General features: G+C 63.4%; 108 protein-coding genes and 4 pseudogenes (1 of these 112 only partly in view). 44 read left to right on the top strand and 68 right to left on the bottom strand.

The genetic code is table 11. The features are described 5' to 3' along the window. From DQG17_RS13045 to DQG17_RS12990, 11 genes are all read right to left on the bottom strand, one after another. Window positions 1-656, bottom strand: partial view of a hypothetical protein gene (locus tag DQG17_RS13045; RefSeq protein ID WP_116133292.1) — the 5' portion only. Its footprint begins 1288 nt before the window's first position; the window shows 656 of its 1944 coding nt (coding positions 1-656); its start codon is at window positions 654-656; the stop codon falls past the left edge of the window. After that, a complete protein-coding gene (locus tag DQG17_RS13040) occupies window positions 653-1396 on the bottom strand; it encodes a hypothetical protein (RefSeq protein WP_116133291.1) in 744 nt (247 codons plus the stop codon). The genes DQG17_RS13045 and DQG17_RS13040 overlap by 4 nt, the downstream gene beginning before the upstream one ends. Before the next feature lie 412 nt (window positions 1397-1808). Next, complete coding sequence (locus DQG17_RS13035; protein ID WP_116133290.1) at window positions 1809-3233, bottom strand: UvrD-helicase domain-containing protein; 1425 nt, start codon at window positions 3231-3233, stop codon at window positions 1809-1811. Next, window positions 3223-4941, bottom strand: coding sequence for an ATP-binding protein (locus DQG17_RS13030; RefSeq protein ID WP_116133289.1), 1719 nt, complete (start codon window positions 4939-4941; stop codon window positions 3223-3225). Before DQG17_RS13030 ends, DQG17_RS13035 begins: the two co-directional genes overlap by 11 nt. Before the next feature lie 162 nt (window positions 4942-5103). Beyond that, the gene (locus tag DQG17_RS13025) at window positions 5104-6066 is read right to left on the bottom strand and encodes a hypothetical protein (protein WP_198666115.1); all 963 of its coding nucleotides are present in this window, start codon (window positions 6064-6066) and stop codon (window positions 5104-5106) included. A gap of 65 nt (window positions 6067-6131) precedes the next feature. After that, on the bottom strand, window positions 6132-7256 hold the full coding sequence (locus DQG17_RS13020) for a hypothetical protein (protein WP_116133287.1): 1125 nt from the start codon (window positions 7254-7256) through the stop codon (window positions 6132-6134). Continuing rightward, window positions 7246-7680 carry a hypothetical protein gene (locus DQG17_RS22155; protein ID WP_369908042.1) on the bottom strand — a complete coding sequence of 145 codons (435 nt, stop codon included), beginning with the start codon at window positions 7678-7680 and terminating at the stop codon, window positions 7246-7248. Before DQG17_RS22155 ends, DQG17_RS13020 begins: the two co-directional genes overlap by 11 nt. A gap of 1160 nt (window positions 7681-8840) precedes the next feature. Continuing rightward, a complete protein-coding gene (locus tag DQG17_RS13005) occupies window positions 8841-9251 on the bottom strand; it encodes a hypothetical protein (RefSeq protein ID WP_116133284.1) in 411 nt (136 codons plus the stop codon). A gap of 25 nt (window positions 9252-9276) precedes the next feature. Then, window positions 9277-9675 carry a hypothetical protein gene (locus DQG17_RS13000; protein WP_116133283.1) on the bottom strand — a complete coding sequence of 133 codons (399 nt, stop codon included), beginning with the start codon at window positions 9673-9675 and terminating at the stop codon, window positions 9277-9279. A gap of 14 nt (window positions 9676-9689) precedes the next feature. Continuing rightward, complete coding sequence (locus DQG17_RS12995) at window positions 9690-11012, bottom strand: AAA family ATPase (RefSeq protein ID WP_116133282.1); 1323 nt, start codon at window positions 11010-11012, stop codon at window positions 9690-9692. Between the two features lie 131 nt (window positions 11013-11143). Next, on the bottom strand, window positions 11144-11431 hold the full coding sequence (locus DQG17_RS12990) for a hypothetical protein (RefSeq protein ID WP_116133281.1): 288 nt from the start codon (window positions 11429-11431) through the stop codon (window positions 11144-11146). Window positions 11432-11655: 224 nt separating this feature from the next. Here DQG17_RS12990 and DQG17_RS12985 point away from each other — a divergent pair, with 224 nt between their 5' ends. After that, window positions 11656-12102, top strand: coding sequence for a helix-turn-helix transcriptional regulator (locus DQG17_RS12985; RefSeq protein WP_116133280.1), 447 nt, complete (start codon window positions 11656-11658; stop codon window positions 12100-12102). Window positions 12103-12226: 124 nt separating this feature from the next. After that, complete coding sequence (locus DQG17_RS12980; protein ID WP_116133279.1) at window positions 12227-13177, top strand: site-specific integrase; 951 nt, start codon at window positions 12227-12229, stop codon at window positions 13175-13177. A 404-nt stretch (window positions 13178-13581) separates the two neighbouring features. Here DQG17_RS12980 and DQG17_RS12970 read toward each other — a convergent pair. Continuing rightward, a pseudogene (locus DQG17_RS12970) lies at window positions 13582-13755 on the bottom strand (IS5/IS1182 family transposase); the annotation flags it as partial. Window positions 13756-13883: 128 nt separating this feature from the next. Beyond that, complete coding sequence (ftrA, locus tag DQG17_RS12965) at window positions 13884-14861, bottom strand: transcriptional regulator FtrA (protein ID WP_198666114.1); 978 nt, start codon at window positions 14859-14861, stop codon at window positions 13884-13886. 81 nt (window positions 14862-14942) lie between these two features. On the opposite strand from ftrA, the gene DQG17_RS12960 reads away from it, so the two are divergent. From DQG17_RS12960 to DQG17_RS12950, 3 genes are all read left to right on the top strand, one after another. Then, window positions 14943-15344, top strand: a complete 402-nt coding sequence (locus DQG17_RS12960; protein ID WP_116133277.1) for a rhodanese-like domain-containing protein — start codon at window positions 14943-14945, stop codon at window positions 15342-15344. Beyond that, window positions 15341-15790 carry a GNAT family N-acetyltransferase gene (locus DQG17_RS12955; RefSeq protein WP_198666113.1) on the top strand — a complete coding sequence of 150 codons (450 nt, stop codon included), beginning with the start codon at window positions 15341-15343 and terminating at the stop codon, window positions 15788-15790. Before DQG17_RS12960 ends, DQG17_RS12955 begins: the two co-directional genes overlap by 4 nt. A 575-nt stretch (window positions 15791-16365) precedes the next feature. Continuing rightward, window positions 16366-16812, top strand: coding sequence for a GNAT family N-acetyltransferase (locus tag DQG17_RS12950; RefSeq protein WP_157973607.1), 447 nt, complete (start codon window positions 16366-16368; stop codon window positions 16810-16812). Between the two features lie 45 nt (window positions 16813-16857). On the opposite strand, the gene DQG17_RS22150 is transcribed toward DQG17_RS12950, so the two are convergent. Then, the gene (locus DQG17_RS22150; protein WP_198666112.1) at window positions 16858-17367 is read right to left on the bottom strand and encodes a phage minor head protein; all 510 of its coding nucleotides are present in this window, start codon (window positions 17365-17367) and stop codon (window positions 16858-16860) included. Window positions 17368-18221: 854 nt separating this feature from the next. Between DQG17_RS22150 and DQG17_RS12935 the strand changes: the two genes are divergently transcribed. Then, on the top strand, window positions 18222-20876 hold the full coding sequence (locus DQG17_RS12935; RefSeq protein ID WP_232829436.1) for an erythromycin esterase family protein: 2655 nt from the start codon (window positions 18222-18224) through the stop codon (window positions 20874-20876). Window positions 20877-20941: 65 nt separating this feature from the next. Here DQG17_RS12935 and DQG17_RS12930 read toward each other — a convergent pair whose 3' ends face one another. The 4 genes from DQG17_RS12930 to DQG17_RS12915 form a co-directional block, all read right to left on the bottom strand. Next, the gene (locus DQG17_RS12930; RefSeq protein ID WP_116133274.1) at window positions 20942-22150 is read right to left on the bottom strand and encodes an efflux RND transporter periplasmic adaptor subunit; all 1209 of its coding nucleotides are present in this window, start codon (window positions 22148-22150) and stop codon (window positions 20942-20944) included. 6 nt (window positions 22151-22156) lie between these two features. Further along, window positions 22157-24517, bottom strand: a complete 2361-nt coding sequence (locus tag DQG17_RS12925) for an ABC transporter permease (protein WP_116133273.1) — start codon at window positions 24515-24517, stop codon at window positions 22157-22159. A 6-nt stretch (window positions 24518-24523) separates the two neighbouring features. Then, the gene (locus tag DQG17_RS12920) at window positions 24524-25255 is read right to left on the bottom strand and encodes an ABC transporter ATP-binding protein (RefSeq protein WP_116133272.1); all 732 of its coding nucleotides are present in this window, start codon (window positions 25253-25255) and stop codon (window positions 24524-24526) included. 718 nt (window positions 25256-25973) lie between these two features. Then, window positions 25974-27014, bottom strand: coding sequence for an AraC family transcriptional regulator (locus DQG17_RS12915; RefSeq protein WP_198666111.1), 1041 nt, complete (start codon window positions 27012-27014; stop codon window positions 25974-25976). A gap of 338 nt (window positions 27015-27352) precedes the next feature. Between DQG17_RS12915 and DQG17_RS12910 the strand changes: the two genes are divergently transcribed. Together DQG17_RS12910 and DQG17_RS12905 are read left to right on the top strand one after the other, a co-directional pair. Continuing rightward, a complete protein-coding gene (locus DQG17_RS12910) occupies window positions 27353-29098 on the top strand; it encodes an arylsulfatase (protein WP_198666110.1) in 1746 nt (581 codons plus the stop codon). Between the two features lie 624 nt (window positions 29099-29722). Continuing rightward, window positions 29723-31204: a M17 family metallopeptidase gene (locus DQG17_RS12905; RefSeq protein ID WP_116133270.1), complete on the top strand. Its 1482-nt coding sequence runs from the start codon at window positions 29723-29725 to the stop codon at window positions 31202-31204. A gap of 79 nt (window positions 31205-31283) precedes the next feature. On the opposite strand, the gene DQG17_RS12900 is transcribed toward DQG17_RS12905, so the two are convergent. From DQG17_RS12900 to DQG17_RS12880, 5 genes are all read right to left on the bottom strand, one after another. Further along, window positions 31284-33134, bottom strand: coding sequence for an ABC transporter ATP-binding protein (locus tag DQG17_RS12900; RefSeq protein ID WP_116133269.1), 1851 nt, complete (start codon window positions 33132-33134; stop codon window positions 31284-31286). Beyond that, window positions 33131-34102, bottom strand: a complete 972-nt coding sequence (locus DQG17_RS12895; protein ID WP_116133268.1) for an ABC transporter permease — start codon at window positions 34100-34102, stop codon at window positions 33131-33133. Before DQG17_RS12895 ends, DQG17_RS12900 begins: the two co-directional genes overlap by 4 nt. Continuing rightward, window positions 34102-35040: an ABC transporter permease gene (locus tag DQG17_RS12890; protein ID WP_232829435.1), complete on the bottom strand. Its 939-nt coding sequence runs from the start codon at window positions 35038-35040 to the stop codon at window positions 34102-34104. Before DQG17_RS12890 ends, DQG17_RS12895 begins: the two co-directional genes overlap by 1 nt. Window positions 35041-35146: 106 nt before the next feature. Next, window positions 35147-36838, bottom strand: coding sequence for an ABC transporter substrate-binding protein (locus tag DQG17_RS12885; RefSeq protein WP_116133266.1), 1692 nt, complete (start codon window positions 36836-36838; stop codon window positions 35147-35149). A 97-nt stretch (window positions 36839-36935) separates the two neighbouring features. Continuing rightward, a complete protein-coding gene (locus tag DQG17_RS12880) occupies window positions 36936-37931 on the bottom strand; it encodes a proline iminopeptidase-family hydrolase (RefSeq protein WP_232829434.1) in 996 nt (331 codons plus the stop codon). A gap of 281 nt (window positions 37932-38212) precedes the next feature. Here DQG17_RS12880 and DQG17_RS12875 point away from each other — a divergent pair, with 281 nt between their 5' ends. Continuing rightward, window positions 38213-39772 carry a D-aminopeptidase gene (locus DQG17_RS12875; protein WP_369908041.1) on the top strand — a complete coding sequence of 520 codons (1560 nt, stop codon included), beginning with the start codon at window positions 38213-38215 and terminating at the stop codon, window positions 39770-39772. 86 nt (window positions 39773-39858) lie between these two features. Further along, window positions 39859-40265 (top strand): annotated as a pseudogene (locus DQG17_RS12870) (IS5 family transposase); the annotation flags it as partial. A 25-nt stretch (window positions 40266-40290) separates the two neighbouring features. Here DQG17_RS12870 and gyrB read toward each other — a convergent pair. The 7 genes from gyrB to mutM form a co-directional block, all read right to left on the bottom strand. After that, on the bottom strand, window positions 40291-42708 hold the full coding sequence (gene gyrB, locus DQG17_RS12865) for a DNA topoisomerase (ATP-hydrolyzing) subunit B (RefSeq protein WP_116133263.1): 2418 nt from the start codon (window positions 42706-42708) through the stop codon (window positions 40291-40293). A gap of 99 nt (window positions 42709-42807) precedes the next feature. Then, entirely contained in the window at window positions 42808-43923 is a 1116-nt protein-coding gene (recF, locus tag DQG17_RS12860) for a DNA replication/repair protein RecF (RefSeq protein ID WP_116133262.1), read from the bottom strand. A 49-nt stretch (window positions 43924-43972) separates the two neighbouring features. Further along, window positions 43973-45091, bottom strand: coding sequence for a DNA polymerase III subunit beta (gene dnaN, locus DQG17_RS12855; RefSeq protein ID WP_116133261.1), 1119 nt, complete (start codon window positions 45089-45091; stop codon window positions 43973-43975). 113 nt (window positions 45092-45204) lie between these two features. Continuing rightward, window positions 45205-46614: a chromosomal replication initiator protein DnaA gene (gene dnaA, locus DQG17_RS12850; protein WP_232829433.1), complete on the bottom strand. Its 1410-nt coding sequence runs from the start codon at window positions 46612-46614 to the stop codon at window positions 45205-45207. A gap of 564 nt (window positions 46615-47178) precedes the next feature. Then, on the bottom strand, window positions 47179-47445 hold the full coding sequence (gene rpsT / locus DQG17_RS12845) for a 30S ribosomal protein S20 (RefSeq protein ID WP_116133259.1): 267 nt from the start codon (window positions 47443-47445) through the stop codon (window positions 47179-47181). Window positions 47446-47531: 86 nt separating this feature from the next. Further along, window positions 47532-48308, bottom strand: coding sequence for an enoyl-CoA hydratase (locus DQG17_RS12840; protein WP_116133258.1), 777 nt, complete (start codon window positions 48306-48308; stop codon window positions 47532-47534). Window positions 48309-48372: 64 nt separating this feature from the next. Beyond that, the gene (gene mutM / locus DQG17_RS12835; RefSeq protein WP_116133257.1) at window positions 48373-49224 is read right to left on the bottom strand and encodes a bifunctional DNA-formamidopyrimidine glycosylase/DNA-(apurinic or apyrimidinic site) lyase; all 852 of its coding nucleotides are present in this window, start codon (window positions 49222-49224) and stop codon (window positions 48373-48375) included. A gap of 94 nt (window positions 49225-49318) precedes the next feature. Here mutM and ubiE point away from each other — a divergent pair, with 94 nt between their 5' ends. Then, window positions 49319-50071, top strand: a complete 753-nt coding sequence (ubiE, locus tag DQG17_RS12830) for a bifunctional demethylmenaquinone methyltransferase/2-methoxy-6-polyprenyl-1,4-benzoquinol methylase UbiE (protein WP_116133256.1) — start codon at window positions 49319-49321, stop codon at window positions 50069-50071. Between the two features lie 4 nt (window positions 50072-50075). Continuing rightward, the gene (gene ubiB, locus DQG17_RS12825; protein ID WP_116133255.1) at window positions 50076-51620 is read left to right on the top strand and encodes a 2-polyprenylphenol 6-hydroxylase; all 1545 of its coding nucleotides are present in this window, start codon (window positions 50076-50078) and stop codon (window positions 51618-51620) included. 85 nt (window positions 51621-51705) lie between these two features. Here the strand turns inward: ubiB and DQG17_RS12820 are convergent, their stop codons facing one another. Next, the gene (locus DQG17_RS12820; RefSeq protein WP_116133254.1) at window positions 51706-52389 is read right to left on the bottom strand and encodes a flagellar hook capping FlgD N-terminal domain-containing protein; all 684 of its coding nucleotides are present in this window, start codon (window positions 52387-52389) and stop codon (window positions 51706-51708) included. 7 nt (window positions 52390-52396) lie between these two features. Then, window positions 52397-53266: a flagellar hook-length control protein FliK gene (locus DQG17_RS12815; protein ID WP_198666109.1), complete on the bottom strand. Its 870-nt coding sequence runs from the start codon at window positions 53264-53266 to the stop codon at window positions 52397-52399. A gap of 865 nt (window positions 53267-54131) precedes the next feature. On the opposite strand from DQG17_RS12815, the gene DQG17_RS12810 reads away from it, so the two are divergent. From DQG17_RS12810 to DQG17_RS12785, 6 genes are all read left to right on the top strand, one after another. Then, the gene (locus tag DQG17_RS12810) at window positions 54132-54431 is read left to right on the top strand and encodes a rod-binding protein (RefSeq protein WP_116133252.1); all 300 of its coding nucleotides are present in this window, start codon (window positions 54132-54134) and stop codon (window positions 54429-54431) included. Continuing rightward, window positions 54421-54759 (top strand): flagellar biosynthesis protein FlgN, encoded by a 339-nt coding sequence (locus DQG17_RS12805; RefSeq protein WP_116133251.1) that lies wholly within the window; start codon window positions 54421-54423, stop codon window positions 54757-54759. The genes DQG17_RS12810 and DQG17_RS12805 overlap by 11 nt, the downstream gene beginning before the upstream one ends. A gap of 215 nt (window positions 54760-54974) precedes the next feature. After that, complete coding sequence (locus DQG17_RS12800; RefSeq protein ID WP_116133250.1) at window positions 54975-55820, top strand: flagellin; 846 nt, start codon at window positions 54975-54977, stop codon at window positions 55818-55820. A gap of 95 nt (window positions 55821-55915) precedes the next feature. Next, window positions 55916-56293, top strand: coding sequence for a flagellar biosynthesis regulator FlaF (gene flaF, locus DQG17_RS12795; RefSeq protein ID WP_116133249.1), 378 nt, complete (start codon window positions 55916-55918; stop codon window positions 56291-56293). After that, on the top strand, window positions 56290-56694 hold the full coding sequence (gene flbT, locus DQG17_RS12790; protein WP_116133248.1) for a flagellar biosynthesis repressor FlbT: 405 nt from the start codon (window positions 56290-56292) through the stop codon (window positions 56692-56694). Before flaF ends, flbT begins: the two co-directional genes overlap by 4 nt. Continuing rightward, the gene (locus DQG17_RS12785; protein ID WP_116133247.1) at window positions 56691-57485 is read left to right on the top strand and encodes a DUF1217 domain-containing protein; all 795 of its coding nucleotides are present in this window, start codon (window positions 56691-56693) and stop codon (window positions 57483-57485) included. The genes flbT and DQG17_RS12785 overlap by 4 nt, the downstream gene beginning before the upstream one ends. On the opposite strand, the gene DQG17_RS12780 is transcribed toward DQG17_RS12785, so the two are convergent. Continuing rightward, window positions 57474-58838, bottom strand: a complete 1365-nt coding sequence (locus DQG17_RS12780; RefSeq protein ID WP_116133246.1) for a FliI/YscN family ATPase — start codon at window positions 58836-58838, stop codon at window positions 57474-57476. The genes DQG17_RS12785 and DQG17_RS12780 overlap by 12 nt on opposite strands. An 80-nt stretch (window positions 58839-58918) precedes the next feature. Between DQG17_RS12780 and DQG17_RS12775 the strand changes: the two genes are divergently transcribed. The 9 genes from DQG17_RS12775 to DQG17_RS12735 are packed head-to-tail and all read left to right on the top strand — an operon-like array spanning window position 58919 to window position 63524. Then, window positions 58919-59308: a FlgB family protein gene (locus DQG17_RS12775; RefSeq protein WP_116133245.1), complete on the top strand. Its 390-nt coding sequence runs from the start codon at window positions 58919-58921 to the stop codon at window positions 59306-59308. An 8-nt stretch (window positions 59309-59316) separates the two neighbouring features. Continuing rightward, entirely contained in the window at window positions 59317-59706 is a 390-nt protein-coding gene (gene flgC, locus DQG17_RS12770) for a flagellar basal body rod protein FlgC (protein ID WP_116133244.1), read from the top strand. A gap of 11 nt (window positions 59707-59717) precedes the next feature. Continuing rightward, window positions 59718-60008 carry a flagellar hook-basal body complex protein FliE gene (gene fliE, locus DQG17_RS12765; protein WP_116133243.1) on the top strand — a complete coding sequence of 97 codons (291 nt, stop codon included), beginning with the start codon at window positions 59718-59720 and terminating at the stop codon, window positions 60006-60008. A gap of 3 nt (window positions 60009-60011) precedes the next feature. Further along, window positions 60012-60278, top strand: a complete 267-nt coding sequence (locus tag DQG17_RS12760) for a flagellar biosynthetic protein FliQ (RefSeq protein ID WP_116133242.1) — start codon at window positions 60012-60014, stop codon at window positions 60276-60278. 1 nt (window position 60279) lies between these two features. Then, on the top strand, window positions 60280-60993 hold the full coding sequence (locus tag DQG17_RS12755; RefSeq protein ID WP_116133241.1) for a flagellar hook-basal body complex protein: 714 nt from the start codon (window positions 60280-60282) through the stop codon (window positions 60991-60993). A gap of 14 nt (window positions 60994-61007) precedes the next feature. Continuing rightward, the gene (gene flgG, locus DQG17_RS12750; RefSeq protein WP_116133240.1) at window positions 61008-61793 is read left to right on the top strand and encodes a flagellar basal-body rod protein FlgG; all 786 of its coding nucleotides are present in this window, start codon (window positions 61008-61010) and stop codon (window positions 61791-61793) included. After that, window positions 61790-62251: a flagellar basal body P-ring formation chaperone FlgA gene (gene flgA / locus DQG17_RS12745; protein WP_116133239.1), complete on the top strand. Its 462-nt coding sequence runs from the start codon at window positions 61790-61792 to the stop codon at window positions 62249-62251. Before flgG ends, flgA begins: the two co-directional genes overlap by 4 nt. A gap of 3 nt (window positions 62252-62254) precedes the next feature. After that, window positions 62255-62983: a flagellar basal body L-ring protein FlgH gene (gene flgH, locus DQG17_RS12740; RefSeq protein ID WP_116133238.1), complete on the top strand. Its 729-nt coding sequence runs from the start codon at window positions 62255-62257 to the stop codon at window positions 62981-62983. A gap of 7 nt (window positions 62984-62990) precedes the next feature. Further along, the gene (locus DQG17_RS12735; protein ID WP_116133237.1) at window positions 62991-63524 is read left to right on the top strand and encodes a flagellar basal body-associated FliL family protein; all 534 of its coding nucleotides are present in this window, start codon (window positions 62991-62993) and stop codon (window positions 63522-63524) included. A 239-nt stretch (window positions 63525-63763) separates the two neighbouring features. Here the strand turns inward: DQG17_RS12735 and DQG17_RS12730 are convergent, their stop codons facing one another. Then, window positions 63764-65332, bottom strand: coding sequence for an NAD(P)/FAD-dependent oxidoreductase (locus DQG17_RS12730; protein WP_116133236.1), 1569 nt, complete (start codon window positions 65330-65332; stop codon window positions 63764-63766). Window positions 65333-65463: 131 nt separating this feature from the next. Here DQG17_RS12730 and DQG17_RS12725 point away from each other — a divergent pair, with 131 nt between their 5' ends. Together DQG17_RS12725 and DQG17_RS12720 are read left to right on the top strand one after the other, a co-directional pair. Continuing rightward, on the top strand, window positions 65464-65928 hold the full coding sequence (locus tag DQG17_RS12725) for a pyridoxamine 5'-phosphate oxidase family protein (RefSeq protein ID WP_116133235.1): 465 nt from the start codon (window positions 65464-65466) through the stop codon (window positions 65926-65928). Then, window positions 65925-67256, top strand: a complete 1332-nt coding sequence (locus DQG17_RS12720; RefSeq protein WP_198666108.1) for a GAF domain-containing protein — start codon at window positions 65925-65927, stop codon at window positions 67254-67256. The genes DQG17_RS12725 and DQG17_RS12720 overlap by 4 nt, the downstream gene beginning before the upstream one ends. Before the next feature lie 69 nt (window positions 67257-67325). On the opposite strand, the gene DQG17_RS12715 is transcribed toward DQG17_RS12720, so the two are convergent. After that, complete coding sequence (locus DQG17_RS12715; protein WP_116133233.1) at window positions 67326-68393, bottom strand: Mrp/NBP35 family ATP-binding protein; 1068 nt, start codon at window positions 68391-68393, stop codon at window positions 67326-67328. Between the two features lie 178 nt (window positions 68394-68571). Here DQG17_RS12715 and DQG17_RS12710 point away from each other — a divergent pair, with 178 nt between their 5' ends. After that, a complete protein-coding gene (locus tag DQG17_RS12710) occupies window positions 68572-69588 on the top strand; it encodes a hypothetical protein (RefSeq protein WP_116133232.1) in 1017 nt (338 codons plus the stop codon). A 375-nt stretch (window positions 69589-69963) separates the two neighbouring features. Here DQG17_RS12710 and upp read toward each other — a convergent pair whose 3' ends face one another. Genes upp through DQG17_RS12685 form a run of 5 tightly spaced genes read right to left on the bottom strand, consistent with a single transcriptional unit; the run spans window position 69964 to window position 74528 of the window. Beyond that, on the bottom strand, window positions 69964-70596 hold the full coding sequence (upp, locus tag DQG17_RS12705; protein ID WP_116133597.1) for a uracil phosphoribosyltransferase: 633 nt from the start codon (window positions 70594-70596) through the stop codon (window positions 69964-69966). After that, window positions 70589-71572 (bottom strand): adenosine deaminase, encoded by a 984-nt coding sequence (locus DQG17_RS12700; protein ID WP_116133231.1) that lies wholly within the window; start codon window positions 71570-71572, stop codon window positions 70589-70591. The genes upp and DQG17_RS12700 overlap by 8 nt, the downstream gene beginning before the upstream one ends. After that, window positions 71569-72783: a phosphopentomutase gene (locus DQG17_RS12695; protein WP_116133230.1), complete on the bottom strand. Its 1215-nt coding sequence runs from the start codon at window positions 72781-72783 to the stop codon at window positions 71569-71571. The genes DQG17_RS12700 and DQG17_RS12695 overlap by 4 nt, the downstream gene beginning before the upstream one ends. Beyond that, window positions 72780-74090, bottom strand: coding sequence for a thymidine phosphorylase (locus DQG17_RS12690; RefSeq protein ID WP_116133229.1), 1311 nt, complete (start codon window positions 74088-74090; stop codon window positions 72780-72782). Before DQG17_RS12690 ends, DQG17_RS12695 begins: the two co-directional genes overlap by 4 nt. Before the next feature lie 9 nt (window positions 74091-74099). Next, window positions 74100-74528 carry a cytidine deaminase gene (locus tag DQG17_RS12685; protein ID WP_255415658.1) on the bottom strand — a complete coding sequence of 143 codons (429 nt, stop codon included), beginning with the start codon at window positions 74526-74528 and terminating at the stop codon, window positions 74100-74102. A gap of 133 nt (window positions 74529-74661) precedes the next feature. On the opposite strand from DQG17_RS12685, the gene DQG17_RS12680 reads away from it, so the two are divergent. Both DQG17_RS12680 and DQG17_RS12675 read left to right on the top strand, forming a co-directional pair. Next, on the top strand, window positions 74662-76941 hold the full coding sequence (locus tag DQG17_RS12680) for an NADP-dependent malic enzyme (protein ID WP_116133227.1): 2280 nt from the start codon (window positions 74662-74664) through the stop codon (window positions 76939-76941). A gap of 156 nt (window positions 76942-77097) precedes the next feature. Next, window positions 77098-78993 carry a propionyl-CoA synthetase gene (locus DQG17_RS12675; RefSeq protein ID WP_116133226.1) on the top strand — a complete coding sequence of 632 codons (1896 nt, stop codon included), beginning with the start codon at window positions 77098-77100 and terminating at the stop codon, window positions 78991-78993. 157 nt (window positions 78994-79150) lie between these two features. Here DQG17_RS12675 and DQG17_RS12670 read toward each other — a convergent pair whose 3' ends face one another. After that, a complete protein-coding gene (locus tag DQG17_RS12670; RefSeq protein WP_116133225.1) occupies window positions 79151-79912 on the bottom strand; it encodes an NAD kinase in 762 nt (253 codons plus the stop codon). Between the two features lie 174 nt (window positions 79913-80086). Here DQG17_RS12670 and glyA point away from each other — a divergent pair, with 174 nt between their 5' ends. Continuing rightward, a complete protein-coding gene (gene glyA / locus DQG17_RS12665; protein ID WP_116133224.1) occupies window positions 80087-81382 on the top strand; it encodes a serine hydroxymethyltransferase in 1296 nt (431 codons plus the stop codon). A 153-nt stretch (window positions 81383-81535) separates the two neighbouring features. Further along, window positions 81536-83080, top strand: a complete 1545-nt coding sequence (locus DQG17_RS12660; protein ID WP_157973605.1) for a glycosyltransferase family 39 protein — start codon at window positions 81536-81538, stop codon at window positions 83078-83080. A gap of 114 nt (window positions 83081-83194) precedes the next feature. Here the strand turns inward: DQG17_RS12660 and rpoC are convergent, their stop codons facing one another. From rpoC to DQG17_RS12635, 5 genes are all read right to left on the bottom strand, one after another. Next, on the bottom strand, window positions 83195-87460 hold the full coding sequence (rpoC, locus tag DQG17_RS12655; RefSeq protein WP_116133222.1) for a DNA-directed RNA polymerase subunit beta': 4266 nt from the start codon (window positions 87458-87460) through the stop codon (window positions 83195-83197). A 95-nt stretch (window positions 87461-87555) separates the two neighbouring features. Further along, the gene (gene rpoB / locus DQG17_RS12650) at window positions 87556-91692 is read right to left on the bottom strand and encodes a DNA-directed RNA polymerase subunit beta (RefSeq protein ID WP_116133221.1); all 4137 of its coding nucleotides are present in this window, start codon (window positions 91690-91692) and stop codon (window positions 87556-87558) included. Window positions 91693-91925: 233 nt separating this feature from the next. Continuing rightward, window positions 91926-92306 carry a 50S ribosomal protein L7/L12 gene (gene rplL / locus DQG17_RS12645; RefSeq protein WP_116133220.1) on the bottom strand — a complete coding sequence of 127 codons (381 nt, stop codon included), beginning with the start codon at window positions 92304-92306 and terminating at the stop codon, window positions 91926-91928. 67 nt (window positions 92307-92373) lie between these two features. Continuing rightward, a complete protein-coding gene (rplJ, locus tag DQG17_RS12640) occupies window positions 92374-92892 on the bottom strand; it encodes a 50S ribosomal protein L10 (RefSeq protein ID WP_116133219.1) in 519 nt (172 codons plus the stop codon). 344 nt (window positions 92893-93236) lie between these two features. Next, window positions 93237-93872: a TetR family transcriptional regulator C-terminal domain-containing protein gene (locus DQG17_RS12635; RefSeq protein WP_116133218.1), complete on the bottom strand. Its 636-nt coding sequence runs from the start codon at window positions 93870-93872 to the stop codon at window positions 93237-93239. A gap of 215 nt (window positions 93873-94087) precedes the next feature. On the opposite strand from DQG17_RS12635, the gene DQG17_RS12630 reads away from it, so the two are divergent. The 10 genes and pseudogenes from DQG17_RS12630 (at window position 94088) to DQG17_RS12585 (ending at window position 103411) form a co-directional block, all read left to right on the top strand. Next, complete coding sequence (locus DQG17_RS12630) at window positions 94088-95413, top strand: aspartate aminotransferase family protein (RefSeq protein WP_116133217.1); 1326 nt, start codon at window positions 94088-94090, stop codon at window positions 95411-95413. Between the two features lie 28 nt (window positions 95414-95441). After that, the gene (locus DQG17_RS12625; RefSeq protein ID WP_116133216.1) at window positions 95442-95849 is read left to right on the top strand and encodes an ACT domain-containing protein; all 408 of its coding nucleotides are present in this window, start codon (window positions 95442-95444) and stop codon (window positions 95847-95849) included. Window positions 95850-95852: 3 nt separating this feature from the next. Further along, window positions 95853-97103 (top strand): Zn-dependent hydrolase, encoded by a 1251-nt coding sequence (locus DQG17_RS12620; RefSeq protein ID WP_116133215.1) that lies wholly within the window; start codon window positions 95853-95855, stop codon window positions 97101-97103. Between the two features lie 112 nt (window positions 97104-97215). Then, complete coding sequence (hydA, locus tag DQG17_RS12615; protein ID WP_116133214.1) at window positions 97216-98667, top strand: dihydropyrimidinase; 1452 nt, start codon at window positions 97216-97218, stop codon at window positions 98665-98667. Between the two features lie 5 nt (window positions 98668-98672). Continuing rightward, window positions 98673-99083: pseudogene (locus DQG17_RS12610) on the top strand (VOC family protein); the annotation flags it as partial. A gap of 76 nt (window positions 99084-99159) precedes the next feature. Continuing rightward, window positions 99160-99984 carry an ABC transporter ATP-binding protein gene (locus DQG17_RS12605; protein ID WP_232829431.1) on the top strand — a complete coding sequence of 275 codons (825 nt, stop codon included), beginning with the start codon at window positions 99160-99162 and terminating at the stop codon, window positions 99982-99984. A 52-nt stretch (window positions 99985-100036) separates the two neighbouring features. Further along, on the top strand, window positions 100037-100978 hold the full coding sequence (locus DQG17_RS12600) for an ABC transporter permease (RefSeq protein WP_369908040.1): 942 nt from the start codon (window positions 100037-100039) through the stop codon (window positions 100976-100978). 59 nt (window positions 100979-101037) lie between these two features. Further along, the gene (locus DQG17_RS12595) at window positions 101038-101829 is read left to right on the top strand and encodes an ABC transporter permease (RefSeq protein WP_116133595.1); all 792 of its coding nucleotides are present in this window, start codon (window positions 101038-101040) and stop codon (window positions 101827-101829) included. A 48-nt stretch (window positions 101830-101877) separates the two neighbouring features. Continuing rightward, on the top strand, window positions 101878-102873 hold the full coding sequence (locus DQG17_RS12590) for an ABC transporter substrate-binding protein (protein ID WP_116133211.1): 996 nt from the start codon (window positions 101878-101880) through the stop codon (window positions 102871-102873). Window positions 102874-102967: 94 nt separating this feature from the next. Beyond that, window positions 102968-103411 carry a DMT family transporter gene (locus tag DQG17_RS12585; protein ID WP_157973604.1) on the top strand — a complete coding sequence of 148 codons (444 nt, stop codon included), beginning with the start codon at window positions 102968-102970 and terminating at the stop codon, window positions 103409-103411. A gap of 29 nt (window positions 103412-103440) precedes the next feature. Here DQG17_RS12585 and DQG17_RS12580 read toward each other — a convergent pair whose 3' ends face one another. From DQG17_RS12580 to tuf, 22 genes and pseudogenes are all read right to left on the bottom strand, one after another. Then, on the bottom strand, window positions 103441-103887 hold the full coding sequence (locus DQG17_RS12580) for an SgcJ/EcaC family oxidoreductase (protein ID WP_116133209.1): 447 nt from the start codon (window positions 103885-103887) through the stop codon (window positions 103441-103443). A 236-nt stretch (window positions 103888-104123) separates the two neighbouring features. Continuing rightward, window positions 104124-104312 carry a 50S ribosomal protein L30 gene (rpmD, locus tag DQG17_RS12575; protein ID WP_116133208.1) on the bottom strand — a complete coding sequence of 63 codons (189 nt, stop codon included), beginning with the start codon at window positions 104310-104312 and terminating at the stop codon, window positions 104124-104126. A gap of 12 nt (window positions 104313-104324) precedes the next feature. Next, window positions 104325-104906 carry a 30S ribosomal protein S5 gene (gene rpsE, locus DQG17_RS12570; protein WP_116133207.1) on the bottom strand — a complete coding sequence of 194 codons (582 nt, stop codon included), beginning with the start codon at window positions 104904-104906 and terminating at the stop codon, window positions 104325-104327. 113 nt (window positions 104907-105019) lie between these two features. Continuing rightward, complete coding sequence (rplR, locus tag DQG17_RS12565) at window positions 105020-105379, bottom strand: 50S ribosomal protein L18 (protein ID WP_116133206.1); 360 nt, start codon at window positions 105377-105379, stop codon at window positions 105020-105022. An 11-nt stretch (window positions 105380-105390) separates the two neighbouring features. Continuing rightward, window positions 105391-105924 carry a 50S ribosomal protein L6 gene (rplF, locus tag DQG17_RS12560; protein WP_116133205.1) on the bottom strand — a complete coding sequence of 178 codons (534 nt, stop codon included), beginning with the start codon at window positions 105922-105924 and terminating at the stop codon, window positions 105391-105393. Between the two features lie 12 nt (window positions 105925-105936). Further along, a complete protein-coding gene (rpsH, locus tag DQG17_RS12555; RefSeq protein ID WP_116133204.1) occupies window positions 105937-106326 on the bottom strand; it encodes a 30S ribosomal protein S8 in 390 nt (129 codons plus the stop codon). A 12-nt stretch (window positions 106327-106338) separates the two neighbouring features. Next, on the bottom strand, window positions 106339-106644 hold the full coding sequence (rpsN, locus tag DQG17_RS12550; RefSeq protein WP_116133203.1) for a 30S ribosomal protein S14: 306 nt from the start codon (window positions 106642-106644) through the stop codon (window positions 106339-106341). 13 nt (window positions 106645-106657) lie between these two features. Continuing rightward, window positions 106658-107221 (bottom strand): 50S ribosomal protein L5, encoded by a 564-nt coding sequence (gene rplE, locus DQG17_RS12545; protein ID WP_116133202.1) that lies wholly within the window; start codon window positions 107219-107221, stop codon window positions 106658-106660. Further along, entirely contained in the window at window positions 107214-107525 is a 312-nt protein-coding gene (gene rplX, locus DQG17_RS12540) for a 50S ribosomal protein L24 (protein ID WP_116133201.1), read from the bottom strand. Before rplX ends, rplE begins: the two co-directional genes overlap by 8 nt. Further along, entirely contained in the window at window positions 107525-107893 is a 369-nt protein-coding gene (rplN, locus tag DQG17_RS12535) for a 50S ribosomal protein L14 (RefSeq protein ID WP_116133200.1), read from the bottom strand. Before rplN ends, rplX begins: the two co-directional genes overlap by 1 nt. 76 nt (window positions 107894-107969) lie before the next feature. Then, window positions 107970-108203, bottom strand: coding sequence for a 30S ribosomal protein S17 (gene rpsQ / locus DQG17_RS12530; RefSeq protein WP_116133199.1), 234 nt, complete (start codon window positions 108201-108203; stop codon window positions 107970-107972). A gap of 4 nt (window positions 108204-108207) precedes the next feature. Then, window positions 108208-108420, bottom strand: a complete 213-nt coding sequence (rpmC, locus tag DQG17_RS12525; protein WP_116133198.1) for a 50S ribosomal protein L29 — start codon at window positions 108418-108420, stop codon at window positions 108208-108210. Window positions 108421-108889: 469 nt separating this feature from the next. Next, window positions 108890-109303, bottom strand: coding sequence for a 50S ribosomal protein L16 (rplP, locus tag DQG17_RS12520; protein ID WP_116133197.1), 414 nt, complete (start codon window positions 109301-109303; stop codon window positions 108890-108892). Between the two features lie 13 nt (window positions 109304-109316). Continuing rightward, the gene (gene rpsC / locus DQG17_RS12515) at window positions 109317-110054 is read right to left on the bottom strand and encodes a 30S ribosomal protein S3 (RefSeq protein ID WP_116133196.1); all 738 of its coding nucleotides are present in this window, start codon (window positions 110052-110054) and stop codon (window positions 109317-109319) included. Next, window positions 110054-110434, bottom strand: a complete 381-nt coding sequence (gene rplV, locus DQG17_RS12510; protein ID WP_116133195.1) for a 50S ribosomal protein L22 — start codon at window positions 110432-110434, stop codon at window positions 110054-110056. Before rplV ends, rpsC begins: the two co-directional genes overlap by 1 nt. Before the next feature lie 6 nt (window positions 110435-110440). Beyond that, on the bottom strand, window positions 110441-110719 hold the full coding sequence (rpsS, locus tag DQG17_RS12505) for a 30S ribosomal protein S19 (RefSeq protein WP_116133194.1): 279 nt from the start codon (window positions 110717-110719) through the stop codon (window positions 110441-110443). Window positions 110720-110722: 3 nt separating this feature from the next. Next, window positions 110723-111565 carry a 50S ribosomal protein L2 gene (rplB, locus tag DQG17_RS12500; RefSeq protein WP_116133193.1) on the bottom strand — a complete coding sequence of 281 codons (843 nt, stop codon included), beginning with the start codon at window positions 111563-111565 and terminating at the stop codon, window positions 110723-110725. Between the two features lie 462 nt (window positions 111566-112027). Then, window positions 112028-112324, bottom strand: a complete 297-nt coding sequence (locus tag DQG17_RS12495; protein WP_116133192.1) for a 50S ribosomal protein L23 — start codon at window positions 112322-112324, stop codon at window positions 112028-112030. Next, the gene (gene rplD, locus DQG17_RS12490; protein WP_116133191.1) at window positions 112321-112941 is read right to left on the bottom strand and encodes a 50S ribosomal protein L4; all 621 of its coding nucleotides are present in this window, start codon (window positions 112939-112941) and stop codon (window positions 112321-112323) included. The genes DQG17_RS12495 and rplD overlap by 4 nt, the downstream gene beginning before the upstream one ends. Continuing rightward, on the bottom strand, window positions 112938-113684 hold the full coding sequence (gene rplC / locus DQG17_RS12485; protein WP_116133190.1) for a 50S ribosomal protein L3: 747 nt from the start codon (window positions 113682-113684) through the stop codon (window positions 112938-112940). The genes rplD and rplC overlap by 4 nt, the downstream gene beginning before the upstream one ends. Before the next feature lie 14 nt (window positions 113685-113698). Then, window positions 113699-114010, bottom strand: a complete 312-nt coding sequence (rpsJ, locus tag DQG17_RS12480; RefSeq protein ID WP_116133189.1) for a 30S ribosomal protein S10 — start codon at window positions 114008-114010, stop codon at window positions 113699-113701. 147 nt (window positions 114011-114157) lie between these two features. Further along, window positions 114158-114375, bottom strand: a pseudogene (gene tuf / locus DQG17_RS12475) (elongation factor Tu); the annotation flags it as partial.

Raw genomic sequence — 114375 nt, 5'->3', positions numbered from 1 at the left:
TGTCGCGATATCTCGAAGTCCAGAAGAGGCTCAGTCAGAATGCTTACGCGATTATTTCTCAGCAAGGCTGCGGCCTCACCCATGCAAAAGAAACGCTCTGTGGCTTTCATCTGGTTGATACAGCGCAAAACAATCTCTGAAGGGTTGCGCTCATTCCAAATGAGCCTTTTCCGACATACATTCGGCTCGTCCGCGCTTGAGAAAAGTCTGTAAGTCATTCCGCCATGTGCCAGCGAATGGAGCGTGGGCGTCGCGCTCTTCAAAAACAGCTTACCCACCACACTTGAGCTGTTATAGTCAGGCTCAAGCGGATCCAGTGTCTGGCAGCCATTAAATTTCTCGCGATCATCAAGAATGTGACGAACCGTAAAAACCGATGTTTCTTTTTTCCCTTTCTCGATGACCTGAATTTCGAAGTCACCCGCGAGTTCCAGCTTTCGAGCGGCGCGATCAAGTGTCTCGCGGAGCGCCGTGGGCGCTGCGGAGGTACGCGACTGCATTGACTGCTGGCGCATCTGCATCCACCCCTCGCGAACGGCGGCAGCTTCACGCTTTTTATCCTGCAGGGCACGGTTCATTGCCTCGCCAGCGCGCTGCAAAATCTGCTCGTCAGTCGCGATCAGATCGGCTGTGATGAAACTTTCGATCCGCGTCATTGCAAATACTCCGGCGATCCACGACGCTGCTCGAGCCCCGGGCCCGTGACGGCGCCGGCGGCGAAGTCCAGCCGAGACGGCTGGTAGACCGCATTGTCGATTAGAGAATTTTTCAGGAGAGCCCCTGACTTCGAGACCTTCACAAAACCATGCCCTGAAGCCCAAAGGCGCTGCCAGATTGCTTCCGAAATGTCGGGGATGTCCGACCCGCGGTCGACGGGCATGTAAATGCGTTGCCCGCGCAAGCCCGTGAGATTTTTGCCATCTGTAGTATAGATGTAGCTGGACGACGATGGCATCCAAATCTTCGGGATCTCCCGCAGCTTCGGACAGGCGGCAATAAGCACATCTAGCGCCTGTCGCTGGCTAACACTTTCCGCCTCCGAAGGCGGATCGATGTCGATCATCAGAATTGAAGGGCCATCGGACCAATGGAAGTGCTCATTGGTACGCGTCAGCGTTTCCGCCTTGGCATCCTGAGAGAGTTTGTCGAATGCGTCTTTTGTCACGACGGCAGCCGATGTCGTCCCTTTGGGCAGACCATATGCCAAGGCATCACTTTCCCGCAACTGAGTCAGCTCACCGATGAAATCATAGAACGTGGTGATTTCACGAACCACCGCGAAGCCCCGTACCATGTGTGCGCTGACGCTTTTCGCCAGCTTCCCGTTCTTGAGCTCATATTGCTTGCTCAGGATAGTCGGCTTATGAGAAGTGATGCGCGTAAACCGCAAGCTCATGCCATTCCTCCGTTTCTGAATGTCTCGAGCTATTTTTGCGGCCCGACCCCAGGCAGACAACTGGCCGAACTGTCGGAAATGTGGATAACCTCTTATATTTACATCGACTTTTGAATTATAGAATGGGATTTTCGGCATGCGGCGCCAGAGGCCCTGACGCAGCTGTTAAAGGTAGGCATGCATAAGCTTTCCGGAATGCGATATTGCCTATAACTCATTCTAGGAAATATTATTTCTCAGATTTGCTGTGGCCGTGGTCTGCGCTCAGAGATGTAGGAGCCGAAACAGGATTCGCCTGACTCCAATAATAAGGTGGCACTTGTGCTCGGAGGTCTCACTACCTGGCCTAGTGGATCACAACTATCTTGTCGGCAAGGTCAAGGCCCGTCAGGTGGAATTCTGCCTGACCATATTACCCCAGGAGGTGCGTCGACGAGCAAACAACAAGTTTCCTGGAGCCTCGAGTCATCGCGACGTAGAGGTTCTTCCTGTTTTTCAGGGCATTGCGGTCGAAGTCGCTGGCATCCAAGATGACCGCTACATCGCCCTCGAGCCCCTTGAGCAGGAGCGGACTGCCCACTGCTTTCTTCGGGAGGAGCCGCCCGAGGATGCGTTGCTGTTCACGGATGCGCTTGGCGGCGTCCAGAAAGCCCACATTGGGACCGGACGATCGGAGAGCCTTGATGCAAGTGCGCAGGATCTCCGGCCGGAAAGTTCGAGTACCCTGCGTGGCCTCTAGTGCATCGAATAGGGCGATAAGGGATTCTGCATCCCCAACTTCCCGGTATTTGATGGCCGCAAGTTCGTGCGCCTCGGGTGGCGTCCGGTTTCGATCAGCGGCAATCGTTGTGGCTCGGAGAGCAATGCTCTGCCGGTCGATCCCCGTCATGACCGCGAAAGCGAAGTCGAGTGCGGCTTCGAGGTTCCCTGGGGCGACGAGATCCATCTCGCTCGCGAAGTCCGTAACGTCTGCGAGATCAACAGCCTCGACGGTTACAGCGCCAGGTGTTTGCTTTGCTAGCCTCCGCTGCAGACCTTTTTGTGTTCCTCCCGTCATAATTAAGACCTCCCCTCCGGCTTGCGGAGACCGAGTGAGGCAGGCAAGGCGTTGCTTTTCTTGATCGTTCGTACCGTCCAGATGGACCCAGTCGACATCGTCGGGCGCAGTTAGCAGGTCGATCCGATCACCAGCCTTCAACGTGCGACGCGCCTCGAGCAGCCAGGTCCCGAGCTCATGTGCGCCGGCATTTTCCCATCGCCATGGCCGCGTCAGTTCCGCGACCAATGGAAAAGTGCCGAGAACGTCGGCTTCCCAATTTGGGTGGTGGCCCCGCCAGTTGAAAATTTCCTGCATCGGATCGCCGAGGATGACGGTAGGCAGAATGGTTGCGAGATGACAGACCACGGAATGCTGATCGGGGTCACAGTCCTGATACTCGTCGACGATGACCCGGCTGTAGCTTGCGGAAAGCACTTCGTCGATATGCCGACCGGAGAGAAAATGCGCGATTGCCGTCTTAATCGCCGGGTAATCTCGTCTGGCATCCTCGAGGTCGAGGTGAGCGGGAGCGATCCCGGATCGCGCAGGAAAGGTCTTCAGAATGCGAAGGGCCCAGCCATCGATCGTCGACAGCCGGTATCGATCTTGCTGCACCCGATGTCTCGACAACCGATGCCGGAGCGCAGCGACCCCCGCGTTCGTGTGTGTTAGGACAAGTACGGGTTTTTTTTCGGAATGTCGGCGCAGGGCCGAGACGATCAGCTCGGTCTTTCCGCAACCTGCCGGTGCCTCTACCGCACCCTTAGCGACCTGAAGAAGGTCGAAGTCATCTGGCATTCAAGCACCATCTTCGAATGGAGTTGATCGACTTTCGAAACTCCGGGTCCAAGTTCGCGGCCCTCGGAGCGATGACATCTCGGGCGACGCGCTCCATGGTCGAGATGTTCTTAAACCAACCCTTACCAGAGGCTTCCCCGAGCGCGTGACGAGAAGCATGACTGAGTTCGTTTGCTTTAACTTCGGCCCGGACGGTGGCCAAGGTAACCTTGTTTCCGGAGACGGTCTTGAGCTGATCGTTGATCGACTGTTCCCCTCGCTCTTCCAATGCGATGTCCAAGAGCGGGCTCACGGCGTCTGGTGGAATGGAGTCGAAAATTTCCACCTCAATCTTCTTGCCATCCCGCCAAGTAATGACGCACCCGCCGTCCAGTTGGAAGTCGCACTCCTTCACTTCAGATGGGCGCTTGTCATCGTCCCGGAAAAGAGCGGATCGGTAGCCGAGGGTGCAGAAGGCCTGCGCTCGGCTGAGCATCTGATCGCCACCGCCTCCCCCATCGACAAGGCATGCCCCAGCCGAGTGCAGCGTGGGCTTTCCTTGGTCATCGCACCACTGGTCGATCCCACGAACAAACCCGACCTCTGTAGCACCTTCGCAGACCAAGATAGATTTGGCGAGAAATGCCTCTGGGAAGAGGCGTGCCGTTCCCTGCAGCTCAAGATGATCCCTAGCTCTTTTCAGTTCTGGGCCATGATTGCCCTGCCGCGCGATTGTCAGAGGTATCAGGCCGAGTTCCCGAACAACCACCGGCGAATGACTGGTCATAAATACCTGGAGGGAAGGCTCGGGGTCCTTCGCGCCGAGCGCATTCAGAAACTGGATGATCCGGTGTGGCTCGAGCCCGTGTTCTACCTCATCGACCAACACGATCGCCGATCCCGCAGCGGCCTCCTTCTGCAAACCGGCTATCAGGAGGCGAGTCGATCCGATACCCATTCCCTTCAAGGGGATGCCGTCCGCATTGTGTAGAGAGATCGTTCCGGCCGACACGGATACCGAATGCGCGTCCAGTTCAGCATGGAGGTCGTTCCCGTCTCCAATCCCCAACCCGTCAGCGACTTTCTTGACCTTTGCCAGCCCTTCCAACAGCTGCTCGTCCGCAGTGTCACCGAATTGTGCCCGGGCGTCCCGCGCCGCTGCGAGAAGGACTGCAGATGCGTCGGCTTTCTCACGGGATAGCTTGTTCAAGACGGACCCACGCCGCCATGAAAGGTTCACGTCCGAATACGAGCCAATCCGTGTCGGGGCGATGTCCTGCCGATCGGACCAAGCGAGGTAACGCTCGCTCCCGAGTACTGCCGCTCGCTCGGAAACCAGTGTCCAGACCGGCTCAAGATCCGCGTCCACCGTCAACCTGAGGCACAAAACCGTTTCGAGACCTGCCTGCGGCTCGTCCTCTACTTCTCCGCTTGCGTCGTCGAAGCCGCGTAGAAAGAGGCCGTAGGTATCGAGCGCCTTCAACTGGTCGGACAATGCGCCAAGCGTAATGGTTATCTCGATCGGAGCATCGACGGCGAGATCGGTGAAGTCCGCGTCGGTGAACTGGATCGTGCGCCTCGCCCCCATGCAGAGATCAATGGCGTCGAGGATGGTCGACTTGCCGCTGTCGCCGGGGCCCACCAAACAGTTGATCCCGGCAGTAGGAAGCCAGGAAAGGGATCTGATACTCCTGAAATTGAGGATATCGAGTTTTCGAATTTGGGCCATGCTATCCGCGCAAGTTATGTCATCATTTTTTTGCCCTCCGGATAACGGAAAGCGCTATGCTCTTTAAACTGCATTGATGCTATTGCATCCATCTCTTAATAGCGGCGAGCGCGCCGACACTTTTTTAGGCTTGCCGGATTTCCGTTTCGAAATCTATCGAAGTCATCCGCTTTTTGATTCTATCCGCTGCCTCAGCTCGTCACCTAATTCCTCGACCAAGTCTGCAAATTTTTGCGCCGATCGCTCTCGAACAATTAGGCGTTGCCCTACGGCGTAGGTCTTGTCGCCGCTTCGATCAATGTAGTCCTGATCTACGATTCCCTGCTGATGCGCGAGAAGATGGCGCTGCTGGAAGTAAATCTTGAGTTGGTCAAGTTTGGCCTGGTCGATCAAATCGACATAGGCATGTCCGATCTCCGCCTTCCACAAGTCTGAACCCGCATCGAGCTTCTGGAAGGCATTGCGGCGGGCCGTCTTGCCGCTCTGACGTTCATACAGCTGCTCGTTCAGCCTCTGGAACGACATTACCGTGTCCTGGATCGCCTTTTCCAGAAGCGTGCGGATCATCACCTCGGCCTCATCTGGGCCGAGCGTGTTCCGTAGGGTTTCGCCAAGTCCCGCAGCGGTGCGGATCGTGTTCAGGGTTTGCGTAAAGGTATGGCTTGCAGAGTTCTCCCCACAGCTCGGACAGAAGTACGCAGCGCCAACGTAGGAGTAGCGGCAACCACAGCTCTCGCAGGAGGTACGTAGCCGCATGGGCTCCGCTGCCGCTACTGGCACAAGCACAGTGTCCCTGCCGCCCTTCACGTCAAGGGTAATACTCAGGAAGGAATGGCGGTTTTGGCGACGCTTAGACGCCGCAGCATCCGCTCTCATAGCCGTGTTCATGGAATTGGCGATGGTGCCGAGGGCGTAGTCTCGCGCGGCCTCGAGCTGGGCTCTGGGGTGCCACGACTTTGCAGGGGCGACATGCCCGCAGGATGGACAAAATACCTCCTCATCTCGAACCATGTTCGACCAGTCGTCACCGTGGACCTTGAAGAGGAAAAGGCACGGTTCAGATGGACATTCCTTGTCGAGATACCCTTCGGAATCGGCCTCGATCGGGACGGATATTTCCTTCATCCGCCCAAGCCTTTCGAGCTCCCGTTGAAGATTCTTGAATATTGGGTACGCCTTTAATGGTGTTTTCAGAACCGAATACCACCGCCGACAAACTCCGGTGCCAAGGGGATTGAGTTATCGTTCAATCGCTTACGGAGCGTATCACGATCTGGAAGCGTAAAGTCATAGGGGCTTGCAAGCTCCCTTTCGACAGCCTGAGCCAGACTGGTCAATTCACCGGACAGCTTCACAAGACCCTCCCATTTCCCTGCGTCATCCAAAATTCGCCGCGTTCCATCCGGCGTCATGAGTGACGTCGCCCGAACATAATCACGAGACAACTCATCAAGCCAACGCTCGACGCCTGACAGGATCATCAGGTCTCTTGCGACCAAATGCGTGATGTAGTGGTCGGGGCAATGGTAGATCAGGCTGCCGATGTCGTAGCTGCTGAGTGCAATTTCGGCCTCTGCATCGTTCTTAACGTTTTTGGCCAAACGGATACCCATACGGCCCCCCTCATTGGTTCGGCTGGCTTTCGCGGTGATCTCGGCAATATAGATGAACGGATAGTTGGTGATGTGCTCGCGCGTGTACTTGTTCACGATCTCGATGCCGCGCTGTGCTTCTTCGAGCGTCCGCTGATAGTGTTCCGTGTCCCACCAGTTCGCTGGAACCACATCGACTTTTCGCCGAAAGGCACCATCCGAAAGCTGAATGGATTTTGCTGGCGTCTTGTCGACAGTCGCTCCCCAGAAGCGGCGCTCCAAGACTTCTTCTGATTTTGCTCTGAGAAGCAGGACGTCCTCAGCCACCGAACCGACGCCCGAATACGGGAGATAAGACTTTAAGCTGCCTTCACAGTATTGCCGACGAAGGCAGACACCTTCGATGACGAGCAGGTCCACATCACTGACCCCACGGATATGGACATTCAGGGGGACCGAACCCTGAAGCCGAAAGGCGGGATACAGCCCTTCTGAGGAAAGGCCGTCTTTCATGTTCCGCTCAACCTTCTCCGCTTCTTCGTGCGAAATCTGGGTAGATCGCGGGTCAACCTCCTGCATCGCACCGAGGGCATATTTCGTCGCCTTGCTTGTCGCGCGTTTCTCGTAAGCCTCGCCAAAACCTTGGGAGTTAAGAACGATGTTCTGATCGTCCATCCGTCGCGAACGCATACGCGCCAGTCGTTCATCAAAATTACGCGGCATCGGGCACGCTCCTCTTTAAAGTCATGGTTCCATGCGTGAAGCGGCCGCCACCGTTGAAATAACAGCCCTCCGCTGTCTGAAGGTCAGGTTCGAATAGGAGTTCGCAGTGGCCTATATGGGCCTGAAGCTCCGGCTCTCCCGGTTTCGGCTGGTTTCTGTAACTGTAGATGAGCCTGTACCGGCGACCTTCCGGGACCAGAGCCGCCGAGATACTGTGCGATCCGCTCTGTGCCGTACGGAGGCACACGAAAATCTTCTCATATTTCTGGGTAATCTCGACCTGACCGGACCATTGCCATTTCGGCTGATGGTCTTGGTCGTAGGAAACGCCATCAAGCGACCACGTTCCGGAAACATCCGGGATACCAACAGCGGAGCGAACTCCCCTCCAGCGCCATCCAAACCTGTCGAATACGAAGAACATCATTCCGAAGACTGCGGCCCCTGTCACCGGCCAGAAGATGATCTCTGGCAAACTCAGGTATCCGGCATCACGCGCTACGGTCATGAGAAGGCCCGCGCCAACAGCTATGGCACCGGCAATCGTTCCCGCGAAGAAGGCTATGTACATACCGATCTTGGATCGGCTGTGACCAACGACTGAGTATTCGTGCTCGGACAAGACGCGCCTTTCGGATTTGGCTCATCTTGAGATTCGAGCCTCTTAGGTCACCATATACAGCAGTATTCAGCTCAATTTTCAACGAATAGCATGAATATATTCACTTTTTGTTCTTTTGCAGGAGGTCCGCCGCCGCCGCCCGCGCCTGACGGCGCTCCAGCGGAGGATGTTTTTGGTAAGATGAAGTCAGATCCGATGATCTGGCTCCGTCGCATCCGCGACCTGCTCCAGGATCATGGACGGCACAACATCGATCCCACGAGCAAGAATTGTTAGTTGCACGACGTCGATCCGGGTTCGGCGGAAACCTCCCCGCCGATCGGTCGGTTTTCGTCATGCACTACCCAATCCCCCCGTCTTCGCTCTGCCGATCAACGACGTGACTACCGTCGACATTCCGGATGCGGGGGTGAGCCTCACCATCTCCGGACGCTTCCCGACGTCCGGCTCGGTCACCGGTGCCTTCCTCACTGCCCCGGCTATGTCGGCGGCGTGGTCGAGGATCAAGCCGGGCATCGGTTCGGTCAGCGTTTCCCGCGCTTCCTCAGGCAACGTCTGTCAGTGCGGCGCCGGGACCAGATCGGCGTCGCTGGGGCGAGTGAACAACTCGAGCTGTTGTGGTGCTGGTCGGCGTGGCATTGGAATTGCCTGTTGGGAGCTTGATGTTGCGCTCGAAACTGGAATTTGCGATGCGCCATTTCGTACGCTGGCCGCATCGTGCAGCAATCCCGACGACCGTGGCCTGGATAACTTTATCCGGTAAGGGGCAACTCTCGCCGTGAGCTGATTTGCGCAACAGGGCCACATTCCGGGGTCCCGCCCGTAATCCGGGAGAGGTGATTTCTGGATGGTAAATGTGTCGCGATGCCTCGACCATCGTTCAGGAATGAAAAGGCCCATCGCTTGAGGGGCCCTTTGTCTCACAGAGCACACATTATCCGGGATAATGTAAGCTGTGTGCATCATCCGTCGCTCGCGATTTCGAAAATCACTTCGCCAAACGGCGTCATGAAGATGCTCAAGATCGCCGCCGTGATGATCGAGAGTGCCGCCTCGACGGAGAAGCCTCCGGCGAGCATGTAGAGCACGGCCATGATCGCCACCGGGATAGCGTAAATCGCCGCTGACATGTGGAGCAGGAAGCTCACGCCGATAAGAACCTCGGTAATGCCCCAAGTCCGATCGGTCGTCGAAGCATGCGTGAAGGCGTGCGCGGCGGTTGCCAGAACGGCCGACATCAAGGCGATCAGACCCCAGGCAACAGGGCCCAGCCCGGTGTGCAGGAAGTCGCCCCAGTCGGTGACAGACGAGATGATGCCGACTCCGGACATCAAGATGAGTCCGACATGCGCGAGCATAAAGATGTAGGTCATGGTGCTGTCCTCTCTGTCCACGGCGTCATTCGAAGAGCCCGAATCCGCCCGTCCATCCCGCGAGCAGAACGAGGATGGCGAGCGGGCCGCAGAACAACTCGAAGCTCAGCATCTCAAGCGTTGCGCCGCCGACCATCGTGCCGAGAGCGAACATGATGAGTACGGGCACGAAGTATACGCCGACGCCTCCGATCAGACATGCGAGCGGGAAGATACCCGGAATCAATGCGATGCTGTCAGCAATGCAATGAAAGCGGTAGAGCATGGCAACGCTCGTGATGCATGCGAGCAGCATCAGGATCGCCCACCCGGAATGGCCGATCGGTCCGCTATGCATTACAGACCAGGTAGTATACGCCCCGATCGCGCAGAAAAGTCCGGCCCAGCCGACTGCGATGTATGCGATTTTAATAAGAAAATTCATGTCTTTGCCTTTCGCTAGTGCAGTACGGGGCGGCGCGAGATCGCCTCGAATTCGTCTTTCAGTCGACCGAGCGCCCTCAAGCTCATTTTCCCGGACTCAATACGGAGACACACTTCCTCGATGGCCTGAGCATCGGCGCCGACGGGGCCGAGCTGAGCGGTCACGACTTGCCTGAGCCCCTGGCCGCGCGGGGCCTCAAGCCGGAAGATCTTCATTCTGTCACGAATGGGATCCGGGACCCGACCAAGGTCATTGGCCGTCCCGATCCAAGAAATCCATGAGAGATCGATGCTTCCCTGGAGGAAGGGGCACACGAAATCCCGCGCCATATCGCGTTGCAGGAGCGGGAGTAGCGCTTCCACGGGGTCGCCGCCGCTCGTCGCCCCGGCTTTGTCGATTTCATCTAGCACGATCAACGGATTAGCGTGATCGCTGGTACCGAGAGTCCGGACAGGGATTCCCGGAGCCGAGGATCGCCAAACGAACTCAGTACCACTGATATCGAACGCGGAACTCCGGGCAGACATGTCGATCCTTGCGGTTTTAAGCCCAACAATATCGCCGAGCATCCGTGCGATGTGCGTCTTTCCGCAGCCCGGCGGGCCCACCAGCAAAAGCGGCGGGAAGCCGACTCGCCTCCGCTCATCGTCAATATTTAGTAGTTGATACTCCCGCAGCCACTGGATATGCTCTGCAAGCCAGGGCGCGGCGGCGTAGAGATCGGCGAAAACCTCATCGATCTCGTGCCTGTCTTTCCAGCCTTTGATTAAATACTTGCTCGACAAACGCTTCCGGATTTCGCTGCGACCGCGCTCATCTTTGTCCTGGACAGAGTTGCTGGACGGGGCGGTGTAGATCGTGATTTTATCAGGATCCAGCGCTTTGACCGGATTGAGATCCGGATTGCCAAGCCAGTCCAGCGCCCCTCCGTCGATTTCGCGGTGCTGCTGTTCCGCAAACGCATCAAGTCGTCGATCCCGAAGGTCGCCGACGATCCAGTCAAGAGACTGCTTAAACGCCCATTCCCGGAGCTTCACGAATTTATACAAGCTGCGGCCACCGTTCGGGAGCTTGCTGTGCAGCCACGCCCAGCTGTCGACCACATTGAGAAACGCGCGATTTTCTGTATCCCGGAGTTCTGCCGCGACGGCGCGCGACAGCCGAGGCGACTGCCACAACTGGTACTTTTCCCGGACCTGCTCTTCGCGGGTCTTGGTGCGCGACGGGACGATGTCTTTGAGCTCGTCGTCTGGAATGGCGTGCCGCGCCCGATAGAGAGCGAGGGCGACAACCCGGACATGCCGCCAGAAAGGCGAGATCGGACATTGCTTGGACATGTTGGGCTCCCCCCTTTTCCGGAGATTTTCTTGGTAGGAGTCTCGGGAGTTGAACCCGACCGTTCACGCTCATCTGGCGCCTTCGGGGGTATAAATCCCGACCGCACACCGGTGCTGACTCCCGTAACTTACTAGATGACGATGATGGATTTCTGTCTGATCTCATACATCTGCCTATCCACCTCCGCGATGTCAGGAAAAACGCTGATCGTAAGGCTTCCGCCGACCGCGCTGACATCGATGATCACAACGCCGGATTCCGGGTTTTCCCGGACATATGCATCAAGCCAGATGCACGCTTCCTTCAGCGACGGCACATGAGCATCTGCGATCAAAATGCCCGACTCAAAGTACCGAAGCGGCTGGAAAACATGCTCATACTGACGCGCGAGAGCGAGCGCGAGGGGCGACCAAGACATGGGATTTGACCTTCTGTTATCCGCACAAATCAAGCTGGGGCGTGCGGTGTCTCAATATGCATGACGATGACCCGGAGTCCGGGTCAGGGGGTCACATGCATATGATGAGCTTGTAGGTCATAGGCCAAGGCTACCCGGACACCCGCGGGAAGGTCAACCCGGAAAATGCGCGTTGACTCCACAAATCAAACAATCATACAAATCTCGTACAGCAGGAGGCACACATGACTGATGCAAATGAAGAGAGCTTTAACCCGGAGGATTACGACGGGCCCGAGATGAACGACCAAGCGCTATCCGACTTGCTTGTTCCTGATCTTTTCCGGAAAGCCCTTGATCGAGCCGGAATTAATCAGTCCGAACTTGCGCGGCGATCCGGCCTGACCCGGGAAGCGATTAGCAGGTATGCGACCGGTCGGACCCCGATCCCTGATGCTAAGCTCATCATGATCGCGCAGGCGCTCGAGACGCAGCCTTCCCGCATCGTGCCCAAGAGGAAGAACCTGGACGGCATCCCGCCGCGCGGTCCCGATGACCCGGAGTTCATAATACGCCCAGGCTCAAGGCCCGGACTCGTTCGGCTGGAGATTGCCGCAGAAATTGAGCTTGAGACAGCGACAAAAATCGTCGCGATGATGACTAAGAAGAAACCACATGACGAAGACGACTGAAGATAGAGCACCATATCTTGTATGGCCAAAGGGTAAGGCTAGCTGACAAATCCGGGACAAACGGCGGTACATCTCGACCGGAGCAACCCGGAAGGCGGACGCCGATGCGGCGCTGTTCGAATACGTGAAGCGGCGCGACGAGGACGCGCAGAAAGCGGCCGCCGGCTCGATGGCGTCTACCACTCTCCGGAATATTCTAGACACCTGGGCCGACAAGCGGCAGCGTGAGAATCCTGGGACGTGGGAGAAAAAGAGGAAATACGTCTACAAGACGATCTACGGAAAATCCGGGAAGCTCCTCCTTCATGCGGTCGATCAAAAGTGGGCGGACTGGTACGAGCAGGAACGCTACGAAGACGGCGTTGAAGAGCCGACTGTCAGGCAAGAGCTGTCGACCGTGCTCTCCGCTTGGCGTCTTGCCAGGAACGCAACCCCACCGCTGACTAACCTCCCGGTCCCGGAGATCGATCTGCCGCCGGCTTCTGATCCGCGAGAGCATTTCATCTCGAGAGCGGAGGCGGACCAACTGATCGCGGCTGCCAAGAAGGACTACCTCCGCCTCTTTATCCGGCTGTGTCTTGCGACCGGTGGCCGGCACACCGCGATCCTGCAGCTAACCTGGAGTCGCGTTGATCTGGAAAAGGGCACGATCGACCTGCGCAATAAGCCGGATCGAGATGCAACTTTCGAACGCGACGAGCGCGGTCGTCGGAAACGTGCCGCGCGCCAGAAGCCACGGGCGCATGTGAGGGTGGAGGGCCTTATCCTTGACGAACTCCGGGCGGCGCGAGAGCGGGCGGCGTCCCAATTCGTCATCGAGCATTCCGGGAACGGACTCGGGTCCGTTCATCGCGGCTTCAAAGCGGCAGTCATCCGCGCCAGTCTTGATCCGGACAAAGTGACCCCCCACGTGCTCCGACACAGTGCGATCACTTGGCTGGTCCAAGATGGCGTCGAGCTTTACAAAGTCGCCGGATTTGCTGGGCACTCATCTATTCGTATGATCGAACAGGTATACGGTCACCATGACCCAGCATTTCAAGGTCCGATCTCAAAGAGCCTGGCGCAGAGCTGATCCTGCAGCCCTCCCGTTCGGGAGGGTTTTCTTTTGAGAGCATACTGCAAGGGAGTTGCCCGAATACCGCGCGGTAACATTCGGCGGAAAATCATCTCCACAGAAGCGAAACATGAGCTCCGGAAGGCTACGTTCGCGTAGATCGCCCAGGCGCACAAATCCGCGCCAAAACGGAACTTACTCAGGAAAAACAATTACCTAAAGGGGGTGCTGGGTGCTTTTCTCTCTCAGCGAGCTTGACCGAGTGGTCGAAGGCGCTCCCCTGCTAAGGGAGTAGGCCCGGAAGGGTCTCGTGGGTTCGAATCCCATCGTCTCCGCCATCAACTCAATCTATAACCATGATATTGCAGGGCGTTGTTGCAGAACTCACGTCTGAGACGTGAGATCCCTTTGGTCCCTCGGGTTCAGGCCACGCGAACGATCTCGGCTGTTCCGAGGGCCGCAAAGCGGTTCATCAGCGCGATGCGGATCTGGATTTCGGCGGTCTGGCGATCCGGGTCTCTTGCGGCGATGCGTTCGCCAATGGCCTTGAGGCAACGCATCTTCGCTTCGATCCGGCTTCGGACGTGGTATCCGGTTCAGCGCTTCCAGAAGTCGCTAGGGCATTTATTCAATGGCTAGTCAGGCATTTGAGCGGAGATCCGCCAAACGACGAAAGCTAGAAATTCTACGACAACGCCACGCGTTCGAATTGTCAGGCGGATACTCAACGGCCGTTCGGTTGCTCGGTGATGAAGCGCATCCGATATTCGCTCGGGCTGATGCCGAGCCGTTTCCGAAAATGGTGCCGCAGTGTATGGGAGCTGCCAAATCCCGACGCCAGCGCCACGGCTTCCATATTCGCCTGCCCCTGACATAGCAGCCGTTGCGCTTCACCGACGCGTTCGGCCACGAGCCAATCCCCCGGCGTCTGTCCCGTAGCCTCGGAGAACCGACGCAGGAACGTTCGGACACTCATACGACATTCCCCGGCCATACGTTCGACGCTCCAGCTCACCGCCAGATTCGCGCGGACATTCTCCAGAAGCGGGGTGATCTCCAGACCTTCCCGGAGCGCAACCGGGCGCTCAAGGAATTGGGCTTGGCCTCCCATGCGATGCGCGGGCATCACCAAGCGCCTAGCCACGGAATTTGCAGCCGTCGCGCCGAAGTCCTGCCGGATAATCTCTATCATAAGGTCGATGCCGGCAGCACTTCCGGCTGACGTGTAGATTCGATTGTGTTCGCGATAGAGCGAGGAGTCATCAACCTCGATCTCGGGATAGTGCGCACGGAGTTTGTCCGCATATCGCCAATGTGTCGTCGCAACTCCACCGGAAAGCAGCCCCGTCGCCGCCAGGACAAAAGCCCCGGAACAGATGGATGCGAGCCGCGCGCCCCCTTCATGGGCGGCTCGAAGCTGCCGACAAAGCGCATCGGGAACCGGAATGTCAGCCGCCTTCCAGCCGGGAACGACTACGATGTCGGCCTTTTGCAACATCTCCGGGCCATGGTCAGCCATTATGACGAAGCCGCCGTGTGCGCGCATCGGCCCTTCATCCACCGCACAGCTTGCGAAGCGATACCACCCGGGGCCCATCTCCGGGCGAGGGAGGCCGAAGATTTCGGCCGCGATCCCGAACTCGAAGGTGCAAAGACCATCGTAAAGCAGGGCGACGACGAGGGGGCCGGTGCGGTTTGGCATAATATTTACGTATAATGTCATTCTCGCCAATTGCAAGCCTGGGGCCGCTTCGGACAGATAGACAACGAAAGGAGATCAAACATGACAACATCCGTCACCGCTATCCCGCCGGCCCCAAGCGCGGAGGCCCGCGAGCACTTCGCGGCTGAACTCTCATTTGAAACTGACTGCTGGGACATGCACGAAGCCCTCGAAAAAGGAGCCGATTTCGTCCTGCTGGACGTGCGCAGCCCGGCCCTGTTCGCTAAGGGCCACATTCCCGGAGCGATCAACCTCCCCCATGGAAAGATTGTGCGGTCCAAGATGGCGAACTGGCCGGAAGAAACGATCTTCGTGACCTACTGCGCCGGCCCACATTGCAATGGTGCGGCGCGTGGTGCGCTGCGACTTGCCGAGTTGGGGCGGCCGGTCAAAATCATGGCAGGGGGTGTAACCGGCTGGCTGGGCGAAGGCTTCGATCTCGTTTCGGATGAAGCCGAGTGACGAACCTGATCAGGAAGGCTCTGCCGTCGGACGGTGTGCCGTTGCTGGATTTGATCCGGCAACACGCAGCTTTCGAGCAGGCGACCGCGCATGTAGGCGAAGGCGATCTCGCTCTTGTTTTGGATACGCGGGAGCCTCCTACGCACCTGATAGTGGCTGAGGAACACGGCGAACTTACGGGCTATGCCGCTCTCACATTCGACTATGCGCTCTGGAGCGCCAGCCGCTTTGCCTACCTCGATTGTCTGTTCGTTTGTGCCAATGCGCGCGGTCGAGGCATAGGAAAGCTGCTCTTTGACCATGCCTGCAACATGGCGGATGAGGCAGGCGCACAAAGTATAGAATGGCAAACTCCTGCGTCTAACGCCGATGCGATCCGCTTTTATGAACGCGAAGGTGGGACCGGCAAAATCAAGATGCGGTTCAGCAAGAACTTGTCGACGTAGGTGTCGCACCAATGCCTACATCTGCTCGATTTTAATATCCGACTGTCGCAGCGTTTGAAATTCAAGATTTCTATGATGCCGCCAGTTTGAAGGCAGAGGGCTGAATTTCCAATTGTTCCACCATGACGTCTAAAAAGGCACGTACCTTCGGCGATAGCCGACGCCTGTTCGGCCAGACCAGGGAGAGTATGCCGAACCAATGTAAGTGGTGAGCACAGGGACGAGTGTACCCGCAAGGATATGGCGTTTAGCGACATAGACGGGCAGATGGGCTAATCCCAGGCTCATCGAGAGCGGCACGCGTAGCTGCATCCATGTTGTTGAAGGTGACACTCTTGGTAGGACTAGTCCGTCGTCCGGGGGGGGGGCGAAAGCCCAGCGTGCCACACGGCCGCGCGACGGGTACTTGGACACCGCGTTGAGCCGGCTCTCAGTGGTTCGACGGTCAAGATGACGACATCATCTAATCGTCGCTGTAGGTTATAGTTCGGCCGGCTCGCAGTCGCTTTGTGAGCTCTGGGCCATGAAGCATTCAGTGAGCAGTTGGCAGCGATGCTGAAAGTAGTGAGGCGACAGTGCAGATCAGAAAAGCAGAACCTGACGATAGGCAGCATTGGGAAACGCTTTGGCGTGAGAACTGCGCACATTTCGGTGCGACGAACATGAACACGTCTGTGGTCGACGCGCTTTGGTGCCGTATCTTGGATGCCGAGCACACCATGGATGCCTGGCTTGCCATGGATGGTCAAGAATGCGTGGGATTGGCCCACACGATACTTCACCCCCATACCTTCACGTTACGGCCAGTCTGCTATCTGGAAGACCTGTGGGTGAGTCCGGCTGCACGAAGTCAGGGTGTCGCAACCAACCTGATCTCCCATCTTTCACAAATTGGAGAAAAAGAAGGTTGGCGTCGCTTGTACTGGGAAACGGCGAGTGACAACGCTGTAGCAAAACGGCTTTACGATCGCCTCGCCTCGCCACGACCCGTCGCAATTTACGAGATCGCGCTTAACGTCTAGAAAATTTGGGCAGCAAGTGTCTGTTCAGAACGAGGTCTAACCATGTCACCTCGATCTAAAATCCTGTTCAGCGACGATTTCGATGATCCGGTACTCAATGTTCAACATTGGCTCCCGTTCTATCTCCCGCATTGGAGCGAAAAGTCGCGGAGTGCCGCGCGGTATAAGATCCAGGATGGCTAAACGTGCCGTGACCGCCGCCATGCACGAAGCCGGGACCGGGTTGAAGGCCGCGTGGCGGTTGCAGGTCACAGGCGCCGGGCTCGGCACACGCCTTTGCGATACCATTACCAGCACCGCGCCGAGATCGAGGCGGTCGTTCAGGGTTCCACCGGGGCCGACCGGCTCCGCATAGCACCTACAGTTGTGCGCCTGACCCGGATGCCCGCCTGCGGGCGGCTCGTCCCGGCGGAACACCTGATCGTCGTACTCTGCATGGCTGTCGCGGACCTTGGCATCATCCTGTGATCGCCAGATGTAACGGTCGATGCCAAGGTCGCGCTGCCGAAGCTGGTAGATCAGGCCCGCGAAAGCCCGAAGGATGCGTTCTTCCATCGCTGCCCGCAACGGTCGCAGGCGCTGGGGGTGGCCGTGTCCATCGCCACCAGATCGACAAGGATCCATGCCGCTTCAGCAAGGCCCTCGCCATTGGGCTCGAACCAATGGCGCCTCAATGGCTCGATAGTCGGACCAGTTCGTGGTGCGGTAGCGGGTGACGGAAGGCTTCGGCATGTGACAGACCTAACCCTCAGGATTCTCAAACTGAATCCCGATCCCCGAGAAGTGCAACAAGGCCTTTTCTCCTCTTTCCGCGCCGCAGGGACTTCGGAAGCGTACCCTTCAGGACGCCGTTCCTGAACCCGGCCTCGATCCCGTCGGCGTCGACGTCGTCGGCAGCCGGAAAGGACGGTGGAACGCGCCGCAGCTGCGCTCGGAGACCTGGCGCTCTGCGAGAAGATCCTTCGTTGCGTCATCCATCTCGATACCCTCCTGTGATCCGGTCACCCGACCCCATGCCGACCGCAGTCGGCGGGGGGTCCCCCCGTGCGCCCCGGCGAAAGCCGACATCGCCGCCCGCGCCGATCGGCCCGGGCGGCAGGAGCATCAGGGCGCCATTCCTCGCGCCCGCATTGACAGGCATCGACTCGCATGTGGATGCGCGAAGAAGTCCTTTATCGGCCTCATGAGCGTCTGTTTCAGAGGGGCAGAGGCCTTCACCCGGCCGTGTTGGCGAAGAGCCGGAAACGTGCCGAAGGACTGGCGCAGTACGCTTTCAGGCGACTCGAGGAAGAGGATTCGAGCCGGACGGCTCCGCCCCCCTGGAAGTCCAACAGCTGTGTCGATTCGAACCGGATGTTCCGCACGGTATGACGTGAATCAATGCGGCATTTGAAACGTCGGATTCAAATATGATGATGTGGGAATCGGGTGACAATTTCAGGGATCGCGTCGATGCCGGCCGCCAGTTGGCAGCACGGCTGGTGCCGATGGCGCTCGACCGCCCGGTGGTCTACGCCCTGCCGCGCGGCGGCGTGCCCGTCGCCGCAGAGGTCGCGCGCGCCCTCGGAGCCCCGCTGGACCTCATCCTCGTTCGCAAGATCGGCGCGCCCGGCGCGCCCGAGGTGGCTCTTGGCGCGATCGTCGACGGCGCGAATCCGCAGACCGTGATCAACGAGGATATCCGCCGCCGGTCCGGGGCCGATGACGCATGGCTGGAGCGCGCCCGCGCCCGCGAGCTGGCGGAGCTCGAGCGCCGCCGCGCGACATATCTCGGAGACCGTCCTCAGGTGGACCCGAGCGGGCGCACCGCGGTCATCGTCGATGACGGCCTTGCGACCGGCGCCACGATGAAGGCGGCCCTGATCGCGATCCGAAGGCTGGGCGCGGCAAAGGTGGTCATCGCCATCCCCGTCGCGCCGGCGGAGGCGCTCGCGGAGATCGAAGGCGAGGCCGACCTGGTCGTCTGCCTCCGCTCCGAAAGCCGCTTCCGGGGCGTAGGAGGTTTCTATGACGATTTCCACCAGCTGACCGACGAGGAGACCGTCGGGCTGCTCCGCGAGATCTGGGCGGAGACCGCGGACGGCGCGGCGGAGGCCTTCTCAAGGCGCCCGGCCGAAATCCCCCCGCTCGGACTCGCCGGGGATCTCTGCGTGCCGTCCGACCCGCGCGGCATCATCGTTTTCGCCCATGGCAGCGGCTCGAGCCGCCTCAGCCCGCGCAACATCGCCGTCGCGGACGCCCTGAACGCCAAGGGATTCGCAACGCTCCTACTCGATCTGCTGACCCCGGCGGAAGCCCGCGACCGCCGCAACGTCTTCGACATCCCCCTTCTCGCGGAACGCGTCATGCAGGCGGCGCTCTGGATCAGCGGCGAGCCGGACGTCGCGGACCTGCCGCTTGGCCTCTTCGGCGCGAGCACCGGCGCCGGCGCGGCGCTTCTCGCCGCCGCCGAGCTGCGCGGCCGGGTCTCCGCGGTGGTCTCGCGCGGCGGTCGTCCCGATCTCGCCGGGCCAAGGCTCGCGGAGGTCCGTGCGCCCACGCTGCTTATCGTCGGCGGCGAGGACCGCCCTGTCATCGAACTGAACAGGAAGGCGCTCGCCGCCCTGACCTGCGAGAAGCTACTCCGGATCGTACCGGGCGCCACGCATCTCTTCGAGGAGCCGGGCGCGCTGGAGACGGTGACCGAGATGGCCGGCGCCTGGTTCCAGCACTATCTCGCGCCGGCGGCGCCGCACCTCGCCCCGCCCCCCGAGCCCGTCGCGGCGCCGCCCTTGGCCGCGCGTCTTCGAGAGGCGGTCCAGCCGCTGCCCGACATCGAGGATCCGGGCTTCGCCGCGGCCTTCGACCGTTTCGCCTCGGCCCGGGTCGTCCTGCTGGGGGAAGCGTCCCATGGCACGTCCGAGTTCTACCGCGCCCGCGCCGCGATCACCCGGCGCCTGATCGAGCGCCACGGCTTCTCCATCGTCGCCGTCGAGGCCGACTGGCCCGACGCCGCAGCGATAGACCGCTACGTCCGGCTCGGCCCGCATCAGCCGCCGCGCGCCGCGCCGTTCACCCGCTTCCCCACCTGGATGTGGCGCAACCGCGAGGTCGACGATTTCGTGAGTTTCCTGCGCGGCCACAACGCAGAGAGGCCGCGTGAGGATCGCGCAGGCTTCTACGGGCTCGATCTTTACAGCATGAACGCCTCGATGGCGGCCGTCCTCGGATATCTCGACCGGGTCGATCCCGAGGCGGCGCAGGTGGCGCGCGCGCGATACGGCTGCCTCGCGCCCTGGTCGCGCGAGCTGGCGGCCTATGGACGGGCGTCGCTCTCAAAGGGGTACGCGCTCTGCGAGGCGCCGGTGACCCGGACGCTCGTCGATCTTCTCCAGAAAGAGCTGAGCTACGCGGACCGGGACGGCGATCTGTTCTTCGACGCGGCCCAGAACGCCCGCCTCGTCGCCCACGCCGAGCGCTACTACAGGATCATGTATTACGGCTCCCGCGAATCCTGGAACCTGCGCGACCGGCACATGTTCGAGACCCTGCAGCGCATCCTCGCCTGGGCCGGCCCGGACAGGAAAGCCGTCGTCTGGGCCCACAACTCGCATATCGGCGACGCGCGGTTCACCGAGATGGGTTCGGAGCGCGGCGAACTGAACTTGGGCCAGCTCTGCCGGCAGGCCTGGGGAGGCGACACGGCCCTGATCGGCTTCGGGACCCATTCCGGCACGGTCGCGGCCGCCTCCGAGTGGGACGCGCCTATGGAGATCAAGACGGTGCGTCCCTCGCGCTCCGACAGCTACGAGGCCCTCTTCCACGAGGCGGGCCACGCTCGCGCGCTGCTGGACATGCGGGAGGGCCTTGAGCCGGACCTGCGGCGGGCCCTGTCCGACCCGAGGCTCGAGCGCTACATCGGCGTCATCTACCGTCCCGAGACCGAGCGTTGGAGCCATTACAGCCGCGCCTCGCTCCCGGACCAGTATGACGCCTTCGTCTGGTTCGACGAGACCCGCGCGGTGACCCCTTTGCCGACACGGACGATGCCCGGAGAGGACGAGACATATCCGTTCGGGCTGTGACTCCGCGCAAAGACCCATGTTCGGGAGAACGTTCGACGTCAGGCCCGCTCCGTCCGCGCCGGCCATCACAGTCGCGGGGCAAGGCGAAGCCCGGTCTCGATCCTGTCATCGGGAAAGCGGACGACGATGTCGCCCGGGGCGAGGCCCGAGAGGATCTGTGCCTCGGTGTCCGTCCGTTCACCCACCGTCACGTCGACCGCACGGGCGCGCCCTTCGGCTACGGCGAAGACGGCCCAGCCGTCTCCCTCGCGAAAGAGCGCGGTGACCGGCACCTTCAGCACATCCAGCGATTCCCACAGAACCACCCGCGCCTCGACTTCGAACCCGTGGCCGAGGCGGGTCCATGTCTCTGCCGGCGTCGTGATGTCGATGACGACGCCCACGCGCTGTTCCTCGATGCCAAGAGCGGAGACCTTGGTGAAGCCAAAGGGCTCCACTCGTCGCACCTTGCCCGACAGGGCCTCCGGTCCGCCCCAGCCCTCGACGATGACGCGCTGGCCGGGGTCGATCCGGACCGCATCGGACGAGACGAAATCTACGACGATCTCGAGGTCGCGGGGGTCGCCGATCTCCAGCAGGGGCGTGCCCGCGGCCACGACACCCGCGCTCTCCTGAAGCACCCGCAACACCATGCCGTCCACGGGAGCGCGGATCGGGATGCAGGTGCAAGCGGGCAAGGTCGCCTTGGCCTCGCTCGGACCGAGCAGGCGCGCCTCGGCGGCCCGCACCTGCTCCTGCCGCATCTCCACCGCCGCCCGGGCGGTGGCCACCGCAGCCTCGGCAGTGCGATAGGCGCGCTCGGCCAGTTCCACAGCGCGCACCGAGACGGTACCACGGTTCGCCAGTTCGCGGATGCGGGTCACATCGGAGGTGGCAAAATCAAGCTCGGCCTGTGCCTGCCGCTCCTCCGATTGCGCCAGCGTCAGCGCCGCGCGGGCCGCGTCGGCGGCGGCGCGGGCCTCCGCCTCGGTACGAATGTCGAGCAAAGTGGGGTCGATGGGCTCGATCTCGGCCACAACCGTGACACCAGCGACCACAGTATCCCCTTCTTCGACCTCGATCCGGTTCGTTCGGCCCAGCACCGGCGAGGAGACGACGAAGACGTCGTGGATCCGGGTGCGCCCGGTCTCCGAAACCGTCGTCACCAGCGGGCCGCGCTCCACCGGGGCCAGGTCCACCTCGACCGGGCGGGGCCAGAAGGCGAAGGCGAGGCCTGCCGCGAGGAGGAGGATCGGAATTGCCCAGAACAGGCGAGTGCCGGTATGCGGAGACATCGCGTATCACTCCCGTGTCTTGAGTACGCCTATCAGGTCGAGCCGGTCGAGCCGCCGGCGCACCACCGCCGCCGACAACACGCTGGCCAGCAGTATGACCGCCACCGCCTTGCCGTACACCGCTGGCAGGATGACGAAGGGCAGCCGGTAAAGCTCGGTCTCGAAGCCCTGCACGAGGAGGGCCACCAGACCGTATCCTGCGAGGCAGCCGACCGGCAGCGCGATCAATACCAGCAGCGCGGTCTCGCCCAGCAGGATATAGGACACCTCCGCCCGCATGAAGCCCAGCACCCGCAGCGTCGCCAACTCCCGCCCCCGTTCCGAGAGCGCCACCCGCGCCGCGTTGTAGACCACGCCATAGGCAAGGGCGCCGGCGAACGCGATGAAGAAGCCGGAAAAGATCAGGATGGTGTCGCCCAGCGTCTCGAACATCTTTTCGATCGCATGGCGCTTAACGGTGAACGAGGCCACGCCGGGCAGGTCGCTGACCGCGTCGAACAGCGCCTGATCGAAGGCCGGATCGACGCGCAGCATGGCGTATTCGAACTCGGGCGCCTCCCCCATCCCCCGGTTGAGCGTGGACAGCGAGACATAGGCGGGCATGGCGATCCATGTCTCGTGCACCGCGGCGACCGGGAGCGTGAAGCGGGGATGATCCCGCTCCAGCACCTCGACCTCGATCCTGTCGCCGGGGACGACGCCCAGCTTGTCGGCCAGCAAGGTGCCCAGCACCACGCCCCCGGGCGGAACCGGAATGTCCCAGCCGCCCACGTCGTGCACGACCTGAAGCCGGGCGCCCTCGGGCAGGCCGGTCAGTGCGCCGCGATGGGTGAACCGACCATGGGACAGGTCGCCGGAGACCATGCGCAGCGGTTCGACCGCCATCACGCCGGGCAACCGGTGGAGCGCATGGAGCGCGGCCGGCCCCTTCGGCTCCAGAAAGCCGATCACGGCGTCCTGGTGCTGGCTCTGCTGGAAATGGCCCCGCACCAGCAGGGTGATCGCATCGTTCCATTGCATCGCCGTGACGAGCAGCGCCACGGCCAGCGCGACCCCGATCACCGAGGCGCCCGAGCGCAGCGGGGTGCGCAGCATGTGGCGCAGGATGATCCGCGTGGGCGAGTCGAGCGCGGAGGTGATCCGTTCCGGAAGGGCCACATCGCGGAACCGCTCGGGGACGGGCGGGCGCATCGCCTCGGCGGGCGTGAGCCGGAGCGTGCCGCGGACCGCCCAGAGGGCGCCGACGAGGCCCGCGCCCATGGCCACGGCGGCGGAGATCGCGAACTCCGCGCCGCCGGGGCGGTAGAACAGGAACGGAAAGCGGAAGAAGGCCGAATAGAGCTCGGTGTTCCAGCGCCCGAGCACGGCGCCGATGCCCCAGCCGAGTATCACCCCCACCGCCGTCATGGCCAGCGCGAGCTTGGCATAGTGCCAGCCCACGGCCAGGTCGGAATAGCCGAAGGCCTTCATCAGGCTGATCTCGCGCCGCTCGATGGCGATCAGGCGGGCGAGCACGGCATTGGTCAGCAAGGCGGAGACGACGAGGAAGATGGTCGGCAGGATCGTCGCCATGACGCGGATCTGCGCCAGTTCGTTCTGCACGAACCAGTTGGAGATCTGGTCGGCGCGGGCCACGGCTCCCGTCCCGCCGTGGCGTTCGAGGATGGCGTCCAGCGCGGCGATCACCGGCCCCGGATCGCGGCCGCGCAAGAGCGTCAGGCTCACGGTGTTGAACGCGCCCTGCATGTCGTAGGCCGCGGCGAGCGCGTCGCGGCCCATCCAGATCACGCCGAAGCGCGCATCGTCCGGCATCAGCCCGCCCGGGGCGATGGCATAGACATATTCCGGAGAGAGCGCGATGCCCACGATACGGACCGGCCGCCGCGCTCCGTTGAGCAGCACGCCAATCGTGTCGCCGGGCCGCAGGCCATGGGCCTCGGCAAAGGGTTCGAGCAGCACCGCCTCGTCGTCGCGCCCCGGGTGGACCGTTCGCCCGGCACGCAGTGCAAGGCGGTTGAGCAAGGGTTCACGTCCTTCGGGCAGCGACAGAAGCTGCGCCATGACGGGCTCGCGCACCCCCGCGATCTCGACCGTGGTGAGCGCGGCGATCCGTGTCTCGACGGTCTGGACGCCTGGGATCACGGCGATCTTGTCGGCAACCCGCTCCGGCGCGCGACGGACGCCGGCGAAGACCTCGGCGAAGGTGTAGCGCTGGTAATAGGCCTCCGTCGTGACGCGGAGCGAGGTCAGGGTCGAGAGCGACATGACAAGCAGGGCGACCCCGGAGGCAACCACCAGCGCCACGGCGAAGACCTGCCCGCGCAGAGCCCAAAGATCGCGCACCAGCTTGCGGTCGAGCGCGCGCACGGCCGTTCACCAGGTGATCTCGCGGGGGGGCACGCGGGTCGCATTGGCGCGATCCTCCGCGATGCACCCATCGCGCATGGAGATGACCCGGTCGGCCATCGCGGCGATCCCGGCATTGTGGGTGATGACGACGGTGGCGGCGCCGAGCTCGCGGTTCACCCGCTCCAGCGCCTCCAGCACGGTGACGCCGGTCTCGCTGTCGAGCGCGCCGGTGGGTTCGTCGCACAGAAGCAACTCCGGCGACTTGGCGATGGCGCGGGCGATCGCGACCCGTTGCTGTTCCCCGCCTGATAGCTCCGCCGGGAAATGGTGCGCCCGCGACGCAAGGCCGACCAGCGCAAGAGCCTCGGCAGGAGGCATCGGGGCCCGCGCGATCTCGGTAACCAGCGCGACGTTCTCCTCCGCCGTCAGCGAGGCGATGAGGTTGTAGAACTGGAAGACGAAGCCCACGCGGTCGCGCCGATAGCGTGTGAGGGCGGACGCATCGGCGGCGGTGATGTCCAGCCCGTCGAACAGCACCTGCCCCGAGGTGGCGGTGTCGAGTCCACCGAGAATGTTCAGCAACGTGGACTTGCCGCTCCCCGAAGGGCCGAGGAACACGACGAATTCCTTTGGCTTCAGGTCAAGATCTACGCCACGTAGGGCATGGACGGCGGACACGCCCTCGCCATAGATCTTCGTCAGTTCCCGGGCGCGCAGAACATAGCCCGCCACTTTGGCTGGGGCCTGGGCGTTCATGGGTTCTGGTCCTCTTCCACCAAGTGCGGCGGACCGCTGTCACCCGGATATCATCCCACGCCGATTGCATTCCGGCCATGACCCACGTCAAATATGAAGTTCGAGGCGGCTGTGGACGTGATGCCTCCCTACCCTGCAGGACCCGGCTCGTCCCCGGCCTGGCCCCCGCCGAGCTGGAGGGAACGAAACGACGGCAGAGAAAGGCATCGGCGTCGCGACGCGTGGAGGCGCCGATTGGTCAGGGCCTATCCCGACAGCCTTGCGAAGATGCCGCGGCGCCCAGGCGGCAGGGGAATTTCCGAGCGCGCGGCCCGGCGGCGGCGGGGGAATGCCCGGACCACTGGCCCAACGTCGCCAAGAGGCCCTGTCAGAGCGATGGCCTTGAGCGCCTCTAGCTCGACGGGATGACCAAGCCGAACCCCTTTCCCAGATTTCCAACGAGTCCGGAGATCAGCCGCTCCGCGGTGATGCCCTACGTCCGGTTTTCGCCACCGCTGAGACATGTCGAGGACCTGCTGCACGAGCGTGGCATCGATATGAGGCACGGGAAGATCCGTCCCTTGATTACAGAGGCTTGGTCCGATCTTCGCAACCGAGATCCGGCGTTGCCGTGTCGAGAGCATGCGTGCGGTCAGTACCTGGCGATTGCATCTCGACGAGACGTTCGTGAAGATCAACGGCGAGTGGCATGCTCCAAGTCGGAGATACGGAACGCCAGCTAGGTCGCGGGCGGGTGCCTTTGGCTTTCCCTGTACATGCTCGGCGAGCAGTCGAACCAGCGCTGGAACGCGCGGCTGAAGTTGGCGTGCTCCTCATAGCCGAGCGAGAAGGCGATTGCGGACACCGAGAGGTTTGTCTCCCGCAGCAAGGTCACGGCGCGCATCCGGCGCGCCGCCTCGACGATATCGCGATAGGTATAACCGGAGGTGCGCAATCGGCGTTGCAGGCCCTGGATGCTGACCCCGGCAAGAGCCGCCGCGCCCTCGATATCGCTTTCGCCTTGGAGGAGACGCAGGGAAACCACGGCCGATAGTGAGCGAGCCGGCTCCGGCGCATCGCTGAGCACGACGTCGTTCACAACCTCCTTCAGCTCGAACCTCTCTGCGGTGGCGCGAGCGGCGGAGGGATGCGACCGGGCCACGTCCTCGGCCGAAAACGGAAACGCAATGCCCTCGCCGCCGCAACGCAGCGGCGCCTGGAGAGCGGCTTCGATCAGTTGCGCAGCCTTGTCGCGGGCATAGCTCACTTCGATCCAATCCGGTCGCCACCCGGTTCCGAGATAGATCTGCGCAAAGGCCATCATCGGAAAGATGATGTGATCAACATATTGAACGCTGCTTTTGCGAAAGAGCGGCGGCGAACAGCGCCAAATCCAGAGGCCGGCTTCCCGACGAAACGTCATGTCGACCCCGGTCAACTGGGACTTGACGGTCGCGCAGGCCCGCCGGAGTGCACTGCCGAGATCGGGCGCCCGCTCGCTGTAGTCGGCCCAGTGACCATAGACTTGGTAGGACATGCGCTTGCCGACAGTCAGGCCCAAGGCGCGATCGCCGACCGTCACGGCTCCGGCTTCAAAAAGCGACATCATCAGCGAGAGCGGGATCGGCAGGTTCCTGTTCTGCAGAACCTCGAGCGGCAATCCGGCGACCTGGAAGGACCGGATCAGACCGCGTTCGCCGGCTGCCGCCTCGATCTCCTCCGGAAGCGATCCGATTCCTCTTAGACGTGCAAGTGGCACACCGCCGTTCTTTTTCAGCACTGCAATCTCCGCAAGTGACGTCAAATGAAAAGCAGTCCGTTTTCAGTGACGGTATCGACGTAAAGGCAAGGGGCGAGTGCGATCCAATCAGCGTTAGGCAAGACAAACACAAAGTCCGTCGAAACCCGTTGAAGGCGACTTCAACGGACATTTTTCATAGCAAGACGGAGCGTCAACCTCAACGTGTGGAAAGACAGAAGCGCCTACTTCGTCGGAAAGGGCGGTTGCCCGGTCCGATTGCTACACTGACCGGCTCGTTCATCAACCCGCCGCCAGGAACATTCACGTCACGACTGCAACCATTGAGGCGCGGTCGGGGTACAACTGAGGGAGTATCAATGACTGCAGGTATCAAACGCAGGCGCCTTGCCAAGGCGGGGGCCCTGATGGCCGCCGCTCTGGGCGTATCTGCACTGACGGGGATCGATGCGATGGCGCAGGACAGCGCCAGCACATCCCCATCCCCGCGACAGCCGAACATCATGTTCATCATGGCAGATGACGTCGGCTATATGCAGCCCGGTATCTATCATCGCGGCCTGATGGTCGGTGAGACGCCCAACATAGACCGTATCGGTCAAGAAGGCGCGATGTTCACCGACTATTACGCCGAACAGAGCTGCACCGCGGGCCGCACGGCATTCATCACCGGCATGAATCCGGTGCGCGCCGGCATGCTGTTGCCGGAAATTCCCGGATCCGAATCCTATATGCGCAAGGGGACGCCGTCGCTGGCCCGCTTCCTGATGGATCTCGGCTATTCCACCGGCGAGTTCGGCAAGAACCATCTCGGCGACACGGCTGAATCGCTGCCGACCGCTCACGGTTTCGAGGAGTATTGGGGCTACCTCTACCATCTGGATGCCATGCAGGCCGCCAGCTTCCCGGATATCAATTCGAGCCCGACGGAACAGGCGCTCGTTCCGCCGTGCACCAACACCCCGGTTCCGGGGCTGTCCGACCCGGCCGGCGCGATCGATCCGTCCGAAGGCCTGTGCATGACGCCGCCGCGTCCGATCATTTCCTGCAAATCCTCGGACGGTACCGAAGCCAACCAGAGCTGCACGGATGAAGGTCCGATGACGCTGGAACGCTCGGCATCGGTCGACGAAGAAATTTCCGCGAAGGTCGTCGACTTCCTGGATCGCAAAGACCCGGAGAAGACCGGCAAGCCCTTCTTCGTCTGGTACAACCCCGCCCGTATGCATGTCACGACGGTCCTGTCGGACAAGTACAAGAACATGCTGGGCACAAGGGGCGGAAAGGACTGGGGCGTCAACGAAGCCGCGATGAAGCAGCTCGATGACAACATCGGTGTCGTGCTGCAAAAGCTCGAAGACATGGGCGAACTGGACAACACGATCGTGGTGTTCACCACCGACAACGGCGCCGAGACCATTACCTTCCCGGATGGCGGGGTCACCCCGTTCGCCGCTGGCAAGCTTTCGACCTGGGAAGGCGGCATGCGCGTTCCGCTGGTCGTGCGCTGGCCCGACCACATCGAACCGGGAACTGTCAACAACGACATATTTGCGGCGCTTGACTGGCTGCCAACGCTTGTCGAAGTCGCAGGCGGTCCGAAGGGCGACGAGCTGAACAAGCAGATCCAGGCCGGCGAATATCCCGGAATCGTCAAGACCAAGCTCGACGGCGTGAACCAGTTCGGTGCCATGACCGGCAAGAACCCACCGGTTCGCGATACCTTCTTCTACTATTCCGGCAAAACGCCTTCGGCGGTGCGCTACAAGAACTGGAAGATGTACTTCGCCATGGTCGACCAGGATCCGACGAAGACCTTCAATGGCGTCGAGCAGTTCAGCTGGACCCAGGTGGTCAACATCAAGCGCGATCCTTTCGAGCAGTCGATCGGTACGTTCTCCAAAACGCTCACCGGTGTCGGTGGCGCGCTCGGCGGTCCGCTGACAGCCTATATCTACGATTGGAACATGCTGCCGATCGGTCAGGCCTTGTGGTTGAAGGAACTGGAATCCTACAAGGAATTCCCGCCGCTCCAGGACCCGGCGAGCTACAACCTCGACCAGGTCATGCAACAGGTCAAAGCCGCCAACCCGGCGCACGACTAAGCCAGACCAGGTGAGCCGGGCCGGCCCTTTCTGGGCCGGTCCGGTTGTCGCATGAACGGCCCGGCATCCGAAGGTCTGCCGGGTTTTCCGCTTCCGGCGCTGTGCAAACCTTGGACCGGAACCCCAGTATTGGAAGAATGACAGAAGCGTCATTGGCCCGATACGCGCGGCGCGTATCTCGCCGGTCTCCGGGTCCATGGCGATGTGGAGCTTCCTCCGTTGCCTCCGGCGGGCGGGAGCGGGCTTCGGCATGCCGCCGATCTAACGCACTGAATCCGTGCCGTGAATCCTCCTCTCCACGTTGTGCGACATGCCCCAGCCTGTGGAACGACCGTACCGCTGAAATCCAGGTATGACAGCGTTGCGGCACCTTGCTCGCGGCACGCCAAAACTATCCGACAACGCCCCATCAGCCCCGCGAACATGGCTCATCTCGTCGAGACGAAAGATCATCTTCCACGGGAATATCCGGGTGGCAATCCGGACTCCTCGGCAGCATATTGACCGGACCTGCGTTGCTCCTCAAATCGTCGGCTGTGCGCTACTGACCTCCACTCTTGCGGTTTGGCGATGAAGGATCATGCAGGACAAGAGAATGTCCCCAGATCTATCTGAAATGAGACAATGACCGTTAAAATCTCGCAATCTCCACCTAGTGACGCTGTTTCACACGCTTCGTCTCATGTTCACATCGTTCTGCTTGCGCAGGATGGAGGTCTTGGCCCGCGCGCCCGGGAGCTGGACCGGCAAACCCATGGTGCGATAGGGCGTGCCATTAAAGCCGCGGCATTCGCGGGCAAGCAGGGCGCCTGTCTGGATGTTCTGGGCGCCGAGACTGTCAGGATCATCGTGGTCGGGCTGGGCGAGGCGGCCGACCTCGGGGCGCTGGTGTCCTGCAAGGTGGGGGCCGCACTTGCGGCTTTCGTCGAAGAGCGCGGCGTCACGGCAGCCAGGCTGCTGTTCGATCTGCCAGCGGGCACCGCGATCCCTGGCGAGCAGATGCTGATGCGGATGTTGCTGGGCCTGCGTCTGCGCAACTATCGCTTCGAATTGATGCCCAAGTGCGAGACCGCCTTCGATCTGGATCTGCAGGTGGACAGCGATTTCGATCTGGATCTGTGCGCGCGGGCGGATGCTATCTCTTCCGGCGTCAGCCTGGCACGCTCGATGGTCAATTTTCCCGCCAGCCATCTCCACCCGGACAACTTCGCCAGCTATCTGACACCGCTGCGGGAGGCCGGCATCGAGATCACGGTTCTTGAGACAGAGGAACTGGAAAGCCTTGGCATGAATGCGCTGCTGGCGGTTGGGAATGGGTCAGCCCGCAAGCCGAAGGTGATCGTGCTGCGTTACAATGGCGGCGCGCCGGACGCGGCGCCGATCGGGCTGGTGGGCAAGGGTATCTGCTTTGACTCAGGAGGATTGATCATCAAGCCCTCTGAGGGCATGTTCGACATGCGCGGAGATATGGGCGGCGCGGCGGCGGTGATCGGGGCGATGCTGGCGCTGGCGCTGCAGAAGCGGCCGGAGAATATCGTCGGCGTGCTCGGGGTTGCAGAAAACATGCTGTCCGGCGATTCCTACAAGCCGGGGGATATCGTGACGACGATGTCCGGCAAGACGGTCGAGGTCTATGACACCGACTGCGAAGGCCGCATGGTTCTGTCGGATATCCTCTATTACACGGCCTCGCAGTTCAAACCACGGGTCATGGTGGATCTGGCGACGCTGACCCATTCGGTGATGCAGGGGCTGGGGCAGGTATTTGCAGGCATCTTCGCCACGTCGACCGATCTGGGCAATCAGATGGTGGCTGCAGGCGAGATCACAGGTGAACGCTTCTGGCCGCTGCCGCTGGATCGCGCCTACGACGAGGGTCTGAAATCCCCCGTGGCCGACCTGCGCCAGCATGGCCGCGATCTGAACGACGGCGATGCCCCCTATGCCGCCGCCTTCCTGCGCCAGTTCACGATGGATCTGCCATGGATGCACCTCGACATTGCGGGCAAGGAGATCCGTGAAGCGGATACGCCGCTGGCACGACGTGGCGCGCTTGGCTTTGGTGTTCTTGCGCTGGAAGAGTGGATCACCACAGGCGGCGCCTGAGCCCCCTCTATCAGGCCCGGCCTCGGGCCGGGCCGGGAGGCGGGGGGCAGCACGCACTGCCTCCGGCCCTTCGGTTCCCTCAAGCGGCTGTCATCGCGTCGTCGCGCACCAGATGGCCGGGTGTGATCTCGATATATCGGCGTTTCGGCGGCACATAGGACATCGGGTGCAACGGCGTCTTCAGTTCCACCGGTTCTTGACTGCGGCGGCTGTGGCGGCGCGAGGGATCAGGAACGGCGACAGCCTCGATCAGCCGGCGGGTATAGGGATGCGCCGGGCTCTCCATGATCGCAGCACGCGGTCCGATCTCGACAATTTCGCCAAGATACATCACCGCAATGCGATGGCTGATCCGTTCGACCACCGCGATGTCATGCGAGATGAACAGGAAGGCGAGCCCCAGGTTCTGCTGGATATCCATCAGCAGATTGACGACCTGCGCCTTGACCGAAACATCCAGCGCGGACACGGACTCGTCCGCGATGATCATTTCCGGATCCAGCATCAGGGCGCGCGCGACGCACACGCGCTGCCGCTGACCGCCCGAAAACTCGTGCGGAAAACGCGCCAGCATATCAGGCTGCAGGCCGACCTGATTCATCAGCATTTCGGCCTTCTGACGGGCCTCGGCGCGACTGCCCATGCGATGTTCCAGAAATGGCTCGGTGAGCGCCTCTGAGATCGTCATGCGGGGGCTCAGGCTGGCCAGTGGATCCTGCGGGATCATCTGGATGCGCCGACGCAGGCGGCGCAGCTTTTCGCCGCTGGCGTCGAACAGCTCGGTTCCTTTCAGGTCGACGCTGCCGGAACTGCGCCCCCCGGACAACTGGATCAGAGACCTGCCCGTCGTCGATTTGCCGCAGCCGGATTCGCCGACCAGCGACAGGGTTTCGCCCGGATAGATATCGAAGGACACGTCCTCGACCGCATGCACCTGGGCGACCCGCCGTTGCAGCAATCCGCCACGCTTGTCGAACCGGGTCACCAGGTCGCGGATTTTCAGCAAGGGTGCCGCGGTGTCGGGGGTGCGATCCAGCTTGGTGCCGGGTGTGACAGAGCCACTGGCCATGTCGACCACCGGAAAGCGCAGCGGCACCGGCTCACCCCGCATGGTACCCAGTCTTGGAACGCTGGCCAGCAGGCCCTTGGTATAGGGCTGCACCGGCGCGTCAAAGATCTGCGCCGTCGTGCCACTTTCCACCATTTCGCCGCGCAGCATCACCACCGTGCGATCCGCGACCTCGGCCACCACTCCCATGTCATGGGTGATAAACAGCATGGCCATGCCGAATTCTTCCTGCAGATCCCTGAGCAGATCCAGAATCTCGCCCTCGACGGTGACGTCCAGCGCGGTCGTCGGCTCATCCGCGATCAGCAGTTTGGGACGCGAGGCAAGGGCTATCGCGATCATCACGCGCTGGCGCATACCGCCGGAGAAGGCGTGCGGAAAATCCGACATGCGCGCTTCGGCATGTGGGACGCGCACGCGATGCAGCAGTTCGATCGCCTGTTTGCGGGCTTCGGCCTTGGATATCTGGCTGTGCACCGTCAGCGCTTCGGTGATCTGGTCACCGATGGTGTAGATCGGGTGCAGGCTGGTCATCGGCTCCTGAAAGATCATCGCAACCTTCTGGCCGCGGATCCGGGACACCATGTCCTCTTCGCTCAGTGCCAGAATGTCCTGACCATCCAGAATGATACTGCCGCCCAACCTGCTCGTCGCCGGGTCCAGCAGGCGCGTGATTGCCATGGAAGTGACGCTTTTGCCGGACCCGGATTCCCCGACCAGCGCCACGGTCTCACCGGCGCCGATCTCCAGGTCGAGGCCGCGCACGACCTCGCTCCAGACGCCGCGCGCGCCACGGAATGACACGCTCAGGCCACGTACGGACAGGACCGGAGCTGGGTTTTCTTCGCTAGACTTGGTCATTTCCGCCTCATTCGTGGATCGATCATGACGCAGAGCACGTCGACGATCGCATTCGCCACTACAACAAAGAACGATGCATAGAGCACCGTTGCCATGATCATCGGCAGGTCGAGCGCCTTGAGAGCCTGATAGGTCAGACGGCCCACGCCATTGATGCCGAACACCACCTCAGTCAGAACGGCCGCGCCGCCGACAAGCACGCCAAAATCCATGCCAAACATGATGACAATGGGAATGATCGCGGTGCGTGTGGCATGTTTCAGCAGGACGCGGCGCGCGCTCAGCCCCTTGGACCGGGCGGTGCGAATATAGTCTTCCTGATAGGTTTCGATGATGCCGGTCCGCAGCATCCGCCCATAGAGGCCGATATACAACAGCGCCAAGCAGATCCATGGAAAGACCAGCGCCAGGAACCAGCCTGCAGGGTCCGAGGTGAAGGGGACGTAGCCAAGTGGCGGCACCCAGGAAAACGCCCATGTGTCATGCAGGCGGCTTTGGGTAACCAGGTTGATCATCTCGCCCACCCAGAAGACCGGCATGGCGACGGCCATCATCGACGCGCCCATCAGGATCTTGTCCGGCAGGCGGTTCCTGAAGGCCGCTGCGATGATCCCGGTCATTGCGCCAAGGGCCATCCACAAGATCGCGGCACCTGCCACCAGCGACAGGGTTGCCGGGGCGGCGGACACGATGGTCGGAACGATTTTCTGCCCGCGGTTGGCAAATGACGTAAGGTCGCGCGTGATGAACAGGCGATCCATCATCAGGGCGTATTGCACATACAGCGGTCGGTCGAGGCCGAAGTCATGGCGCACGGCTGCGATGGTTTCAGGCGCCGCGTTGCGCCCGGCGATCCGCGCGGCGGGGTCCGAACCGGGGGTGGCGAAGAAGATCAGGAAGGTGATCACACTAATGCCGAACATCACGATCACCATCCGCAGAAGGCGCGACAGAAAATTCGTCAGCATCAGCGGCCCCTTGCAGATTTGGGGTCCAGGACGTCACGCAGGACATCGCCAAACAGATTGAGCAGCAGGACTGTGACCATGATCGCGATCCCGGGTGCAAGGGCCACCGTGGGGCGGGAATAAAGCAATGCCTGGCCGTCTTGCAGGATGGTCCCCCAGCTGGCGTTCGGCGCTTGCACCCCGACGGACAGAAAGGACAGGGCGCTTTCCGTGACGATGTTCAGCGCCGTGAGCATGGGCGCAAAAACGATCAGCGTCGACAGAACGTTGGGCAGGATATGGCGCAACAGGATGCGGTGCCGCCTGACCCCAAGACCGCGTGCGGCCAGCACGAAGTCGCTGTTCTTGATCGCCATGACGCGGCCGCGCACGGGCCGGGCTACATATGGCACATAGACGAGGCCAATGATCGTGATGGGAATGATCAGGCTGGACGACGAAAGCTCTATCGGACCCAGCACGATTGTCTTGCCGATCATCACGATGGAGAGAGAGATCGCCAGAAGATAGACGGGAAACGCCCACATCATGTCGATCAGGTTCGACAGAACGCCATCGACCAACCCGCCCGTGTACCCCGCCGCAACGCCGATGATCGCAGCAAGGACCAGCGTCAGCATGGTCGCCGAGGCCGCGATCAGCAAGGAGCTGCGCCCGCCGTAGAGCATTCGTGCCATGACATCGCGCCCTTGGGTATCCGCTCCCAGCATGTACTCGCCCGACCAGGTGGGGCCGATCGGCGTCACGCCAAGTCCCAGCCCTTCGGTGGAGCGTTGCATGACCGGGACCTTCTTGCCGTCAATCTCGATCTTGGCGCTCAGACCGGATCGGAAGGGGTCGGTATGGGCCACGTGATTGGCGTAGAGCGGGGCCAGAAGGACCGCGATCACGATCAGGATCAGCCCGATCCCGGACAGTACGGCGGTCGGACTGCTCAACAACCCGGCCGAGAGACGCTTCCAGGGACCATCAGGGGCTGAAACGCCCTCCCCGGTCGGGGAGGGCGGCAACTTATCGGTGGAGACCGAAGTCATTTGAGACCTTTCACTGAACCCAAGACTTGGCAATCAGCCAATTGAACAGGCTGGAGTACTCAAAGTTGCCGACGCGCTCGGAGACCAGGTCGAGGCGGCGCGGCGTGAACAAGGGGACAGCCGGGGCCTTTTCCATGACAGCGTAGTCGATCTTGGCCCATTCCGCATTGGCGGCCTCGGGGTCCGTGGCACCCAGAGTCATGGCAGACTTCATACGCGCATCGATCTCCTCGTCACAGAAACCCGCGATGTTGATCGAGGAGTCCGAGCCTGGGTGGAACGAGCCGCAGCCGAACAGAACGTTCAGGAAGTTGGAGGCGGCCGGGTAGTCCATGTACCATTGGGTGACCGAGATCTGCACGTTGTTGTTGGTGTTCTGGATATAGGTGAACTGGATGTCGCCGGAGACGGTCTGCACCGTCGCGTCATAGCCAAGATCGGTCAGAACCGACTGCAGGTAGGTGCCGACACCGCGCGATGCAGCGTTGTCCTCGGTGACGACATTCACCTTTTCACCCTTGGTGCCGCTTTCCGCGACCAGCGCGCGGGCCTTGTCCATATCCGGCGCGCTCCAGGTGTCGCCCGGATCCTGGGTGTAGATGCAGCTGTCCTCATGGCCGGGGAAATCCGGCGGCAGGATCTGGCACACCGGCTGGGCAAGAGCCGGTCCGCCGAAGACCGATACCAGCGCATTGCGGTCGACCGCATAGTTCAGCGCCTGACGCACGCGCACATCGTTGAAGGGCGGGATGTTCACGTTCATCGGCGCATACCACCATGCCGACTGCGCATGTACATGCAGCTGATCGGTGGCGTTGGTGCTCAGTTCGGCCAGTCGGTCGGCGGGCAGAGGATCGAAGCTCCAGTCAGCCTGACCGTTCATGACGGCGTTGACCGCGGATTCCTCGGTGCCGCCGAACTTGTACTCGATCTTGTCGGCATAGCCCTCGGGCTGGGCGTCCGCGCTCCATTCCACAAAGTGGGGATTGCGCTCCATCGTCAGGGAGTTGTTGGCATCATAGGAGGTGAACATGTAGGCCCCGGTTCCGGGGATCGGGGTATTGCCCATGTCCTTCGCCGCCGTGCCCTTTGGCAGGATCGAGGCATGCGGCACGCTGAGCTTGAACAGGAACTCGGGATCCGGCTCGACCAGATTGATCGTTACCGTATTGGCGTCGGCGTCCGCGATGACGCCTCCCTCAAGGGTGCAATCTGCGGGGCTGGACAGGCAGTCGTCCGCGCCCACGATGCCATTGTAGAAGCTGCCGGAGGTGGGGCTGCTGACCTTGAAGATCCGCTGCAAGGACGCGACGACATCCTCAGGCGTCACGTCATCGCCGTTGGAGAACTTCACGCCCTTGCGCAGAGTGAAGGTGTAGGTCTTGCCATCAGCGCTGACGGTCGGCATGTCGGCGGCCAGGTCGGGCACGACGGTGTTGCTTTCGGGCCCATCGGCCTTCTTGAACGCCACCAGCCCGTCGTAGGTGGCGCTGTAGAGCTGCCAGAACTGTGCTGTGTAGTTGATCTGCGGGTCAAGCGTGCCGCCCGATGCCACGGCCATCAGCTGCATCGTGCCACCGCGATGGGCCTCTTGTGCCTGTGCCAAGGCGGGCGCGACGGCGGGAATCATTGCTGCCGTGATCGCAAGGCGGGCGAGCGCGCGACCGCGTCGACCTCTCCTAGAAGTAACCCTGAGGTCCATACATTTGTCCTTTCAGAATAGGGGATGATCGCGTTTTTAACCGCAGGACACCTGAGTGCGCGCACCCAGGTGTCCTGCGGCGCCGTTCAGGATGCCATCAGGCGCGGGCCACCTCTGGGTGCGGGGACGAGGCCTCACATTGCGCCAGAAAGTCGCCGACAACCCGCATGCAGTCCTCGAATTCCTCAAGGTGCGGCATGTGGCTGGAATTTGGAAAGACATGCCAACGCACGTCGGGAACAAGGTCTTGAAACGGTTGCATCGTGGCGGGGGTTGCTTCGTCATAGGCCCCCGAAATCAGCAGGGTGGGCACGTCGATGGCCGTCAGACGGTCGATGACCGACCAGGTCTTCAGCGTCCCCCGGATGTGGAATTCGCTGGGGCCGATCATCGTGTGATAGACTGTCGGATCGCTGTCGACCGCATCATTGGTGCGTTGCACATCGTCCGGAAGTGGTTGCAGGCGGCAGATGTGGCGGGCGCTGAAAACCTTCGCCGCCTCCTTATAGGCTTCGCTGTCGGTGGTTCCGGCCTCTTCATGCGCGCGCAATATCTGCTGCACATCCTGTGGCAGGTCGGCCAGCAGGCGGTTTGCCTCATCGGCCCAGATCTCCATCGAAGCCGGTGAATCCGCTATGACGAGAGCGCGCAGACCGACCGGCTGACGTATCGCGAATTCCGCGCCCAGCATCCCCCCCCAGGATTGCCCGAGAAGGTCGTACCCCGCGTCAAGTTTCAGGTGCGCGATCAGGTTGTCTAGCTCTTCAAGAAACAGATCCACGGTCCAGAAGTCGGCGCCCTTTTCAGGCAGATGGGTCGATTTTCCATTGCCGAGCTGATCGTAGTGGATGACCGCGCGCCCGTCCTGCGCGAGTGCCTTGAAGCTGTCGACATAGTCATGTGTGCAGCCAGGTCCGCCATGGGCCACGATCAGCGGTGTCTTGCCAGAGTTAAGCTCCCCGGTGACACGGTACCATGTCTTCCAGGACCGAAAGGGGGCGAAACCTTCGTGCGTCGTCATGGGGCGGTCCTTGTCTTTCTTGTTCGAACTGTTTTCTCTTGCCCGACGCCAGCCGGGGTCAGGCCACGCCATACCTGTCTCCAAACCTCTGGTCTGACAGCGGGCGCGAAAGCCGTGCGTGCCAAGCTGCGATTTTCACATACAAGTTCCCACCGTTGCCATGGTAACAATGGCGACAAGAGTCCAGTTGATCGCCCTATTTGCCCAAAAGATAGGCGAGTACGCTTGCAGCTTAGCGAGTGATGCCTGAAGGTGCATCACCTAGTTGCACTTTCTGACCTACCGTGGCCGAATCACTGGCGATCAGTTAGGGGCTGCTGAGTTTTCGATCAGATACTGGACTCACACCGATGATTGACCTCAGCCGCGCCACTTTGGAAGACGCAATCAATGCCGTGCCAAAGCGGTTTCAGGGACCGGGCGGGCTAATCGGCGTCCTGAAAGATGGCGAGATCGTCGCAAGCCGCGCCTGGGGCTACAGCGATCTGGCGCGCGGCAAAGCGATGAGTGTCGACACGCGGATGCCGATCTGTTCGATCTCCAAGCAATTCACCTGTGCGACCCTTCTGGCGGCGGTTGGCGAGCCTGAGGTGCTGGAAGACAAACTGCCGCCGTTTCTGCCGAATCTGGCCACCGAACTCCCCTCCGTGCGCCAGCTGTGCCACAATCAGTCCGGGCTGCGTGACTATTGGGCGCTGACGGTGCTGCACGGCGGGCTTGCCGAACAGACCTTCAGGCGAGAGGACGCTCTGCCGCTGATCGCCCGGATGCGCAGCGGGCATTTCCCCCCGGGCACCAGTTATTCCTATTGCAACTGCAACTACCGCATCCTGAGCGAGATGATCGAGGCCGAGACTGGCTCGGATCTGGAGACGCTATATCAGACCCATATCTGGGGACCTGCGGGCATGAAAACCGCCGTTCTGACCGCCGATACACGCCACCCAGAGGATGGCGTGGTGGGCTATGAAGGCAACGGGGATCATGGCTTCATACCCGCCGACAACGGCATCTACTGGCGCGGCGATGCGGGTATTTCAGCCTCGCTCAGTGACATGATGGCCTATGAACACTGGATCGACGCCCAGCGTGAGGACGAAAGTGGACTGTATACCCGCATTTCGAAGCAGCCCACTTTCAGCGAAGGCACGCCGGCCTGGTACGGCTTTGGGCTTGTCCATGAACGGATCGGAACACTTGCCGCAACCGGCCATGGCGGTGCCTTGCGCGGCTTTCGCATTCACCGGCTGTATTGCCCCGAGGCCCGCCTGTCAGTGGTGGTGATGTTCAATCACGAAGCCGATGCCCACGCCTGTGCTCGGCAGATTGCCTTCGCCGCCCTGGGCAAGACCGAGCCTGAGTCGCAGCCTCTGCCAGAGGGCTGGGCGGGGACCTGGATCGATCGGGACCGCGGAATGCTGACGCGTATCACGCCCGGGCGCCGCACGGCCGACTTGCAGTATTTCACAGATGCGACGCAGCTGAGCCTTGCCGACGATGACCGCCTTGTTGCGCCGGATGTCAGTCTGCAGCGTGCCGGCGATGCCTTGATACTGGGCATCGTCTCTGAAAACACGCAGCGCCAGCTTGATCCGATCACCGAAGTGCCCGGGATTTGCGACATGGATGCAGCTGGAACCTACGAAACCGATGAGCTGCAGACCGAAATGCGCATCGAAATCCGCGACGGCGCGGCCAGCATGCAGTTCATCGGCCTTCTGGGAACCGGGCAGATGGAGCCTCTTTACCCGGTCGCGCAGGATATCTGGGAGCTTGTCACACGGCGTTCGATGGATGCGCCGGCTCCTGGCAGCTGGACGTTCACTGTGATGCGCAATGCCGATGGTCATGTCACGGGCGGGACATTGTCGTGCTGGCTGGCACGCAATATCGCGTATCGAAAGGTGGCTTAGGGCGTGTGGACAAAAGGGGGTCACACCGCGCGGCAAGCGTGACTCAGGCTGGTATCTGCGATTGAGCCAGCTTGGCACGAGACTCGATGCCGGATGAGGAATCGACGTTCCTTGAACGGTTCATCTTGGCAATCCGCCCGCCGAACGCGCGCAAACCTGCCAACCACCGCCTTGTTCTGGACGGGATTTTCTGGATAGCCCGCACCAGTGCCCCGTGGCGAGACCTGCCGGCAGAGTTCGAGGAGTGGTCAAGCGTCTACCGACAATTCCGGCGCCGGACCCTGCCGGGCTCTGGGAGCGGATCATGGACGCCCTGAACGAAAGCGGGGCTGCGCCGCATGCACGCAAGATGATCGACAGCACCGTGGTCCGCGCCCATCATGCAGCGGGCGCTGAAGGGGGGACTCCGCGGCAAGGTTCTGGCCGCTCAAGAGGAGGCTTCACGACCAAGATCCACCTCCTCGTCTGCGCTGCCGGCCTGCCCATAAAGACCGTATGGAGTGCGCCCCCGCAGCAGATCAGGCGTCGAGGTTCGCGACGTTGAGCGCGTTGGTCTGGATGAACTCGCGCCGCGGCTCCACGACATCGCCCATGAGCTTGGTAAAGATGTCGTCGGCTTCGGACAGGTCTTCGACCCGGACCTGCAGCAGCCGCCGCGCATCGGGGTCAAGCGTGGTCTCCCAAAGCTGGCTCGGGTTCATTTCGCCCAAACCCTTGTAGCGCTGCAGGGTCAGTCCCCGTTCGCCTTCTTCGAGGATCGACTGCAGCAGACCGAGGGGGCCGTGGATCTCGACGTTCTTTTCCTTGCGCAAAAGGTGCGCGGTCGAGCCGTAGACCTCTTGCAGGATGCTGGTGTGCTGACCAAGCCGCCGCGCCTCGCCCGAGCGCAGAACCTGGCCATCGAGGCGGCGCAGTTCCTCGACCCCACGCACGGCGCGTGCAAGCTGGATGCCGCGGTCCTGGGTCGGCCGACCCTGCCAGCCGCGTTCGTATTCGGCCGAGATCAGGTCGAGCCGTTCGGCCACCCGATCCGCGGTACCCTGCAGGTCTGCATCGACCTGCCCGGCCAGGAACGCACCGGCGATGGCGGCCTGTTCGAGGATATGTTGCGGATAGTGGGTCGGAAAGGCGCGCAGGATCCGTCGCAGATCGCGGGCCTCGTCGATCACCCGCTTGAGGTCCTGCCCGACGATTTCCTCGCCCGAGCCGAGCCGCAGCCGGGCACCGTCGATCCCCATCTCGATCAGATAGTCGTTCAGTTCGGCCTGATCCTTCAGATAGCGTTCCGACTTGCCGCGACTGACCTTGTAGAGCGGCGGCTGGGCAATGAAGAGGTGGCCCTGCTCGATCAACTCCGGCATCTGGCGGAAGAAGAAGGTCAGCAGCAGCGTGCGGATGTGGGCGCCGTCGACGTCCGCGTCGGTCATGATGATGATCTTGTGATAGCGCAGCTTCGCGATATCGAACTCGTCGCGCCCAATCCCGGTGCCGAGTGCCGTGATCAGCGTGCCGATCTCCTGACTCGACAGCATGCGGTCGAACCGCGCCCGTTCGACGTTGAGGATCTTGCCGCGCAGCGGCAGCACCGCCTGATTCAACCGGTGCCGGCCCTGTTTGGCCGAACCGCCGGCCGAGTCACCCTCGACAAGGAAGATCTCGGACTTGGCGGGGTCCTTTTCCTGACAATCGGCAAGCTTGCCGGGCAGGCTTGCGACGTCCATCGCAGTCTTGCGGCGGGTCAGCTCGCGCGCCTTGCGCGCAGCCTCGCGCGCGAGAGCCGCCTCGACGATCTTGCCGATGATGATCTTGGCCTGGCTCGGATGTTCCTCGAACCACTCGCCGAGCTTTTCGTTCACCAGCCCCTCGACCACGGGCCGCACCTCGGAGCTGACCAGCTTGTCCTTGGTCTGCGAACTGAACTTGGGATCGGGCACCTTGACCGACAGCACGCATGTCAGCCCCTCGCGGGCATCGTCGCCGGTGAAGTTGATCTTTTCCTTGCGCGCGATGCCAGAGGCCCCGGCATAGAGGTTCATCGTCCGGGTCAGCGCGCCGCGGTAGCCGGCAAGGTGGGTGCCGCCATCGCGCTGCGGGATGTTGTTGGTGAAGGGCAGGACGTTCTCGTGATAGCTATCGTTCCACCACATGGCGATCTCGACCCCGATCCCGTCGCGTTCGCCGACAATATAGATCGGTTCTTCCATCGCCGAGGTCTTGGACCGGTCGAGGTAGCGGACGTACTCGCGCACCCCGCCCTCGTATTCCAGCGCGATTTCCAGCACCTCGGCCGGGCGCTCGTCGCGCAGGACGATGCGAACGCCAGAGTTGAGGAACGCCAGCTCGCGCAGCCGGGCTTCCAGCGTCTTGAACGAATATTCGACGTTCGAGAACGTCTCGGTCGAGGCCATGAACGTGACCTCGGTCCCGCGGCGTCCGTTGGCCGGACCCACCACGCGCAGATGTTCGACGCAATCGCCATGTTCGAAGCGGGCAAAATGTTCGTTGCCGCCGCGCCAGATCCGCAGCTCGAGCCATTCGGACAGCGCGTTCACCACCGAGACGCCGACGCCGTGCAGACCGCCCGACACCTTGTAGGAATTCTGGTCGAATTTCCCCCCGGCGTGAAGCTGGGTCATGATGACCTCGGCCGCGCTCACACCCTCGTCGTGGTGGATGTCGGTGGGGATGCCGCGGCCGTTGTCGAAGACCGAGACAGAGCTGTCGGCATTGATCGTGACCGTTACCGTATCGGCGTGGCCGCCAAGCGCCTCGTCGATGCCGTTGTCAACGACCTCATAGACCATGTGATGCAGGCCAGAACCATCGTCGGTATCACCGATGTACATTCCGGGCCGTTTGCGAACCGCCTCCAACCCCTTCAAAACCTTGATGGAATCAGCGCCGTATTCCTCGCGGGCGATCGCGTCGTCTGCCATTCGGCCCTTCCTTCTTCTAGTCGGTGACTTATACGGGGTCGGCGTCGGATTGTCACGTCGCAGAGGCATCTTTGCGCCCGGTTCCGGCAGGCGGCGCGATCATTCGTCAAGTGTCGTGACAACCGAGGTGCCGGCGCTGTCCGAAACCTGCAGCCGGCGCGCCCGGGGGCCGAGATCGGCGAACAATTCCGCCCCGGTGCCGGTCATCCAGGCCTGCGCGCCAAGTGCCAGGATCTCGGCATGAAGCGCCCTGCGGCGGTCGGCATCGAGGTGGGCCGCAACCTCGTCGAGCAACAGGATCGGGCTTGCGCCCGTATCCTCGGCCAGGGCCCGGGCGTTCGACAGCACCAGCGACAGCAGCAGCGCCTTTTGCTCGCCGGTCGAACAGGCCCGCGCCGGGATCCCCTTGGCGGCGAAGGTCGCCTCCAGATCGGCGCGGTGCGGGCCGGTCAGGGTACGCCCGGCAGCAAGGTCGCGGCGACGCCCGGCGGCCAGCGCCTCGGCCAGTGCCCCGGCATCCTCTGGCGCCGGCCGGCCCTCGGGGTCCGACAACGCCAGATCGGCGGCAGGGAATGTCGCAGTCCCTGCCCCCTCCTGTGCCCGGGCGATCCGCGCCAGCGACCGCTCGCGGCCCGACTGGATCTGTGCCCCGGCGCGCGCCATCTGCGCCTCGAGCGCGGCGTACCAGGCGGGATCGCGGCGCTGGTCCTTCAACAGCCGGTTGCGTTCGCGCATCGCTTTCTCATAGGTCAGCACCGCCTCGGCGTGCGACGGCTCGAAGCTCATCACCATCCGGTCGAGGAACCTCCGACGCCCCTCGGCCCCTTCGGTCCAGAGCCGGTCCATCGCCGGAACCAGCCACAGCACCTGCAGGATCCGCCCCAGCGCGACCTGCGTCGCGGCCTTGTCGTCAATCGCGACCTGCCGTGCCGCGCCGCCCTCGGACCAGGTGGCAATCTCGTGCGGTCCATGCGGCCCCGCAACGGTCGCGGCGATCTTCCAGCCGATGGACTCGGGCAGTCGCGCCATCTCGACCGCAGTGGCCCGCCGCAGACCGCGACCGGGCGACAGCAGCGACAGCGCCTCAAGCAGGTTGGTCTTGCCCGACCCGTTCGGGCCAAAGATCGCGACGGGTCGAGTGTCGGCCGCAACCCGCGCCGACCGGTGCGAGCGGAAATGCGACAGGCTCAGCGAAGTGACGGCAAGCCCGGCCATTCCGTTCCTTTCCGCCCAAAGGCGCCCCGACAGGGCACCCGCGGGCCGGTCAGACCCGCATCGGCATCACGACATAGATGGCGCTGGTATCACCGCCTTCGCGCATCAGCGTCGGATCGCCCGAGGAATTGAACAGGAATACCGCATTCTCGCGGTCCACCTGACTTGCGATTTCCAGCAGGTACTTGGCGTTGAAACCGATTTCCAGCCGTTCGTCATCATAGGCGACCAGCAGTTCCTCTTCGGCGGCGCCGCTGTCGGGTGCGTTGACCGACAGCACCAGCCGGTCGTTCTCAAGCGCCAGCTTGACGGCGCGCGAACGTTCCGAGGACACGGTGGCGACACGGTCCACGGCCCGCGCGAATTCGCTGGCGTCCACCTCGAGCTTGCGCGTGTTGCCGATGGGAATGACACGGGCATAGTCCGGGAAGGTGCCGTCGATCACCTTCGAGGTCAGCGTGATCTCGGGGGTGGCGAAGCGGACCTTGGTTTCCGACACCGAAACCGCAATCTCGGTCTTGTCGTCCTCTAGCAGCTTGCGCAGTTCGTTCACCGTCTTGCGCGGCACGATCACGCCCGGCATCGTCTCGGCCCCCGGCGGCAGGTCGGCGTCGATCCGCGCCAGACGGTGGCCGTCGGTCGCGACGCAGCGCAGCACCATGCCGCTGTCGCCCTGGGACACGTGCATGTAGACGCCATTCAGATAATAGCGGGTTTCCTCGGTCGAGATCGCGAATTTCGACTTGTCGAACAGCCGCCGCAGCACGGGCGCCGGCGCTGAAAAGTTCGAACTGTAGTCGGTGGTCGCCATCACCGGAAAATCCTCGCGCGGCAGGGTTGCGAGGGTAAAGGTCGAACGCCCCGCCTCGACCACCAACCGGCCCGAAGTGCCATCGTCGGCCAGCCGCACCAGCGCGCCATCGGGCAGCTTGCGCACGATCTCGTGCAGCGTCACGGCCGAAACCGTCGTCGCGCCGGACCGTTCGACCACTGCAGGCGCCTTGTCCACCACCTCGATATCAAGGTCGGTGGCGCGGAAGCTCACGGCGTCGCCTTCGGCCTCGATCAGCACGTTGGCAAGTATGGGAATTGTGTTCCGACGCTCGACGACCGACTGGGCTTGGGCCACCGCCTTGAGCAGGGTTCCGCGTTCGATGCTGATTTTCATGCAACCGCTCTCAATTCTGCCGGGAACAGCACCCTATCGCGTTCCCCTCTGCGCACAAGTGCCTAAAGGCCACAGTGATGCGGATTGGCGACGCACTCGGGGCCAGGGGAGTCTCAGGCCTCGAGAATCCGCCGCAACATTTCCAGATCCTCGGCGATCTGGTTGTCCACGGCCTTCAGTTCCTCGATCCGCTTGACCGCATGCATCACCGTGGTGTGGTCGCGCCCGCCGAACCGGCGGCCGATCTCGGGCAAGGACCGCGAGGTGAGCTGCTTTGACAGATACATCGCCATCTGCCGCGGCCGGGCGATGGTGCGGTGGCGCTTTGGCCCGATCATGTCGGACATCCGCATGTTGAAATGTTCCGAGACCTTGCGCTGGATCTCCTCGACCGTGACCTTGCGGTCGGATGCGCGCAGCACGTCGGCAAGGCAATCCTGGGTCAGTTCGAGCGAGATGTCCTGCCCAACCAGCGAGGCGAAGGCGAACAGCTTGGTCAACGCGCCTTCCAGCACCCGCACGTTGGTCGAAATCCGGTGCGCGAGGAATTCGAGCACGCCGGGGCGGATCACCAGGCCCGGATTGGCATCGCGATACTGATCGACCTTGTGCTGCAGGATGCCCAGACGCAGTTCATAGTCGGTGGGGTGCAGGTCAACCACCAGGCCGGACTGCAGCCGGCTGGCGATACGCTCCTCCAGCTTCTTGATCTCGCCCGGGGCCCGGTCGGCCGACAGGATGATCTGCTTGTTCTGGTTCACCAGCGCGTTGAAGGTATGGAAGAACTCTTCCTGCGTGCTGTCCTTGCCGGCAATGAACTGGACGTCATCGACCATCAGCACGTCGACCGAGCGGAACATTTCCTTGAACTGGATCGTGCCGTTCTCGCGCAGAGCGCGAACGAATCGATACATGAACTGTTCGGCCGAGAGATAGACGACCTTGAGCTCGGGGCGGTCGGACTGAAGCTGCCAGGCGATGGCGTGCATCAGGTGGGTCTTGCCAAGGCCGACGCCGCCATAAAGGAACAGCGGGTTGAAGGCCACGGGGCCGCCTTCGGCGACACGGCGGGCCGCTGCATGGGCCAGCTGGTTCGGTTTGCCCACGACGAAGGTGTCAAAGGTATAACGGCGGTCGAGCGGCGCGCCGGGCATTTCCGAGCCGTCAGAGGCGCTGGCGCTGGCGGCGGCGACAGGGTGGTTGACGGCCTGTTGCACCGGTGTGCGCTTGCTCTGGGCGACGGGATCGCGGCTGTCGGCAGGGCATGGGCGGGCGGTCACGTTTGCCGCAACACGGAACTCGACGCGGTCGACGTGGTTGCCGGAGCGGCCGATCAGCCGAATGATATGATCGCCGTAATTACGCGAAACCCAGTCGCCGATGAAATTTGTGGGCACATGAAACCGCGCCACGCCGTTTTCGAGCTGCGCGAATTCGAGCGGCTCGATCCAGGTGACGTAGTTGTTCTTACCGACAACCTCCAAGAGTTCCTGCCGCACACGTCCCCAGGTGTCGTTGGTCATTTTGCCCATGTCCATTTCGTTTTTCTCGTTGCCTCGGTATCGACGGGTCCTGCCGGACGCCCGCCGGGCCACAATTGCAGCCACGTTTCGCAGCGTCAGAGAAAACACATCCCATACCGGAACCGAGGTTCCGACTCACCGGCCTGCCACGCCTGCAAAGCGCCCAATTCCGGCGGGGACACCGCCGAACGAGCGTATGAAATGTTGTGGACATGAGGCCAGGCAAAGAGCTTGAATTTCAAACTCTTTTCAAAGCCAACTCCCGGAACGGCCGGCAGGCCGCCCTTTGGAAGCTTGATCGTGTAACGGCAGATCCGGCAGTGAACTTCCCCAAACGCTACCGAGAACCGTTTCCGATCCATGTCCCCCCGGACGAAGTGAATCGCACAGGCAAGCTAGCAACTGGGGTAGAGCGCGCGCAACCGATCTTCGATCTTGACTCAATCTTTGCCGGAACGAATCCGAAAACCGTAGCTAATTCGTTGAAATTAATAAAGTTTAACGGCTCAACAAAAAAGGCGTGCCCCGGAAGGACACGCCCCAAAATCTGGATCGGAAATGTGCTCAGGCGCCGAGAGTCTTGACGCGCGACGACAGGCGGGACATCTTCCGCGCCACAGTGTTCTTGTGCAGAATACCCTTCGACACCCCCCGCATCAGCTCGGGCTGAACGGAGCGAAGAGCTGCGGCAGCGGCCTCCTTGTCCCCTGTTGCGATCGCTTCCTCGACCTTCTTGAGGAAGGTACGAATGCGTGAACGGCGTGCCTTGTTGACGGCATAGCTCCGCTCATTCTGGAGGGCGCGCTTCTTGGACTGGGGCGTATTAGCCATGTGATAGAGTTCCGGATGTCGGTGATTGCTTTCCTGAAGCCGCGTCTCTAGGCGGCTTGCGGAAATGAGTCAACTGCAAAATCGCCCTACCTGTCGCGGAACTGGGCCTCGCGTTTCTCAAGGAAAGCCCCCATGCCTTCCTTCTGGTCCTCGGTCGCAAAAAGCGACTGGAAAAGACGGCGTTCGAACAGAAGGCCTTCGCTCAACGGCACCTCATAGGCGCGGTTCACCGCCTCCTTCGCCGCCATGACGCTCAGCGCCGATTTCCGCGAGATCTTGTTCGCGGCAGCCATCGCCTCTTCCATCAGCTTCTTGGCGGGCACCACGCGCGAGACGAGACCCGAGCGCTCGGCCTCTTCGGCGTCCATGAAACGCCCGGTCAGGTGCATTTCCATGGACTTCGACTTGCCGACATAGCGGGTCAGACGCTGCGTGCCGCCCATACCGGCGATCACGCCGAGATTGATTTCGGGCTGGCCGAACTTGGCGGTGTCCGCAGCAATGATGAAGTCGCACATCATCGCCAGCTCGCAGCCCCCGCCCAGGGCATAGCCGGCAACAGCGGCAATGATCGGCTTTCGGCAACGGGTGATGACCCCGTGTTCGGCCCCGAAGATATCGTTGGAAAGAACGTCGACGAAGCTTTTCCCGGACATTTCGGCAATGTCGGCACCGGCAGCAAAGGCCTTCTCCGAGCCGGTCAGGACAATGCAACGGACCTTTTCGTTCTTTTCGGCCTCTTGCAGCGCCTCGCAGAGCTCTCCCAGAAGTTGAGAATTCAAGGCGTTCAGCGCCTCGGGACGATTCAGGCGGATAAGGCAGATATGATCGTCGATCTCCACGATCAGGGTCTCGAAAGCCATGCGGCGGAGCCTTTCAATGGTTTCACAAGTGCGAAGGGTTACCACCGTGACAGGGGCGATCAAGCTATCTTTGACATTGCGGGCACAGGAAAGTCGATCTAGCGGATTGAACGATTCGCCGGATCGTTCCTGAACAGCCCTCGCGCGGGCAAGGCAACCCCTCGCGGTCATAAACCCGAAATCGGTGCTGAAAATAGCCCAGTTCCCCGCTTGCCTGACGATGGTCGCGCAGGCTGGCGCCTCCGGCCTCGATTGCTTCCTGCAGAACCTCGCGGATCACCGGCACAATGGCCGCGACGCGTGCGCGCGCCAGCCGGTCGCAGCGGCGGGTCGGTGCGATCCCGGCGCGATGCAGAACCTCGCAGACATAGATGTTTCCCAGCCCCGCCAGCACCCGCTGGTCGAGCAGCGCCGCCTTGACCGGCGACCGCCGTCCGGCCAGCGCCGCAACCAGATAGGTTTCGTCGAAGCCGTTGCCCAGCGGTTCGGGGCCAAGCTGCGCCAGCAACGGGTGGGTCTCGGCCGTCGCGGTTGCGACCAGATCCATCATCCCGAACCGGCGGGCGTCGTTGAAGGCGATGCGCGCGCCGTTTGCCATGTCGAGCACGATGTGGTCGTGCTTTACCGCCAGCAGCCGCTCATGATGAAAACTGCCGGGCGCCGCACCGGAGATCGTCATGCGCCCCGACATCCCGAGGTGGATCAGCACCGACTCGCCGCTGTCGAGATCGGCGAGAATGTACTTCGCCCGCCGCCGCAGCCGTTCGACCCGGCGGCCTGCAAGACGATCGGCCATGCGGTCTGGCAGCGGCCAGCGAAGGTCGGGGCGACGGATCTCGGCGTGGTCGATCACCTGCCCGGTCATCGCCGGTTCCAACCCGCGCCGGACAGTTTCGACCTCTGGCAGTTCCGGCATACTGACCCCCTTCGCCGCAGGCTCCGGCAGGGTCCATTGTAACCCTCCCGCAGCACCCTATAAGGAGGGGTGGAATTCATCGGGGGCAAGGCCCATGAGCGGCGACTCTAACAAAACCACACACTTCGGCGACCGTACCGTGCTTGAATCAGACAAGAAGGGCCTTGTGGAAGGCGTCTTCTCGTCGGTTGCATCGCGTTATGACATCATGAACGACGTCATGAGCGTCGGCATCCATCGGCTCTGGAAAGACGCCATGATGGACTGGCTGGCGCCTCGCAATGGCCAGCGGCTGCTCGACGTAGCCGGCGGGACCGGCGATGTCGCGTTCAGGTTCCTGGCCCGCGCACCGCAGGCCAAGGCGGTGGTCTGCGACATGACCGCCGGGATGCTGGAAGAAGGACGGCGGCGCGCCGAGGCCGAGAAACTGGGCGACAGGTTGTCCTGGGTCGAAGGCGATGCGATGGCGCTGCCCTTCGAGGACAACTCCTTCGACGTCGTCACGAACAGTTTCGGGACCCGCAACGTGACCCGGATCGAGGATGCGTTGACCGAGGCCTATCGCGTACTGCGGCCCGGCGGGCGGCTGATGGTGCTCGAATTCTCGCAATTGCCGAACCCGGCGCTGCAATGGGCCTATGACCGCTATTCCTTCAACGTGATCCCGGTGATGGGTCAGGTAGTGGCCCGCGATCGGGACAGTTATCAGTATCTGGTGGAATCGATCCGCAAGTTTCCCGATCAGGAACGCTTCGCCGCGATGATCCGCGACGCCGGCTTCGATCAGGTCCGCTATCGCAACATGTCCATGGGCGTGGTTGCGCTCCACTCCGGCTGGAAGCTCTGAAGCCTTGCGCGGTCCACACAACATCTGGCGTCTGGTTCGCACCGGCGCCACCCTGGAACGAACCGGCGCGATGGGCGTCGTTCTCGAGGCGTTCAACGCGCCGGCAAGCATCCGCATCGTTGCCCGCGTGGTTGGCTGGCCCTTTGCCTGGCTGGGGGAAAAGGGCGACCCGAACCTGCCGCCGCTGTTGCGGGCACTGACGGCACTCGGACCGGCCTATGTGAAATTCGGCCAGATCCTGTCGACCCGTCCCGATGTGGTCGGCGAAGACCTGTCGGTGCAGCTTCGGATCCTGCAGGACCGGATGCCGCCGTTCCCGCGCGCGGCTGCCATCGCTGCGGTCGAGGAGGATCTTGGGATCAAGGTCGCCGATGTCTTTTCCGATTTCTCCGAACCCGTAGCCGCCGCGTCGATTGCCCAGGTTCACCGCGCCCGCTTGACCTCGACCGGGCAGGAAGTGGCGGTGAAAGTTCTGCGGCCGGGCGTCGAGCGCGCCTTCCGGCGCGATTTCGACGCCTTCTACCTTGCTGCTGCGGTGATCGAGACGCTGTCACCGTCCTCGCGCAGGCTGCGTCCACACGACGTGATCGCCCATTTCGAGGGTTCGGTTCGCGGCGAACTCGACCTCCGGCTCGAATCGGCGGCGGCATCGGAGTTTCAGGCCAACACCGCCCAGGATGCCGGTTTTCAGGTGCCATCCATGCACTGGGACCTGTCGGGCCGCCGTGTGATGACCATGGACTGGGTGCAGGGCCTGACGGCAAGCGACATCGATGGCATTGTCGCGGCCGGACTCGACCGCAAGCAGATCGGCGAAAGGGTCCTCGGGCTGTTTTTGCGCCACGCATTGCGCGACGGGCTGTTTCACGCCGACATGCATCAGGGCAACCTGAAGATCGCGCCGAACGGCGACGTGGTCGCGCTCGATTTCGGTATCATGGGCCGGCTCGACGAATATACCCGCCGCGTCTATGCCGAGATCATCTACGGCTTCATCAAGAAGGACTATCACCGCGTCGCCGAGGTGCATTTCGAGGCCGGATACGTGCCCGCCGACCGCGACATGGATTCCTTCGCCAGCGCGCTTCGCGTGGTGGGCGAGCCGATCCTCGGCATGTCGGCCGGCGACATCTCGATGGGGCGGGTGCTGACCTATCTGTTCGAGGTGACAGAGCGCTTTGGCATGCGGACCCGAACCGAGTTGATCCATCTGCAGCGCACGATGGTGGTGGTCGAGGGGGTCTCGCGGTCGATCTATCCCGAAATCAACATGTGGGAAGTCGCCCGCCCGGTCGTCGAGGATTATATCAAGACGAACATTGGCCCCAAGGCCTTGGCGCGGGATCTGGCCAAGACCATGCGGATCCTGACACGGTTCGGTCCGCATCTGCCGGGCATGGCCGAGGCCGCGTTGACGCGCCAGTCGGCCAGGATGACCGAGGCCGAGCCCGAACCGCCGAAAACCCGTCCCTGGATGTGGTTCGTGGGAGGTGCGACCTCCTCGGCACTGGTGATATGGGGCTACATCGCGTTCGTTCTGCAGGTTTGAGGCGGCCGCTCTCCGGCTGCCTTTCCCGCCACCCGTGCCGTCGAACCGGCTATCGGCGCGACGGCAGAGCGAAGGCGCCCCGGCGTCAGTCCGCCTTGCGGATTGCGGTGACGCTGTCTGCGGACACCACCGTGCCGCCCGAGAGGACCAGTTCGGCCGCGTTTCCCGCCAGGCGCGCCTCGGTTACCCGAGAGTAGATCTCGGGCGTCCGGCTATCGATCAAGTTACCATCGCTGTCATAGCTGACGACGGACAGGGTATATTCGCCCCAGGCCACCGTGTTCTCCTGGGAATCGACCCCGGCCCATTCGATCGGATCGTCCGAGACCGGGATCTCGAAACGGTTCTTTTCTACTCCGTTGCGGTCGGTCACGACCAATTCGGCCCAGCTTGCCGCGTCGGCCGGCGCGGGCGAGATGGTGATCGGATCCCCCTGGAAGGTCGCTGGCGCCTCCACCCGCACTTCACTCCCGATCCAGTTCGCAAGCTCGGCCATTTGCGAGGTGCTGCTGGTCTGGATCATCTGGCTCAGAAGATCGTTCGTCTTCACCTGCTGCTCGACGTTCGAGAACGTCGCGAGTTGCACGGCGAACTCCGTCGAGTCCATCGGGTTCAGCGGATCCTGGTTCTGAAGCTGCGTTGTCAGCATCTTCAGAAAGGTGGCGAAATCGGACGAAAGCGTGGTGCTCGACGTGGCGTCGGCAGAGGCCGAGGTCTGCGCCGATGCGGCCGTTGCGGCCGCGGAGGAGGTGCTGTCAATGGTCGTCATGTGAGCCTCAAAACCTCAGATCGAGTCCGCCATCCGGTGCCGGCCGGGCAGAAGACGGGGGAATGGCGGCGCCATCGTCGTTTGCTGTGGATGCCTCAAAGCGACCGCCCGCGGATCCGGCCCAGGCATTGCCGGCATGCCCGGTGTCCATGTTCAGGCTGACCTCGGCATAGCCAATGGCACGCAGGTCCTGTGCCAGCATATCCAGATTCTGGCGGATCAGTTGGCTGGTTTCCGGACGGTCGGCATGCACATGAACCTGAAGCCCGGTTTCCGTCGGCGTGAACGAGATCCTGAGCCGGCCGAGGTCTTCCGGTGTCAGCTGCAGGTCGATCGAACCATTGGGCGAAACGCGGAGCGCCTGGGCGATTGTTTCCGGAAGGCCGCGCAGGGTTGCATGGATCGAGGCAGCTTGCGCGCGCTCCGACGTGCCCGCAAAAGTCGGCGCCTCGCCCCGGGCCGATGCGGAAACGAACCGGCCCGGATCGGCGCCCTCGTCCAGAGACACCTCCGGCGTCATTTCGCCCCCGGCCTCGTCATCGATATCCGCCCCCTGTTCAACGCCCGGGAATTGCACCCGAGTCGGATCGCCGGGGTCCACGCCGGCTCCACGCGGGGCGAGAGCGGTGGACTGAGCGGCGCGCACCGGGGGCAGAGAGCGCACCTCGTCGTGCCTCCTCGCTGTCGGGCTCGGCACCTGCGAGGATGCCGCGATCTGCCGCTGCTCACCGAGGCCTGTCGCGGTCGGCACGCGCTCTGTCGCGGCAAGTTCGGTCCCCGGCTTGGCGAATGTCTGGGCGGCGTCCGCCCGCGTCGCCGCGGCAGGCGGATCGCCCGACGGGCCAATCCCCGCCGGCGCAGACACCGGCGCGGTCACAAGCGGGGTGCCGACCGACCGATCGGCCCGACCCGCTGCCGCAGCCCGATACGTCTCCTGAGGCACCATTTCGTCGCCGGGATCTGCGCTTGAGGCCGCGATCGACGCCTCATGCCCGATATGTGCGGCGGCGGTGGCGCCATTTGCGGCAGCCTGACCCACAGCGCGCTCCGAAGAAGCCCCTTTGCCCGTTCCATTAGTGGAAGCCGGGGCCGGGTTCACCGTTTCGGGCCACCTTTCCTCCCTTATCCCGGATTGCCCGGCAGCCCCTTCGGCAACAATGGTCCGCGGCGCAGTCGACGCGGCCAGACCAACTCCGGCAAGGCACAAGGCAGGGTCCGCAATTTCACCCTCCAGCCCCTCTGCCTCGATGTCGCCTTGAGGCCTCGTTGCATCTCCGCCGAGGTCGATTTCGACATCTGTCCGGGGCTCGCAATCTGCGGTCTGGACGGCCGCCACGGCAACCGGAACATCAGCCGCTGGATCCCCCCCGGAGGGCTCACGTCGCCTGTCAGGCCCCTCGCGATTCGGATGCTCCGCCTCTCGGGAAGACCGAACCTGGCCCGCAGGGTCACGGCGGAAATCGTCGGCACGTTGGGCAGACCCTTCCGACCCGTCGTCCGGGCAATCCGACAGAAGCTTCGAGAATGCCGAGCCGCCGGCTGGATCGCAACCGGTGGCGTTGACAGCACTGCTCGCCCCCCGCGCTCGGGTCGCATGGCCGGTCGATAGTTCCTGGATGACGGGCATCGTGATTCCAGACTTCTGCCTCTCGATAGGCCGACATTGCCGGTCATGGGTTACCGATCCTTTACGCCATTCGGCCTAACCTTGCCCAAGTGCGAAGAATTTTCAGAGGATCCCCATGCTGACCCCCGCCACAGCCGTTCCTGAGTTCTCACTCCGTTCCAAACCGTCTCCTGCAGCCGATGGCGATGCCAGGTTGCACAGGGTTGCCAGCCAGCTCGAGGCGAGTTTCCTGTCGGAAATGCTGAAACACGCCGGCTTCGGCAAGGCGCGCGACAGCTTTGACGGCGGCACCGGAGAAGACCAGTTCGCAAGTCTGTTGCGCGACGCCCAGGCCCGAACCCTCGCCGAGGGTGGCGGAGTCGGCTTGGCCGAGTCCATTTTCCACGCATTGAAGGAGCGGCAGGATGAACGGTGACATGGTAAAGGACCTCGCGGCCCTTCTGGAGCGGGAGCGGACGGCGCTGATCGGTGGTCGGCTGGACGATCTGGGCGGTCTTGTTGCGGAAAAGCAGGAGATCATCGCGCGGCTCGCCCCTTACGCGGACAGCGCAGGGCTGCATGGCATTCGCCGTCTGGCACACCGAAACCAGCTGCTGCTCGAGGCGGCGCTTCGCGGGGTGTCTGCGGCAAGGCTCCGGCTGACCGAGATCCGGCAGGCCGTCCGGCAATTCGATACCTACACCTCCGAAGGCGAGATCCGCAGGGTGCATTCCGGCGGTTCCAGAACCGAGCGGCGGGCGTGACGATGCATATTGTCGTCAAATGCTCTGAATGGCGCCTGGCGGGTTTAGGACTCTCTTAGGGTCTTGGGTCCAAATCTGATGCCGCACTCCATGATGGAATGGCACGATCGGCGAACCAGCCATTCGTAAGGCAAAGAAGGCCAAATGATCCGCCGGGATCTTCCGGCGGTCGTGACCTCCGGCAAAAAGTGCCGATTTGCAAGGACATCGAGAACATGACCAGCATTCTCACGAATACCAGCGCGATGGTTGCCCTTCAGACCCTGAAGGCGGTCAATGGCGATCTCAACAAGGTCCAAAGCGAAATCTCGACCGGCAAGTCTGTTGGCTCGGCCAAGGACAACGCCGCCGTCTGGGCGATTTCGAAAGTGATGGAGGCCGATGTCGCCGGCTTCAAATCGATCTCGGACAGCCTGTCGATGGGCGAATCGACTGTCGCGGTCGCCTCTGCCGCTGCAGAACAGATCGTCAACGTGCTGGGAGAGATCAAGGAACTCGCGGTTTCCGCCAACAGCGAAAACGTGGACTTCGGCAAGATCCAGAAGGACATTTCCGAGCGCGCGGCGCAGGTGGCGTCGATCATTTCGGCGGCGCAGTTCAACGGCGCGAACCTGTTGGCCACCGATGTGGACGGCAACGGCGCGACCAGTCTGTCGGTTCTTTCCTCGCTCGACCGCGTCGGTGCAACCTCGGTGACCCCCGGGATGATCACGGTCGACTCGGTCGATTTCGAAACCAGCATGGATCTGGCCACCAACCTTACCGCGATCACCGATACGGCGACTGCGGCAACCGCACTGGGCGAAATCGAGACCTTCCTGCAAACGGCGATCGACGGGGCTGCCGCGCTCGGCGCCTCGGCGGCGCGCCTGTCCGATCAGAACGAGTTTGTGGGCAAGCTCACGGACTCGATGAAGGTCGGGATCGGTACGCTCGTCGATGCCGATATGGAGGAAGCCTCGGCACGGCTCCAGGCACTGCAAACCCAGCAGCAGCTTGGTGTGCAGGCGCTTTCCATCGCCAACCAGGCGCCGCAAACCATCATGCAGCTCTTCCGCTAAGGTCGGGCAAATCTGGGGCGCGGGTCAATCCGCGCTCCTCTCTTCGGCTTCAGTTATCTGCCAATAGGCAGATCCTTTCCGGAAGGACTCCCCCCGTGAACGCTGTCGACATGGCCCAAATGGCCTACGGGTCATCAACCGCGCCCCTGCGCACTTCCCGCGGCAACGAATACGACGTGTTCGCCGAGGCGACACGGCGCCTGAAATCTGCCGATTCCGGCGTGCCGGGAAACATTTCTGCGCTTGCCCAGGCAATCCACGACAACCGGCGCCTCTGGACTGCGCTTGCCATGGATGTCGCCGACGCAGGCAACCCCCTGCCGCGGTCCTTGCGTGCCCGGATCTTCTATCTTCACGAGTTCGTCGATGCCCACAGCCGCCGTGTCCTGCGCGGAGAGGCAACGACTGACGTGCTGATCGACATCAATGTCGCCATCATGCGCGGTCTTGGGGTGGAAGGCTGCGCAGCATGAGCGGCCTTGTCCTCAAACTCGGGCCAAAGGAGCGCGTTCTGATCAACGGGGCGGTGATCGAGAACGGCGAGCGTCGTAGCCGGCTGTCGATCGTCACTCCGAACGCCAATATCCTGCGCCTTAAGGATGCGATCCACCCCGAAGAGGTCAACACGCCGGTCCGGCGGGTCTGCTACGTCGCACAGCTGGTGCTTTCCGGCGACGCCGATCCCGAAGAAGCGCGACGGCAGTTGCTGCGCGGGATCGAGCAGTTGAGCCAGGTCCTGACAGATCCGGACAGTCGCCAGCGGCTCGACCTCGCAACCGCTGCCGTGATTGAAACGCAGTACTACAAGGCGCTCAAGGCGCTGCGCGGATTGCTGCCAAGGGAAGAACGGCTGTTCGGGGCGGGTGAAAGGTGACGTTTCAACCGATTCTGCCGCTCAGCGGGTATGCCGGCTGGGGTTTTCTGCAACGCACGCTTGCGGTGCAGCAGGAAACCCATGCGACCTCAGGGCCGGTCAAACGCGACACCGATTACTTCGCCGAGAATATCGGTAAGGCGAAGACTGCAGAGGACCTGGTCGGCGATCGCAGGCTTCTGGCGGTCGCCCTCGGCGCCTTCGGGCTCGACGCCGACATCAACAACACGTTCTTCATCCGGAAGGTCCTCGAGGAGGGGACCGCCGACAAGACCGCGCTCGCCAACAAGCTGTCTGACAAGAGCTATCTCAAGCTCTGCGAGGCGTTCGGATTCGGTCAGGGAATTCCCGCCCGCACCCAGTTGAGCGGCTTTGCGGACGAGATCGTCTCGGCCTATCGAGACCGGCAGTTCGAGATCGACGTGGGCGATCAGAACACGGACTACCGTCTGGCGCTCAACGCGCAGCGGGAACTGGCCGAAATTGCCGGTGACGACATGAGCGACAATGCCAAGTGGTATACGGTCATGGGCTCCGAACCGCTGCGGTCCGTATTCGAGACAGCCTTCGGACTGCCGGACTCCTTCGGAAACCTCGACGTCGACAGACAGATGGAAATATTTCGCGACAAGACGCAGCGTGCGTTCGGCTTTTCCGAGGTCACGGGGTTCAGCGATCCCGATGTCATGAACGAGCTCGTGCGCACCTACCTTGTGCGATCCGAGTTGAAGAACAGTGCCAGCGGCATGTCCTCGGCCAATATCGCGTTGAGCCTGCTCTCATCGATCTGAGGGCGTTCGCGGCGGCTTCGGCGCAGACGCTGTCCCCGGGACGAAAAGGATCCTGGAAAGCCGCGCGAACGCCGCAGACGGACCGTCCGGCGAAGGCTCGGTCAGAAAGGCATCGAGCGCCGGCCAGACCCGGATCGCTGCATCGATGTTCGGATCGCTCCCTCCGGCATAGAGCCCTGACTGGATCATCAGTTCGGCCCGGTCATAGGCCCCGAGGCGCTGGCGCGCGAGCTGGATCAGCGCATTCTCCTGCCCGCTGGCCGCCTCGGGCAGGCTGCGCGACACCGAGCGCAGCAGATCGATCGCCGGATAGCGCCCCCGCTCCGCGATCTGCCGGTCCAGCACGATATGGCCGTCAAGCACACCGCGCAGGATGTCGGCGATCGGCTCCTCCATGTCGGAACCGGCGACGAGAACCGTGAACACCGCGGTGATGTCGCCACCACTTCGCTTCGGTCCCGGACCCGAACGTTCTGCAAGCGCCGTGATCATATGCGCCACCGACGGAGGGAAGCCACGCAGCGACGGCACCTCTCCGGCGGCCAGGACGATCTCGCGATGCGCCTCGGCAAAGCGGGTCACGGAATCGGCCAGAAACAGCACGTGCCGGCCGTGATCCCGAAAATGTTCGGCCACTGCCATCGCCGTCCACAACGCATGGCGACGCGTCAGTGGCGGCTGATCGGATGTCGCGGCGACCACGACTGCCTTTTTCATGCCGTCGGGACCCAGGGTCTTGTCGACGAACTCGCGCACTTCGCGGCCCCGTTCGCCGACAAGCGCAATCACCGCGACGTCGGCATCGACTCCCTTGGCAAGGTTCCCGAGCAGGGTGGATTTGCCCACCCCGGAACCGGAGAAGACCCCGACCCGCTGCCCCCGCACGATCGGCAACAGCGTGTCGAAAACGGCCAGCCCGGTCGCCAGACGACCGCCGAGCGACCGCCGCTCGATCGCCCGGGGTGCGGATGCCCGAAGCGGCCGTTCGACGATGCCACGTCCCAGTCCGCGCCCGTCAAGCGGCTGCCCGTAGGGGTCGATGACCCGTCCGATCCAATGGTCGGACGGCGCGATCGTCGGAGGGCCGTCGAGGATCACCGGATCGCCAATGCGTATCCCCTCCCCCGCGCCATCCGGCAGAACCACAGCGCCCTCGAAGGACAGATCGACGATCTCGCCGCGCAATGCGCCGTCGCGCAAGTCGATCCGCACGTGATCGCCGAGCGCCGCCTCGGTCGCCAACCCGCCGACGGTCATTGTGCCGTGGCCGATCCGCCTGACCCGCCCGACCGGGCGCACCGCCCTGAGCGACAGGATTTCATTGGTCAGGGGGGTAAGGCTTCTGCCGGTCATTTCAGGCTCCAATACATGCGCACACCGTTTCTAAAGGAATCGCAGTTAAGCCATGATTGAAAGCCGAGGGAGAAACCCCGATGTTCGAAAATTTCGAGATATTCCGGATGGCGCAGGGCCTTGCCCAATATGCATCGAACCGCCAATCCGTTGTCGCCCGAAACATCGCCAATGCCGATACGCCGGGCTATCGCCAGCAGGACCTCGCCAGCTTTTCAGAAACATACGATTCGAATTTCGACCAAATGCCGCTGCGCGCCACGCGCGCCGGCCATTTCGCGGAACCACCGTCAGCAACGCTTCCGAAATCGTCGGTCGTGGAAAACGCCGAAACCGACGCGAATGGAAATTCCGTTTCGCTCGAAACCGAAATCATGAAAACCGCCGTCATTCGCCAGCAGCATGAAATGGCGCTGTCGATCTACAAGAACGGGTTGAGCGTCTTGCGCGCCAGCCTCGGACGGACGTGAGGCAAACCATGGCAGATCTTCTCGATACCATGAAGGTTTCGGCAAGCGGCATGCAGGCACAATCGACCCGCCTGCGCCACGTCTCGGAGAACATCGCCAATGCCGACACGCCGGGGTTCCGGCGCAAGCTTACAAGCTTCGAAGAGGCGCGGGACCCGGACGGCATCGCGCTGGTCCGCAATTCTGCCGTGCAGCTCGACCAGAGCAAGCTTGAACGGATTTACGACCCTGCCCACCCGCTGGCAGACGGCTCCGGCCATTATGACGGATCGAACGTCAACCTCCTGGTCGAGGTCGCGGACGCCCGCGAGGCGCAACGGAGCTACGAAGCGAACCTGAAAATGTTCGATCAGGCCCGGCAGATGACCGCAAGCCTGTTCGAACTCCTGAGAAAATAGGGAGACCCAGAATGGCGATCCAGGCACTACAGGCAGAACGGGCCTATCTGGCCGCAAAACCGGCGCTTGCGCCCTCGGCAAAACCGAGCGGCCCGGGCGAGGCGCTTGGCGCGGCCGCAGACGATTTCGCCGCGGTCCTGCGCAACAGCGAGGCGACGGCAAAGGCCGCCATGGTCGGCGATGCCGATCCGCTCGTGCTCGTCACCGCCCTGTCCCAGACCGAACTGGCGGTCGAGACGGCGTCCACGCTCCGCGACAAGGTGGTCGAGGCATATCAGGAAATCCTAAGGATGCCGGTCTGACCGATGGAAGAGGCCGTCTTTTTCGACACACTTCGCGAGGGGCTCTGGGTCGCGGTCGTCGTATCGCTTCCCATCCTGTCGGTGGCACTTGTCACCGGGATCGTCGTCGGCCTGTTCCAGGCGCTGACGTCGATTCAGGAAATGACGCTGACCTTCGTCCCGAAACTCCTCGCAATCGTCGTGGTGTTCTGGATGTCGATGGATTTCATGTCGCACTCCGTCACAGATTTCTTCGCGGCGCGGATCGTGCCGCTGATCGCCGGAGGTTGAGATGGGGACAGCCTATGTGACGATTTCCCGCCAGTCCGGGCTCTGGGGCGAAATGCGGACGATTGCCAATAATATATCGAACCTGTCCACCAGCGGTTTTCGCCGCGAAGGCGTGGTGTTTTCCGAATTCGTGAAAGCATCGCCCGGTGCCGCCGGTTCGATTTCGATGGCATCCGCGCGCGGCAGGCATCTGGACCTCTCGCAGGGCCCGCTCGATCCCACCGGGGGCGAGTTCGATCTTGCCATCGAGGGCGAGGGATTCTTCTGGGTCGATACGCCAGGCGGCCAGCGGCTGACCCGGGCCGGCAGCTTTCAGCCGAACGAGGCCGGGGATCTGGTCACGCCCGACGGCTATCCGGTTCTGGACGACGGCGGCGCCCCGATCTTCGTGCCGCCCGACGCGCGCGACATCGCCGTGGCCTCCGACGGGACGCTCAGTGCCGATGGTCAGCCGGTGGCGCGCATCGGCGTCGTGCGGCCGGACGGGTCGGCAAGCCTCGCCCATGAGTCAGGCGCTCTTTTCGCCGTCGACGGCGATGTCGAACCGGTCGAGGAAGCCAAGGTGCTTCAAGGTTTCGTCGAAGGATCGAACGTCAACCCGGTGCTCGAGGTCGCGCGGATGATCGAGGTGCAGCGCGCCTATGAACTCGGTCAGGCCTTCGGAGATCGCGAAGGCGACAGGCTGTCGAAAGTCATCGAAACCCTCACCAGATAATCCGGAGCCTTTTCATGCAATCCCTGAAGATCGCGGCAACGGGCATGGCCGCCCAGCAGATGCGGGTCGATGTCATCTCGAACAACCTCGCGAACATGAGCACCACCGGCTACAACGCCCGGCGCGCCGAGTTCGCGGACCTGCACTATCAGCAACTGACGCGCCCCGGCACCATCAATGCCGCGGACGGAACCGTTCTGCCGACCGGCGTCCAGGTCGGCCTTGGCGTGCGCGCAACCTCGGTGACGGTCAATCCCCAACAGGGCACCCTGTCGGCAACTGGCGGCAATCTCGACATCGCGATCGACGGCGACGGATATCTCGAGGTCACCCTGCCCTCCGGCAGTTCGGCCTATACCCGGGACGGCGGCCTGAAGCTTTCCGCAGACGGTCTGATAGTCACCTCTGATGGCTATCCGGTGGCGCCCGAAATCACCGTACCGAGCGATACGCGCGAGATCTCGATCAGTCCCGACGGCGAGGTCTATGGCTATTTCGACGGCGAGGTCGAGGCCGAGCTTCTGGGCCAGCTGACGCTCGCCGGCTTCTCGAACGAAAAGGGGCTCGAGGCGATCGGATCGAACCTGTTTCTGGAAAGCGCCGCGTCCGGCCAACCGCTGGTCGCGACGCCCGGCGAAGAGGGTCTGGGAACCGTCCGCCAGGGCTATCTCGAAGACAGCTCGGTCGACCCGGTGCGCGAGATCACCGAACTGATCCAGGCGCAGCGCGGGTATGAATTGAATGCCAAGGTCATCACCGCCGCCGACCAGATGCTTGGCGCAACGACGCAGATCCGATGACCGCGCGTCGCTCTGTCCTTGTCGCTGCCCTGATGGCGACCGTTTCAGGGGCTGCCGCGGCGGATACGCTGGTCGCGCGGGCCACGATCCGCAGCCGCGCCATCCTTGGCCCCGAAGACGTGGCATTTTCGGCCGAGGCCTCGCCCGGCGCGTTGACCGACCCTGCCGAGGCGATCGGCATGGAAGCGCGCGTGGTGATCTATGCCGGCCGGCCGATCCGTGCCGAAGATCTTCAGCAGCCCGCCTTGATCGAACGAAACCAGATCGTCTCGCTGGTCTACCTCAGAGGCGGGCTGTCGATTCTGACCGACGGGCGGTCGCTCGACCGGGCCGCCATCGGCGAAACGGTGCGGGTGATCAACCTCGCCTCGCACACGACCGTGACCGGAACCGTCGATCCCGACGGCCAGGTTATCGTTGGTTTAAGCGGCGCCTTCGCCTCGAACATGGAGTGGTGAGTGATGCGAAAGGTAGTGATCCCTCTCTTCGGCCTGCTTGCTCTGGCCTCCTGCGGACGGCTGGCAGAGGTGGGCAAACGTCCCGAGTTCTCGACAAATGTGGGAAACTACGAACACCGGGCCATGTCTGTCGTACCGCTGCCCGAGACTTTGATTCCCGAACGTTCCAGCGACATGGCCTCGTTGTGGAGTTCGGACGATCAGTCGCTGCTCGGCGATCAGCGGGCAGACGGGCGGGGCGATATCCTCACCGTCCTGATCGAGATCGACGACAAGGCCGAAATCTCGAACAAGACCGAACGCTCGCGGGCGGCGGGGGAGAACATGGCGATCCCTCAATTCTTCGGGGTGCCGCAGAACATGTTGAAGAACATGCCGGCGGGCGCCAGCATGGATCCGGCAGTCAAGGTGAAGTCGAAAAGTTCCACGGAAGGCGACGGCGCCGTGAAGCGCCGCGAAAAGCTGCAGCTGCGGATCGCGGCGACCATAGTCGAGGTCCTGCAGAATGGCGTCTTGCGGATCGAGGGCAGCCAGGAGGTTCGGGTCAACAACGAGATCCGCGAACTTCTGGTGTCGGGCTATGTCCGCCCCGAGGATATCACCCGACAAAATGTTATCACCTACGACAAGATCGCGTCGGCCCGGATCTCGTACGGCGGTCGCGGCCAGATCTCGGACGTCCAGCAGCCGCGCTATGGCCAACAGATCGCCGATATCCTGCTGCCGTTCTGAGGTTGCGATGAAACGACTGATCCTTCCCGTCCTGCTCGCCCTGATCGGCGCCGGTGCCGGTGTCGGCGCCGGCATGGCGCTCCGCCCCCCCGATGGCGGCACGGGGGTTCCTGCCGACCCGCACAGCGCTGCCGCCGATCCCCACGCGCAGACGGCGACAGCGCATGGGGCCGGTGGACGGGAACCCTCGCCCGAAAGCGATGCGCACGCCAGCGACGCGACCGAATTCGTCAAGCTGAACAACCAGTTCGTCGTGCCTGTCCTAAAGAACGGGCAGGTGACGGCAATGGTCGTTCTGTCGCTGACGCTTGAAACCGAACCCGGGTCGCGTGAAGCGATCTACGAGATCGAGCCGCGGATCCGCGACACCTTCCTGCAGGTCATGTTCGCCCATGCCAATGCCGGCGGCTTCGACGGGACTTTCACCCAGGTCAGCAATCTCGACGATCTTCGCGTCGCCCTGCGCGAAACGGCAACGCGTCTGCTTGGTGAAGCGGTCGTCGACGTCCTCGTCACGGATATCGCCCGCCAGGATATCTGAGCGCCGGGCGGTCGACCCGGGCCGGCACGTGCCGACAGGCCGCGTCGTGGCGCTTTCACTGCGCGGGGCGATGCAGCCGTCTCGCATCAAGGTTCGGGGCGCCCAAACCGGCAGGCGCCGCCTGGCCTGTCGCCGCACCACGGCAAATGCAGATGCCCGCCGAGGGGGCGAGGTTCGGCCTCGCGAACCCGCCCGCCGCGGCGAAGGTCCGGGATCTGCCCCGAACCTCGCGCGCGCAATCACGCCTCGACAAGCCTCGGAGCGGCAGGGGCAGGTTCGCCGAGCACCCTCCGAAGAAAGGCGGTTTCCTCCGGCGTGCACTCCGGGCCTTGGATCGCGCCGAAACAGGCGGCCGCCTTCAGCGTCCGGTCCGCAGCGTCCGGCAGGGCGTCCGGGCCGCAAAGCCGGAACGACACCGGCGACAGCGGTCCAAAGCACAGGGCGCGTTGCAGGTCGGGGCAGGCCGACAATTCGGGGTCCACGCCCAGCCGTCGGGCAAAGGCGATCGCGGCCGCCTGCATCGGTTGGGCAATGCCTGCGGCCTCGGGGCTCCAGTGCGACAGGGCCCCGGTCATTTCCGCAGGCGAGGGCCGCAACCCCCGGTCGGCAAGGCATCGGGCGATCCAGCGCCCCTGAAGCTCCAGCACCGGGAAATAAGGCCCGACGAGATCGAACATCCCGAGGAAAGACAGCCCGTCCAGATCCGGGTGGAAGGTCTGCGCATGCAGCCGCAATGCCCCGCCCCGCCCGTCCGGTGAAAGACCGAGCACACAGGCGACATCGGGGTCGAGAAACGGCAGGGCTATGTCGTAGCCGGTCCCGAACAGGATCGCATCGACCGCAACCTTCGACCCATCGGCAAAGATCACATCCCGGCCCGCAACGGCCCGGATCCAGGGCCGCACATCGATCCGGCCCTCGGCCACGGCCGGCAGAAACCCCTGCGATTGGGCGATCCCGGCGACCGCGATGTCGGGGTCGGGGCGGCGGGCACCGAACTGCTCGGGGCTGCCGGCAACGCTCAGCACCTTCGCCTTCAGCCCCTCCATCTGCACGAGGAAGGGCATCGCCTCGGCCGCCAATGCGGCCGCGCGGGTGAACATGATGTGGTCGGTCGGTACGCCCGAAATCAGCTTCGGCAGGATATAGCGCTGGCGACGGTAGCTTGCGACAACCCCGGCGGCACCGCCCGTTGCCAGATCCGCCGCGATTTCGAGGGCGCTGATCGAACAGCCAGCCACCAGAACACGGGCGCCGCGATAGGCCTGCGCGCCGGCGTAACCGGTCGTGTGATGCAGGCCGAGCCTGCCCGCAAAACCCTGAAGCCCCGGCACATCCGGCATCACAGGGGACCGATGCCGGCCGGTCGCGACGACGACGTTGGCAAAGACGTGTTCCTGCGGTTGCGGCGCGTCAACCTGCAGGGTCCAGCCGCCCGCGGCACGGCGCGCCAACCGCCTGACAGGGCAGTTCAACCGCAGATGCGCATGCAGGCCGAACTGCCGGGCATAGTCTTCAAGATAGCCAAGCACCTGGTCCTGACGCGGATAGGTGGCAACCTCGGGCGCGTGGTCGAGATCGGAAAAGGCGGTCAGGACCCGGCTGGTGTTGGTGCGCATGCCGGCCCAGGTTCCGCTGCCCGCGGCGTCGGGGTTCCACTGCCCGCCAAGCGCTGGCGCGGCCTCGAAGATGACTGGGATGAAACCCGCCTGTTTCAACCAGCGCGCAGCGACCAGCCCGCCGGGACCTGCCCCGATCACGGCCACCCGGCGGTCGGCATCGTCCGTTGTCGTGTTGAAATGCGTCATGGAATATCCTCTCTGTTCCAGAGCCTGCTCCGCTCTAGAACCCGCCGCGCCCGATGGCTTCCTAAGTAGTTGCTATAACGGCCGCGAATGGTGTTAAGACTTTCCTATTCATCGGGGATGCAAGGCAGCGCATGAAGATTGACGAGGCTATGTCCACCTTCGTTTCCGGGCATGTGATGATCGGCCTCGCGACGCGGGACTGGGCCGGACAGGCCAGCATCGCCCGTGGCGTGGGGGTGCGTGTCACCGACAACGGCGCCGGCCTTGATATCCTGATCTCGGGGCGGCAGTGGCGGCGGTCGGTCGAAAACCTCGCCGCGAACGGCGCGCTGGCAAGCACATTCTCCTCGCCGACCGACTACATCACCTATCAGTTCAAGGGCCATGCAGAGCTTGCCGCCGCCGGGCCCGCCGACCTCGTTCTGGCGCGCAGCTACATTGCGGGAATGCGTGCGCGTCTCGCCGACCTTGGCGTGCCGGAAAATGTCGCGGCCCAATGGTTCAGCGACGAGGATCTGCGCTGCGCCCGGCTCGGGATCGAGTTGGCCTTCGTCCAGACGCCCGGACCACGTGCCGGAGAGGTGCTGGCGACATGATGCTGGCCCAATTGTCCGAGGCCTGCTTCGAAGGCGTCATTCCCTCGCTCGTCGCAACGGTCGGTGCTGACGGGCTGCCCAATATCGCCTATCTTTCTCAGGTCATACGGATCGACGACGGTCTGGTCGGGATCTCGAACCAGTTCTTCGGCAAGACCGCGACGAACCTTCAGGCGAACCCGCGTGCGGCACTTCTGCTGGTCGATGGCCTGACCGGAGAGCAGTTTGAACTGGCCGCAGTGTTCACCGAGACACGGAACAGCGGGTCGATGTTTGACCGCTTCAAGGCGCAACTCGACGCCGAATTCGCGGCCTTCGGCCTTGATGAGGTCATGCGCCTGCGCGCGGTCGATCTGTTTCGGGTGAACGGCGTCAATGCCGTCCCGGGAAATCCGCCGCTCAGTGTCGATCCGCGCCGTCCGCCGACGATCGCGGCCATTGCGCAGGTGGCGGAGCGGATCGCGTTGGAAACCGAGACCGAGCAGATCCTCGATGCGACCCTCGACGGGGTCTGCGGGGCGCTTGGCTGCGACGCGGCGATGGTGTTTGCCGCCGATGCCGGGGACGGCGCCCTCGCCACTGTCGGCAGCCGCGGATACGACAGCTCCGGCGTCGGCGCCGAGGTCGGCTTGCAGCCCGGACTGATCCGCATCGCCGCCGCAACCGGGCTCGCGCTCCGCCTCAACGATCTGAGCCGCAGCAAACGCATGGCGGGGGCGGTTCGCGCAACGGCTACCCCGGAATCCGAGCACGCGATCGCGCTGCCAAGCCTGCCGGACGCGCAAAGCCAGCTTGCGGTGCCACTGCTCTGGCACGGGGTCCTGCAGGGGGTTCTGTTTGCCGAAAGCCGCGCGCGCCTTGCCTTTGACGATGTTGCCGTCAGGGCCGCGACGATCATTGCGCTGCAGGCCGGCGCCGCGCTGTCGATGGCCGATCGGGGCGACGAGGGCGAGCCGCCCGGGGTGCCTGCCTCCACCGGTGCCGCGGCGCATCGCACGACCGGCACCCGGGTGGTCCTGACGCACCACAGCCATGACGACAGCGTGTTCCTGAATGGCGACTACGTCACCCGAGGGGTGGCAGGGCGGTTGCTGCGCCTGATGATGCTCGAGTTTCAGCAGACCGGGCGCACCGAGTTCACCAACATGCAACTGCGCCGGATGCGGGACCTGAAGTTGCCGGATTTCAAGGACAACCTCGAAACCCGGTTGTTGATGCTGCGCCGCCGCCTGGATGAACGCGGGATGCCGGTGCGACTGACGCGAACCGGCCGTGGCAAGATCCGGCTGGACGCGCCCGCCGATATCCAGATCGACGAACGCAACTGACCCTTGCCGCAACCGGATCTGTGCGGTCCCCGGGAGGCGCCCCCCCCGCGGGACCGACCGAGCCCCTGTTCAGGCCATGCCGTCCGCAATCAGGCGGCGGGCAACATCGATGAATGCCGCGGACTGCGGCGCGGCGGGATCGCGCGCCACGATCGGTGTGCCGCTGTCAGCCGCAGTACGGATCGCCAGCGCCAGCGGGATCTCGGCCAGCAGCGGCACGCCCAGTTTCTCGGCCTCGGCCTTCACGCCGCCATGGCCGAAGATATGCTCCTCGTGGCCGCAGTTCGAACAGACGTGGGTCGACATGTTCTCGATCATGCCGACGATCGGCACGTTCAGCTTGTGGAACATGTCGATCCCCTTGCGGGCGTCGATCAGCGCGATGTCCTGCGGGGTCGAGACGATGATGGCGCCCGTCACTTCGGCCTTCTGCGCCAGCGTCATCTGCACATCGCCGGTCCCCGGCGGCAGATCGACGATCAGAACGTCAAGATCGCCCCACTGGACCTGAAGCAGCATCTGCTGCAACGCCCCGATCAGCATCGGTCCACGCCAGGCCGCCGCCTCGCCCTCGGGCAGCAGGAACCCCAGCGACATCATCGTCACCCCGTGGCCCTGCAGCGGAATGATGGTCTTGCCGTCGGGCGAACCGGGCTTGCCAGACACCCCCATCATCCGCGGCTGCGACGGGCCATAGACATCGGCGTCGAGCAGACCGACGCGGCGCCCTTCGGCTGCCAGCGCCACCGCAAGGTTGGCGGCGACCGTCGATTTGCCGACGCCGCCCTTGCCGCTGGCAATCGCGAGGATCCGCTCGACCCCCGGCACCTTCTGTGCCGGCGCGGGTTGCGCGGGGCGGCGTGGCTTCAGCTCTGGCGGCGGCGGCGCGGCCTTGACGGCATGGGCGGTCAGCACGGCCGAAACCTTCTCGACCCCGTCGAGCTGGCGCAGCGCTGCAACGGCCGCCTCGCGCACCTTTTCCATCGCTTCCGCCTTGGCCGGGTCGATCTCCAGCACAAAGCGGACCTCGCCGCCTTCGACCGTCAGCGCCCGCACCATATCCGCCGCGACGACATCCTCGCCGCCGGGTGTGCGGACAGATTTCAACGTCTCAAGAACTTTCTCGCGCAGCGTCACGTCGTTCTCCTTGCTGATCGTGCCGTGGCGGCATCCCGCGCCCCGGCGTCAGATCCTTTTGGCGCACCTTTGTGGAATTGACCACCCCGGGGCGCTGTCTGGCCCCGCGTGCCGCCGCACCGATTGTTCCTGCCAGAACGCTCAGGTATGATTCCGCCGAACGAGGCGGAGCAGGCCCATGACAGCGCTAAAGCAATTTGCCCGGCTGGAGTCCTCCGGGGTCTGGCGGCCGGATGCCGAGGCCCAGCGACAGGACGTCGTTGTCTCGTTCGGCGATGCCTCGCTTGTGATCTCCAACAAGACGATGAAGGCGCTCAGCCACTGGTCGCTTGCCGCGGTGGTGCGGATCAACCGTGGCGAGATGCCGGCGCTTTACACCCCCTCGGCCGATGGCACCGAAACCCTCGAGATCGAAGACGAGACCATGGTCGAGGCGATCGAGCAGGTGCGCACGGCGATCCTGAAATCCCGCCCGCGGGCGGGACGGCTGCGCGGTGTGCTGGTGGGTGGCGGGATTGTCGCGATGCTGGCGCTGGTGTTCGTCTGGCTGCCGGGTGCGCTTCTGAGCCATGCGCTCCGCGTCGTGCCCGAACCGACCCGGGCCGAAATCGGCACCGAGCTTTTCACGGCAATCGGCAGGGTCTCGGGCGCGCCCTGCCACAGCCCGCGCGGCGACAAGGCGCTGGCGCAATTGCACGCCCGACTGCTGGAGGGCGGCAAGGGCGCGCTGCTGGTGCTGCAGAACGGGCTGAATGGCACCACGTCGATCCCCGGCGGGCTGATCCTGCTCGACCATTCGCTCATCGAGGATCACGAGACCCCGGATGTGGTGGCAGGCTATATCCTGGCCGAGGCCGAACGCCGGGCCGAGCACGACCCGCTGAAGCAGCTTCTGGATCACGCCGGCAGCATCGCCACGCTGCGGCTTCTGACCTCGGGGCACCTGCCCGAACCTGCGCTTCAGGCCTATGCGGAATCCCTCGTCTCGGCCGAGCCGGCGCCAGTTCCCCAGGCAGCATTGCTACACCGCTTTGCCGCCGCCTCGGTCAGTTCGACCCCCTATGCCTATGCGCTCGACATGACCGGCGAAGCCACCATCGGGCTGATCGAGGCGGACCCGATGCGTGCCGGCGGCGCAAGGCCGGTGCTCGACGACGGCGACTGGGTGGCGCTGCAGGGGATCTGTGGCAACTGACCTCGCGCCACACCGGGTTCCACAACGGCGACGCCCCGCTTCCGAGGGTGAAAGCGGGACGCTAAGCCTGGTTGAAACCTGCTCTGTCTCTCGTCTTGCCGTCTTGTTGTTATTGTTGCGAGGATGCTACAGCCCCCGACAATTAGAAGATCTGCCTAGATCTTGTGTAGCAGGATGCCGCAGCTCCTGAATCGAGTAAAGCAATTTTATGTTAACGACGCGATTTCTTCGATTAAGATGTTGCGCCCCTCCGTGCGGCGACGAAATCGTCCGGTCGGACGTCACAGGTCAGCTTCGACAGGGACGGGTGGCGCAGCGCCGAACGCCCCTGCCTCGCGAGACAGGGGCGCGGCCGTGGTCTTGCCGTGTCCGGCGCTATTTCGTCCCGAACATGCGGTCCCCGGCGTCGCCAAGTCCCGGCACGATATAGCCGTGATCGTTCAGGTGACTGTCGAGCGAGGCGGTGACAATGGGCACATCCGGGTGCGCCTCTTTCATGCGCGCGACGCCTTCGGGGGCAGCCAGCAGGCACAGAAAGCGGATATTGGTGGCACCGGCAGCCTTCAGCAAGTCGATTGCCGCGACCGATGAATTGCCGGTGGCCAGCATCGGATCGACCACGATCACCAGCCGGTCGGACAGATCCTCGGGCACCTTGAAGTAATATTGCACCGGTTGCAGCGTCTCGGGGTCGCGATAGAGCCCGATAAAACCGACGCGCGCGCCCGGCACCAGTTCGAGGATCCCGTCCAGCAATCCGTTGCCGGCACGCAGGATCGAGATCAGCGCCAGTTTCTTTCCCGACAGCGTCGGCGCCATCATCTTGGTCAGCGGCGTTTCGATCTCGACCTCTTCCATCTCCATGTCAAAGGTCACCTCATAGGCCAGGAACTGGCTGATCTCGCGCAGGAGCCGCCGGAACTTGGCCGTCGAAGCCTCCTTGTCGCGCATCAGCGTCAGCTTGTGCTGCACCAGCGGGTGATCGACGATGGTCAGGTGGTCATACATCGGCATCTCCGAGTTTTTTCAACAGGTCATCGCGGGTTTTTGCATCGCAGAAGGCGGCCTCGGCGGCAACCCGGTTGAGCGCGGCAAAATCCTCACTTCCCCAATGGAAGGCATCGGCAAGCCGCTCGTATTCGCGTGAAAGCGTGGTGTGGAAGAACGGCGGATCGTCGGTCGAGACCGTGACCCTGACGCCCGCGTCGCGCAATCTGGCAATCGGGTGGCGCGAGTAGTCGCGATAAAGCCCGAGCGCGACGTTCGACCCCGGGCAGACCTCGAGCACGGTGCCACGCTCGGCCAGCCAGTCGACGAGTGCGGGGTCCTCGATGGCCCGCACGCCGTGGCCGATCCGCTCGACCCCCAGATCCTCGACCGCGGCGCGCACGCTGGCCGGTCCGCCCCATTCGCCGGCATGGCAGGTCAACCGCAGCCCCGCCTCGCGGGCGCAATCGAAGGCCCAGATATAGTCGCGCGGCCGGCCCACGCCTTCGTCGCCGGCAAGGCCCAGCCCGACAATGAAATCCCCCGCCGTCTCGGCCGCGCAGAGCGCTGGCGCCTTTGCGCGCTCGGGTCCGAAATGCCGGATCGGGGTGACGATCCCTTTCAGGATCACGCCGCCCTGCGCCTCGGACCGCGCCGCGGCCTCCTGCATCGCCTGCAGGTATTCGCGCCACGCGGCCAGATCGCCGCCGCCGCAGAAATCGGGCGAGATGAAGGTTTCGGCATAGATCGCGCCCTGTTCGGTCAGGTCCTCGGTCACCACGGCGATCAGCCGGGCATAGTCCTCGGGGGTGCTCAGAACCGCGGTCGCAGCCTCGTAGACCTTCAGGAACTCCAGGAAGTCGCCATAGGCGTAGGCACCGGCCTCGTTGAAGATACGGCTCAGGTCGACGCCCTTTTCGGCCGCAATCCCGCGGATGAATGCGGGCGGTGCCGCGCCCTCGAGATGCAGGTGCAATTCGATCTTGGGAAAGGTCATGGCAGAAAACTCCGACCCGGTCCCTGCGCGGGCACGCCCAGATGTGCGGCGATGCTGGCCGCCACATCGACGAAGGCAACGTTGCCGATCGCGCCCGCACCGACGCCGTGACAGACCACCGGCACCCGCTCGCGCGTGTGATCGGTGCCGCGCCATGTCGGGTCGTTGCCGTGATCGGCCGTGACCAGCACCATGTCGCCCGGCCGCAGACGGGTCATCAGCCGCCCCAGTTCGGCATCGAACCATTCGAGCGCGCGGGCATAGCCCGAGACATCCCGCCGGTGGCCATAGACGCTGTCGAATTCGACGAAGTTGGCAAAGGTCAGGCTGCCGTCCGGGGCCGCGTCGATGAAATCGCCCAGATGTCCGATCAGCGTCGCATCGGTTCCGCGCCGCACCTCGTCGATCCCCTGCATCGAGAAGATGTCGCCGATCTTGCCCACCGCCAGAACCTTGCGGCCCGCGGCATGGACCCAGTCGCACAGCGTCGGCGCGGGCGGGGCGATGGCATAGTCGTGGCGGTTCGTCGTGCGGACAAACCCCTCCTCGGGCGAGCCGACAAAGGGACGCGAGATCACCCGCCCGACCCGCATGCCATGCAGCATCGGCGCCAGATCCTGGCACAGCTTTTGCAGCCGCGCCTCGCCAAAGGTCTCTTCGTGGGCGGCAATCTGGAACACGCTGTCGACCGAGGTATAGCAGATCGGCCAGCCGGTGCGCATGTGCTCGGCCCCCAGTTCCTCGATGATCAGCGTGCCCGAGGCGTGGCAATTGCCAAGAATGTCCGCGGTCCCCGCCGCCCGGCACACCGCCTGCCGCACCTCCTCGGGGAAGGAGGGCACGGTCTTGGGGAAATAGTGCCATTCCCAGGGCACGGGCACGCCCGCCAGCTCCCAATGCCCCGAGGGCGTGTCCTTGCCGCGCGATACCTCGGTGGCTGCCCCGCAAAGCCCTTCGGACATTGCCTCGATCCCTGGTGCCGCCTCGCCGCAAGCGGTGGCAATCGCGGTGCCAAGCCCAAGGCGGGCAAGATTGGGGAGCCGGAGCGGCCCGCTCCGTCCCGCCTCGGCCTGGCCCTCGGCACAGGCGCGGGCAATGTGCAGCAGGGTGTTGGCGCCGGTGTCGGGTTTGCCGGCGTTGAAGAATTCGCCCGCATCGGGCGCCCCGCCGCAGCCGACGGAATCCATCACCACCAGAAAGGCACGGGTCATGGCGCGATCCTTTCGTGTATCAAGGGCGGCAGGTCGGGCGCCGCCGCGCCGATCAGGTAGGCGCCGCGCAACGCCACCGCTGCGGCCTCGGCGGCGGCATCGCTTGCCGCATGGACCCGGCCCAGCGGGCGACCGGCCGAGACCATCTCGCCCAGCCCCGCCAGCGTCGAGAACCCGACGCTCGGGTCGATCACATCGCCGTCGCGCAGCCGCCCGCCGCCCAGATGGACGACCGCCAGCCCCACCGCCTCGACATCGATCCGCGCCACGACACCCGCCTCGGCCGGAAAGACATCGCGCACCACTGCCGCCTCGGGCAGGTGCCGCCGCCAGGCGCCGACGAAGTCGGCGGGCCCGCCAAGGGCCGCGATCATCCGTTCGAACCGTTCGGCCGCAGCGCCCGAGCGCAGGGCCCCGGCGATCTTGTCGGCGCCGGCCTCGGCCGTATCGGCAAGCCCGCTCAGCGCCAGCAACTCGCCGCCGAGCGCCACGGTCAGGTCCCAAAGCCGTTCCGACACCGCCTCGCAGGTCAGCGTCTGCATGCCTTCTGCGATCTCGAGCGCGTTGCCCGCCGTGCCGATCAGCGGCTGGCTCATGTCGGTGATGAGCGCCGTCGTCCGGCACCCTGCGCCCTCGGCCGTCGCGACCAGCGAATGTGCCAGCGCCCGCGAATCCTCGGCCGTCTTCATGAAGGCGCCGGATCCGGTCTTGACGTCAAGCACCAGCGCGTCGAGCCCCGCGGCAAGTTTTTTCGACAGGATCGAGGCTGTGATCAGATCGATCGATTCGACCGTGCCGGTCACGTCGCGGACCGCATAAAGCCGCTTGTCGGCCGGGGCGATGCGCTGGCTGGCGCCAACGATGGCGCAGCCGATGTCACCGACGATTTCGCGCAGCCGCGCCTGCGACACCTCGGCGGTATACCCCGGGATCGCCTCGAGCTTGTCGAGCGTGCCGCCGGTGTGGCCGAGCCCGCGGCCCGAGATCATCGGCACATAGGCGCCGCAGGCTGCCAGCGCCGGGGCAAGCGTCAGCGAGACGCTGTCGCCCACGCCCCCCGTCGAATGCTTGTCGACGACCGGCCCCGGCATGTCCCAGTCAAGCACATCGCCGCTGTCGCGCATGGCAAGCGTCAGCGCGACGCGCCCGGCCTCGGACAATGGCGTGCGGCAGATCCCCATGGCAAAAGCCCCGGCCTGGGCGTCGCTGACAGCGCCCGAGGCCAATGCCCCACCGAACCAGGACAACTCATCCGGGTCGGGCCGCTCGGCCCGCCGCAGTTTTGACAATATCTGTCGCGCGTCCACCCCGGCCCCTCAGGCCCGGTCCATATGGCCCGCGCCAAAGGCTCCGGGCAGCAACTCGTCCACCGTCATGGTCAGTTCGGCACCGTCGAGAGTCGCCATGGTGACCTTCACGTCGCCGCCTGCGAATTCCTTCAGCTTCTGACGGCAGCCACCGCAGGGCGGCACCGGCGCCGGGCTGTCGGCGATCACAGCGACTTCGACAATCTGGTATTCGCCCGCGGCGGCCATCGCCGCAATCGCGCCCGCCTCGGCACAGGTCCCCTCGGGATAGGCCACGTTTTCGACGTTGCAGCCCACATGAACGGCGCCCGAGGCGCCGCGCAACGCCGCCCCGACCTTGAAATTCGAATAGGGGACATAGGCCCGTTCGCGAACCGCCCGCGCCGCATCCATCAGCGATTTTCCGGTCATGGCGATCCCCTCATTGGCTTGTCGCACCACTTTGTTCCGCCGCCGTGCGGGATGCAAGGGCCGCACAGATCGCTGTCATGCGCCCCTGCGTCACCGGCTCCGGTTCTTTGCCGAAAAGGACTGGTTTAACGTTGAACAAACCGTCGCATGAGAGTCACCGATGACCCAGGACACCTCCCTCGAAAGCCAAAGCGCCGCGCTCCATTATCACGAGTTTCCCAAGCCCGGAAAACTCGAGATCCGCGCCACCAAGCCGCTGGCGAACGGCCACGATCTGGCGCTGGCCTATTCCCCCGGCGTGGCCGATGCCTGCCTTGCCATCAGGGACGATCCGGCCGCCGCCATGCGCTATACCAGCCGCGGCAACCTGGTCGCGGTGATATCGAACGGCACCGCCGTGCTCGGGCTTGGCAATATCGGCCCGCTTGCCGCGAAACCGGTGATGGAGGGCAAAGCGGTCCTGTTCAAGAAGTTCGCCAATATCGACTGCTTCGATCTCGAAGTGAACGAAAGCGATCCCGAACGGCTCGCCGACATTGTCTGCGCGCTCGAACCCTCGTTCGGGGCGATCAACCTCGAGGACATCAAGGCGCCCGATTGTTTCGTGGTCGAACGGCTCTGCCGCGAACGGATGAACATCCCGGTGTTCCACGACGACCAGCACGGCACCGCAATCGTCGTCGGCGCCGCGGCGACCAACGCCCTTTTCGTCGCGGGCAAGGATTTCGACAAGATCAAGGTCGTCTCGACCGGCGGCGGCGCGGCCGGCATCGCCTGCCTCAACATGCTGCTGAAGCTTGGGGTCAAGCGCGAGAATGTCTGGCTCTGCGACATCCACGGACTGGTCTATGCCGGCCGGACCGAGGACATGAACCCGCTGAAGGAAAAATACGCCCAAGCCACCGATCTGCGCACGCTCGATCAGGTGATCGACGGCGCCGATCTGTTCCTTGGCCTGTCGGGCCCGCGGGTGCTGACGGCGGAGATGGTGAGAAAGATGGCGCCACGTCCCATCGTCTTTGCGCTCGCCAATCCGACACCCGAGATCCTGCCCGCCGAGGTAAAGGCCGTGGCGCCCGACGCGATCATTGCCACGGGACGGTCGGATTACCCCAATCAGGTCAACAACGTCCTCTGCTTTCCCTTCATCTTCCGTGGCGCGCTCGATGTCGGCGCGACCGAGATCAACGACGCCATGCAGCTTGGTTGCATCGAAGGCATCGCCGCCCTTGCCCGCGCCACGACGAGCGCCGAGGCAGCGGCAGCCTACAAGGACGAACAACTCAGCTTCGGTCCCGAATACCTGATCCCGAAACCCTTCGATCCACGTCTGATGGGCGTCGTCGCCTCGGCCGTCGCCCGTGCCGCGATGGAAAGCGGGGTGGCCACCCGTCCGCTCGACGATCTTGGCGCCTACAAGGCCAAGCTCGACGGCTCGGTCTTCAAGTCGGCGCTGCTGATGCGCCCGGTCTTCGACGCGGCCTCCAAGGCGCAGCGCAAGATCGTCTTCGCCGAGGGCGAGGATGAACGGGTGCTGCGCGCGGCCAACGCAATGCTCGAACAGACGACCGACCTGCCGATCCTGATCGGACGGCCCGACGTGATCGAACAGCGGTGCGAACGTGCCGGCCTGCAGATCCGCGCGGGCCGCGACATCGAGATCGTGAACCCCGAAAACGACCCCCGCCACCTCGAATATTCCGAGACCTATCTCAAGGTCATGTCACGCCGCGGCGTAACGCCCGAGATCGCCCGCACCATCATGCGCACCAACACCACCGCGATTGCCGCGGTCATGGTCCATCGCGGCGAAGCCGACAGCCTGATCTGCGGCACCTTCGGGCAATACTCCTGGCATCTGAACTATGTCACCCAGCTGCTGCAACATGGCACCCTCCGTCCGGTGGGGGCCTTGTCGATCATGATCCTCGAGGACGGGCCATTGTTTATCGCCGACACCCAGGTCAACCAGCAGCCAAGCCCGCAGCAGATCGCCGACACCGTGATGGGCTGCGCCCGCCACATCCGCCGCTTCGGGATCGAACCCAAGATCGCGCTCTGCGCCTATTCCCAGTTCGGCAACCTCAACAGCGAAAGCGGCGAGCGGATGCGCGCCGCCCTTCAGATCCTCGACCGCTGGAACCCCGATTTCGTCTATGAGGGCGAGATGCACATCGATTCCGCCCTCGACGCGTCGATTCGCGAACGCCTGCTACCCGATTCGCGCCTGAAAGGCGCCGCAAACGCGATGGTCTTCGCCAACGCCGATGCCGCAAGTGCGGTGCGCAACGTGCTGAAGATGAAGGCCGCCGGGCTGGAGGTGGGGCCGATTCTGATGGGCATGGGAAACCGCGCCCATGTTGCCACCCCGTCGATTACCGCGCGCGGCCTGCTGAACATGTCCGCCATCGCCGGCACACCGGTCGCGCACTACAGTTGAACGAATTTTCCGTCTGAGACCGTCAAACGCGGTCACGGGAGGCCCGGAACATCCATGTTAGCGCCAACCGTGACCGTGCAGCGCAGAGCGGACAATATACTTGCGCGATTATGAACGCGCTGCGTAACTCCGGCAATGGTTCGAGGGAGAGAAGACATGGGATATTCCGACATCTATGACGCCTGGAAGGCCGATCCCGAGGCGTTCTGGATGCAGGCCGCCGAGGCGATCGACTGGTACACCCCGCCGTCGAAGGCATTGTTCGACGACAAGGCGCCGATTTACGAATGGTATTCGGATGCGCTGGTCAACACCTGCTACAACGCCGTGGACCGCCACGTCGAAGCCGGCCGCGGCGACCAGGTCGCCATCATCCACGACAGCCCGGTCACCCATTCCAAGCGCGAGATCACCTATTTCGAGCTTCGGAACCGGGTCGCAAGCCTCGCCGGTGCGCTGAAGGCCAAGGGCGTGAACAAGGGCGACCGCGTCATCATCTACATGCCCATGATCCCCGAGGCGGTCGAGGCCATGCTCGCCTGCGCACGCATCGGCGCCATCCACTCGGTGGTCTTTGGCGGATTTGCCGCCCACGAACTCGCCGTGCGGATCGACGACGCCAAACCGAAATGCATCATCGCCGCCTCCTGCGGCGTCGAACCCGGCCGTGTCGTGCACTACAAGCCCCTGCTCGACGGGGCCATCGACCAGTCGACCCACAAGCCCGACTTCTGCGTGATCTACCAGCGCGAGCAGGAAGTGGCGCACCTCGTGGAGGGCCGCGACTTCAACTGGTACGGCTTCCAGTACGGCACCGACCCGGTCGACTGCCTGCCCGTGGAAGGCAACCACCCCGCTTATATCCTTTATACGTCGGGCACCACCGGACAGCCCAAGGGCGTGATCCGGCATACCGCAGGTCAGCTCGTCGCACTCAACTGGACCATGGACAACGTCTATAACATCGCCCCGGGCGACGTGTTCTGGGCCGCCTCGGACGTGGGCTGGGTCGTCGGCCACAGCTATATCTGCTATGCGCCCTTGATCCACGGCAACACCACCATCGTGTTCGAGGGCAAGCCCGTCGGCACCCCCGATCCCGGCACCTTCTGGCGGGTGATCCAGGAACACAAGGTCAAGGTCCTGTTCACCGCGCCGACCGCGCTGCGTGCGATCCGGCGCGAGGATCCGACCGGCGCGTTCATCAAGAAATACGATCTCAGCGGCCTGCAGGCCCTGTTCCTGGCCGGCGAGCGCGCCGACCCCGACACCATCAAGTGGGCGCAGGAACACCTCGGCGTGCCGGTAATCGACCACTGGTGGCAGACCGAGACCGGCTGGGCCATCGCCGCCAACCCGCTGGGGATCGAGGAATTGCCGGTCAAGCTCGGCAGCCCCTCGGTGCCGATGCCGGGCTATGACGTCCATATCCTCGACGAGGGCGGGCACGAGGTTGCGGCCGGCCAGATGGGCGCCATCGCGATCAAGCTGCCGCTGCCGCCGGGCACGCTGCCGACGCTGTGGAATGCCGACGACCGCTTCCTGAAATCCTATCTCAACCACTTCCCGGGCTATTACGAAACCGGCGACGCCGGCTACAAGGACGAGGACGGCTACCTCTACATCATGGCCCGCACCGACGACGTCATCAACGTCGCCGGCCACAGGCTTTCGACCGGCGCGATGGAGGAGGTCCTGGCCTCCCACCCCGACGTTGCCGAATGCGCGGTGATCGGGGTCGCCGATACGCTCAAGGGTCAGCTTCCGATGGGCTTTCTGTGCCTCAACGCGGGTCACGAACGCTCGCCCGAAGAGGTCATCAAGGAATGCGTCTATCTGGTGCGCGACCAGATCGGCCCGGTGGCAGCCTTCAAGCTCGCCTGCGTCGTCGACCGCCTGCCCAAGACCCGCTCGGGCAAGATCCTGCGCGGCACGATGCAGAAGATCGCCGATGGCGAAGAGTTCAAGACACCCGCCACGATCGACGATCCGGCCATCCTCGACGAGATCACCGACGCGCTCGGCCGCATCGGCTACGCCAAGAAGGTCTGATCCGCCCCGGTCTGTGTCACACAGCGCAACCGCCCGGTCCCGGCCGGGCGGTTCCCGCCTCCGGCACCGGCGCTTCTTCTGTTTGAAAATATCCCGGGGGACGCGCGCCGACGGCGCGCGGGGGACAGCGCCCCCTCCCCGGCCGCCGCCGGCTGTCTCAGACGAATTGCTCGCGGATCAGCCGCTCTTCCAGCCCATGGCCCGGGTCGAACAGGATCCGATGCCGGATCGCAGGCTCGCTGCGAATGATCACGGCAACCACGTTGCGCACCGCCGACCGGCTGTCGGCCTCGGCCATCACGGGGCGCTTCTCGTGCTGCAGCACATCGAAACGGACCTCGGCCGAGCTTGGCAGCAGCGCGCCGCGCCAGCGCCGCGGCCGGAACGCCGACATTGCGGTCAGCGCCAGCACGTCCGAGCCGATCGGGATGATCGGCCCATGCGAGGAATAGTTGTAGGCGGTCGATCCCGCAGGCGTGCTCACCAGCGCGCCATCCGCGACCAGTTCTTCCATCCTGACCCGCCCGTCGACCGAAATCCGCAGCTTCGCAACCTGGGGTCCGGCGCGCAGCAACGAGACCTCGTTCAGGGCCAGCGCATCGTGTACATCGCCATCGGGTGTAATCGCGCGCATCGCCAGCGGCACGATCACCTCTTCGGCGGCGACCTGAAGCCTGTCGATCAACCCGTCGAGCGAGAATTCGTTCATCATGAACCCGACCGTGCCGCAGTTCATGCCATAGACCGGGGTATCGAGGTGCTGGGTTCCGTGAAGGGTCTGCAACATGAACCCGTCGCCGCCCAACGCCACGATCACATTCGCATTTTCAGGCGCGACCTCGCCATAGCGGCGCGACAGCTTCTCACGGGCGTCCTGCGCGACCTCGGTCTCGCTGGCCATGAACGCGATCCTGGTCATCGAACCCCCGGGGAAATGAGCGACCGTTCCGCAACGGTCATCCCCCGCCACCATCGGAAACGCAAGCCTCGATTCCGGACCTCATCCGCCACTGACTGCCCCTGACGAGGCCTTTTTTCCCGCCCCGGCTTGGGCTACATCCCCGGCAAGACATGTTGCCCGAAAGGAACGCCGATGACCGACACTGCCAAGGACCCCGGATTCTTCAGCGAGAATCTCGCGACCCGCGACCCCGAGATCGCCCGCGCCATCGACCTCGAACTCGGCCGCCAGCGCGACGAGATCGAACTCATCGCCTCGGAGAACATCGTTAGCCGCGCCGTGATGGAGGCCCAGGGCTCGGTCATGACGAACAAATACGCCGAAGGCTATCCGGGCCGGCGGTATTACGGCGGTTGCCAGTTCGTCGACATTGCCGAAAGCCTCGCCATCGACCGGGCAAAGCAATTGTTCGGCTGCGGCTTTGCCAATGTGCAACCGAACTCGGGCAGCCAGGCGAACCAGGGCGCCTTCCAGGCGCTGATCCAGCCCGGTGACACCATCCTTGGCATGAACCTCGCCTCGGGCGGCCACCTGACCCACGGCGCACCGCCGAACCAGTCGGGCAAGTGGTTCAACGCGGTGCAATACGGCGTGCGCCAGCAGGACAGCCTGATCGACTATGACGAGATCGCGAGCCTTGCGGCCCAACACCAGCCGAAGCTGATCATCGCCGGCGGTTCGGCGATCCCGCGCCAGATCGACTTTGCCAGGTTCCGCGAGATTGCCGACAGCGTCGGCGCCTATCTGATGGTCGACATGGCGCATTTCGCGGGGCTGGTTGCGGCGGGCGAACACCCCTCGCCCTTCCCCTATGCCGACATCGCCACGACCACGACCCACAAGACCCTGCGCGGACCGCGTGGCGGCATGATCCTGACCAATGACGAGGCCATCGCGAAGAAGGTCAACTCGGCGATCTTCCCCGGCATCCAGGGCGGCCCGCTGATGCACGTGATCGCCGCCAAGGCCGTGGCTTTCGGCGAGGCGCTGCGTCCCGAGTTCAAGACCTATGCCAAGCAGGTCCGCGCCAATGCCGTGGCCCTTGCCGACGAGCTGATGAAGGGCGGGCTCGACATCGTCACCGGGGGCACCGACACCCATGTGATGCTGGTCGATCTGCGTCCCAAAGGGGTCAAGGGCAACGCCACCGAAAAGGCACTGGGACGCGCCCATATCACCTGCAACAAGAACGGCATCCCGTTCGATCCCGAAAAGCCCACCGTGACTTCGGGCGTCCGCCTTGGCACGCCCGCGGGCACCACCCGCGGCTTCGGCGAGGCCGAGTTCCGCGAGATTGCGCGCATGATCGTCGCCGTCGTCGACGGGCTCGCCGCCAATGGCGAGGATCACAACGGTGCTGTCGAAGAAAAGGTGAAGCTGGAAGCGACCGCGCTCTGCGCCCGCTTCCCGATCTACCCCGGGCTCTGAACCGGCCCTGACGGGGGTCAACGGGCCGCGCCGGTCAGGTGCGGCCCGTACGCGTTGGGGTCGCGCTCGGACGCGGCTCCCCGGCCCGGTTTCCGGGTGCCATTCCTGGCCATGCCCCCCTATGCTGGCCTTGCCAGACATTGGAGACGTTGCATGAAATCTCGGCTTGGCGAAGACACCCCGGAGGGCGGGGCCGATGGGGCAAAGCGGTCGTGGGACTTCGCGCCCATGCAGGTGCCGCAGCGATCGGCCTATTACCTGCCGCTTCTGGTCACGGCACTTCTGATCGCCGTGGTCTGGGTCGCCCATCTTCAGCTGCTCCCCGGCGCGGGCTTCCGCTACTACGACGAGTTCCACACGCTCGACCGCTCGACCGCCTTCGCGCGGATGCACGACTGGCTTGCGGTCTATTCGGTGAACGAGGTCTCGTTCCACAAGCCGCCGCTGCAATACTGGATGACGGCGCTTCTGCTCGAGACCGGCATGGACCTGCAGATCGCGCTTCGCCTGCCCTCGATGCTGTTCACGCTCGGCAGCCTGCTGGCCGCAGGCTTGCTGGTACTGGCGCTGATCCCCTGGTCGCCCTGGGCCATCCCCGCCACGGTGCTGCTGCTGTCAAGCTCGACCAAGTTCTGGGACTACGGGCTCTCCGCGATGCTCGACTCCGGCGCGACGTTCTTTGCGACCCTCGCGCTCGCGACCACCATCCTTGCGCTGCGACGCCCAAGCTGGTGGTACGCCACCGCCGTCGTCATCGTGCTCGGGTCGCTGCAAAAGGCGCCGATCGGGCTGGTGCTGGTCGCGCTGTTCCTGCTCGTGCTGTCGCGCACCAAGGGCCGGCACGGTTTCTCGCTGAGGCAGCTTCGCACGGACCGCCGGTTCCAGGTTTCGGTCTGGATTGCGGTCCTTGGTACGCTTGCCTGGCCTCTGTTTCAGATGGCGCTTTATGATCTCGGTGCCCTCGGCGAGCTGTTCGGCGACCAGATGATCAGCCGTTTCACCCCCACCGGGCCGGTCGAAAACCCGCGCAACCTTGCCGACCTCTACGAACTGATCATCGACTACGAGCCGGTTCTGCGCTGGCTTGGCATCGCGGCGCTCGCCTGGCTGCCCTGGCGCTTGAAGCGGATGGAGTTGCTGACGCTTCCGGCGATCTTCGCGATCTTCGTTGCGGGCATGCTTCTTGCCGGCGGCCACGTGACCGCGCGCTATTCGCTGATCATGGTGCCACTGCTGACGGCGGCGCTGGCAGCGGTGCTGCTGTCCTTGCCCCGCGCCCCCTGGATCGGGCTTGCTGCGGCCGCGCTCGTCTCGGCCGCGGCCCTCGGGCCGATCAAGACCGCCGAAACCCTGCGCATCGCGGCGGACGAAGACTATCAGAGTCAGATCGACGAACTCTCGAAGGTCGGCGCCGAACTGCAGCCCGATGAGACCCTCGTCGTCTGCACGAAGCGCACGCCAACCGGCCGGGTGATCCCTGCGCTGGCCTCCTATTATGCCGCGAACGGGCGCCCCTTTGTCCGCATCGACCGCCTCAGCAAACTCGAGGACCTCTGGAAGAACGGCGATCTGAAGGGACCGATGCGCGGGGTCTGCTCGCAGGAACTGCTCGACGAGATCTCGGGCAGGCTCGCAGGCTATGCGGTTCTGGACGCCGCCGGAGGCTTTGTCGCCTGGAAGGCAGACGGCCCGAACTGACGCGGCAGGCGAGATACCGGAACCCCGACAGCGCTGCCCCTGCCCGCTTACCGAAAACGAAAAACGCCCCGCCGGATCCCGGCGGGGCGCGTTCTGTCAGTGTGACGGCAGCGATCAGAAATCGCTGCTTTCGGGCGTATCGACGATGAACGGATCGTCGAACTCACCGCCGAGGACATCGTCCATCGGCCGGCTTTCGACGACCGGTGCGGCGAGCGCGGCAGCGGCCTCAGCCTCGGCCTGACGCTGATCGAGCACCTTGCGATCGCGATCGCGCGCGATCTTCTCGACGTTGCGGGTCGCCCCGCCGGTGCCGGCCGGGATCAACCTGCCAACAAGGATGTTCTCCTTCAGGCCGATCAGCTTGTCGCGCTTGCCCTGGACCGAGGCTTCGGTCAGCACCCGGGTCGTTTCCTGGAACGACGCAGCAGACATGAAGCTGCGGGTCTGAAGGCTCGCCTTGGTGATCCCGAGCAGGATCGGCTGGCCCTCGGCCGGACGACGGCCCGCGGACATGGCCTTTTCGTTGGCTGCCTCGAACTCCGCCTTGTCCACATGCTCGCCCTTCAGCAGCGTGGTTTCCCCCGAATCCAGGATCTCCCACTTCTGCAGCATCTGCCGGACGATGACCTCGATGTGCTTGTCGTTGATCTTCACTCCTTGCAGGCGATAGACGTCCTGCACCTCGTCGATCATGTAGACGGCCAGCGCCTCGACCCCCATGATGGCAAGGATGTCATGCGGCGCCGGATTGCCGTCCATGACATAGTCGCCCTTCTGCACGAAGTCGCCTTCCTGCACCGGGATGTGCTTGCCCTTTGGCACCATGTATTCGGCAGGCATGAGCGTGTCGTCCATCGGCTGGATCGTGATCCGGGTCTTGTTCTTGTAGTCGCGCCCGAATTTCACATAGCCGTCGATTTCGGCGATGATCGCGTGATCCTTCGGACGACGCGCCTCGAACAGTTCCGCCACCCGCGGCAGACCGCCGGTGATGTCCTTGGTCTTGGCCCCTTCACGCGGGATCCGCGCCACCACGTCGCCTGCACGAACCAGCGAACCTTCCTCGATCGACAAAATCGCGTCCACCGACATCGAATAGATCACCGGGTTGCCGGCATCGTTGCGCATGGGTTCGCCGGTTTCGGGATCGACGATGATGATCTCCGGCTTCAGTTCGTTGCCCTTCGGCGCGGAACGCCAGTCCGACACGATCTTCTGGGTCATGCCGGTGGCATCGTCGGTATCCTCGCGGACCGAGATGCCGCTGATCAGGTCGACGAACTTTGCGGTACCGGCCTTTTCGGCGATGATCGGCAGGGTATAGGGGTCCCATTCGAGCAGCTTGTCGCCGCGGGTCACGGTCGCGCCTTCCTTGACCAGGACCTTCGAGCCATAGCCGACCTTGAACGAGCCGCGTTCGACGCCCTTGTCGTCGATGATCGCGATCTGCATGTTCCGGCCCATGACCACATGTTCGCCCATGGCATTTTCCAGCAGGCTCGGGTTGCGGAACTCGATCGTGCCGGCCTGGTTGGCTTCCTGGAACGACTGCTGGCCACCCTGCGCCACGCCGCCGATGTGGAACGTCCGCATCGTCAGCTGGGTGCCGGGTTCGCCGATCGACTGCGCGGCGATGATGCCGACAGCCTCGCCAAGGTTGACGAGCGTGCCGCGCGCCAGGTCACGGCCATAGCACATGGCGCAGACGCCTTCCTCGGCCTCGCAGGTCAGCGGGCTGCGCATGCGCATCGTGGCAACGCCCGACTGCTCGATCTCGTCGGCCTTACGTTCGTCGATCAGCTCGTTGCGGGCAACGATCACCTCGTCGGTCCCCGGCCGCAGAACATCCTCGGCCGAAACCCGGCCCAGAATGCGCTCGGCAAGCGAAGCCACGACTTCGCCGTCGTTCACGGCCGCCTCGGCGGTGATCGCAAGATCGGTGCCGCAATCGTGCTGGCGCACGATGCAGTCCTGCGCCACGTCGACCAGACGACGGGTCAGGTAGCCCGAGTTCGCCGTCTTCAGTGCCGTGTCCGACAGACCCTTCCGGGCACCGTGGGTGGAGTTGAAGTACTCCAGCACGGTCAGACCTTCCTTGAAGTTCGAGATGATCGGCGTCTCGATGATCTCGCCCGACGGTTTGGCCATCAGCCCGCGCATGGCGCCAAGCTGTTTCATCTGCGTGACCGAGCCCCGAGCCTTCGAGTGGGCCATCATGTAGACCGAGTTCGGCTCCAGTTCGGCGCCGTTCTCGTCTTTGCGCTTGGCCGAGATCGTGGCCATCATCGCATCGGTGACCTTGTCGTTGCACTTCGACCAGGCATCGACGACCTTGTTGTACTTTTCGCCCTGAGTGATCAGGCCGTCCATGTACTGCTGTTCAAAGTCCTTCACCAATTCCTTGGTGGCGTCGACGATTTCCCACTTGTTGTCGGGGATGACCATGTCGTCCTTGCCGAACGAGATGCCGGCCTTGAACGCCTCGCGGAAGCCCATGCCCATGATCTGGTCGCAGAAGATGACCGATTCCTTCTGTCCGCAATAGCGGTAGACGGTGTCGATGACCTGCTGAACCTCGTTCTTGCGCAGCAGCCGGTTGACCAGTTCGAACGGCGCCTTGGCGTTCTTGGGCAGCAGCGCACCCAGACGCACCCGTCCCGGGGTGGTCTCATAGCGCTTTTGCACTTCCTGGCCATGGTCGTCGATCTGCGTCACCCGGCAGGTGATCCGCGCGTGCATGTGCACCTCGCCCGCGTTGAGCGCATGCTCGACCTCATCGAGGCCCGAGAACACCATGCCTTCGCCCTTCATGCCCTCGCGTTCGAGGGTCACGTAGTAGAGGCCAAGGATCATGTCCTGCGACGGAACGATGATCGGCGCGCCGTTCGCAGGCGACAGCACGTTGTTCGTGGACATCATCAGAACGCGCGCTTCCAGCTGGGCTTCCAGCGAAAGCGGCACGTGCACGGCCATCTGGTCGCCGTCGAAGTCGGCGTTGAAGGCCGAGCAGACCAGCGGGTGCAGCTGGATCGCCTTGCCTTCGATCAGGATCGGCTCGAACGCCTGGATGCCCAGACGGTGCAGCGTCGGCGCCCGGTTCAGCAGCACCGGGTGTTCGCGGATCACCTCGTCAAGGATGTCCCAGACCTCGGGACGTTCCTTTTCGACCAGCTTCTTGGCCTGCTTGACGGTCGAGCTGAGGCCCTTGGCCTCGAGCCGCGAATAGATGAACGGCTTGAACAATTCGAGCGCCATCTTCTTTGGCAGCCCGCATTGATGCAGCTTCAGCTCCGGCCCGGTCACGATGACCGACCGGCCCGAGAAGTCGACCCGCTTGCCGAGAAGGTTCTGCCGGAACCGGCCCTGCTTGCCCTTCAGCATGTCGCTGAGCGATTTCAGCGGACGCTTGTTGGCCCCGGTGATGACCCGGCCGCGGCGGCCGTTGTCGAACAGCGCATCGACCGATTCCTGCAGCATCCGCTTTTCGTTGCGGATGATGATGTCGGGCGCACGCAGTTCGATCAGCCGCTTGAGACGGTTGTTACGGTTGATCACCCGGCGGTACAGGTCGTTGAGGTCCGAGGTCGCGAACCGGCCGCCATCGAGCGGCACCAGCGGCCGCAGTTCGGGCGGAATGACCGGCACGACGGTCAGGATCATCCACTCCGGACGGTTGCCGGATTCAAGGAAGTTCTCGACAATTTTCAGCCGCTTGATGATCTTCTTCGGCTTCAGTTCGCCGGTTGCAACCGCCAGCTCCTCGCGCAGCTGTTCGGCGGTCGCCTCCAGGTCGATCAGCGACAGCATCTCGCGGATTGCCTCGGCGCCGATGTTCGCCGTGAAGGCGTCCATCCCATAGGCGTCCTGGGCGTCCATGAACTCTTCCTCGGTCATCAGCTGACCATAGGTGAGGTCAGTGAGACCGGGCTCGATCACCACGTAGTTCTCGAAATAGAGGATCCGCTCCAGATCGCGCAGCGTCATGTCGAGCATGAGGCCGATGCGGGAGGGCAGCGATTTCAGGAACCAGATGTGGGCGACCGGGGCCGCCAGTTCGATATGGCCCATGCGTTCGCGGCGCACCTTTTGCAGCGTGACTTCCACGCCGCATTTCTCGCAGACGACGCCGCGATACTTCATGCGCTTGTACTTGCCGCAAAGGCATTCGTAATCCTTGATCGGGCCAAAGATCCGGGCGCAGAACAGGCCGTCGCGCTCGGGCTTGAAGGTCCGATAGTTGATGGTCTCAGGCTTCTTGATCTCGCCATAGGACCACGAAAGGATCCGTTCCGGGCTTGCCAGCGACACCTTGATCTCGTCGAAGACCTTCGGCGGGGTAAGCGGGTTGAACGGGTTGTTGGTCAGTTCCTGGTTCATTTGAGTTCCTCGAATGTAGCGCAAAGGGAGGGGCCGGCGGCTGTCGCACCGCGCGGCCCGTTGACCGTCAGGCGGGGGTTAGCCCGCCCGTCGGCTCACTCCTCTCCCTCCGCATCCAGGAGTTCCATGTTGAGGCCCAGACCCCGGACCTCCTTGACGAGCACGTTGAACGATTCCGGGATACCGGCCTCGAAGTTGTCCTCGCCCTTGACGATCGATTCATAGACCTTGGTCCGGCCGGCAACGTCGTCCGACTTCACCGTCAGCATCTCCTGCAGGGTGTAGGCCGCGCCGTACGCTTCCAGCGCCCAGACCTCCATCTCGCCGAAGCGCTGACCGCCGAACTGCGCCTTGCCGCCCAGCGGCTGCTGGGTGACCAGACTGTAGGGGCCGGTCGAACGGGCGTGGATCTTGTCGTCCACCAGGTGGTGCAGTTTCAGCAGGTACTTCATGCCCACTGTCACCTGACGACTGAACTTCTCGCCGGTGCGGCCGTCGAACAGATCGGACTGACCCGACAGATCGAACCCCGCACGCATCAGCGCATCGTTCACGCCTTCCTCGCGGGCCCCGTCGAACACCGGCGTGGCGATCGGAACACCGCGGGTGACAAGGCTTGCGGCCTCGACCAGCCGGTCTTCCTCCATCCCCACGATGCCCTCTTCATAGACGTTGTCGCCGTAGGCGATCCGCATCGCCTCGCGCACCGGGGTCAGATCGCCGGACCGCCGGTATTCTTCCAGCGCGTCGTCGACCTTGATGCCAAGGCCGCGGCTGGCCCAGCCCATGTGGGTCTCGAGGATCTGACCGACGTTCATCCGGCTGGGCACGCCCAGCGGGTTCAGAACGAAGTCGACCGGCGTGCCGTCTGCCAGGAACGGCATGTCCTCGCTCGGTACGACGCGGCTGATCACACCCTTGTTGCCGTGACGGCCGGCCATCTTGTCGCCCGGCTGAAGCTTGCGCTTCACCGCGATGAAGACCTTGACCATCTTCATCACACCCGGCGGCAGGTCGTCGCCACGACGGACCTTTTCGACCTTGTCCTCGAACCGCGCGTCGAGCGCCCGTTTCTGGACCTCGAACTGCTCGTGGAGCGCCTCGACGACCTGGGCGTCGGCCTCTTCGGCCACCGCCAGTTGCCACCACTGACCCTTGGACAGGGTCGCGAGCAGCTCGTCGTCGATCATCGAATTCGGGCGAACGCCCTTCGGCCCCTTCACCGCGACCTTGCCGAAGATCATCGACTTCAGTCGGGCATAGATGTTGCGCTCGAGGATGACGAGTTCGTCGTCCCGGTCACGGGCCAGACGTTCGACCTCTTCGCGTTCGATCTGCAGCGCGCGCTCGTCCTTGTCGACACCGTGGCGGTTGAAGACCCGGACCTCGACCACTGTGCCGAAATCCCCCGGCGGCAGACGCAGCGAGGTGTCACGCACGTCGCTTGCCTTTTCGCCGAAGATCGCGCGCAGCAGTTTCTCTTCCGGGGTCATCGGGCTTTCGCCCTTGGGGGTGATCTTGCCCACAAGGATGTCGCCCGGGCCGACCTCGGCGCCGATATAGACGATGCCCGCCTCGTCGAGGTTGCGCAGGGCTTCCTCGCCGACGTTCGGGATGTCGCGGGTGATTTCCTCGGGCCCGAGCTTGGTATCGCGGGCCGCGACCTCGAATTCCTCGATGTGGATCGAGGTGAAGACGTCGTCCTTGGCGATCCGCTCCGAGATCAGGATGGAGTCCTCATAGTTGTAGCCGTTCCACGGCATGAACGCGACGATCACGTTCTTGCCGAGCGCCAGTTCCCCGAAGTCGGTCGAGGGACCGTCGGCGATGACCTCGCCCTTCGACACAGTGTCGCCCACCTTCACCAGCGGACGCTGGTTGATGCAGGTGTTCTGGTTCGACCGCTGGAACTTGCGCAGCCGATAGATGTCGACGCCCGGGTCGCCCACCGACAGATCCTCGGTGGCCCGCACGACGATCCGCTGGGCATCGACCTGGTCGATGATGCCGGCGCGGCGCGCCATGATCGCAGCGCCCGAATCCCGCGCCACGACCTCTTCGATCCCGGTGCCGACCAGCGGTGCCTCGGCCCGCAGAAGCGGAACCGCCTGACGCTGCATGTTCGACCCCATCAGGGCGCGGTTGGCGTCGTCGTTCTCGAGGAACGGGATCAGCGAGGCCGCGACCGACACCAGCTGCTTGGGCGAAACGTCGATCAGGTCGACCTGCTCGCGCGGCGCCATGGTGTATTCACCCGACTTCCGGGTGTTCACCAGGTCGTTGATGAAACGGCCTTCCTCGTCCAGGTTTGCGTTGGCCTGGGCGACTGTGTGGCGCATTTCCTCGGTGGCGGACATGTAGTGGACCTCGTCGGTCACCTTGCAGTCCTTCACCACCCGGTAGGGGGTCTCGATGAAGCCGTACTTGTTCACCCGCGCGAAGGTCGCGAGGCTGTTGATCAGACCGATGTTCGGGCCTTCCGGCGTCTCGATCGGGCACATCCGGCCATAGTGGGTCGGGTGCACGTCGCGCACTTCGAAGCCGGCACGCTCGCGGGTCAGACCGCCCGGGCCAAGCGCCGAAAGGCGACGCTTGTGGGTGACTTCGGACAGCGGGTTGGTCTGGTCCATGAACTGCGAGAGCTGGCTCGAGCCGAAGAACTCGCGCACCGAGGCGGCGGCGGGCTTGGCGTTGATCAGGTCCTGCGGCATCACGGTGTCGATCTCGACGCTGGACATGCGCTCCTTGATCGCGCGTTCCATCCGCAGCAGACCGACGCGGTACTGGTTTTCCATCAGTTCGCCGACCGACCGGACACGACGGTTGCCGAGGTGGTCGATGTCGTCAACCTCGCCCTTGCCGTCGCGCAGCTCGACCAGCGCCTTGATGCAGGAAATGATGTCTTCCTTGCGCAGCGTCCGCTGGGTGTCGGCGGCATCGAGATCGAGCCGCATGTTCATCTTCACCCGGCCGACGGCCGACAGGTCATAGCGCTCGCTGTCGAAGAACAGCGTGTCGAACAGATTCGACGCGGCCTCGACCGTGGGCGGCTCGCCCGGACGCATGACGCGATAGATGTCCATGAGCGCGGTGTCGCGGCCCATGTTCTTGTCCATCGCCATGGTGTTGCGGATGTAGGGGCCGACATTGATGTTGTCGATGTCGAGAACCGGGATCTCTGTGAACCCGGCGTCGACCAGCTCCTTCAGCGTGCCGCCTGTGATGTTGCCTTCCTTGTCGACTTCCCGGGTCAACTCGTCGCCGGCCTCGACATAGATCGCGCCGGTTTCCTCGTTGATGATGTCCTTGGCGACGTAACGGCCGAGGATCTGGTCGAACGGCACCAGCAGTTCGGTAATCCGGCCTTCGTTCAAGAGGTCACGCACCTTGCGCGGCGTCACCTTGTCGCCAGCCTTGCAGATCACCTCGCCGGTCTCGGCATCGACCAGATCGAAGGTCGGCCGGGTGCCGCGCACGCGCTCGGGGAAGAACCGCGTAACCCAGCCGCGGCCAGGCTCCAGCCGATAGCTGAGGGTGTCGTAATAGGCATCCATCATGCCTTCCTGGTCCAGTCCCAGCGCATAAAGCAGCGTCGTGACCGGCAGCTTGCGACGGCGGTCGATCCGCGCAAACACCATGTCCTTGGCGTCGAATTCGAAATCGAGCCAGGAGCCGCGATAGGGAATGATCCGGCAGGCAAACAGCAGCTTGCCCGAGCTGTGGGTCTTGCCCTTGTCATGGTCGAAGAAGACGCCCGGGCTGCGGTGCATCTGGGAAACGATCACCCGCTCGGTACCGTTGACGATAAAGGTGCCGTTATGAGTCATCAGGGGCATGTCGCCCATGAAGACGTCCTGCTCCTTGATGTCCTTCACCGACTTCGCGCCGGTATCCTCGTCCACATCGAACACGATCAGACGCAGCGTCACCTTCAGCGGCCCGCTGAAGGTCATGTCGCGTTGCTGGCATTCCTCGACGTCGTATTTCGGCCGTTCAAGCTCGTACTTGACGAACTCCAGAACGGCGGTCTCGTTGAAGTCCTTGATTGGAAAAACCGACTGGAACACGCCCATCAGCCCCTCGCCGTCCATGGGCTGGGGTTGATCGCCGGATTTCAGGAACAGGTCGTACGACGATTTCTGAACCTCGATGAGGTTCGGCATCTCCAGGACTTCCCGGATCTTGCCATAATACTTCCGGAGTCGCTTCTGGCCGAGGAAGGTCTGCGCCATGTGAATTCTGAACCTTTCGTCTTTCGCGGTCGCGCATGCCGTCGGGCTCCGGCTGCGTTCCGCTCACGAAGAAGGGGGTCAGGTTCAATTCCCGCCCCCGTCCCACCGGAGGCTCCCGAACCATTTTAACCGCGCCTTGGAAAGGGCTCGCGAGCCAGAGCCCTTTCCAAGACAGGTTCGGCTGGGACCGGTTTTACCCGGACCCAGCCTTGCAAATCGGAATCAGATCCCGATCACTTGAGCTCGACTTCGGCGCCAGCTTCTTCCAGCTTCTTCTTGATCGATTCGGCTTCGGCCTTGTCGACGCCTTCCTTGACGGCTTTGCCGCCGGCTTCGACCAGATCCTTGGCTTCTTTCAGGCCGAGGCCCGTGATCGCGCGGACTTCCTTGATGACGTTGATCTTCTTGTCGCCAGCGGCTTTCAGGATCACGTCAAATTCGGTCTTTTCTTCCTCGGCAGCGGCGGCTTCGCCGGCAGCGGGACCGGCCATCATCACAGCGCCGCCAGCGGCGGGCTCGATGCCGTATTCGTCCTTGAGGATGGTTTTCAGTTCTTGGGCTTCGAGAAGCGTGAGGTTCACGATCTCTTCGGCAAGTTTCTTCAGATCAGCCATTTTCACTGTTTCCGTTTTCTAAGATGTGTTCCAACGGCGGGTTTTCACCCCCGCGAAGGTCTCGCGATCAGGCGGCTTCGCCGCGCTCCTCGATGGTGCTGAGAATGCTCGCGATGTTCGAAGCAGGTGCGCCAATGGCCCCGGCAATGTTGGAGGCAGGTGCGCCGATGCAGGCCACGATCGAAGCGATAAGCTCCTCGCGCGACGGCATCTTCGACACGGCTGCGATCCCAGCACGGTCCAGGGTGGTTCCGCCCATCACGCCGCCAAGGATTTCGAACTTGTCGTTCGCCTTGGCAAAATCCTCGGCGACCTTTGCGGCCGCTACAGGATCCTCGGAATAGGTCAGAACCGTCATACCCATCAAGAGGTCGGCCATACCTTCGCAGGGCGTTCCCGTCAGGGCGATCTTGGCGAGCCTGTTCTTGGCAACGCGAACGGAGCTTTCGGCAGCGCGGGCGCGTGCGCGAAGATCCTGCATCTCTGCAACCGTGAGTCCTTCGTAGCGGGCAGCCACCACGACGCCAGAGCTTTCGAAGATCTGGCCGAGTTCCTCGACCACTTTCTCTTTCTGGGCTCTATCCACAGTTTCACTCCAAGTATGAGGGGCTTGAGACCCCCCGGCTCTCACTTGCCGGATTGCTCCGGCACTCGGGTCCGTATACGGGGTCAGCGCCAATCCACCCGAGGTCACCCTCTGGCCAATCTTGTCGTCTCCCGTCTCGAGCAGGAAATTAAGAGGTCAAACGACCCCACCCACCGTCTTGGACGAAACGCAAAACAGCGCACGACGAATCGCACGCTGATCTGCGAGAGCGTTACTTAGGCGCAAACATGGCGATTGCCAAGAGGCAAGATGTTAACGCAATCGCGGCGCCGTCAGCTTCGCCGGCCTCGCGCGATGGTTGAGCAGGCTCGGGCCACCTTCCGTCACGGCTTCAGCATCCGGGTGAACAGCGTCACCAGATAGCGCTGCGCCTCGGGGAAGGGGTCGCCCTCGGCCTCGCCCAGAACGGTGCGGATCTGGACGTCGAAATCGGCATAGTGCTGGGTCAGCGACCAGATCGAGAAAATAAGGTGATAGGGATTCAAGGTGGCGATCCGGCCCTCGCGCATCCAGCCTTCGATCACCGCGGCCTGTTCGTCCACCAGCGGTTTCAGCACCGTTTCAAGTGTCGGCTGCAGGTGCCGGGCGCCTTGCAGGATCTCGTTGGCGAAAAGCCTGCTTTCGCGCGGCATCTCGCGGCTGATCTCCAGCTTGCGGCGGACATAGCGCAGGATCTCCTCGACCGGGTCGCCGGTGGGGTCGAGCGCCTGCAGCGGCGCCAGCCAGCGGTCGAGAAGCCCGGACAGAAGCGCCAGATGAATCGCCTCCTTCGAGGGGAAATAATACAGCAGGTTGGGCTTTGACAGCCCGGCCGCCTGGGCGATCCTGTCAACCGTCGCACCGCGAAAACCGTCGGTCGAAAACACGTCGAGCGCGGCGTCGAGAATCGCTTCGCGGTTCTTGCGCTGGATTCTTGTTCGATGGGGCGAAGTCTTGTCCTTGGGTCTTGCAGAATTCATGGGGCGCTCAAATTCCGATCAATCCGCCTTGTTTCCGGCACGGGCCCGAGACGTGCCGTCGCAGCCCCGGGCAGTAACACGAGGAGGGCGGATTGACTGATCCCGACCAAGTGATAGCGTGATCCTGACCATTTGGTCAAACCTTCACCCGGCCAGCCCCGGACCGGACCCGACCAGGACCCACGGGACGCCAGTATATATAAGGACCAAACAGAATGGCGCTCGACCACAAGCCGGCCCCCAACGATCTTTCTGCATTCTGGATGCCGTTTACCGCCAACCGGCAGTTCAAGAAGGCGCCGCGCATGTTCGTGTCGGCCGACGGCATGTTTTATACCACCGACGACGGCCGTCAGGTGCTGGACGGAACCGCGGGCTTGTGGTGCTGCAACGCTGGCCACAACCGGCCGAAGATCGTCGAGGCGATCCGCCAGCAGGCCGGCGAGCTTGACTATGCCCCCGCCTTTCAGATGGGCCATCCGAAGGCCTTCGAGCTGGCCAATGCGGTGCGCGACATGGCGCCCGAGCCGTTCGAGCATGTGTTCTTCACCAACTCCGGCTCTGAATCGGTCGAGACGGCGCTGAAGATCGCGCTCGCCTATCATCGGGTCCGTGGCGAGGGCCAGCGCACCCGGCTCATTGGCCGCGAACGCGGCTATCACGGTGTCAACTTCGGCGGCATTTCGGTCGGCGGCATCAGCACCAACCGCAAGTTCTTCGGCTCGCTGCTGACCGGGGTCGACCATCTGCCGGCGACCCACCTGCCCGACAACCGGATGACCCGCGGCCAGCCCGAACACGGCGCCTATCTGGCCGACGAACTGGAAAAGATCTGCAACCTGCACGGCCCCGAGACGATTGCGGCTGTGATCGTCGAACCGATGGCAGGCTCGACCGGGGTTCTGTTGCCGCCCAAGGGCTATCTGCAAAAACTGCGGGAGATCTGCGACAAGCACGGGATCCTGCTGATCTTTGACGAGGTGATCACCGGGTTCGGCCGCTTGGGCGCAAGCTTTGCCGCCGAATATTTCGGCGTGATGCCCGACCTGATGACGACGGCCAAGGGCCTGACCAACGGGGTCATTCCGATGGGCGCCGTGCTGGCGACGAGCAAGATCCACGACGCCTTCATGACCGGCCCCGAGCACATGATCGAGCTGTTCCACGGCTATACCTATTCCGGCAACCCGCTCGCCTCGGCCGCGGGCCTTGCGACGCTTGCGACCTATCGCGAGGAAGGCCTGTTCGAACGCGCGGCCGAACTCGCGCCCTATTGGGAAGAGGCCATGCATTCGCTGGCGGATGCGCGGCATGTGATCGACATCCGCAACATGGGGTTGATCGGCGCCGTGGAGCTGGAGCCGATCCCGGGCGAACCGACGAAGCGTGCCTTTACCGCCTTCCTGAAGGCCTACGAAAAGGGCGTGCTGATCCGCACCACCGGCGACATCATCGCCATGTCGCCGCCGCTGATCATCGAAAAGGCCCATATCGATCAGTTGATCGGCACGCTGCGCGAAGTGCTGACGGAACTGGATTGACGAAACTGGCGGTACGGGACGCAAAGCGATGGCCGAGCGCGTGACAGAAGGCCGGGCGATGGTGCGGGCAATGGCGCCGCGTCTGCTGTCCGGAAGGTTCGCCTTCCGGAGCGTCACCGACCCGGCCGACGCTGCCCGGCTGCTGCCCGAGGCGCTCGCCTCGTTCCGCGAGGACGAGGGCCTGTCGCTGATCCTGCCCGCGGCAGAAGGCGTGCCCGCCTTTCGCCAGATCACACTCGACGTGCTGTCGGCGCTCGACGGCGTCGGCCTGACAGCCGCGGTTTCGGCGGCCCTCGCCGCCCATGACATTCCCTGCAATGTCGTGGCGGCCAACAATCACGACCATGTCTTTGTCCCGGACGACCGCGCAGAGGCCGCACTTGCCGTGCTGCTGGCCCTCTCCCTGGGGCAGGACGCCCTAGCAGAACTGGAGTAGCTCATGACCGCCCCCGGCGAAAACCTCAGGATCAACCCCGACCGTCTTTGGGACTCGATCATGGACATGGCAAAGATCGGACCGGGTATCGCGGGCGGCAACAACCGCCAGACCCTGACCGATGCCGATGCCGAAGGGCGCAACCTGTTCAAGTCTTGGTGCGAGGCGGCGGGGCTGAGCCTTGGCGTCGACAAGATGGGCACGATGTTTGCCACCCGTCCGGGCGAAGACCCCGACGCGCTGCCGGTCTATGTCGGCAGCCACCTCGACACCCAGCCCACGGGCGGGAAATACGACGGGGTGCTGGGGGTGCTCGGCGCGCTGGAAGCGGTGCGCACGATGAACGATCTGGGGATCAAGACCAAACACCCGATCGTCGTTACCAACTGGACCAACGAGGAAGGCGCGCGGTTTGCGCCTGCGATGCTGGCCTCGGGCGTTTTCGCGGGCGTCCACACGCTCGACTATGCCTATGACCGGGTCGACCTTGAGGGGTTGAGGTTCGGCGACGAGTTGAAGCGGATCGGCTGGGTTGGCGACGAGGACGTCGGCGCGCGCAAGATGCACGCCTATTTCGAGTTGCACATCGAGCAGGGGCCGATCCTCGAGGCCGAGGGCAAGGACATCGGCGTCGTCACCCATTGCCAGGGTCTGTGGTGGCTCGAGTTCACCCTGACCGGGAAAGAGGCGCACACCGGATCGACGCCGATGGAGATGCGGGTGAATGGCGGGCTTGCCATGGCGCGGATCTTCGAGATGGTGCAGGAGGTCGCGATGGCCGCCCAGCCGAATGCCGTCGGCGGCGTCGGCCAGGTGACCTTCAGCCCCAATTCGCGCAATGTGCTGCCGGGCAAGGTGGTGTTCACCGTCGATATCCGCACCGTCGATCAGGCAAAGCTTGACCGCATGCGCGACGAGATCGAGGACCGCGCCGCGCGGATCTGCGCAGCGCTCGGTGTCGGCTGCGCGGTCGAGCGGGTCGGGCATTTCGATCCGGTGACCTTCACGCCGGAGCTGGTGGCAAACGTGCGCAACGCCGCCGAAAAGCTCGGCTACAGCCACATGAACCTGGTGTCGGGTGCCGGCCACGATGCCTGCTGGGCCGCCAAGGTGGCGCCGACCACGATGATCATGTGCCCCTGCGTCGGCGGGTTGAGCCACAACGAAGCCGAGGACATCAGCAAGGAATGGGCCGCGGCCGGCGCCGACGTGCTGTGCCACGCGGTGCTGGAGACGGCGGAAATCGTCGCGTGAAACGCAAAGGTCCGGCAACGGGGGGCGCTGCCCCCCGCTCCCCCCGAGGTATTTTCGCCAAGAAGAAACCGCAGCGGGGTGAGGGGATGGCCGGCCGAACGGGAGACTAGGAATGACCACGCTCATCAAGAACGGCACTATCGTCACCGCGGATCTGACCTACAAGGCGGATGTGCTGATCGAGGGCGGCAAGATCGCGTCCATCGGGTCGGGGCTTGTCGGAGACGAGGTGCTCGATGCCACCGGCTGCTATGTCATGCCGGGCGGGATCGACCCGCATACCCACCTCGAGATGCCCTTCATGGGCACCTATTCGAGCGACGATTTCGAATCCGGCACCCGGGCAGCGATTGCGGGCGGCACCACGATGGTTGTCGATTTCGCCCTGCCCGATCCCGGTCAATCGCTGCTGTCGGCACTCGACCGCTGGCACAACAAGTCGACGCGGGCGCATTGCGACTATTCCTATCACATGGCGATCACCTGGTGGAGCGAGCAGGTCTTTGACGAGATGCAGCAGGTGGTCGACAAGGGCATCACCACCTTCAAGCATTTCATGGCCTACAAGGGCAGCCTGATGGTGAACGACGACGAGATGTTCGCGAGCTTCCAGCGCTGTGCCGAGCTTGGCGCCATTCCGCTGGTACATGCCGAGAACGGCGACGTGGTGGCAGAACTGTCGGCGCGGTTGCTGGCCGAGGGCAACACCGGGCCCGAGGCGCATGCCTATTCGCGCCCGCCGCAGGTCGAGGGCGAGGCAACCAATCGTGCCATCATGATCGCCGACATGGCGGGCGTGCCGCTCTATGTCGTGCATACCTCCTGCGAGGAGAGCCACGAGGCGATCCGGCGGGCGCGGATGGCGGGCAAGCGGGTCTGGGGCGAGCCGCTGATCCAACACCTGACGCTCGATGAAGGCGAGTACTTCGACAAGGACTGGGACCATGCCGCGCGCCGGGTGATGAGCCCGCCGTTCCGCAACAAGAAGCATCAGGACAGCCTCTGGGCCGGGTTGCAGTCGGGCTCGCTGTCCTGCGTCGCGACCGACCACTGCGCCTTTACCACCGAGCAGAAACGTTATGGCGTCGGCGATTTCACCAAGATCCCGAACGGAACCGGCGGGCTCGAGGACCGGATGCCGATGCTCTGGACCTATGGCGTCAATACCGGGCGGCTGACGCCGAACGAATTCGTCGCCGTCACCTCGACCAATATCGCCAAGATCCTGAACTGCTATCCGAAGAAGGGCGCGGTGCTGGTCGGCGCGGACGCAGACCTGGTGGTCTGGGACCCGGAGAAGACCAAGACGATCTCGGCCAACGACCAGCAGTCGGCGATCGACTACAACGTCTTCGAAGGCAAGGAGGTGAAGGGCCTGCCGCGCTATACGCTGAGCCGCGGCCGGGTGTCGTTCAACGACGGCAAGATCACCTCGACGGAAGGCAACGGCGAGTTCGTCGCCCGCGCGCCCAGCGGGTCGGTCAACAAGGCGCTGTCGACCTGGAAGGCGCTGAGCGCGCCGCGGCCCGTGATGCGCGCCGGTATTCCGGCGAGCGGGGTGTGAGCGGGGTGAGCGCGGTCCCCGCCGTCTCGGGTGTGCTCGAATCTGCCGTCTATGTCGACGATCTGGACGCGGCAGAAGCGTTCTATGGCGGTGTGCTCGGGCTGGCGCGCATCGTCCGGGTCGATGGCCGACACGTGTTCTTCCGGTGCGGGGCGGGCATCGTCCTGGTCTTCGTGGCCGCAGCGACGCGCGTCCCGCCGGCGGAGGGCGCGCTTCCTGTACCGACGCACGGGGCAACGGGCGCGGGGCATATCTGTTTTGCGATGGACGCCGAAGGCCTGTCGCGCATGCGCGACAGGCTCGAGGCCGCGTCCGTGCCGATCGAGGCGGACTTCGCCTGGCCGAACGGGGCAAGGTCGGTCTATGTTCGCGACCCGGCCGGCAACAGCATCGAGTTCGCGGAGCCCCGGCTGTGGGGCGGCACGAATGCGAGCCACTCCTCCGTTGCCGAACGGGCTCCGACCAGCCAGGATCTGAACGATGGACCCCAGAATGAAAACGGATAGCCCCGTGGCGGCAGCGCGTGCAGAGACCGCCTCTCCCATCGTCATCGCGGCGCGCAAGCTCGACCTGACGTTCCAGACAAACGACGGCCCTGTCCTTGCGCTGCGCGACGTGAACCTCACCGTCAACCGCGGCGATTTTGTCAGCTTCATCGGCCCCTCGGGCTGCGGCAAGACCACGTTCCTGCGGGTCGTCGGGGCGCTTGAGCATCCGACGGGCGGCGAGATCACCGTCAACGGCATGACCCCGGACGAGGCCCGCCGTGCGCGGGCCTATGGCTATGTGTTTCAGGCCGCCGGGCTCTATCCCTGGCGGACGATTGCCAAGAACATCAAGCTGCCGCTCGAGATCATGGGCTATTCGAAGGACGATCAGGAACGGCAGGTCGAACGGGTGCTGAAGCTGGTCGATCTGGAGGGGTTCGGCAACAAGTTTCCCTGGCAGTTGTCGGGCGGCATGCAGCAGCGCGCCTCGATCGCGCGGGCGCTTGCCTTCGACGCCGATATCCTGCTGATGGACGAACCCTTCGGTGCGCTCGACGAGATCGTGCGCGACCATCTGAACGAGCAATTGCTTGCGCTTTGGGCGCGGACCGGCAAGACCATCGGTTTCGTCACCCACTCGATCCCGGAAGCGGTCTATCTTTCGACCCGGATCGTGGTGATGTCGCCGCGGCCGGGGCGGATCACCGACGTGATCGAAAGCACCCTGCCCCGCGAACGCCCGCTCGAAATCCGCGACACGCCCGAGTTCCTCGCCATTGCCCATAGGGTGCGCGAAGGGCTGCGCGCAGGACATGCTTATGACGAGTGAGCTCAGACCGGACGCGGCGCCTGCGCGTCACCCGACGCCCGCCGGCTCGCGGATGCTGCCGATTCTGCGCAGCGTGGTGCCGGTTTTTGTGGTTCTCGCCGCGATTGCGGCGCTGTGGTACACGGCGCTCGTGCCGATGAACATCCGCGAGTCGCTGACGCAGGCGGAACGCGCCGGTGCGGTCGTCGATCCGCCAAATGCCATCGAGCGGCGCGATGCCAATGCCATCGGGCTGGTACTGAAGAACCCCGCCTATATCGCCGATACCCTGCGCCAGGACCGTCCGCGGCTGCCGGGACCCGATCAGGTGTGGCGCGAGCTGTGGGCGACCACCGGGGCGATGGTGCTGGAGGGCAAGGGGCTTTCCAAGCGCAGCCTGCTCTATCACGCCTGGGTGACGCTCAGCGCCACGGTCCTGGGCTTTGCCATCGGGACCGTCGGGGGCATCGCGCTGGCGGTCGGGATCGTGCACAGCCGGGTGATGAACATGGCGATCATGCCCTGGGCGATTGCCAGCCAGACCATTCCGATCCTCGCCATCGCGCCGATGATCATCGTGGTGCTGAATTCGATCGGTGTCACAGGGCTGCTGCCCAAGGCGCTGATCTCGGCCTATCTGTGCTTTTTCCCGGTCACGGTCGGGATGGTGAAGGGGCTGCGCAGCCCCGACGCGATGCAGCTTGATCTGTTGCACACCTATGGCGCCAGCCGCGCGCAGACGTTCTGGAAGCTGCGCTGGCCCTCCTCGATGCCCTATTTCTTCACCTCGATGAAGATCGGCATGGCGGCGGCGCTGGTTGGTGCCATCGTCGGCGAGATGCCGACGGGTGCGGTCCGCGGCCTTGGCGCGCGGCTGCTCGCCGGCAGCTATTATGGCCAGACCGTGCAGATCTGGTCGGCGCTGTTTGCGGCCGCCCTGCTGGCGGCGGTGCTGGTCGGGATCATCGGGGCGCTGCAGACCGTCACGCTGAAGCGGATGGGAATGAGCCAATGAATCATATCTTTGGCTGGTCCATCGCCTTCCTGATCTTCGCCACGCTGCTGAACGTTGCCATGGCCAATGGCGAGGGCCGCGATCAGGCGATCACCCGGCTGCTGGTGCCGACGCTGTTCGGGATCTCGCTTCTGGTGTTCTGGGAGGGGCTGGTGCGCGGGCTGAACGTGCCGGGCGTGATCCTGCCCGCACCGACGGCGATCTGGGAACGGTTTCTGGCCAGCACGTCGATCCTGCGTCAGGACTTCATCCAGACCTTCGTGAAGGGGGCGCTGAGCGGCTATGTCATGGGGGCGGCTGCGGCCTTCGTGGTCGCGCTGCTGGTCGACCGCAGCGATTTCCTGCGCCGCGGGCTGCTGCCGGTCGGCAACTTCATGGCCGCCCTGCCGATCATCGGCGTCGCCCCGATCCTTGTGATGTGGTTCGGCTTTGACTGGCAGTCGAAAGCCGCCGTCGTGGTCGTGATGGTGTTCTTCCCGATCCTCGTGAACACGGTCGAGGGACTGCGCGCCACCGACCGGATGCAGCGCGACCTGATGCACACCTATGCCGCAAGCTATTGGCAGTCGCTGCTGAAGCTGAGGCTGCCGGCCGCCATGCCCTTCATCTTCAACGGGCTCAAGGTTGCAACGACGCTGGCGCTGATCGGCGCCATCGTGGCCGAATTCTTCGGCTCGCCGATCCGCGGCATGGGATTTCGGATCTCGACCGAGGTCGGGCGGCTGTCGCTCGACATGGTCTGGGCCGAGATCCTCGTGGCCGCCATTGCCGGGTCGGCCTTCTACGGATTTGTCGCTGTGATCGAGCGGCACGTCACCTTCTGGCACCCCTCGCAACGTCGGGGGCGCTGATCCATGCGCGAAAACAAAAACTCAAATCCACACCACGGAGGTATTACCATGAAGACGTTCCTGTTCGGCGCCGCCTCGGCGCTTGCCCTTTCGACCGTGGTCGCAACCTCGGCCAGTGCCGGCGACGCGGTCACGCTGCAGCTCAAATGGGTGACCCAGGCCCAGTTCGCAGGCTATTATGTGGCGCTCGACAAGGGGTTCTATGAGGACGAAGGCCTCGATGTCACGATCAAACCGGGCGGTCCCGACATTGCACCCGCGCAGGTCATCGCCGGCGGCGGCGCCGATGTGGTGCTGGACTGGCTGCCCTCGGCGCTCGCCTCGCGCGAAAAGGGCCTGCCCATCGTCAACATTGCACAGCCCTACAAGTCCTCGGGGATGATGCTGACCTGCTGGAAAGACACCGGGATCACCAAGCCCGAGGATCTGCGCGGCAAGACCATCGGCGTCTGGTTCTTCGGCAACGAATACCCGTTCCTCAGCTGGATGAGCAAGCTTGGCATCCCGACCGACGGCAGCGATGGCGGCGTGACGGTGCTGAAACAGGGCTTCAACGTCGACCCGCTGCTGCAGCGCCAGGCCGACTGCATCAGCACCATGACCTATAACGAATACTGGCAGGTGATCGACGCGGGCGTTTCCCCCGACGAGCTGATCACCTTCAAGTACGAGGACATGGGCGTCGCGACGCTGGAAGACGGCATGTACGTGATGGAAGACAACCTGAAGGACCCGGCCTTTGTCGACGAGATGGTGCGCTTTGTCCGCGCCTCGATGAAGGGCTGGAAATGGGCCGAGGCAAACCCGGACGACGCCGCGATGATCGTGCTCGATTATGACGAGACCGGCGCCCAGACCGAGCATCACCAGAAGCAGATGATGAGCGAGGTTGCCAAGCTGACTGCCGGCTCGAACGGCGCGCTCGACCCGGCCGACTATCAGCGGACCGTCGAAACGCTCCTGAGCGGTGGCTCGGACCCGGTCATCACCAAAGAGCCCGAGGGCGCCTATACGCTCGAGATCACCGACAAGGCGCTGAACTGAGCCGCGGCCTGCACGCACGCGAAGGACGGCGCACGCCATGTGCGCCGTCCGACATTGCGCCCTGCCCTCGCCGGCGCGGCCAACGGAGTCCGCAATGTCCCTGCCGCTGATCTTCCTTGCCATGGCGATGGGCGCCATGATGTCGGTCTATCTGCCGATGATCTCGCGCAGCGCCCAGATCCTTGGCTCGGGACCTCTCGCCAACGTAGTCTTCTATGCGGTCGGATTGCTGACCTCGGTCGCACTTGCCCTCGCCACCGGCAGCCGTGCCCCCGATTTCGCGAAGATCCCGGGGCTTTCGCCCTGGCTTCTGACCTCGGGGGCGATGAGCGCGGTCATGATCCTCGGCTCGGCCTTTCTGGTGCCGCGGATCGGCATCGGTGGCTTTTTCGTGTTGATGGTGGCGGGTCAGATCCTTGCCGCGATGGTGTTCAGCCAGCTCGGCCTGTTCGGCGCCCCGGCGATGGAGCTGACCGCTGCCAAACTGCTGGGAGCCGCGATGGTGGTCGGCGGCGTCTGGCTGGTGACCTTCCGCTAAGACGCCGCCGCGGGCACCGAGCGCCCTCCTCAGGGCGTGTCGTTCCACATGTCCTGGCTCATGCGCCAGACGCCATCCGATTGCTTTTTCCAGACCACCAGGGTCTTGCCGCCGATCCGGCTTTCGCCGCCATCGGTTGGAACCATGATCGACCAGGTCCCGGTTTCGATTGCGGTGTCCCCAAGCACATCGACCGAGATCAACCCCAGCTCGAGCGAGTGTGCCGGGGAATCCATCACCGTCTGCCAGAAGTCGGCTATTGCCGCGCGCCCTTCGACCATCGGGGCGCCCGGCGGCAACAACCGGGCATCCTCGGCGAAAACGGCATTCGCCGCAGCCTGTCCGTCTCCGGCGTTGAACATTTCCTGCCAGCCTGCGATGGCGGCTTCGACCTCGGCCGCGCTGTCGGCCAATGCCGCCCCAAACGGCAATGCCGCCACGCAGATCGCGCCCGCTGCAGCCTTGACGAAATTCATGGTGTCCCCCCCCTGTAGCCACCCGCGCAGCCCTAGGATTGGCGTGTCCGGGTACGGCAACGGCCCTTCGGTCGGCCGAAGGATTCCGTAACGTAAATTACCACGGAAACGCCGCCCGCCCTATCGGACAAAGGCCCTGTGGGGCGAGGCACCTCGCCAACGAGACAGGGAGACAGGGAGACACAAAAAAACGCCCCGGAGAACCGGGGCGCTTCATAATTTCCTGACCGACTGGATCAGCCGCGTTCTTCGATGATTGTCACGAGATGCGGGATCTTGTTGACCATGCCGCGGATCGAGGGGGTGTCCTCAAGTTCGCGGGTCTTGTGCATCTTGTTCAGACCAAGACCGACGAGGACCTGGCGCTGTTTGGCCGGACGGCGGATCGGAGACCCGATCTGCTTGACGACGATGGTTTTTGCCATGTGTCCTACTCCTTACGCTTCGACCGCGTCGGCCGGAGCCTCGGCAGCAGGGGCTTCATCGCCGCGACGCAGGATGTCGGCCACTTTCTTGCCGCGACGCTGCGCGACCATACGGGGGCTGGTTTCCTGCTTCAGGCCGTCGATCGTGGCGCGAATCATGTTGTAGGGGTTCTGGGTGCCGATCGACTTGGCGACGACATCGCTGAGCCCCAGCATTTCGAACACGGCACGCATCGGACCACCGGCGATGATGCCGGTACCTTGCGGAGCCGAGCGCATCACGACGCGGCCCGCGCCATGGCGGCCCTCGATGTCATGGTGCAGCGTCCGACCCTCGCGCAGCGGCACGCGGATCATCTGACGCTTGGCTTGCTCGGTGGCCTTGCGGATGGCCTCGGGGACCTCCTTGGCCTTGCCCTTGCCAAAGCCGACGCGGCCCTTCTGGTCGCCCACGACGACGAGCGCGGCAAAGCCGAACCGCTTGCCGCCCTTGACGGTCTTGCTGACCCGGTTGATCGCGACGAGACGATCTGCAAATTCCGGGGTTTCCTCGCGGTCGCGGCGGTTGCCCCGGCGGTTGTCACGTTCTGCCATACGGCATTCCCTTTATCACGGCGCGAGGCGCCCTTTGTTGGTTCGATCCTGGTGGAGCCGCCGGAAGGACGGCATCCCCGGATCATCGGGGCGGCACAGGGCCGCCCGCACGATCAGAACTTCAGCCCGCCTTCACGCGCGGCTTCGGCCAGAGCCTTCACCTTGCCGTGGAAGAGGAAGCCACCACGATCGAAGTAGCACACCTCGATCCCGGCCGCCTTGGCGCGCTCCGCAATTGCGGCGCCCACTTTGGCCGCAGCCTCGACGTTGTTGTGACCGACCATACCGAGGTCCTTCTCGAGCGAGGAGGCCGCGGCGAGGGTTACGCCATTCACGTCGTCGATCAGCTGCACGCTGATGTTCTTGTTCGAGCGATGCACGCTGAGGCGCGGACGCCCGGCGTTCATCTTGCGAAGTTTGTTCCGGACGCGCAGGCGGCGCTTGAGGAACAGGTCCCGTTTGCTGTTTGCCATCTTTGTCGTCCTTACTTCTTCTTGCCTTCCTTGCGGAAGATAAACTCGCCCTTGTAGCGGATGCCCTTGCCCTTGTAGGGCTCGGGCGCACGCCACTCGCGGATGTTTGCGGCAACCTGCCCGACGACCTGGGCATCGACGCCTTCGACGACGATCTCGGTCAGTTTCGGGCAGACAACGGTCACACCGGCCGGAACCGCGAACTCAACATCGTGGCTATAGCCGAGGTTCAGCCTGAGCGTGTTGCCCTGCATCTGCGCCCGGTAGCCGACGCCCTGGATCTCAAGCTCGCGCTTGAAGCCCGTGGAGACGCCGGTGACGAGGTTCGCCACCATGCTGCGGGACATGCCCCACTGCTGGCGTGCACGCTTCGAGGTGCCACGCGGTTCCACCTTCACCTCGTTGTCGCCGACAATCAGGGTGACGTCGTCGGTCGCGGTGAAGCTCAGGGTGCCTTTCGGCCCCTTCACGGATATGGTCTGGCCAGCGACGGTCGCGGAGACGCCCGACGGCAGCTCGACCGGTTTCTTACCAATTCGAGACATTGTCAGACCTCCTTAGAAGACTGTGCAGAGCACTTCGCCGCCGACATTGGCGGTGCGTGCTGCAGTATCCGACATCACGCCCTTGGGGGTGGAGACGATCGAAACACCCAGGCCCTGACGGACCTGCGGAATCTCGTTCACACCCATGTAGACGCGACGACCGGGTTTGGAGACGCGCTTGATTTCGCGGATCACCGGGGTGCCGTCGAAATACTTCAAGCTGATCTCGATTTCGGGATGCTGGGTCCCTTCGAGGTTCGTCCAGCCGCGGATGTAGCCTTCCGACGTCAGCACGTCGAGGACCCAGGCGCGAAGCTTGGAAGCAGGGGTGCGAACCGTGGACTTGCCACGCATCTGCGCATTGCGGATGCGGGTCAACATATCACCAAGAGGATCGTTCATGTGCTTTCCCCCTTACCAGCTCGACTTGACCATGCCGGGGATCTGCCCTTGCGAGGCGAGGTCCCGGAGCGCGATCCGGCTCATCTTCAGCTTGCGGTAGTACGCCTTGGGGCGCCCCGAAATCTGGCAGCGGTTGTGAAGACGGGTTGCCGAGGAGTTGCGCGGCAGCTTCGCCAGTTTCAGGCGGGCCTTGAAGCGCTCTTCCATCGGAAGCGAGTCGTCATTCGCGATAACTTTCAGCGCGACACGCTTGGTGGCGTATTGCTCAACCAGCTTCTGGCGCTTTTTCTCGCGTTCAATCATCGATTTTTTAGCCATCGGTCGAATTCCCTCAGCTGTTGAACGGCATGTTGAAATGCTTCAACAGCGCCTTGGCTTCCGCGTCGGTGGATGCGGTGGTGCAGATGACGATATCCATCCCCCAGGACTCATCGACCTTGTCGAAGTCGATCTCGGGGAAAACGATATGTTCCTTGAGCCCCATGGCATAGTTGCCACGGCCGTCGAACGACTTGCCCGAGAGGCCGCGGAAGTCGCGGACGCGGGGCAGTGCGACGGTGATCAGGCGATCGAGGAATTCGTACATCCGGTCGCCACGCAGCGTCACCTTGGCGCCAAGAGGCATGCCTTCACGGACCCGGAAGGTCGCGATCGACTTCTTGGCCATAGTGACGACGGCACGCTGGCCGGCGATGGTGCTCAGATCGTCGGCGGCCGACTTGGCCTTCTTCGAATCCTTCACCGACTCGGTGCCGGCACCGATGTTCAGCACGATCTTCTCGAGCTTCGGGATCATCATCTCGTTCTTGTACGAGAATTCTTCCTTCAGCGCCGGACGGATCGTTTCCCGAAAGAACGTCTTCAGGCGCGGGGTGTAGGTCGCTGTGTCAAGCATCGATCACGTCCCCCGTGGTCTTGGCGAAACGCACCTTCTTGTCACCGTCAATGCGGAAGCCGACGCGGGTCGGTTTGCCGTTGGCGTCAACGAGGGCGAGGTTGGACAGATCGATCGGCACTGCCTTGGCAATGCGGCCGCCCTGCGAATTCTGGCTCTGGCGCTGGTGGCGGATGGCGATGTTCACGCCCTCGACAACGGCCTTGCCGGTCTTGGGGCTGACGGCCTGGATCTCGCCGGTACGGCCCTTGTCCTTGCCGGCCAGCACGATGACCTTGTCACCCTTGCGGAGTTTGGCAGCCATTACAGCACCTCCGGAGCGAGCGAGATGATCTTCATGAAGTTCTTGGCGCGCAGTTCGCGCACAACCGGACCAAAGATCCGGGTGCCGATCGGCTCGCCCGAGTTGTTGAGGATCACCGCGGCATTGCGGTCGAAGCGAATGGCGGTGCCATCCTCGCGACGCACTTCCTTGGCGGTACGGACGACAACGGCTTTACGCACGTCGCCCTTCTTGACGCGGCCACGCGGGATCGCTTCCTTGACCGACACCACGATGATGTCGCCCACGGAGGCATATTTCCGCTTGGATCCGCCCAGAACCTTGATGCACTGCACCCGGCGAGCACCGGAGTTGTCAGCGACATCCAGATTGGTCTGCATCTGGATCATAGGGTTACTCCCGACCTTTGGGGGCTGTTCTTGCTCTTCCCCCCAGGGTTTCGATCATGCCGGATGTGGCTTCGGCCTAGACGGCCGAGACCACCTCCCAGCGCTTGGTTTTCGAAATCGGCGCACATTCCTGGATGCGGACGGTATCGCCGATCTTGAATTCGTTCTTCGCGTCGTGCGCCCGGTACTTCTTGGACGAGCGGACGGTCTTGTGCAGCAGCGGGTGCTTGTAGCGGCGTTCGACCAGAACCGTGACGGTCTGTTCGTTCTGATCGCTGGTCACGGTGCCTTGCAGGATACGTTTGGGCATAGTCTCAGGCCTCCGTGCTTGCAGCGGCCGCGGCCGCCTTTTCGTTGAGGACGGTCTTGACGCGGGCTACATCGCGGCGCACCTGACGCACACGGGCAGTGTTCTCGGTTGCGCCGGTGGCCTTCTGGAAGCGCAGGTTGAAGGCTTCCTTTTTCAGGCTGGCCAGCTGATCGCGCAGCTGATCCGGCGTCTTGTCACGCAGTTCTTTGGCGTTCATCGCCTTTTTTCCTTTTCCACATCACCGGAAGGCCCCCTTGAGAGGGTCACCCTGATTCCAGTGGAGTTCATGATGAGCGGCTCACATAGTTCCATACGGCCCGCGAAGCAAGGACTGTTTGCAAACCATGGGGGAAATGGCCCTTTCAGCCGCCCAAGCGGCCCGATCGCGCCGCGTCATTGCGCAAATCGATCCGGGATCAGACTGACCGCCACGCACCGGCGACACCCGATCCGGTGGGCAGCTTGCCGGGTGCGCGCCGGACTCATTTGTCCAAAGACGGTCGAACCGGCCCCGCACCGGCCGCGGGCCTTGTCGTCCTGTCGCGCTGCCGTCGCGACGGCCCCCGGGCGGATCAACGTCGCGTCGTCGCCGTCCATCCGTCCAAACGCGCGTTCGCATACCCCGAACGGCAAAGGCCCCCCGGAAATCCGAAGGGCCCTTGCGAATTCTCGAACAGTCGCGGGACTTACCAGTCCTCGCGAACCACCAGACGGGTCTTGATCGGCAGCTTCATGGCCGCGAGGCGCAGGGCCTCCTTGGCGACCACTTCCGGCACGCCTTCGATCTCGAACATGATCCGGCCGGGTTTGACCCGGGCGGCCCAGTAATCGACCGACCCCTTGCCCTTACCCATCCGCACTTCGGTGGGCTTCGAGGTCACGGGGACATCCGGGAAGATCCGGATCCAGACCCGACCCTGCCGCTTCATGTGGCGGGTCAGCGCCCGGCGGGCAGCTTCGATCTGGCGCGCGGTGACGCGCTCGGGCTCTGTCGCCTTCAAGCCATAGTGGCCAAAGGCGAGCGAAAAGCCGCCCTTTGCTTCACCATGGATCCGGCCCTTGTGGAGCTTGCGGAATTTTGTGCGCTTCGGTTGCAGCATCTCGTTCTACTCCTTACCGGTCACGGTCGCGATCGCCGCGATCGCGACGACCACCACCGGCGCCACGCGGCGCGGGCCCATCCTGAAGCTCTTGGGCACGCCGATCACGAGCTGCGGGGTCGTGCTCCATGATCTCGCCCTTGAAGATATAGACCTTGATGCCAATGATGCCGTAGGGCGTCTTCGCCTCGGCCTGGGCATAGTCGATATCGGCGCGCAGCGTGTGCAGCGGCACTCGGCCCTCGCGGTACCATTCGGTCCGCGCGATCTCGGCGCCGCCAAGACGGCCGCCGACGTTGACCCGGATCCCGAGCGCACCCATGCGCATGGCGTTCTGAACCGACCGCTTCATGGCACGGCGGAACGACACCCTGCGTTCCAGCTGCTGGGCGATCGACTCGGCCACCAGTTGGGCGTCAAGCTCCGGCTTGCGGATCTCGACGATGTTGAGATGCAGTTCGGACGGGGTCATCTTGGCCAGCTTCTTGCGAAGCACCTCGATGTCCGCGCCCTTCTTGCCGATGATGACACCCGGACGGGCGGTGTGGATCGTCACCCGGCACTTCTTGTGCGGGCGCTCGATGATCACCTTGGAGATACCGGCCTGCTTGCATTCCTTGCCGATGAAATCGCGGATCGCGATGTCTTCGAGCAGCAGGTTTCCGTAATCCTTGGTGTCGGCATACCAGCGGCTGTCCCAGGTACGGTTCACCTGAAGACGCATGCCGATCGGATTGACTTTATGACCCATTAGGCTTGCTCCTCGACCTGGCGGACCGTGATGGTAAGCTCCGAGAACGGCTTCATGATCTTGCCATAGCGGCCACGCGCCCGCGGGCGGCCACGCTTGAGCGTCATGTTCTTGCCGACATAGGCCTCGGCGACGATCAGTTCGTCGACGTCCAGGTTGTGGTTGTTCTCGGCGTTGGCGATCGCGGACTGAAGACACTTCTTCACGTCCTCGGCGATCCGGCGCTTCGAGAAGGTCAGGTCCACGAGGGCCTTTTCGACCTTCTTGCCGCGGATCATCGCTGCCACCAGGTTCAGTTTCTGAGGAGAGGTCCGCAGCATGCGCAGCTTGGCCATCGCCTCGTTATCCGCCACGCGGCGGGGATTCTTTTCCTTGCCCATGGCCGATTACTTCCTCTTGGCTTTCTTGTCCGCCGCGTGGCCATAGTAGGTCCGGGTCGGAGCGTACTCGCCGAACTTCTGGCCGATCATGTCTTCAGAGACCGCCACGGTGATGTGTTTCTGACCGTTGTAGACACCAAAGGTCAGGCCGACGAATTGCGGCAGGATGGTGGAGCGGCGCGACCAGATCTTGATGACCTCGTTGCGGCCGGACTCGCGGGATTTCTCGGCCTTCTTCAGGACATAGCTGTCGACGAAGGGGCCCTTCCAAACGGAACGCGACATGGATTAGCGACCCTTCTTCTTGGCGTGACGCGAGCGCAGGATGAGCTTCTGCGACGCCTTGTTGGTATTGCGGGTCCGGTGGCCCTTGGTCGGCTTGCCCCAGGGGGTAACCGGGTGACGGCCGCCCGAGGTCCGGCCTTCGCCGCCGCCGTGGGGGTGGTCGATGGGGTTCATGACCACACCGCGAACCGCCGGGCGCTTGCCCATGTGGCGGGTGCGCCCTGCCTTGCCGAAGTTCTGGTTGCTGTTGTCGGGGTTCGACACGGCACCGATGGTCGCCATGCATTCCTGCCGGACCAGACGCAGCTCGCCCGAGCTGAGACGGATCTGGGCATAGCCGCCGTCACGACCGACGAACTGGGCATAGGTCCCCGCGGCGCGCGCGATCTGACCGCCCTTGCCCGGCTTCATCTCGATATTGTGGACGATCGTACCGATCGGCATGCCCGAGAACGGCATCGCGTTGCCCGGTTTCACATCGACCTTGGTGCCCGAGACGACGCTGTCGCCGATGGCCAGACGCTGCGGCGCGAGGATATAGGACTGTTCGCCATCCTCGTACTTGATCAGCGCAATGAAGGCGGTCCGGTTCGGGTCGTATTCGATCCGCTCGACGGTCGCCGTAATGTCGTGCTTGGTGCGCTTGAAATCGACGATGCGATACAGACGCTTTGCTCCGCCGCCGCGGCGTCGTGCAGTAATCCGTCCGGTATTGTTCCGGCCGCCCTTCTTGCTCAAACCCTCGGTGAGGGACTTGACAGGACGTCCTTTCCACAGCTCCGAACGGTCGATCAGCACCAGCCCGCGCTGGCCCGGCGTCGTCGGCTTATACGACTTGAGTGCCATGCTTTCTGTCTTCCGTTAGCTTTGCGGGACTTTGCGCCCCGCTATGTTTGGGCCTTGAGGCCTGGGTATAGGGCCCTTTTGCGAGGTCCCCGGCTATCCGTTCCTGCGAACAAAGCCAAAGCCCCGGATCGCTCCGGGGCTCGGCGGATGGGCTCTGATATGGGAGCCACGGGGGCGGGTCAAGCGATTCCCGGCAAGAAGCGAGGCAACACCCCAACAAAACAAGCGCAACACCGGCCGTCCCAGGGTCGCAGCAATCCACGATCAGGCAAAGATCGACCGAAAGTGGTACTCCGTCGTCCAAATCTTCTCCGTTTGGCTTCGGAAGTTCCTTTCGACACGGCGAAATCTTCTTTCAGCTCTGTCTCTGTCGGTTTTGGCACCAGAGCCTATGTGTGCACTCCAATAGAAAGGGCCCCCGCCTTTCGGCAGGGGCCTCATTCTTCCGATCTGTCCCGGGCCTCAGAGGCCGGTGGAGACGTCGATCGTGTTGCCCTCTTCGAGCGTCACATAGGCTTTCTTGACGTCCTTGCGACGGCCGGGACGGCCGCGGAACCGCTTGACCTTGCCTTTGGTGATGGTCGTGTTGACGGCCTTCACCTTGACGCCGAACAGCCCCTCGACCGCTTCCTTGATCTGCGGCTTGTTGGACCCGATCGCCACTTCGAACACGACAGCATTGGCTTCGGATGCCATGGTCGCCTTCTCGGTGATGATCGGCTTGCGGATCACGTCGTAATATTCGGTCTTCACGCTCATTTCAGACGGGCCTCCAGAGCTTCGACACCGGCCCGCGTGATCACCAGGGTGTCACGCTTGAGGATGTCCATGACGTTGGCGCCGATCGAGGGCAGCAGGTCGAGACCTTCGATGTTCGCCGCGGCAAGCGCGAAGTTCTCGTCGATCTCGGCGCCGTCGATGATCAGCACCCGCTTCCAGCCCAGTTCCTTGATCTGCAGGGCCAGCAGCTTGGTCTTGGCTTCGGCCAGCGACGCGGATTCCAGCACGATCAGGTTGCCGGTCGCAGCCTTGGAGCTGAGCGCGTGCTTCAGACCAAGCGCCCGGACCTTCTTGGGAAGGTCATGGGCGTGGCTGCGCGGGGTCGGCCCCTTGTAGACGCCACCCTTGCGGAAGATCGGCGCGTTGCGGTCGCCGTGGCGTGCGCCACCGGTTCCCTTCTGGCGATAGATCTTCTTGGTCGAGTAGCTGGTTTCCGAGCGGGTCTTGACCTTGTGGGTTCCGGCCTGCGCCTTGTTGCGCTGCCAGCGGACCACACGGTGCAGGATGTCGGCACGCGGTTCCAGCCCGTAGATGTCGTCGGACAGGTCCACTTCGCCGGCAACGCCGCCGTCGAGTTTGATCACGTCGAGTTTCATTCTTCCGCACCCCCTTCGGCAGGCGCTTCAACGGGGGCTTCCGCAACTGGCGCATCGGCGACGGCAAGCGCCGTCTTGATAGCGGCCGGGAACGGAACGCCCTCGGGCAGCTTCTTCTTCACGGCGTCCTTGACCGTAACCCAGCCACCCTTGGAGCCCGGGACCGCACCCTTGACCATGATCAGGCCGCGGGTCGCGTCGATACGGACGACTTCCAGGTTCTGCGTGGTCACGCGGGCAGCGCCCATGTGACCGGCCATCTTCTTGCCCTTGAACACCCGGCCCGGATCCTGACACTGACCGGTCGAACCGTGCGAACGGTGCGAGATCGACACACCGTGGCTGGCCCGCAGACCGCCAAAGTTGTGCCGCTTCATGGCACCCTGGAAGCCCTTGCCGATCGAGGTTCCGCTGACGTCGACCTTCTGGCCGGCGACATAATGCTCGGCCGAGATCTCGGCACCGACCTCGATCAGGTTCTCGGGATCGACGCGGAATTCGGCCAGCTTGCGCTTGGGCGCCACGCTCGCCTTGGCGAAGTGGCCGCGCATCGGCTGGCTGGTCCGCTTGGCCTTGGCCAGGCCCGCACCGAGCTGAACGGCGGTATAGCCGTCGCGCTCGACCGTGCGCTGGTCGACGACCTGCAGGTTGTCGAGTTGAAGCACGGTCACCGGAACCTGGCGGCCGTCCTCCATGAACAGGCGGGTCATGCCCACCTTCTTTGCGATAACTCCAGAGCGCATTTCTCGTGCCCTCCTCAGTTCAGCTTGATTTCGACATCGACGCCCGCCGCGAGGTCGAGCTTCATCAGCGCGTCCACGGTCTGGGGTGTCGGGTCCACGATGTCCAGCAGACGCTTGTGGGTGCGGATTTCCCACTGGTCGCGCGACTTCTTGTCGATGTGCGGGCCCCGGAGGACCGTGAACTTCTCGATCTTGTTCGGCAGCGGGATCGGGCCGCGCACCGTGGCGCCCGTCCGTTTGGCGGTGTTCACGATTTCCTGGGTGCTGGCGTCCAGCACACGGTAGTCGAACGCCTTCAGCCGAATGCGAATATTCTGGCTCTGCATTTTTGGTCAGCCTTGTTTTCGGCATTGGAGTTGAGAGGTCGAAGGCGGCTCATCCGCATCCCACGTCGAACTCTGGGAATAGCGCGGGGCGGGCTCGTCGGAGCCCACCCCGGTGTAGATCGGGGGCGGCGCGCAGCCGCCGTCCCGTTATTCGATGATCTTGCTGACCACGCCGGCGCCGACGGTACGGCCGCCTTCACGGATGGCGAAGCGCAGTTTTTCTTCCATCGCGATCGGGGCGATCAGCTCGACGGTGAAGCTGACGTTGTCGCCCGGCATCACCATTTCGGTGCCTTCGGCCAGCGTCACGGTGCCGGTCACGTCGGTGGTGCGGAAGTAGAACTGCGGACGGTAGTTGGCGAAGA

The sequence above is a fragment of the Tropicimonas sp. IMCC34043 genome (assembly GCF_003390845.1).
In the GTDB taxonomy this organism is placed as follows: Bacteria; Pseudomonadota; Alphaproteobacteria; order Rhodobacterales; family Rhodobacteraceae; genus Tropicimonas.
The sequence above is the reverse complement of the archived record's forward strand: the minus strand, read 5'-3'. Positions and strand labels throughout refer to the sequence as shown.

Excerpts from the sequence above, each read along its gene's own strand:
- DQG17_RS12820 (WP_116133254.1), bottom strand. The coding sequence starts at position 52,389 with ATGACGACCATTGACAGCACCTCCTCCGCGGCCGCAACGGCCGCATCG.
- DQG17_RS12885 (WP_116133266.1), bottom strand. The coding sequence starts at position 36,838 with ATGGACCTCAGGGTTACTTCTAGGAGAGGTCGACGCGGTCGCGCGCTC.
- DQG17_RS12635 (WP_116133218.1), bottom strand. The coding sequence starts at position 93,872 with ATGAATTCTGCAAGACCCAAGGACAAGACTTCGCCCCATCGAACAAGA.
- DQG17_RS12590 (WP_116133211.1), top strand. The coding sequence starts at position 101,878 with ATGAAGACGTTCCTGTTCGGCGCCGCCTCGGCGCTTGCCCTTTCGACC.
- rplV (WP_116133195.1), bottom strand. The coding sequence starts at position 110,434 with ATGGGCAAGGAAAAGAATCCCCGCCGCGTGGCGGATAACGAGGCGATG.
- DQG17_RS13020 (WP_116133287.1), bottom strand. The coding sequence starts at position 7,256 with ATGCCGCGTAATTTTGATGAACGACTGGCGCGTATGCGTTCGCGACGG.
- dnaA (WP_232829433.1), bottom strand. The coding sequence starts at position 46,614 with ATGACCAACGACACCTGGGGACGTGTGCGGCAGGAACTCTTGGAGGTT.
- DQG17_RS12600 (WP_369908040.1), top strand. The coding sequence starts at position 100,037 with ATGCTGCCGATTCTGCGCAGCGTGGTGCCGGTTTTTGTGGTTCTCGCC.
- rplN (WP_116133200.1), bottom strand. The coding sequence starts at position 107,893 with ATGATCCAGATGCAGACCAATCTGGATGTCGCTGACAACTCCGGTGCT.
- DQG17_RS12995 (WP_116133282.1), bottom strand. The coding sequence starts at position 11,012 with ATGTCCAAGCAATGTCCGATCTCGCCTTTCTGGCGGCATGTCCGGGTT.
- DQG17_RS12930 (WP_116133274.1), bottom strand. The coding sequence starts at position 22,150 with ATGTCTCCGCATACCGGCACTCGCCTGTTCTGGGCAATTCCGATCCTC.
- DQG17_RS12680 (WP_116133227.1), top strand. The coding sequence starts at position 74,662 with ATGACCCAGGACACCTCCCTCGAAAGCCAAAGCGCCGCGCTCCATTAT.
- DQG17_RS13005 (WP_116133284.1), bottom strand. The coding sequence starts at position 9,251 with ATGACCTACATCTTTATGCTCGCGCATGTCGGACTCATCTTGATGTCC.
- DQG17_RS13035 (WP_116133290.1), bottom strand. The coding sequence starts at position 3,233 with ATGCCAGATGACTTCGACCTTCTTCAGGTCGCTAAGGGTGCGGTAGAG.
- flgH (WP_116133238.1), top strand. The coding sequence starts at position 62,255 with ATGCGAAAGGTAGTGATCCCTCTCTTCGGCCTGCTTGCTCTGGCCTCC.
- glyA (WP_116133224.1), top strand. The coding sequence starts at position 80,087 with ATGACCGACACTGCCAAGGACCCCGGATTCTTCAGCGAGAATCTCGCG.
- DQG17_RS12780 (WP_116133246.1), bottom strand. The coding sequence starts at position 58,838 with ATGACCGGCAGAAGCCTTACCCCCCTGACCAATGAAATCCTGTCGCTC.
- rpsJ (WP_116133189.1), bottom strand. The coding sequence starts at position 114,010 with ATGCAGAGCCAGAATATTCGCATTCGGCTGAAGGCGTTCGACTACCGT.
- rplE (WP_116133202.1), bottom strand. The coding sequence starts at position 107,221 with ATGCTTGACACAGCGACCTACACCCCGCGCCTGAAGACGTTCTTTCGG.
- DQG17_RS12670 (WP_116133225.1), bottom strand. The coding sequence starts at position 79,912 with ATGACCAGGATCGCGTTCATGGCCAGCGAGACCGAGGTCGCGCAGGAC.
- rpsN (WP_116133203.1), bottom strand. The coding sequence starts at position 106,644 with ATGGCTAAAAAATCGATGATTGAACGCGAGAAAAAGCGCCAGAAGCTG.
- rplB (WP_116133193.1), bottom strand. The coding sequence starts at position 111,565 with ATGGCACTCAAGTCGTATAAGCCGACGACGCCGGGCCAGCGCGGGCTG.
- recF (WP_116133262.1), bottom strand. The coding sequence starts at position 43,923 with ATGGCCGGGCTTGCCGTCACTTCGCTGAGCCTGTCGCATTTCCGCTCG.
- DQG17_RS12935 (WP_232829436.1), top strand. The coding sequence starts at position 18,222 with ATGATGATGTGGGAATCGGGTGACAATTTCAGGGATCGCGTCGATGCC.
- DQG17_RS12735 (WP_116133237.1), top strand. The coding sequence starts at position 62,991 with ATGAAACGACTGATCCTTCCCGTCCTGCTCGCCCTGATCGGCGCCGGT.
- DQG17_RS12840 (WP_116133258.1), bottom strand. The coding sequence starts at position 48,308 with ATGGCTTTCGAGACCCTGATCGTGGAGATCGACGATCATATCTGCCTT.
- rpsQ (WP_116133199.1), bottom strand. The coding sequence starts at position 108,203 with ATGCCCAAACGTATCCTGCAAGGCACCGTGACCAGCGATCAGAACGAA.
- DQG17_RS12805 (WP_116133251.1), top strand. The coding sequence starts at position 54,421 with ATGAACGGTGACATGGTAAAGGACCTCGCGGCCCTTCTGGAGCGGGAG.
- DQG17_RS12990 (WP_116133281.1), bottom strand. The coding sequence starts at position 11,431 with ATGTCTTGGTCGCCCCTCGCGCTCGCTCTCGCGCGTCAGTATGAGCAT.
- DQG17_RS22150 (WP_198666112.1), bottom strand. The coding sequence starts at position 17,367 with ATGGAAGAACGCATCCTTCGGGCTTTCGCGGGCCTGATCTACCAGCTT.
- DQG17_RS12810 (WP_116133252.1), top strand. The coding sequence starts at position 54,132 with ATGCTGACCCCCGCCACAGCCGTTCCTGAGTTCTCACTCCGTTCCAAA.
- DQG17_RS12730 (WP_116133236.1), bottom strand. The coding sequence starts at position 65,332 with ATGACGCATTTCAACACGACAACGGACGATGCCGACCGCCGGGTGGCC.
- flgC (WP_116133244.1), top strand. The coding sequence starts at position 59,317 with ATGGCAGATCTTCTCGATACCATGAAGGTTTCGGCAAGCGGCATGCAG.
- DQG17_RS12775 (WP_116133245.1), top strand. The coding sequence starts at position 58,919 with ATGTTCGAAAATTTCGAGATATTCCGGATGGCGCAGGGCCTTGCCCAA.
- rpsH (WP_116133204.1), bottom strand. The coding sequence starts at position 106,326 with ATGAACGATCCTCTTGGTGATATGTTGACCCGCATCCGCAATGCGCAG.
- DQG17_RS12605 (WP_232829431.1), top strand. The coding sequence starts at position 99,160 with ATGAAAACGGATAGCCCCGTGGCGGCAGCGCGTGCAGAGACCGCCTCT.
- DQG17_RS12900 (WP_116133269.1), bottom strand. The coding sequence starts at position 33,134 with ATGACCAAGTCTAGCGAAGAAAACCCAGCTCCGGTCCTGTCCGTACGT.
- rplR (WP_116133206.1), bottom strand. The coding sequence starts at position 105,379 with ATGGCAAACAGCAAACGGGACCTGTTCCTCAAGCGCCGCCTGCGCGTC.
- gyrB (WP_116133263.1), bottom strand. The coding sequence starts at position 42,708 with ATGGCAGACGACGCGATCGCCCGCGAGGAATACGGCGCTGATTCCATC.
- rpsS (WP_116133194.1), bottom strand. The coding sequence starts at position 110,719 with ATGTCGCGTTCCGTTTGGAAGGGCCCCTTCGTCGACAGCTATGTCCTG.
- DQG17_RS12630 (WP_116133217.1), top strand. The coding sequence starts at position 94,088 with ATGGCGCTCGACCACAAGCCGGCCCCCAACGATCTTTCTGCATTCTGG.
- rpsE (WP_116133207.1), bottom strand. The coding sequence starts at position 104,906 with ATGGCAGAACGTGACAACCGCCGGGGCAACCGCCGCGACCGCGAGGAA.
- DQG17_RS12700 (WP_116133231.1), bottom strand. The coding sequence starts at position 71,572 with ATGACCTTTCCCAAGATCGAATTGCACCTGCATCTCGAGGGCGCGGCA.
- DQG17_RS12625 (WP_116133216.1), top strand. The coding sequence starts at position 95,442 with ATGGCCGAGCGCGTGACAGAAGGCCGGGCGATGGTGCGGGCAATGGCG.
- DQG17_RS12580 (WP_116133209.1), bottom strand. The coding sequence starts at position 103,887 with ATGAATTTCGTCAAGGCTGCAGCGGGCGCGATCTGCGTGGCGGCATTG.
- ftrA (WP_198666114.1), bottom strand. The coding sequence starts at position 14,861 with ATGCCAAACCGCACCGGCCCCCTCGTCGTCGCCCTGCTTTACGATGGT.
- rplP (WP_116133197.1), bottom strand. The coding sequence starts at position 109,303 with ATGCTGCAACCGAAGCGCACAAAATTCCGCAAGCTCCACAAGGGCCGG.
- DQG17_RS12895 (WP_116133268.1), bottom strand. The coding sequence starts at position 34,102 with ATGCTGACGAATTTTCTGTCGCGCCTTCTGCGGATGGTGATCGTGATG.
- mutM (WP_116133257.1), bottom strand. The coding sequence starts at position 49,224 with ATGCCGGAACTGCCAGAGGTCGAAACTGTCCGGCGCGGGTTGGAACCG.
- DQG17_RS12960 (WP_116133277.1), top strand. The coding sequence starts at position 14,943 with ATGACAACATCCGTCACCGCTATCCCGCCGGCCCCAAGCGCGGAGGCC.
- rpsC (WP_116133196.1), bottom strand. The coding sequence starts at position 110,054 with ATGGGTCATAAAGTCAATCCGATCGGCATGCGTCTTCAGGTGAACCGT.
- DQG17_RS13040 (WP_116133291.1), bottom strand. The coding sequence starts at position 1,396 with ATGAGCTTGCGGTTTACGCGCATCACTTCTCATAAGCCGACTATCCTG.
- DQG17_RS12495 (WP_116133192.1), bottom strand. The coding sequence starts at position 112,324 with ATGAGCGTGAAGACCGAATATTACGACGTGATCCGCAAGCCGATCATC.
- rplC (WP_116133190.1), bottom strand. The coding sequence starts at position 113,684 with ATGCGCTCTGGAGTTATCGCAAAGAAGGTGGGCATGACCCGCCTGTTC.
- DQG17_RS12675 (WP_116133226.1), top strand. The coding sequence starts at position 77,098 with ATGGGATATTCCGACATCTATGACGCCTGGAAGGCCGATCCCGAGGCG.
- DQG17_RS12755 (WP_116133241.1), top strand. The coding sequence starts at position 60,280 with ATGGGGACAGCCTATGTGACGATTTCCCGCCAGTCCGGGCTCTGGGGC.
- DQG17_RS12800 (WP_116133250.1), top strand. The coding sequence starts at position 54,975 with ATGACCAGCATTCTCACGAATACCAGCGCGATGGTTGCCCTTCAGACC.
- DQG17_RS12880 (WP_232829434.1), bottom strand. The coding sequence starts at position 37,931 with ATGGCGTGGCCTGACCCCGGCTGGCGTCGGGCAAGAGAAAACAGTTCG.
- rpoC (WP_116133222.1), bottom strand. The coding sequence starts at position 87,460 with ATGAACCAGGAACTGACCAACAACCCGTTCAACCCGCTTACCCCGCCG.
- DQG17_RS12660 (WP_157973605.1), top strand. The coding sequence starts at position 81,536 with ATGAAATCTCGGCTTGGCGAAGACACCCCGGAGGGCGGGGCCGATGGG.
- DQG17_RS12720 (WP_198666108.1), top strand. The coding sequence starts at position 65,925 with ATGATGCTGGCCCAATTGTCCGAGGCCTGCTTCGAAGGCGTCATTCCC.
- DQG17_RS12585 (WP_157973604.1), top strand. The coding sequence starts at position 102,968 with ATGTCCCTGCCGCTGATCTTCCTTGCCATGGCGATGGGCGCCATGATG.
- rpmC (WP_116133198.1), bottom strand. The coding sequence starts at position 108,420 with ATGAACGCCAAAGAACTGCGTGACAAGACGCCGGATCAGCTGCGCGAT.
- DQG17_RS12985 (WP_116133280.1), top strand. The coding sequence starts at position 11,656 with ATGACTGATGCAAATGAAGAGAGCTTTAACCCGGAGGATTACGACGGG.
- DQG17_RS12620 (WP_116133215.1), top strand. The coding sequence starts at position 95,853 with ATGACCGCCCCCGGCGAAAACCTCAGGATCAACCCCGACCGTCTTTGG.
- DQG17_RS12710 (WP_116133232.1), top strand. The coding sequence starts at position 68,572 with ATGACAGCGCTAAAGCAATTTGCCCGGCTGGAGTCCTCCGGGGTCTGG.
- rplF (WP_116133205.1), bottom strand. The coding sequence starts at position 105,924 with ATGTCTCGAATTGGTAAGAAACCGGTCGAGCTGCCGTCGGGCGTCTCC.
- rpmD (WP_116133208.1), bottom strand. The coding sequence starts at position 104,312 with ATGGCAAAAACCATCGTCGTCAAGCAGATCGGGTCTCCGATCCGCCGT.
- DQG17_RS13000 (WP_116133283.1), bottom strand. The coding sequence starts at position 9,675 with ATGAATTTTCTTATTAAAATCGCATACATCGCAGTCGGCTGGGCCGGA.
- flgG (WP_116133240.1), top strand. The coding sequence starts at position 61,008 with ATGCAATCCCTGAAGATCGCGGCAACGGGCATGGCCGCCCAGCAGATG.
- DQG17_RS12905 (WP_116133270.1), top strand. The coding sequence starts at position 29,723 with ATGACCGTTAAAATCTCGCAATCTCCACCTAGTGACGCTGTTTCACAC.
- DQG17_RS22155 (WP_369908042.1), bottom strand. The coding sequence starts at position 7,680 with ATGTTCTTCGTATTCGACAGGTTTGGATGGCGCTGGAGGGGAGTTCGC.
- flbT (WP_116133248.1), top strand. The coding sequence starts at position 56,290 with ATGAGCGGCCTTGTCCTCAAACTCGGGCCAAAGGAGCGCGTTCTGATC.
- rplX (WP_116133201.1), bottom strand. The coding sequence starts at position 107,525 with ATGGCTGCCAAACTCCGCAAGGGTGACAAGGTCATCGTGCTGGCCGGC.
- hydA (WP_116133214.1), top strand. The coding sequence starts at position 97,216 with ATGACCACGCTCATCAAGAACGGCACTATCGTCACCGCGGATCTGACC.
- rplD (WP_116133191.1), bottom strand. The coding sequence starts at position 112,941 with ATGAAACTCGACGTGATCAAACTCGACGGCGGCGTTGCCGGCGAAGTG.
- ubiE (WP_116133256.1), top strand. The coding sequence starts at position 49,319 with ATGAGCGGCGACTCTAACAAAACCACACACTTCGGCGACCGTACCGTG.
- dnaN (WP_116133261.1), bottom strand. The coding sequence starts at position 45,091 with ATGAAAATCAGCATCGAACGCGGAACCCTGCTCAAGGCGGTGGCCCAA.
- flgA (WP_116133239.1), top strand. The coding sequence starts at position 61,790 with ATGACCGCGCGTCGCTCTGTCCTTGTCGCTGCCCTGATGGCGACCGTT.
- DQG17_RS12920 (WP_116133272.1), bottom strand. The coding sequence starts at position 25,255 with ATGAACGCCCAGGCCCCAGCCAAAGTGGCGGGCTATGTTCTGCGCGCC.
- DQG17_RS12695 (WP_116133230.1), bottom strand. The coding sequence starts at position 72,783 with ATGACCCGTGCCTTTCTGGTGGTGATGGATTCCGTCGGCTGCGGCGGG.
- rplL (WP_116133220.1), bottom strand. The coding sequence starts at position 92,306 with ATGGCTGATCTGAAGAAACTTGCCGAAGAGATCGTGAACCTCACGCTT.
- upp (WP_116133597.1), bottom strand. The coding sequence starts at position 70,596 with ATGTATGACCACCTGACCATCGTCGATCACCCGCTGGTGCAGCACAAG.
- DQG17_RS12595 (WP_116133595.1), top strand. The coding sequence starts at position 101,038 with ATGGCCAATGGCGAGGGCCGCGATCAGGCGATCACCCGGCTGCTGGTG.
- DQG17_RS12725 (WP_116133235.1), top strand. The coding sequence starts at position 65,464 with ATGAAGATTGACGAGGCTATGTCCACCTTCGTTTCCGGGCATGTGATG.
- fliE (WP_116133243.1), top strand. The coding sequence starts at position 59,718 with ATGGCGATCCAGGCACTACAGGCAGAACGGGCCTATCTGGCCGCAAAA.
- rpoB (WP_116133221.1), bottom strand. The coding sequence starts at position 91,692 with ATGGCGCAGACCTTCCTCGGCCAGAAGCGACTCCGGAAGTATTATGGC.
- DQG17_RS13025 (WP_198666115.1), bottom strand. The coding sequence starts at position 6,066 with ATGAAGGAAATATCCGTCCCGATCGAGGCCGATTCCGAAGGGTATCTC.
- DQG17_RS13030 (WP_116133289.1), bottom strand. The coding sequence starts at position 4,941 with ATGGCCCAAATTCGAAAACTCGATATCCTCAATTTCAGGAGTATCAGA.
- DQG17_RS12760 (WP_116133242.1), top strand. The coding sequence starts at position 60,012 with ATGGAAGAGGCCGTCTTTTTCGACACACTTCGCGAGGGGCTCTGGGTC.
- DQG17_RS12910 (WP_198666110.1), top strand. The coding sequence starts at position 27,353 with ATGACTGCAGGTATCAAACGCAGGCGCCTTGCCAAGGCGGGGGCCCTG.
- rpsT (WP_116133259.1), bottom strand. The coding sequence starts at position 47,445 with ATGGCTAATACGCCCCAGTCCAAGAAGCGCGCCCTCCAGAATGAGCGG.